This window comes from Conexibacter sp. S30A1 (assembly GCF_023330665.1).
Taxonomy (GTDB): Bacteria; Actinomycetota; Thermoleophilia; order Solirubrobacterales; family Solirubrobacteraceae; genus Palsa-465.
The window spans coordinates 1,069,463-1,181,864 of sequence record NZ_CP097127.1 but is presented as its reverse complement, the minus strand read 5'-3'; the positions used below and the strand labels follow the sequence as shown (position 1 = coordinate 1,181,864).

General features: G+C 68.4%; 112 protein-coding genes, 1 other RNA gene and 1 riboswitch (2 of these 114 cut by a window edge). Of the genes, 70 read left to right on the top strand and 43 right to left on the bottom strand.

Annotated features, from left to right (window positions below; translation table 11 throughout):
* On the top strand, nt 1–41 hold the 3' portion of the coding sequence (locus M3M54_RS05920) for an acetoacetate--CoA ligase (RefSeq protein ID WP_249021261.1). 1,927 nt of this gene lie to the left of the window's left edge; only the last 41 of its 1,968 coding nucleotides appear in the window; the start codon falls outside the window, past its left edge; it ends in the stop codon at nt 39–41.
* Between the two features lie 72 nt (nt 42–113).
* On the top strand, nt 114–1,253 hold the full coding sequence (locus tag M3M54_RS05915; RefSeq protein ID WP_249021260.1) for a S1C family serine protease: 1,140 nt from the start codon (nt 114–116) through the stop codon (nt 1,251–1,253).
* 24 nt (nt 1,254–1,277) lie between these two features.
* On the opposite strand, the gene ppk1 is transcribed toward M3M54_RS05915, so the two are convergent.
* From ppk1 to M3M54_RS05895, 4 genes are all read right to left on the bottom strand, one after another.
* Nucleotides 1,278–3,416, bottom strand: coding sequence for a polyphosphate kinase 1 (gene ppk1 / locus M3M54_RS05910; protein ID WP_249021259.1), 2,139 nt, complete (start codon nt 3,414–3,416; stop codon nt 1,278–1,280).
* Nucleotides 3,413–3,895 (bottom strand): histidine phosphatase family protein, encoded by a 483-nt coding sequence (locus tag M3M54_RS05905; RefSeq protein ID WP_249021258.1) that lies wholly within the window; start codon nt 3,893–3,895, stop codon nt 3,413–3,415. The genes ppk1 and M3M54_RS05905 overlap by 4 nt, the downstream gene beginning before the upstream one ends.
* A gap of 73 nt (nt 3,896–3,968) precedes the next feature.
* Nucleotides 3,969–5,564 (bottom strand): Ppx/GppA phosphatase family protein, encoded by a 1,596-nt coding sequence (locus tag M3M54_RS05900; protein WP_249021257.1) that lies wholly within the window; start codon nt 5,562–5,564, stop codon nt 3,969–3,971.
* Nucleotides 5,565–5,618: 54 nt separating this feature from the next.
* Nucleotides 5,619–6,128, bottom strand: coding sequence for a vitamin K epoxide reductase family protein (locus M3M54_RS05895; protein WP_249021256.1), 510 nt, complete (start codon nt 6,126–6,128; stop codon nt 5,619–5,621).
* Between the two features lie 220 nt (nt 6,129–6,348).
* Between M3M54_RS05895 and M3M54_RS05890 the strand changes: the two genes are divergently transcribed.
* From M3M54_RS05890 to phoU, 3 genes are all read left to right on the top strand, one after another.
* On the top strand, nt 6,349–7,170 hold the full coding sequence (locus M3M54_RS05890) for a response regulator transcription factor (protein ID WP_249021255.1): 822 nt from the start codon (nt 6,349–6,351) through the stop codon (nt 7,168–7,170).
* Nucleotides 7,171–7,264: 94 nt separating this feature from the next.
* Nucleotides 7,265–7,609: a response regulator transcription factor gene (locus M3M54_RS05885; RefSeq protein ID WP_249021254.1), complete on the top strand. Its 345-nt coding sequence runs from the start codon at nt 7,265–7,267 to the stop codon at nt 7,607–7,609.
* 22 nt (nt 7,610–7,631) lie between these two features.
* Nucleotides 7,632–8,336, top strand: coding sequence for a phosphate signaling complex protein PhoU (gene phoU / locus M3M54_RS05880; RefSeq protein WP_249021253.1), 705 nt, complete (start codon nt 7,632–7,634; stop codon nt 8,334–8,336).
* Nucleotides 8,337–8,466: 130 nt separating this feature from the next.
* Here the strand turns inward: phoU and M3M54_RS05875 are convergent, their stop codons facing one another.
* From M3M54_RS05875 to M3M54_RS05860, 4 genes are read right to left on the bottom strand one after another with little or no spacing between them, the layout of a single operon-like run.
* Nucleotides 8,467–9,927 (bottom strand): cell wall metabolism sensor histidine kinase WalK, encoded by a 1,461-nt coding sequence (locus M3M54_RS05875; RefSeq protein WP_249021252.1) that lies wholly within the window; start codon nt 9,925–9,927, stop codon nt 8,467–8,469.
* A 9-nt stretch (nt 9,928–9,936) separates the two neighbouring features.
* Nucleotides 9,937–10,614, bottom strand: coding sequence for a response regulator transcription factor (locus M3M54_RS05870; protein ID WP_249021251.1), 678 nt, complete (start codon nt 10,612–10,614; stop codon nt 9,937–9,939).
* A gap of 55 nt (nt 10,615–10,669) precedes the next feature.
* Nucleotides 10,670–11,167: a flavin reductase family protein gene (locus M3M54_RS05865; protein ID WP_249021250.1), complete on the bottom strand. Its 498-nt coding sequence runs from the start codon at nt 11,165–11,167 to the stop codon at nt 10,670–10,672.
* A gap of 10 nt (nt 11,168–11,177) precedes the next feature.
* Nucleotides 11,178–11,966, bottom strand: coding sequence for an exodeoxyribonuclease III (locus M3M54_RS05860; RefSeq protein ID WP_249021249.1), 789 nt, complete (start codon nt 11,964–11,966; stop codon nt 11,178–11,180).
* A gap of 86 nt (nt 11,967–12,052) precedes the next feature.
* Here M3M54_RS05860 and M3M54_RS05855 point away from each other — a divergent pair, with 86 nt between their 5' ends.
* The gene (locus M3M54_RS05855; protein ID WP_249021248.1) at nt 12,053–12,343 is read left to right on the top strand and encodes a hypothetical protein; all 291 of its coding nucleotides are present in this window, start codon (nt 12,053–12,055) and stop codon (nt 12,341–12,343) included.
* A 38-nt stretch (nt 12,344–12,381) separates the two neighbouring features.
* Here M3M54_RS05855 and ftsH read toward each other — a convergent pair whose 3' ends face one another.
* The gene (gene ftsH, locus M3M54_RS05850; protein WP_249021247.1) at nt 12,382–14,493 is read right to left on the bottom strand and encodes an ATP-dependent zinc metalloprotease FtsH; all 2,112 of its coding nucleotides are present in this window, start codon (nt 14,491–14,493) and stop codon (nt 12,382–12,384) included.
* 72 nt (nt 14,494–14,565) lie between these two features.
* Nucleotides 14,566–14,940 (bottom strand): NYN domain-containing protein, encoded by a 375-nt coding sequence (locus tag M3M54_RS05845; protein ID WP_249021246.1) that lies wholly within the window; start codon nt 14,938–14,940, stop codon nt 14,566–14,568.
* A gap of 194 nt (nt 14,941–15,134) precedes the next feature.
* On the opposite strand from M3M54_RS05845, the gene M3M54_RS05840 reads away from it, so the two are divergent.
* From M3M54_RS05840 to M3M54_RS05825, 4 genes are all read left to right on the top strand, one after another.
* A complete protein-coding gene (locus M3M54_RS05840; RefSeq protein ID WP_249021245.1) occupies nt 15,135–15,338 on the top strand; it encodes a cold shock domain-containing protein in 204 nt (67 codons plus the stop codon).
* A 153-nt stretch (nt 15,339–15,491) separates the two neighbouring features.
* Nucleotides 15,492–15,661: riboswitch (cyclic di-AMP (ydaO/yuaA leader) on the top strand.
* Between the two features lie 6 nt (nt 15,662–15,667).
* Nucleotides 15,668–16,792, top strand: a complete 1,125-nt coding sequence (locus M3M54_RS05835) for a peptidoglycan-binding domain-containing protein (RefSeq protein WP_249021244.1) — start codon at nt 15,668–15,670, stop codon at nt 16,790–16,792.
* 75 nt (nt 16,793–16,867) lie between these two features.
* Nucleotides 16,868–18,022, top strand: coding sequence for an acyl-CoA dehydrogenase family protein (locus tag M3M54_RS05830; protein ID WP_249021243.1), 1,155 nt, complete (start codon nt 16,868–16,870; stop codon nt 18,020–18,022).
* Nucleotides 18,023–18,026: 4 nt separating this feature from the next.
* On the top strand, nt 18,027–18,716 hold the full coding sequence (locus tag M3M54_RS05825; protein ID WP_249021242.1) for a metallopeptidase family protein: 690 nt from the start codon (nt 18,027–18,029) through the stop codon (nt 18,714–18,716).
* Between the two features lie 563 nt (nt 18,717–19,279).
* Here the strand turns inward: M3M54_RS05825 and M3M54_RS05820 are convergent.
* Nucleotides 19,280–20,038 (bottom strand): dihydrofolate reductase family protein, encoded by a 759-nt coding sequence (locus M3M54_RS05820; protein ID WP_249021241.1) that lies wholly within the window; start codon nt 20,036–20,038, stop codon nt 19,280–19,282.
* 25 nt (nt 20,039–20,063) lie between these two features.
* Between M3M54_RS05820 and glpX the strand changes: the two genes are divergently transcribed.
* On the top strand, nt 20,064–21,065 hold the full coding sequence (gene glpX, locus M3M54_RS05815; RefSeq protein WP_249021240.1) for a class II fructose-bisphosphatase: 1,002 nt from the start codon (nt 20,064–20,066) through the stop codon (nt 21,063–21,065).
* Between the two features lie 41 nt (nt 21,066–21,106).
* Here the strand turns inward: glpX and M3M54_RS05810 are convergent, their stop codons facing one another.
* Entirely contained in the window at nt 21,107–21,769 is a 663-nt protein-coding gene (locus M3M54_RS05810; protein WP_249021239.1) for a hypothetical protein, read from the bottom strand.
* Nucleotides 21,770–22,047: 278 nt separating this feature from the next.
* Here M3M54_RS05810 and M3M54_RS05805 point away from each other — a divergent pair, with 278 nt between their 5' ends.
* The 3 genes from M3M54_RS05805 (at nt 22,048) to M3M54_RS05795 (ending at nt 24,987) form a co-directional block, all read left to right on the top strand.
* On the top strand, nt 22,048–23,148 hold the full coding sequence (locus tag M3M54_RS05805) for an RNA polymerase sigma factor RpoD/SigA (protein ID WP_249021238.1): 1,101 nt from the start codon (nt 22,048–22,050) through the stop codon (nt 23,146–23,148).
* A gap of 69 nt (nt 23,149–23,217) precedes the next feature.
* On the top strand, nt 23,218–23,601 hold the full coding sequence (locus M3M54_RS05800; RefSeq protein ID WP_249021237.1) for a helix-turn-helix domain-containing protein: 384 nt from the start codon (nt 23,218–23,220) through the stop codon (nt 23,599–23,601).
* An 87-nt stretch (nt 23,602–23,688) separates the two neighbouring features.
* On the top strand, nt 23,689–24,987 hold the full coding sequence (locus M3M54_RS05795) for a hypothetical protein (protein ID WP_249021236.1): 1,299 nt from the start codon (nt 23,689–23,691) through the stop codon (nt 24,985–24,987).
* A 190-nt stretch (nt 24,988–25,177) separates the two neighbouring features.
* Here M3M54_RS05795 and M3M54_RS05790 read toward each other — a convergent pair whose 3' ends face one another.
* Genes M3M54_RS05790 through M3M54_RS16890 form a run of 3 tightly spaced genes read right to left on the bottom strand, consistent with a single transcriptional unit; the run spans nt 25,178 to nt 26,273 of the window.
* Nucleotides 25,178–25,447: a type II toxin-antitoxin system RelE/ParE family toxin gene (locus M3M54_RS05790; protein WP_249021235.1), complete on the bottom strand. Its 270-nt coding sequence runs from the start codon at nt 25,445–25,447 to the stop codon at nt 25,178–25,180.
* Complete coding sequence (locus M3M54_RS05785) at nt 25,444–25,680, bottom strand: hypothetical protein (RefSeq protein WP_249021234.1); 237 nt, start codon at nt 25,678–25,680, stop codon at nt 25,444–25,446. Before M3M54_RS05785 ends, M3M54_RS05790 begins: the two co-directional genes overlap by 4 nt.
* A 44-nt stretch (nt 25,681–25,724) precedes the next feature.
* A complete protein-coding gene (locus M3M54_RS16890) occupies nt 25,725–26,273 on the bottom strand; it encodes a tyrosine-type recombinase/integrase (protein WP_371878622.1) in 549 nt (182 codons plus the stop codon).
* 41 nt (nt 26,274–26,314) lie between these two features.
* Between M3M54_RS16890 and M3M54_RS05775 the strand changes: the two genes are divergently transcribed.
* Nucleotides 26,315–26,863, top strand: a complete 549-nt coding sequence (locus tag M3M54_RS05775) for a hypothetical protein (protein ID WP_249021232.1) — start codon at nt 26,315–26,317, stop codon at nt 26,861–26,863.
* Here M3M54_RS05775 and glp read toward each other — a convergent pair.
* The 3 genes from glp to M3M54_RS05760 are packed head-to-tail and all read right to left on the bottom strand — an operon-like array spanning nt 26,845 to nt 30,106.
* On the bottom strand, nt 26,845–28,062 hold the full coding sequence (gene glp / locus M3M54_RS05770) for a gephyrin-like molybdotransferase Glp (protein ID WP_249021231.1): 1,218 nt from the start codon (nt 28,060–28,062) through the stop codon (nt 26,845–26,847). The two genes, M3M54_RS05775 and glp, sit on opposite strands and share 19 nt — an antisense overlap.
* Nucleotides 28,055–29,182, bottom strand: a complete 1,128-nt coding sequence (locus M3M54_RS05765) for an ArsA-related P-loop ATPase (protein ID WP_249021230.1) — start codon at nt 29,180–29,182, stop codon at nt 28,055–28,057. Before M3M54_RS05765 ends, glp begins: the two co-directional genes overlap by 8 nt.
* A 3-nt stretch (nt 29,183–29,185) precedes the next feature.
* Nucleotides 29,186–30,106, bottom strand: coding sequence for an ArsA family ATPase (locus M3M54_RS05760; protein WP_249021229.1), 921 nt, complete (start codon nt 30,104–30,106; stop codon nt 29,186–29,188).
* Between the two features lie 140 nt (nt 30,107–30,246).
* Between M3M54_RS05760 and M3M54_RS05755 the strand changes: the two genes are divergently transcribed.
* The 3 genes from M3M54_RS05755 (at nt 30,247) to M3M54_RS05745 (ending at nt 34,822) form a co-directional block, all read left to right on the top strand.
* A complete protein-coding gene (locus M3M54_RS05755) occupies nt 30,247–31,014 on the top strand; it encodes a ParA family protein (RefSeq protein WP_249021228.1) in 768 nt (255 codons plus the stop codon).
* Complete coding sequence (gene ftsZ / locus M3M54_RS05750; protein WP_249021227.1) at nt 31,001–32,473, top strand: cell division protein FtsZ; 1,473 nt, start codon at nt 31,001–31,003, stop codon at nt 32,471–32,473. Before M3M54_RS05755 ends, ftsZ begins: the two co-directional genes overlap by 14 nt.
* A gap of 132 nt (nt 32,474–32,605) precedes the next feature.
* Nucleotides 32,606–34,822: an LCP family protein gene (locus M3M54_RS05745; RefSeq protein WP_249021226.1), complete on the top strand. Its 2,217-nt coding sequence runs from the start codon at nt 32,606–32,608 to the stop codon at nt 34,820–34,822.
* 8 nt (nt 34,823–34,830) lie between these two features.
* Here the strand turns inward: M3M54_RS05745 and M3M54_RS05740 are convergent, their stop codons facing one another.
* Together M3M54_RS05740 and M3M54_RS05735 are read right to left on the bottom strand one after the other, a co-directional pair.
* A complete protein-coding gene (locus tag M3M54_RS05740) occupies nt 34,831–35,457 on the bottom strand; it encodes an LON peptidase substrate-binding domain-containing protein (RefSeq protein WP_249021225.1) in 627 nt (208 codons plus the stop codon).
* A 5-nt stretch (nt 35,458–35,462) separates the two neighbouring features.
* Nucleotides 35,463–36,392: a class I SAM-dependent methyltransferase gene (locus M3M54_RS05735; RefSeq protein ID WP_249021224.1), complete on the bottom strand. Its 930-nt coding sequence runs from the start codon at nt 36,390–36,392 to the stop codon at nt 35,463–35,465.
* 17 nt (nt 36,393–36,409) lie between these two features.
* Between M3M54_RS05735 and M3M54_RS05730 the strand changes: the two genes are divergently transcribed.
* Both M3M54_RS05730 and M3M54_RS05725 read left to right on the top strand, forming a co-directional pair.
* Nucleotides 36,410–37,189: a bifunctional 2-polyprenyl-6-hydroxyphenol methylase/3-demethylubiquinol 3-O-methyltransferase UbiG gene (locus tag M3M54_RS05730; protein ID WP_249021223.1), complete on the top strand. Its 780-nt coding sequence runs from the start codon at nt 36,410–36,412 to the stop codon at nt 37,187–37,189.
* 73 nt (nt 37,190–37,262) lie between these two features.
* A complete protein-coding gene (locus M3M54_RS05725) occupies nt 37,263–38,189 on the top strand; it encodes a hypothetical protein (RefSeq protein WP_249021222.1) in 927 nt (308 codons plus the stop codon).
* Nucleotides 38,190–38,299: 110 nt separating this feature from the next.
* Here M3M54_RS05725 and M3M54_RS05720 read toward each other — a convergent pair whose 3' ends face one another.
* The 3 genes from M3M54_RS05720 to M3M54_RS05710 are packed head-to-tail and all read right to left on the bottom strand — an operon-like array spanning nt 38,300 to nt 40,797.
* Nucleotides 38,300–38,953: a YaaA family protein gene (locus tag M3M54_RS05720; RefSeq protein WP_249021221.1), complete on the bottom strand. Its 654-nt coding sequence runs from the start codon at nt 38,951–38,953 to the stop codon at nt 38,300–38,302.
* A gap of 58 nt (nt 38,954–39,011) precedes the next feature.
* Nucleotides 39,012–39,836, bottom strand: coding sequence for a heavy metal-binding domain-containing protein (locus M3M54_RS05715; RefSeq protein ID WP_249021220.1), 825 nt, complete (start codon nt 39,834–39,836; stop codon nt 39,012–39,014).
* Between the two features lie 13 nt (nt 39,837–39,849).
* Nucleotides 39,850–40,797, bottom strand: a complete 948-nt coding sequence (locus tag M3M54_RS05710; RefSeq protein ID WP_249021219.1) for a heavy metal-binding domain-containing protein — start codon at nt 40,795–40,797, stop codon at nt 39,850–39,852.
* 119 nt (nt 40,798–40,916) lie between these two features.
* Here M3M54_RS05710 and rnhA point away from each other — a divergent pair, with 119 nt between their 5' ends.
* Nucleotides 40,917–41,411 (top strand): ribonuclease HI, encoded by a 495-nt coding sequence (gene rnhA / locus M3M54_RS05705; RefSeq protein WP_249021218.1) that lies wholly within the window; start codon nt 40,917–40,919, stop codon nt 41,409–41,411.
* Nucleotides 41,412–41,434: 23 nt separating this feature from the next.
* Here the strand turns inward: rnhA and M3M54_RS05700 are convergent, their stop codons facing one another.
* Both M3M54_RS05700 and M3M54_RS05695 read right to left on the bottom strand, forming a co-directional pair.
* Complete coding sequence (locus M3M54_RS05700; protein ID WP_249021217.1) at nt 41,435–41,830, bottom strand: hypothetical protein; 396 nt, start codon at nt 41,828–41,830, stop codon at nt 41,435–41,437.
* Complete coding sequence (locus M3M54_RS05695) at nt 41,827–43,011, bottom strand: transposase (RefSeq protein WP_249021216.1); 1,185 nt, start codon at nt 43,009–43,011, stop codon at nt 41,827–41,829. Before M3M54_RS05695 ends, M3M54_RS05700 begins: the two co-directional genes overlap by 4 nt.
* On the opposite strand from M3M54_RS05695, the gene tnpA reads away from it, so the two are divergent.
* The gene (tnpA, locus tag M3M54_RS05690; protein WP_256465816.1) at nt 42,952–43,476 is read left to right on the top strand and encodes an IS200/IS605 family transposase; all 525 of its coding nucleotides are present in this window, start codon (nt 42,952–42,954) and stop codon (nt 43,474–43,476) included. The genes M3M54_RS05695 and tnpA overlap by 60 nt on opposite strands.
* Before the next feature lie 198 nt (nt 43,477–43,674).
* Here the strand turns inward: tnpA and M3M54_RS05685 are convergent, their stop codons facing one another.
* A complete protein-coding gene (locus M3M54_RS05685; protein WP_305883096.1) occupies nt 43,675–44,379 on the bottom strand; it encodes a DapH/DapD/GlmU-related protein in 705 nt (234 codons plus the stop codon).
* Between the two features lie 57 nt (nt 44,380–44,436).
* Between M3M54_RS05685 and meaB the strand changes: the two genes are divergently transcribed.
* Nucleotides 44,437–45,417, top strand: coding sequence for a methylmalonyl Co-A mutase-associated GTPase MeaB (meaB, locus tag M3M54_RS05680; RefSeq protein WP_249021214.1), 981 nt, complete (start codon nt 44,437–44,439; stop codon nt 45,415–45,417).
* 55 nt (nt 45,418–45,472) lie between these two features.
* Here meaB and M3M54_RS05675 read toward each other — a convergent pair whose 3' ends face one another.
* Nucleotides 45,473–46,624 carry an acyl-CoA dehydrogenase family protein gene (locus tag M3M54_RS05675; RefSeq protein ID WP_249021213.1) on the bottom strand — a complete coding sequence of 384 codons (1,152 nt, stop codon included), beginning with the start codon at nt 46,622–46,624 and terminating at the stop codon, nt 45,473–45,475.
* A gap of 68 nt (nt 46,625–46,692) precedes the next feature.
* Here M3M54_RS05675 and M3M54_RS05670 point away from each other — a divergent pair, with 68 nt between their 5' ends.
* The 6 genes from M3M54_RS05670 to M3M54_RS05645 all read left to right on the top strand — a co-directional run bounded on the left by M3M54_RS05670 (nt 46,693) and on the right by M3M54_RS05645 (nt 52,731).
* The gene (locus M3M54_RS05670; RefSeq protein WP_249021212.1) at nt 46,693–47,877 is read left to right on the top strand and encodes an acetyl-CoA C-acetyltransferase; all 1,185 of its coding nucleotides are present in this window, start codon (nt 46,693–46,695) and stop codon (nt 47,875–47,877) included.
* A complete protein-coding gene (locus M3M54_RS05665) occupies nt 47,870–48,697 on the top strand; it encodes an HAD family phosphatase (protein WP_249021211.1) in 828 nt (275 codons plus the stop codon). Before M3M54_RS05670 ends, M3M54_RS05665 begins: the two co-directional genes overlap by 8 nt.
* Nucleotides 48,694–49,101 carry a cobalamin B12-binding domain-containing protein gene (locus tag M3M54_RS05660; protein ID WP_249021210.1) on the top strand — a complete coding sequence of 136 codons (408 nt, stop codon included), beginning with the start codon at nt 48,694–48,696 and terminating at the stop codon, nt 49,099–49,101. The genes M3M54_RS05665 and M3M54_RS05660 overlap by 4 nt, the downstream gene beginning before the upstream one ends.
* 105 nt (nt 49,102–49,206) lie before the next feature.
* A complete protein-coding gene (locus M3M54_RS05655; RefSeq protein ID WP_249021209.1) occupies nt 49,207–49,998 on the top strand; it encodes an electron transfer flavoprotein subunit beta/FixA family protein in 792 nt (263 codons plus the stop codon).
* Nucleotides 49,998–50,987: an electron transfer flavoprotein subunit alpha/FixB family protein gene (locus tag M3M54_RS05650; protein ID WP_249021208.1), complete on the top strand. Its 990-nt coding sequence runs from the start codon at nt 49,998–50,000 to the stop codon at nt 50,985–50,987. The genes M3M54_RS05655 and M3M54_RS05650 overlap by 1 nt, the downstream gene beginning before the upstream one ends.
* Nucleotides 50,988–50,994: 7 nt before the next feature.
* Nucleotides 50,995–52,731 (top strand): electron-transfer flavoprotein:ubiquinone oxidoreductase, encoded by a 1,737-nt coding sequence (locus tag M3M54_RS05645; RefSeq protein WP_249021207.1) that lies wholly within the window; start codon nt 50,995–50,997, stop codon nt 52,729–52,731.
* Here the strand turns inward: M3M54_RS05645 and M3M54_RS05640 are convergent.
* Nucleotides 52,714–53,547, bottom strand: a complete 834-nt coding sequence (locus M3M54_RS05640; protein WP_249021206.1) for a hypothetical protein — start codon at nt 53,545–53,547, stop codon at nt 52,714–52,716. The two genes, M3M54_RS05645 and M3M54_RS05640, sit on opposite strands and share 18 nt — an antisense overlap.
* Before the next feature lie 47 nt (nt 53,548–53,594).
* Here M3M54_RS05640 and rpmE point away from each other — a divergent pair, with 47 nt between their 5' ends.
* From rpmE to M3M54_RS05590, 10 genes are all read left to right on the top strand, one after another.
* On the top strand, nt 53,595–53,828 hold the full coding sequence (rpmE, locus tag M3M54_RS05635; protein ID WP_249021205.1) for a 50S ribosomal protein L31: 234 nt from the start codon (nt 53,595–53,597) through the stop codon (nt 53,826–53,828).
* Nucleotides 53,829–53,861: 33 nt separating this feature from the next.
* On the top strand, nt 53,862–54,908 hold the full coding sequence (gene prfA, locus M3M54_RS05630) for a peptide chain release factor 1 (RefSeq protein WP_249021204.1): 1,047 nt from the start codon (nt 53,862–53,864) through the stop codon (nt 54,906–54,908).
* Nucleotides 54,905–55,717, top strand: coding sequence for a peptide chain release factor N(5)-glutamine methyltransferase (gene prmC, locus M3M54_RS05625; protein WP_249021203.1), 813 nt, complete (start codon nt 54,905–54,907; stop codon nt 55,715–55,717). Before prfA ends, prmC begins: the two co-directional genes overlap by 4 nt.
* Nucleotides 55,714–56,877 carry a Sua5/YciO/YrdC/YwlC family protein gene (locus tag M3M54_RS05620; protein ID WP_249021202.1) on the top strand — a complete coding sequence of 388 codons (1,164 nt, stop codon included), beginning with the start codon at nt 55,714–55,716 and terminating at the stop codon, nt 56,875–56,877. Before prmC ends, M3M54_RS05620 begins: the two co-directional genes overlap by 4 nt.
* A gap of 34 nt (nt 56,878–56,911) precedes the next feature.
* A complete protein-coding gene (gene glyA / locus M3M54_RS05615) occupies nt 56,912–58,204 on the top strand; it encodes a serine hydroxymethyltransferase (RefSeq protein ID WP_249021201.1) in 1,293 nt (430 codons plus the stop codon).
* Between the two features lie 210 nt (nt 58,205–58,414).
* Nucleotides 58,415–59,368, top strand: a complete 954-nt coding sequence (locus M3M54_RS05610) for a type IV toxin-antitoxin system AbiEi family antitoxin domain-containing protein (RefSeq protein WP_249021200.1) — start codon at nt 58,415–58,417, stop codon at nt 59,366–59,368.
* A gap of 46 nt (nt 59,369–59,414) precedes the next feature.
* Entirely contained in the window at nt 59,415–60,662 is a 1,248-nt protein-coding gene (locus tag M3M54_RS05605; RefSeq protein ID WP_249021199.1) for a glycosyltransferase family 4 protein, read from the top strand.
* Nucleotides 60,659–61,732: a hypothetical protein gene (locus M3M54_RS05600; protein ID WP_249021198.1), complete on the top strand. Its 1,074-nt coding sequence runs from the start codon at nt 60,659–60,661 to the stop codon at nt 61,730–61,732. Before M3M54_RS05605 ends, M3M54_RS05600 begins: the two co-directional genes overlap by 4 nt.
* 96 nt (nt 61,733–61,828) lie before the next feature.
* Nucleotides 61,829–63,370, top strand: a complete 1,542-nt coding sequence (locus tag M3M54_RS05595; protein WP_249021197.1) for an MFS transporter — start codon at nt 61,829–61,831, stop codon at nt 63,368–63,370.
* Entirely contained in the window at nt 63,367–63,903 is a 537-nt protein-coding gene (locus M3M54_RS05590; protein WP_249021196.1) for a MerR family transcriptional regulator, read from the top strand. The genes M3M54_RS05595 and M3M54_RS05590 overlap by 4 nt, the downstream gene beginning before the upstream one ends.
* On the opposite strand, the gene M3M54_RS05585 is transcribed toward M3M54_RS05590, so the two are convergent.
* Nucleotides 63,900–65,180 (bottom strand): hypothetical protein, encoded by a 1,281-nt coding sequence (locus M3M54_RS05585; RefSeq protein WP_249021195.1) that lies wholly within the window; start codon nt 65,178–65,180, stop codon nt 63,900–63,902. The genes M3M54_RS05590 and M3M54_RS05585 overlap by 4 nt on opposite strands.
* 201 nt (nt 65,181–65,381) lie before the next feature.
* Here M3M54_RS05585 and M3M54_RS05580 point away from each other — a divergent pair, with 201 nt between their 5' ends.
* The 15 genes from M3M54_RS05580 (at nt 65,382) to secA (ending at nt 81,348) form a co-directional block, all read left to right on the top strand.
* Nucleotides 65,382–65,750: a hypothetical protein gene (locus tag M3M54_RS05580; protein ID WP_249021194.1), complete on the top strand. Its 369-nt coding sequence runs from the start codon at nt 65,382–65,384 to the stop codon at nt 65,748–65,750.
* Nucleotides 65,747–66,724, top strand: coding sequence for a F0F1 ATP synthase subunit A (atpB, locus tag M3M54_RS05575; protein ID WP_249021193.1), 978 nt, complete (start codon nt 65,747–65,749; stop codon nt 66,722–66,724). The genes M3M54_RS05580 and atpB overlap by 4 nt, the downstream gene beginning before the upstream one ends.
* 25 nt (nt 66,725–66,749) lie before the next feature.
* A complete protein-coding gene (locus tag M3M54_RS05570; protein WP_249021192.1) occupies nt 66,750–67,034 on the top strand; it encodes an ATP synthase F0 subunit C in 285 nt (94 codons plus the stop codon).
* 27 nt (nt 67,035–67,061) lie between these two features.
* On the top strand, nt 67,062–67,613 hold the full coding sequence (gene atpF, locus M3M54_RS05565; protein ID WP_249021191.1) for a F0F1 ATP synthase subunit B: 552 nt from the start codon (nt 67,062–67,064) through the stop codon (nt 67,611–67,613).
* A 58-nt stretch (nt 67,614–67,671) separates the two neighbouring features.
* A complete protein-coding gene (atpH, locus tag M3M54_RS05560; RefSeq protein ID WP_249021190.1) occupies nt 67,672–68,202 on the top strand; it encodes an ATP synthase F1 subunit delta in 531 nt (176 codons plus the stop codon).
* A gap of 17 nt (nt 68,203–68,219) precedes the next feature.
* The gene (gene atpA / locus M3M54_RS05555) at nt 68,220–69,773 is read left to right on the top strand and encodes a F0F1 ATP synthase subunit alpha (protein WP_249021189.1); all 1,554 of its coding nucleotides are present in this window, start codon (nt 68,220–68,222) and stop codon (nt 69,771–69,773) included.
* A gap of 32 nt (nt 69,774–69,805) precedes the next feature.
* Complete coding sequence (atpG, locus tag M3M54_RS05550; RefSeq protein WP_249021188.1) at nt 69,806–70,729, top strand: ATP synthase F1 subunit gamma; 924 nt, start codon at nt 69,806–69,808, stop codon at nt 70,727–70,729.
* A gap of 65 nt (nt 70,730–70,794) precedes the next feature.
* Nucleotides 70,795–72,246 (top strand): F0F1 ATP synthase subunit beta, encoded by a 1,452-nt coding sequence (atpD, locus tag M3M54_RS05545; protein WP_249021187.1) that lies wholly within the window; start codon nt 70,795–70,797, stop codon nt 72,244–72,246.
* Between the two features lie 8 nt (nt 72,247–72,254).
* The gene (atpC, locus tag M3M54_RS05540) at nt 72,255–72,680 is read left to right on the top strand and encodes an ATP synthase F1 subunit epsilon (RefSeq protein ID WP_249021186.1); all 426 of its coding nucleotides are present in this window, start codon (nt 72,255–72,257) and stop codon (nt 72,678–72,680) included.
* Nucleotides 72,681–72,700: 20 nt separating this feature from the next.
* Nucleotides 72,701–74,326, top strand: a complete 1,626-nt coding sequence (locus tag M3M54_RS05535) for an LCP family protein (protein WP_249021185.1) — start codon at nt 72,701–72,703, stop codon at nt 74,324–74,326.
* Nucleotides 74,327–74,365: 39 nt separating this feature from the next.
* On the top strand, nt 74,366–75,655 hold the full coding sequence (locus M3M54_RS05530; RefSeq protein WP_249021184.1) for a UDP-glucose/GDP-mannose dehydrogenase family protein: 1,290 nt from the start codon (nt 74,366–74,368) through the stop codon (nt 75,653–75,655).
* A 36-nt stretch (nt 75,656–75,691) separates the two neighbouring features.
* Nucleotides 75,692–76,798 (top strand): sugar phosphate nucleotidyltransferase, encoded by a 1,107-nt coding sequence (locus M3M54_RS05525; RefSeq protein WP_249021183.1) that lies wholly within the window; start codon nt 75,692–75,694, stop codon nt 76,796–76,798.
* Nucleotides 76,795–77,853 carry a bifunctional phosphoglucose/phosphomannose isomerase gene (locus tag M3M54_RS05520; protein WP_249021182.1) on the top strand — a complete coding sequence of 353 codons (1,059 nt, stop codon included), beginning with the start codon at nt 76,795–76,797 and terminating at the stop codon, nt 77,851–77,853. Before M3M54_RS05525 ends, M3M54_RS05520 begins: the two co-directional genes overlap by 4 nt.
* A 97-nt stretch (nt 77,854–77,950) precedes the next feature.
* A complete protein-coding gene (hpf, locus tag M3M54_RS05515) occupies nt 77,951–78,325 on the top strand; it encodes a ribosome hibernation-promoting factor, HPF/YfiA family (protein WP_249021181.1) in 375 nt (124 codons plus the stop codon).
* A 125-nt stretch (nt 78,326–78,450) separates the two neighbouring features.
* Entirely contained in the window at nt 78,451–81,348 is a 2,898-nt protein-coding gene (secA, locus tag M3M54_RS05510; RefSeq protein WP_249021180.1) for a preprotein translocase subunit SecA, read from the top strand.
* 54 nt (nt 81,349–81,402) lie between these two features.
* On the opposite strand, the gene M3M54_RS05505 is transcribed toward secA, so the two are convergent.
* From M3M54_RS05505 to M3M54_RS05490, 4 genes are read right to left on the bottom strand one after another with little or no spacing between them, the layout of a single operon-like run.
* Nucleotides 81,403–82,146: an SDR family NAD(P)-dependent oxidoreductase gene (locus M3M54_RS05505; RefSeq protein ID WP_249021179.1), complete on the bottom strand. Its 744-nt coding sequence runs from the start codon at nt 82,144–82,146 to the stop codon at nt 81,403–81,405.
* Nucleotides 82,143–83,462 (bottom strand): FAD-binding oxidoreductase, encoded by a 1,320-nt coding sequence (locus M3M54_RS05500; RefSeq protein ID WP_249021178.1) that lies wholly within the window; start codon nt 83,460–83,462, stop codon nt 82,143–82,145. The genes M3M54_RS05505 and M3M54_RS05500 overlap by 4 nt, the downstream gene beginning before the upstream one ends.
* Before the next feature lie 3 nt (nt 83,463–83,465).
* Entirely contained in the window at nt 83,466–84,770 is a 1,305-nt protein-coding gene (locus M3M54_RS05495) for a UbiA family prenyltransferase (protein WP_249021177.1), read from the bottom strand.
* Entirely contained in the window at nt 84,767–84,943 is a 177-nt protein-coding gene (locus M3M54_RS05490) for a hypothetical protein (RefSeq protein WP_249021176.1), read from the bottom strand. The genes M3M54_RS05495 and M3M54_RS05490 overlap by 4 nt, the downstream gene beginning before the upstream one ends.
* A 153-nt stretch (nt 84,944–85,096) precedes the next feature.
* Here M3M54_RS05490 and M3M54_RS05485 point away from each other — a divergent pair, with 153 nt between their 5' ends.
* On the top strand, nt 85,097–86,344 hold the full coding sequence (locus tag M3M54_RS05485; protein WP_249021175.1) for a phosphodiester glycosidase family protein: 1,248 nt from the start codon (nt 85,097–85,099) through the stop codon (nt 86,342–86,344).
* A gap of 181 nt (nt 86,345–86,525) precedes the next feature.
* Here the strand turns inward: M3M54_RS05485 and M3M54_RS05480 are convergent, their stop codons facing one another.
* Nucleotides 86,526–86,921 carry a TIGR03618 family F420-dependent PPOX class oxidoreductase gene (locus tag M3M54_RS05480; RefSeq protein WP_249021174.1) on the bottom strand — a complete coding sequence of 132 codons (396 nt, stop codon included), beginning with the start codon at nt 86,919–86,921 and terminating at the stop codon, nt 86,526–86,528.
* Between the two features lie 94 nt (nt 86,922–87,015).
* Between M3M54_RS05480 and prfB the strand changes: the two genes are divergently transcribed.
* Nucleotides 87,016–88,126, top strand: a protein-coding gene (gene prfB / locus M3M54_RS05475; RefSeq protein ID WP_371878621.1) for a peptide chain release factor 2 whose coding sequence is annotated in 2 segments (ribosomal slippage) — nt 87,016–87,084 and nt 87,086–88,126 — 1,110 coding nt in all. Because the reading frame shifts where the segments join, the coding sequence is not laid out codon by codon here.
* Nucleotides 88,116–89,633: an aminotransferase class I/II-fold pyridoxal phosphate-dependent enzyme gene (locus M3M54_RS05470; protein WP_249021172.1), complete on the top strand. Its 1,518-nt coding sequence runs from the start codon at nt 88,116–88,118 to the stop codon at nt 89,631–89,633. The genes prfB and M3M54_RS05470 overlap by 11 nt, the downstream gene beginning before the upstream one ends.
* Before the next feature lie 9 nt (nt 89,634–89,642).
* Here M3M54_RS05470 and M3M54_RS05465 read toward each other — a convergent pair whose 3' ends face one another.
* Complete coding sequence (locus M3M54_RS05465) at nt 89,643–91,118, bottom strand: hypothetical protein (protein WP_249021171.1); 1,476 nt, start codon at nt 91,116–91,118, stop codon at nt 89,643–89,645.
* 171 nt (nt 91,119–91,289) lie between these two features.
* Between M3M54_RS05465 and M3M54_RS05460 the strand changes: the two genes are divergently transcribed.
* Complete coding sequence (locus M3M54_RS05460) at nt 91,290–92,846, top strand: hypothetical protein (protein WP_249021170.1); 1,557 nt, start codon at nt 91,290–91,292, stop codon at nt 92,844–92,846.
* 33 nt (nt 92,847–92,879) lie between these two features.
* On the opposite strand, the gene M3M54_RS05455 is transcribed toward M3M54_RS05460, so the two are convergent.
* Nucleotides 92,880–93,239 carry a hypothetical protein gene (locus M3M54_RS05455; protein ID WP_249021169.1) on the bottom strand — a complete coding sequence of 120 codons (360 nt, stop codon included), beginning with the start codon at nt 93,237–93,239 and terminating at the stop codon, nt 92,880–92,882.
* 97 nt (nt 93,240–93,336) lie between these two features.
* Nucleotides 93,337–94,596, bottom strand: coding sequence for a pitrilysin family protein (locus M3M54_RS05450; protein ID WP_249021168.1), 1,260 nt, complete (start codon nt 94,594–94,596; stop codon nt 93,337–93,339).
* A gap of 240 nt (nt 94,597–94,836) precedes the next feature.
* Between M3M54_RS05450 and ftsE the strand changes: the two genes are divergently transcribed.
* The 7 genes from ftsE (at nt 94,837) to ssrA (ending at nt 101,245) form a co-directional block, all read left to right on the top strand.
* Nucleotides 94,837–95,595: a cell division ATP-binding protein FtsE gene (ftsE, locus tag M3M54_RS05445; RefSeq protein ID WP_249021167.1), complete on the top strand. Its 759-nt coding sequence runs from the start codon at nt 94,837–94,839 to the stop codon at nt 95,593–95,595.
* Between the two features lie 5 nt (nt 95,596–95,600).
* Nucleotides 95,601–96,494, top strand: a complete 894-nt coding sequence (gene ftsX, locus M3M54_RS05440) for a permease-like cell division protein FtsX (RefSeq protein ID WP_249021166.1) — start codon at nt 95,601–95,603, stop codon at nt 96,492–96,494.
* A gap of 45 nt (nt 96,495–96,539) precedes the next feature.
* On the top strand, nt 96,540–97,751 hold the full coding sequence (locus M3M54_RS05435) for a S41 family peptidase (protein WP_249021165.1): 1,212 nt from the start codon (nt 96,540–96,542) through the stop codon (nt 97,749–97,751).
* Nucleotides 97,752–97,767: 16 nt separating this feature from the next.
* A complete protein-coding gene (locus M3M54_RS05430; protein WP_371878620.1) occupies nt 97,768–99,507 on the top strand; it encodes an RNB domain-containing ribonuclease in 1,740 nt (579 codons plus the stop codon).
* A gap of 4 nt (nt 99,508–99,511) precedes the next feature.
* Entirely contained in the window at nt 99,512–99,997 is a 486-nt protein-coding gene (gene smpB / locus M3M54_RS05425; protein WP_249021163.1) for an SsrA-binding protein SmpB, read from the top strand.
* A gap of 72 nt (nt 99,998–100,069) precedes the next feature.
* Nucleotides 100,070–100,831, top strand: a complete 762-nt coding sequence (locus M3M54_RS05420; protein ID WP_249021162.1) for a Clp protease N-terminal domain-containing protein — start codon at nt 100,070–100,072, stop codon at nt 100,829–100,831.
* A gap of 42 nt (nt 100,832–100,873) precedes the next feature.
* Nucleotides 100,874–101,245, top strand: a transfer-messenger RNA (tmRNA) gene (gene ssrA, locus M3M54_RS05415).
* A 32-nt stretch (nt 101,246–101,277) separates the two neighbouring features.
* Here the strand turns inward: ssrA and M3M54_RS05410 are convergent.
* Both M3M54_RS05410 and M3M54_RS05405 read right to left on the bottom strand, forming a co-directional pair.
* On the bottom strand, nt 101,278–101,484 hold the full coding sequence (locus tag M3M54_RS05410; RefSeq protein ID WP_249021161.1) for a type II toxin-antitoxin system HicB family antitoxin: 207 nt from the start codon (nt 101,482–101,484) through the stop codon (nt 101,278–101,280).
* A 179-nt stretch (nt 101,485–101,663) separates the two neighbouring features.
* Entirely contained in the window at nt 101,664–102,287 is a 624-nt protein-coding gene (locus M3M54_RS05405) for a hypothetical protein (protein WP_249021160.1), read from the bottom strand.
* A 176-nt stretch (nt 102,288–102,463) separates the two neighbouring features.
* Between M3M54_RS05405 and M3M54_RS05400 the strand changes: the two genes are divergently transcribed.
* The 3 genes from M3M54_RS05400 to M3M54_RS05390 all read left to right on the top strand — a co-directional run bounded on the left by M3M54_RS05400 (nt 102,464) and on the right by M3M54_RS05390 (nt 106,962).
* Nucleotides 102,464–103,813: a transposase gene (locus tag M3M54_RS05400; protein WP_249019411.1), complete on the top strand. Its 1,350-nt coding sequence runs from the start codon at nt 102,464–102,466 to the stop codon at nt 103,811–103,813.
* Nucleotides 103,814–103,904: 91 nt separating this feature from the next.
* Nucleotides 103,905–105,332 (top strand): IS256 family transposase, encoded by a 1,428-nt coding sequence (locus tag M3M54_RS05395; protein WP_249019252.1) that lies wholly within the window; start codon nt 103,905–103,907, stop codon nt 105,330–105,332.
* A gap of 280 nt (nt 105,333–105,612) precedes the next feature.
* Nucleotides 105,613–106,962 (top strand): transposase, encoded by a 1,350-nt coding sequence (locus M3M54_RS05390; RefSeq protein ID WP_249019411.1) that lies wholly within the window; start codon nt 105,613–105,615, stop codon nt 106,960–106,962.
* Between the two features lie 666 nt (nt 106,963–107,628).
* On the opposite strand, the gene M3M54_RS05385 is transcribed toward M3M54_RS05390, so the two are convergent.
* The 4 genes from M3M54_RS05385 to M3M54_RS05370 are packed head-to-tail and all read right to left on the bottom strand — an operon-like array spanning nt 107,629 to nt 111,530.
* The gene (locus M3M54_RS05385; RefSeq protein ID WP_249019416.1) at nt 107,629–108,900 is read right to left on the bottom strand and encodes a YfjI family protein; all 1,272 of its coding nucleotides are present in this window, start codon (nt 108,898–108,900) and stop codon (nt 107,629–107,631) included.
* Entirely contained in the window at nt 108,897–109,712 is an 816-nt protein-coding gene (locus M3M54_RS05380; RefSeq protein ID WP_249019415.1) for an ExeA family protein, read from the bottom strand. Before M3M54_RS05380 ends, M3M54_RS05385 begins: the two co-directional genes overlap by 4 nt.
* Before the next feature lie 3 nt (nt 109,713–109,715).
* Nucleotides 109,716–111,083 carry a DDE-type integrase/transposase/recombinase gene (locus tag M3M54_RS05375; protein WP_249019757.1) on the bottom strand — a complete coding sequence of 456 codons (1,368 nt, stop codon included), beginning with the start codon at nt 111,081–111,083 and terminating at the stop codon, nt 109,716–109,718.
* Between the two features lie 51 nt (nt 111,084–111,134).
* Complete coding sequence (locus M3M54_RS05370; protein ID WP_371878586.1) at nt 111,135–111,530, bottom strand: helix-turn-helix domain-containing protein; 396 nt, start codon at nt 111,528–111,530, stop codon at nt 111,135–111,137.
* Between the two features lie 678 nt (nt 111,531–112,208).
* On the opposite strand from M3M54_RS05370, the gene M3M54_RS05365 reads away from it, so the two are divergent.
* Together M3M54_RS05365 and M3M54_RS05360 are read left to right on the top strand one after the other, a co-directional pair.
* Entirely contained in the window at nt 112,209–112,400 is a 192-nt protein-coding gene (locus tag M3M54_RS05365) for a hypothetical protein (RefSeq protein ID WP_249021159.1), read from the top strand.
* Nucleotides 112,397–112,402, top strand: the beginning of a protein-coding gene (locus M3M54_RS05360; RefSeq protein WP_249021158.1) for a type II toxin-antitoxin system death-on-curing family toxin. 375 nt of this gene lie beyond the right edge of the window; only the first 6 of its 381 coding nucleotides appear in the window; its start codon is at nt 112,397–112,399; its stop codon lies off the right edge, out of view. The genes M3M54_RS05365 and M3M54_RS05360 overlap by 4 nt, the downstream gene beginning before the upstream one ends.

Below are 112,402 nucleotides of genomic sequence, written 5' to 3'. Positions count from 1 at the left end.
TCGCGCCGTTCCTGGCCCGCGTCACTCTTACAAAGCTCTAGCAGTAGCGGGCCAGCATTGAAGCACCGCCAAACCGGCGGCAGCAAAGCGTCCAGGGAGCAAGCGAGAACATCATGAACAGCCTCACGAAGATTCTGCTCGTGGTCAGCGGTGCGCTTGCTGGCGCGGTGATCGCGCTGGCGCTATCAAGCGGCGGCGCGACCAAGACCGTGGTCGAGCAGGTCTCGGCGCCAGGCGCAAGCTCGGTGCCGACCGCGACCAGCAAGACCACCACCAGCGGGCTCAGCGTCAACGCGATCTACAAGATGGACAGCCCGGGCGTCGTTGAGATTGTCGCGACCGACGTTCAGAAGGGGACCAGCAACGGCTTCTTCAGCACGCCCTCGACAACCAGCCAGGACCTGGGCGCTGGCGTGGTCTACGACAAGCAGGGCTACATCCTGACCGACGATCACGTGGTGTCCGGCGCGACCAGCGTGCGGGTCGATTTCCAGAACGGTGTCAGCGTGCCCGCGAAGATCGTCGGCGAGGACGCCTCCGCTGACGTCGCCGTGATCAAGGTCAACGTGCGTGCCTCCGAGCTTCACCCGATCCCGTTTGCTAACTCGAGCTCGGCACAGGTCGGTGACCCGGTCGTGGCGATCGGCAGCCCGTTCGGCCTGCCGGAGACCACCACCGCCGGCATCGTCAGCGCCGTCGGACGCAGCATCACGGCGCCCAACAACTTCACGATCCCCGGCGCGATCCAGACCGACGCGGCGATCAACCCCGGCAACTCCGGTGGTCCGCTGCTTGACGCCGCCGGCCAGGTGCTGGGGCTGAACGACCAGATCGAGACAAACAGCGGCAACAGCGCCGGGGTTGGGTTTGCGACACCGTCCAACACCGACGCCCAGGTCGCCAACACGCTGATCGCCGGCAAGAAGGTCAAGACCGCCTACGTCGGGGTCTGTTTGAGCCAGTCGCTGACGCCTACCTATTCCGGCGCGCAGATCGCGACCTCGGGCGGCAACGGCTGTGCTGCCCCGGTCGTGCCCGGTTCGCCGGCCGCCAAGGCCGGGCTGGTGGCCGGTGACGTGATCACCGCCGTCAACGGCCAGGCAACCCCGAACGCCGACTCGTTCATCGGCGTGATCAGCACCTACAAGCCCGGGCAGACGGTGACGATGACGGTGCACACCCCGCACCACGGGGTGCGCAAGATCAAGGTCACGCTCGGTGTGAGGCCAGCGACGGCGCCAACCGTCGGGTAGTCGGCCGGTGCTCTGCGGCGGTGTTCACGCACCGCCGCAGGCCGGCGCCCGCGACAGCGTCGACGAGCTGGAGGCCGTCTGCTGCGTGCGCTCCATGAGCTCCCGGTGCACCGAGCGCGTGTGTCCCTCGCGCCGCCGCCAGCTGCCGTCGGCGCCCAGGGTCCAGGCGTAGGTGTCGTCGGCGAAGCAGCGGTCCATGGTGTCGTCGATCTCGGCGCGCAGCGCGGCGCTCTCCACCGGCACGAGCAGCTCGACCCGGGCGTCGAGGTTGCGTGGCATCAGGTCGGCCGAGCCGATGTAGACCGCCCGCTCCTCACCGAATTCAAAGGCGTAGACGCGCGAGTGCTCGAGAAACCGCCCGACGATCGAGACGACCCTGATCGTCTCGCTGACACCCGGCACCCCCGGCCTCAGGCAGCAGATGCCGCGCACGTTGAGCTCGATCGGCACACCGGCCTGCGAGGCGCGGTAGAGCGCCTGGATGCAGCGCTCGTCAACCAGCGAGTTCATCTTCATGCGAATCCGGGCGCCAAGACCAGCTTGCCTGGCCGCCACGGTGCGCTCGATCAGCTCAAGCAGCGGCTCGCGCATCGCGTTAGGTGCCACGAGCAGCTTGCGGCCGCGTCCAGGATGCGCGTAGCCGGTGAGCGTGTTGAACAGGTTCGCCACCTCCTGCCCCAGCACCTGGTCGGTGCCGAACAGCCCGAAGTCCTCATACAGGCGCGCGTTCTTGGCGTGGAAGTTGCCGGTGCCGATCATCACGTAGTGGCGCACCCGGTTCTGCTCGCGCCGGATCACGAGGATCGCCTTGGCGTGCGTCTTGAGGCCGGGGATGCCGTGTACGACGTGCGCGCCCACCTCCTCGAGCTCGCGTGACCAGCGGATGTTCTGGCGCTCGTCGAAGCGGGCCTTGAGCTCAACCATGCAGACCGCCTGCTTGCCGTTCTCGGCGGCGGTGATCAGCGCCGGCACCAGTGCCGAGTCATCCGAGGTGCGGTAGACGGTCATCTTGATGGCGAGCACCGCGGGGTCGCTTGCCGCCTGCAGCACGAGACGCTCGACGCTGGCTGAGAACGAGTGGTAGGGGTAGTGCACGAGGAAATCGCCGGCGCGCATCTGCGCGAAGATGTCCGGCTGCTCCGTGCCCTCGTCGGCCTGTGGGCGCAGGGGCGGCGGCGTCAGCGGCACCCACGGGCGCTGGCGCAGCTCCGGGTGGCCCTCGATGCCGGCGATCTGCCACAGGTCGCCGAGGTCCAGCAGGCCGAAGTCGTCGTAGACCTGGTTTTCCTCCAGATCGAGCCACTCGGTCAGCCGCGCACGCATCGTTGGCTCGATGCCGCCGGAGACCTCGAGCCGCACGACCTCACCGAAGCGCCGCCGGCGCAGCTCATCCTCGACCGCGGCGAGCAGATCATCGGCCTCGTCGGAGATGTCAAAGTCGGCGTCGCGTGTGACCCGGAAGAGCCCGTGTGAGATGACCTCCATGCCGGGAAACAGCGCCTGCAGGTGCGTGGCGATCACGTCCTCGAGCGCCACGTAGACGCCGCGGGAAACCTCGATGAAGCGCGGCAGGACCTCCTTGGGCACCTTCACGCGCGCATACAGCTCGGTCTCGAGCGCCGGGTCGTGCAGATGCACCAGCAGGCTCAGTGAGAGGTTTGAGATGTAGGGGAACGGTCTGCCCGGGCCGATCGCCAGCGGCGTCAGCGCGGGAAAGATGCGCTCCAGGAAATGGCGCTCCAGGGCTTCGGGCGAGGCGCCAGACTGCTCGCAGGGCACGATCCTGATATCTGCCCGCGCGAGTGCCGGCAGCAGCACGTCGCGGAAGACGTCGGCTCGGCGCGTGCACTGGGCGCGCACCACCTGAGCGATCGCCTCCATCAGCTGCGACGGTGTCAGCCCGTCCGGCGAGCGGCTGTCGATGCGCGAGGCGATCTGCTCGTGGACCCCGGCCACCCGGACCATGAAGAACTCGTCCAGGTTCGTGGCGTGAATCGCCAGGAACTTGAGGCGTTCGATCAGCGGCTCCCGGGTGTCCTCAGCCAGCTCGAGCACCCGGTCGTTGAAGTCAAGCCAGGACAGCTCCCGGTTGATGTAGAGCGACTGGTCGCCAAGCTCCGGCGGGTCTGTGCCTTGCAGCGAGCCCTGGCCTGTGGCGCTCACCGGCTCTCTCCGGCCGTGGGCGCGGTGCCGCTGCCAGCGTCCTGCGGCGGCGCGCCGGCGATCGCCGCAAGCTCCCGGGGGCCGAGCAGCAGCACCAGCTCGCGGCCTGAAACCGCTGCGAGGCCACCCTTGCGCAGGTTGACGCGCGCGCCGGTCAAATCATGCACCGCTTGGGAGAGCGACGGGTTGTGACCGACCAGCAGCACGTCGCCGAGCCCGGCGGCCAGGAGCGCCGCGTCGTAGTCTGAGTCGGCCAGGACCGGCTGCAGCGACACGCTGACTGCGAGTGGTGTGCAGGCCAGCTCGGCCGTCTGCAGGGCACGGCGCTTGGGGCTTGACAGGCAGGCGTCGATGCTCACGCCAAGCCTGCTCAGGGCCGCACCGGCGGTCTGTGCCTGCGTGCGTCCGCGCGCGGTGAGCGCACGGGCCTCGTCCGGATGACCGGCCTCGGCATCGCCATGACGTAGCAACCACAGCATCGCTTGGAAGACTACGACGTGCGTGGTCGCTGTCCTGGGAGATGGCGCTAATCGGCGGCCTCGGCGACGCTGCTCAACCGATCACCAGCGGGCGGCGGAAGGTGCGCGCGAACGCCTCATCGTCACCGTAACGCTCGACACTCCAGCGCGGCAGGGTGAGGTCACCGTGTGCTCGCAGGTGCAGCGAGACGCCGTCGCCGTTGGTCTCAAGCCGCACCGCATCGACCGCCTGATCACGCCCGCGCTCCAGGTGTTCAGCCAGTCGCAAAAGCAGCGCGCAGCGCTCAAGCAGCGACTCATCACCCGGCGCCGCGTAGCGCGCCCACTCACCGAGCTTGGGCACACCCTTGCGGTGGTAGCGGGTCATCTGCGCGATCAGAGCCCGCTCGCGCGGGTCAAAGCCAGGTAGCTCCGCGCTTGCGATCAGGTAGCGGGAGTGCTTGTGGTGGTCCCCGTAGGAGATCGTCATGCCGACGTCGTGAAGCATTGCCGCGGCCCACAAAAGCTCCGCCTCGCCGGGCCTGGGGGCGATCAGACCGGCCTGCACCAGCGACTCGTGCATCTGCAGCGCCAGGCGCGCCACGTGCTCGCTGTGGGGCAGGTCCGCCTCGTACTGGACCGCGAGGTTGCGCACGGCCCCCCTGCGTACGTCGGGCAGGCGTGGAAGGTCCTCGCTGAGGATCGTGCGGGCCAGGAAGAGCCCGTCGCGCAGGCCGGCCGCCGTCGCCTCGATGCCGTCAAAGCCGCCGGCTCTGACGACCGTCTGGAGCGTGACGGCGGCCGCCAGGATGATGTCGCCGCGCGCGGGTTTGATGCCGGGAACGCTGCGACGCGCACTGGGTGGGGTTGCGGCCAGCGTCAGGACGAGCTCGTCGAGCATGTCGGGCTCGATGCGCACGCCCTGGATGCCGATGTCGGTGCCGCCGGCCGAGCCGAACTGGGCGCACTGGGCCGCCGCCGCCAGGTTTCTAACGGCGCCGCCGGTGCCGACCAGGCGAGCGCCGTAGTGCCCGAGCCAGCCGGCCTGCTCGAGCTCGGCCCTCACATGCTCGCGCAACCGTTCAAGGTCCCGCTTGCGTGTGGGTCGGTCCTGGCCGTCGCCGGCCAGAAACGACTCGGTCATCCGCACCGCACCGACCGGAAAGGAGGCCGACTCGCGCTCTTCGCGGTCAGCCACGGCCACCAGCTGCAGGCTGCCGCCACCGATGTCAAGCACCACGCCGTCGCTGAGCGTTGTGCTGTTGACGGCTGCCACGTAGCCGTAGTGGGCCTCCGCCTGGGTTGAGAGCACCTCGACCTCGTAGCCGGTGCTGTCGCTGACCTTTGCGAGGAACTCCTCGCGGTTCTGTGCGTCGCGGATCGCGCTGGTTGCGAACACGTGGACGTCGGCGGGGGAGAGGCGGTTGGCACGGCAGAAGCGCTCAAAGATCACAAGCGTCTCCAGGCCGCGTGCCATCGCCGCCTCGCTGAGCCTGCCTGTGGCGGCCAGGCCGCTGCCGATCCGCACCGCCTCGTAGAGCTCGTCGGTCTGCCGCCACCAGGTGCGCTCCGGCTCGGTGCCGTAGCTGTAGATCGCAAGCCGCCACGAGTTGGAGCCGAGGTCGATCACAGCCACCTGGCGCGGGCGCCCACCGGCTCCGGCAGCCGCCCGCGTGCTCCTCCAGCTCATACGTGCATGATCGCGGCGGCGCCGGACGTTGCAAGCCCCGCGCGCAGGCCGCGCTCAGGCGGTCGCGTCGGGCTGGCGCTCGCCGCGCAGGAACCGCACAGCGGTCAGCACCGCGAGCACGGTCATGCAGACGGCGCTGCCCACGCACCACTCACAGATCGCGTGAATCGAGAAGAGCTCGCGGTAGGTGAGGTAGGCGCTGAAGCCGAAGCCGATCAGGGCGATGCAGAAGCCCATGCCGCGGCCGAGCTCGCCGTCGAGACGGTCGCTGACCAGGTAGGAGACGAACAGCCCGATATAGCCGAGCAGCCCGAGCAGCGCCACCGGCACCCCGTCAATCTCAGACCACACCGACGACTGCACGGTCTCGCAGCTTGAATGCCCGTGGTGCGCGCCCAGGCAGAGCAGCGCGCCGAAGCCCTGGTAGTGCACGTAGGTGAGGTAGGCGGCGTCGAGCAGGCCGATCGTTGTGAAGACCAGGATCGCGATCATCAGGCCGTCACGGCTCCTGCGGGCGGTGCTGGTCGTCTCGGGCTGGTGTGTCGCGATGCTGCTGGCGCTCATCGCAGGTCGCTGGGTGTGTCAGGCGCTGACATGTCGCGGGGTACGTTACAGGCCGCGCATAAGAGCCCGCGCAGAGCGCCGGCCCTCCCGCACGCGGGCCATGTTTGCCAGCTCGAAGCTTGCCACAGCCGCTCAAATACATGCATTTTCCTTGTGAAGATCCTGTGATCAAGCTCGCTTCCGGGGTCGGATCCTCCGCCGCAGGCCTTATGCTCAAGCCATGTCGCCCGAAGCAACCGAGGCGCCGACTCGCTCCCCGGCATCCGGTACGCAACGCAGCAGCAGCCGCCTGCGGCTTCTGGTACTCGACCGGGATCCGGGCTTCACGCAGGTCCTTGCCAACCGGCTGGATGCGGTCGGCTGGGAGCTGCGCACGGTCTCAAACCCGGTGACGGTGGACGCGCTGGTGACGATGCGGCTGAACGCCCTGGTGCTCGACCTGGCCGTGATCGGACCGGGGAGCTGGGAGTACCTGGAGCGGGTCTGCGCACGCATGCCGGCGCTTGCGGTGGTCATCTGCACCGGGCCCTCGTCGGTTGCCCAGCGTGTCCGCGGGCTGCGCCTTGGGGCCGACGCCTGGATGACCAAGCCCTGCCACGCGGAGGAGCTGATCAGCGTCGTTGAGGCGGCGCTGCGCCGTCACCGCCGCGCGGAGATGCCGGAGCTCGTGCAGACCACGACGATCGGCGAGCTGACCGTCCGTCCGGACCTCTACCAGGCCTACGTGAACGGCCAGAGCCTCGAGCTGACCGCGCGCGAGTTTGAGATCCTGCAGCTGCTCTCGCAGTCAGATCGCGTGCTGCGTCGCGAGGAGATCTACGAGCGCGTGTGGGGCTATGCGATGGCCCACGGCGACCGCTCCGTTGACGTGTTCGTGCGCAAGCTGCGCCAGAAGCTGCGGGCCGGCTCACCGGGCTGGAACTACATTCACACGCACTTCGGCGTTGGCTACCGGTTCGCTCCCGAGCCGGACGTCGAGGCGGGCGCCGGCTGCGACGAGCACCCGGCGCCGCGTGCGGGCAGCGCCCTGCTCGGCGTCTGAGCGACTCACCGCACGGCGGTCTGGTCACAGGCTGTTCACGCGTTGTTCACCACAGTAAAACGCCACGGCCGCGGACGCTCGCCATCATCGGCTGATGTCGATCATCGCGCCGGATGAGGAGATCCTGACCGTGGGGCCGCTCGAGGTTGCGCCGGCCGAGCACCTGGCCCGCGGCGGCGGGCAGACCCTGAACCTCTCCGCCCGTGAGCTGCGGCTGCTGGCCGAACTCGCCCGGCGGACGGACCGGATTGTCTCCCGTGAGCAGCTCTATGAGCTGGTCTGGGGGCGGCCGCTTCGTCCCGGGGACCGCTCCGTTGACGTGTATGTCCGCAAGCTGCGCGTCAAGCTGTCGCTGGCGCTACCGGAGTGGTCCTTCATCCACACCCATTTCGGGTTCGGCTACAGGTTTGCGGCCCAGCGCCGCCGCGTGGTGCCATGATGGCGGTCGGAGTCAGACTGCCATGGCCGAGACCGACAAGCACCCAGCAGCGCGCGGCGCCCGCCAGCCAGCCTGGTTTCGCGAGGAGCTGAACCGGCTTGAGGATCAGGTCATGGGGGGGCTTGACCTGGTCACATCGCAGCTCGACAGGGCGCTTGAGGCGCTCGGCTACCAGGACGTTGAGCTGGCCGCGATGGTCGCCGCTGATGACCATCGCATCGACGGGCGTTTTGTCGAGGTCCACCAGGGGGTGCTCTCGCTGCTTGGCCGCCAGCCGCTGTTTCTCGACGACCTGAGGCTCGCAGCGGCCCTGCTGCACAGCATCCGCTGCATCGAGCGGATGGGGGACCAGTGCGCGAACATGGCCAAGCTGGTGCCGCTGTCTGGCTATGAGTCCCCGAAGGACCAGACGATCCTGGCATGGATCGAGCGGATGGGGGTGGTCGTGCGTGAGGAGGTGCTGCAGGCGCGCGAGGCCTTCCACACCCGCCATGTGGCGCTCGCGCGGGATCTGGTGCGCCAGGACAAGGAGGTCAACAAGCTCAACCGCGACATCTTCCAGCGCGCCGTCGACGTCGGCGATGACCCGGAGGTGCGCGAGTGGGCGATGTTCATGGTGCTCGTCGCCCGCTGTCTTGAGCGCATCGGCGATAACACGGTCGACATCGCCGAGCAGACCGTGTTCGTCGTGACCGGGCTCTACAGGCAGTTCGCGCAGGGGGAGTAGGCATCGGTTCGGCGCTGTCGTGGCGGCCGAGCAGGTGCGGCCACGCCCCTGCTGCAGAGCGTCGGAGTTGGACGGCGGTCAGGGGGGCGCTTGCTGGCGCGAAGTGAGCAAGGGCGCGCGGCTGATCGGCCTACGGCCTGAGCAGGGTGGTGGCCGGCTCCGCTACGCGCGTCGCCTTGCCGCTGGCCTGCGTGGTGCCGTCCTGCGCCTGCGCGGGCACACACGGCAGCGCCAGGTGGAAGATCGCGCCGCCGCCGGGGGCGTTGCGTGCGCTCGCCCGGCCGCCGTGCTGGGTCGCTGTCTGGCTGACGATTGCAAGCCCAAGCCCGCTGCCCTGGCGGGCACGCGAGTTGGCGCCGCGGTAGAAGCGGTCGAAGATGTGCGGCAGGTCTTCTGCGGCGATCCCGTCGCCGTGGTCGCGGACGGTTATGCCGCCGGTGTCGACCGTGACCTCCACCGGGCCGCCGTGGCCGGCGTGCAGGGCCGCGTTGTCAAGCAGGTTGTTGATCGCACGCAGCAGCCTGTCCGGGTCACCGTGGACGGTCACGGGCTCGAGCCGCTCGGTGTACTCGACGGAGGGTGCGTTGCGGCGCGCACGGTCAAGCGCGTCCTCGGCGAGCTGATCCAGGCGGATCTCCACGAGGTTGGCAGGCGGCGTGTCGCCGCGTGCGACCTCGATCAGGTCAGAGACGAGGTTTGAGAGCTCCTCGCTCTGCTCAACGACGTCGCGCAGCAGCCGCTCGCGGTCCTCAGCGTCGAGTTCGGCTCCGGATAGCAGCACCTCGATGTTGGTGCGCAGGCTCGTGACCGGCGTGCGCAGCTCGTGCGAGGCGTCTGCGACCAGCTGGCGCTGGGAGCTGACCGAGGCATCCAGTGCCGCCCGGGAGGCCTCAAGGCGCTCCAGCATCTCGTTGAAACGGGACGCCAGCTGCCCGACCTCGTCGGGCCGGTGCACGGTCAGCCGCCGGCTCAAATCGTCGGTCTCACCGATCAGCTGGGCGGTCTCGGTGACCTCGGCCAAGGGACGCAGCACCCTGCGGGTGGCCAGGCGGGCGAGCAGTGCCGCCAGCACCACGACCGTGAGGAACAGCAGGGTCAGGATGAGGCGCATGCTTGCGAGCACGCTCTGCACCGGCCCGAGCGGTCGCGCCAGCACCACGGCAACCGGCGTTGAGTACCCGTCTGTCGAGGTGGCGATGGCGTGAAACGCGTAGGTCCGCAGCGCAAAGCCGTTGCTGGTGGTTGCGGTCGCGGGCGCCCCGTTGCTTTCGCCCTTGGCGACGGCCACGGTCGCTGGCGTGCTCGGCCAGGAGAGCCCGCCCAGGTAGGGCTGGGTCTGGCCCGCCGGGTTCACGAGCTCCACGTACGGCGCGTTGGCGCCGCCGTTTGCGGAGTTCCCCGGCAGCCGTGTGTGCGGACCGATCGCAGCGACCCCGAGAGCTTCGTAGCGCTGCGCCTGGGCGATCAGCTCGCTGTCGATCTGGGCGATCAGCCGGCCGCGGACGATGAAGTAGCTCGCGAGCATCGCGACCGCCACCGCGGCGGCGACGGTGACCGCCGCCACGATGCCTATCCGCCTGCGCAGGAGCATGCCGGGCCCTCAGTCCCGCAGCACGTAGCCGATGCCGCGCACCGTGTGTAGGACGCGCGGCTCGCCGCCCTCCTCGGTCTTGCGGCGCAGGTAGCCGATGTAGACGCCGAGCGCGTTTGAGGTCGGGCCGAAGTCATAGCCCCAGACGTTCTCAAAGATGGTTGAGCGGGTCAGAACCTGGCGCGGGTGCTTCATGAACAGCTCAAGCAGCAAAAACTCGGTCTTTGACAGCTCGATCAGCCGCTCGCCGCGATGGACCTGGTGGGCGACCGGGTCGAGCACCAGATCACCGAAGCGCAGCGTCTCGGTGGCACCGCCATCCTCGCCGGTGCGTCGCAAAAGCGCCCGCAGCCGCGCCTGCAGCTCGCGCAACGCGAACGGCTTGACGAGGTAGTCATCAGCGCCGACGTCCAGGCCAAGCACACGGTCGTCGATCGCGTCACGCGCGGTCAGCATCAGCACCGGCGTCCGGTCGCCGCCGGCACGCATGCGTCGGCACACCTCGAGCCCGTCGACACCGGGCATCATCACGTCCAGCACGACGGCGTCCACGGGGCGCTCGGCGAGGTGGTCGAGTGCCTGCTCGCCGTTCTCGGCCAGCTCCACCTCGTGCTGCTCGAGTCGCAGCGCGCGCTCGAGCGCCCGTCGCACCGCGGGCTCGTCGTCTACAACCAGGATGTGGGCCATTTGCCTAAAGATGATCGGCTGGTCATGTGAGCGTTTGCGAAGAAGTCAGTTTCGGTCAGGCCAGTGGCCGGAAGCTGCCGCTGTGGAACACCAGCGCGCCGCCGTCGCCAACGCCGCTCAGCTCGAGCACCTCGCCCAGCACCAGCCAGTGGTCGCCGGCCTCGTAGCGCTCATAGATCCGGCAGTCGATCCAGGCGGCGACCCGCTCAAGCAGCGGCGCACCGCTGGCCGGCGCCGGGCTGAAGCTAACGCCGCGGAACTTATCGCCGCCGCTTGCGGCGAACTGCCGCGCGAGCGCCTCCTGCCCCTGCGCCAGCACGTTTGCACAGAAGTGCCCGCCGGCCTCGATCGCCGGCCAGCTCGTGGATGTCTTGGCCACACAGACCGCGACCAGCGGCGGCTCGAGTGACACCGACATGAAGGAGCCGACGACCAGGCCCGACGGCCGCTTGGCGTCACCGCCGGTGATCACCACAACACCCGTCGGCAGCCTGCCCAGCACGGAGCGGAAGTTCTCCGAGTGCGGTTTGGTCAGCTCCGAGGCGTCGGCCACTGAGGCCAGCCTATCCGACCGTGAGCCAGGTCAGCAAAGGCGCGTGGTCAGAGGGCTTGAAGCGCTTGCGAAAGTCGCGGTCGATCCCGCAGGCGATCAGCCCGTCCGCCAGCTCGCGGCCGACGAGCGTCAGGTCGATGCGCATACCGATGTCCTTGTGAAAGCTGCCGGCCCGGTAGTCCCACCACGTGAACTGGTGCTCCTCGGGGTGCAGGTGCCGGTAGGCATCAAGCAGCGCACCTGAGGCCATCAGCGCCTCCAGGGCGTCACGCTCCGGCGCACTCACGTGCGTCAGGCCAACGTGCGCACGCGGATCGTGCAGGTCCAGATCGGCCGGTGCGACGTTGAAGTCCCCGGCGATCACCAGGCCCTGGTCGGGAAGCTCTGAGCGGATCGCCGCGGCCCGCTTGGCCGCCGCGTCCATGAACGCCAACTTGCGGCCGTACTCCGGGCTCTCAAGCGAACGCCCGTTGGGGACGTAGGCGCTGACAAAACGGATTCCGGCGACCGTTGCCTCGCACCAGCGCGCTTCGCTGGGGACGGGATCGCCGGCCAGCCCGAGCACGGCGTCGTTGGCCTGTAGCGGCGTGCGCACGAGCAGCGCGACCCCGGACCACTGCCCGCCGGAGCTGTGCACGGACTCATAGCCGAGCGCCGCCAGCTCGTCTGCGGGGAAGCCCGCGGGCGTGCACTTGGTCTCCTGCAGGGCCACCACATCGGGGCAGTGCTGGTCAAGCAGCTCGCTCACGCGCGGCAGCCGGGCGCGCAGGGAGTTGACGTTCCAGGTGACGAACAGCATCGCTACGGGAGCTTATTTACCGGGCGAGCGGCTCATGCCTGGCGGCAAGAGTGCACGCGGCGCGGATCGTCTCTAGGATCACAGCCGTGGATCAGATTCAGTTGCGCAACAGGCTCCTGGTCGCCAGCGGCATGTGGCGTGAGGCCGTAGCCGAACCCCTGCCAAAGATGCCGCCAGGCGATCCCGCCGCCCAGATCCAGCAGTTCGAGCTGCGGCTGGTCGATCGTCTCTGGGAGATGGCCACGCCCGAGACGGCCAGGGAGATCGCCGATCGCACCTGGGACCTGGTCCACGACAGGCCCGACAGCGATCCGGTCAAGCAGCGCGTCGTCGAGTGCCACGAGGCGCTTGCGCGGATGACGCACCTGGGCGACTGAGCGCCGCCAAGCTGACCGGCCGGGCGCTTAGCCTGCGCCTATTCGGCCGCCACTGCCGCGGCCTCCCGCGAGGGTGAGCCCCCGGGCACGGTGATGCCGGCGGCCGCGTAGGCGTCGGCCATGTCCAGTGTCTCGTGCAGCAGCAGCTCCGTGACGAGGTCATCGAGCTGGCCGCGGTGCTCGCGCAGCAGCGCGAGCACCTCACGGTGAGCGTCCTGGACGATCCGGTGAACCTCCTCGTCCACCAGCTGCTGGGTCTTCTGGGAGGTTTCCGCGACTCCCGGCAGCAGCATGCTGGTGCCCTCCTGGGGCAGCACCGCGATCGGCCCGATGGCGGTGCTCATGCCCCAGCGCCCGACCATGAAGCGCGCGATCTGTGTCAGGTGCTGGATGTCTGACTCCGCGCCGGTGGTCAGGTCGCCGAACACGATCTCCTCGGCGCAGCGCCCACCCAGCGCCACCTTGATCTGCGCCAGCAGATGGCGCTGGTCGAGGTTGAAACGGTCGGCGTCAGGCGCTGAGAAGGTCACGCCCAGCGCCTGGCCACGGGGGATGATCGAGACCTTGCGGACGGGGTCGGCGCCCGCTGTCAGCATGCCCACCACGGCATGCCCAGCCTCGTGGTAGGCGGTGCGTCGCCGGTCCTCGTCGCTGATCACGACGCTGCGCGCCGCGCCGAGCACGATGCGCTCGAGCGCATCGGTGAAGTCCTGCTGGGTGACCCTCGGATGGTTGCGCTTGGCGGCCAGCAGCGCGCTCTCGTTGACGAGGTTGGCGAGGTCTGCGCCGACCATGCCGGGCGTGGTGGCCGCGATCTGGCCCAGGTCAATCTCGTCGCTGAGCGGAACCGAGCGGGTGTGGACTCTGAGGATGGCCTCGCGGCCCACCCGGTCAGGCGGCTGGACGACGACACGGCGGTCAAAGCGCCCCGGGCGCAGGAGCGCCTGATCGAGCACCTCGGGGCGGTTGGTGGCGCCGAGCACGATCACGCCGGTGCGCGCGTCAAAGCCATCCATCTCGGTCAGGATCTGGTTGAGCGTCTGCTCGCGCTCGTCGTGCCCGCCGCCGATGTTGGGGCCCGCGGAGGCGCGCGAGCGGCCGATCGCGTCGAGCTCGTCGACGAAGATGATCGCCGGTGCCGCCGCCTTGGCCTGGGCGAAGAGGTCTCGTACCCGCGAGGCGCCGACGCCGACGATCATCTCCACGAACTCGGAGGCGGACATCTGGAAGAACGGCACACCCGCCTCGCCGGCGACAGCTCGTGCCAGCAGCGTCTTGCCGGTGCCGGGCAGGCCGCTCAGCAGCACGCCTCGGGGGATCTTCGCGCCCAGCGCGAGGTACTTGTCCGGGGTCCGCAGGAAGTCGACGATCTCGGTCAGCTCCGCCTTGGCCTCGTCGATTCCCGCCACGTCGGCGAAGGTCACCGGCTGGTCGTTGGGCTCGACCCGGCGCGCCCGTGAACGGCCGAAGGACATCAGGCCACCGGCGCCGCCGCCCGCGGCGCGGCGCATGATGAAGATGAAGAGCGCAACCAGCAGCAGCGTCGGCCCGAAGCCGAACAGCACCTCCTCCAAGAACGAGGCGCCCTGATTGGGGTTCTGGGCGTCGATCGTGGGGGCGTCCTTGGCCAGCAGCGCCTGCAGGGCGGTGTTGTTGTCAAAGGCCGGGATCTGCGTCGAGAATGAGGTTGTCGGGGTTGCTGCGCTGTCCTTCGGCGGGTAGCGCACCGCCTTGCGGAAGGTCCCGTCAATCGCGTACTGCGTGGAGTCGATCGAGGCGACGTTGTGCTCGCGCAGCTGGGTGATGAAGGTGGGGGAGTAGGGGATGCGTACGCGCGTGGGTGTGAGCGCTGCGGAGCTGACGGCCAGATTGACGGCCAACAGCACTCCGAAGATCGCAAGCAGCATCAGCCACTGGTTGCGTGGGCCAGGCCTGGACGGCCCGCCTCCGCGCATGCTGGAACCCGTGCCGCCGGTGGCGGGCTGCTGGCCGGAGCGCCAGCCTGGTGCTCGCGCGGGGGCGCCCGGGCCGCCGGTCGAGCGGCCGGGTTGATCGCGTGTGGGGCGGCCAGGCTGCCGCTGGGCGCTCGGGCGCAGGCGTCCGCCGAGCCGGCCGCCCGGTCGTGTCTGCCGCTGCTCCTGATCCGCCATGAGCAAACATTGTCGCAAGCGCGCGCAAGCCGCCGTGTGCAGCGTCTGTGGCGCACCCGCGGTCGGGGTGGCTCAGACGGAACCGATGCGCAGACGGAACGCCCGCGCGCCCTCCACCGTCGCGCCGGCGGCGTGGGCGAGGTCAGCGAGCGTGCGGTCGGAGGTGACCACGCGAATTGTCTGCGGATGCGCATCGGCCCGGAGCAGACGGACGATCTCGTCATCGGCGGCATCCGCCTTGGGCTTGGGGGCGTGCCGGACCTCGACCACCGTCGAATGAAGCGGCGGTGAGGGCTTGCGCTCGAACACGACGGTCACCTCCTCGCCCTCGCTGGCGGCCCACGATTCGAGCGCGATCACGAGCCTGCGCATCGCGCCGTCGCGGTCTTTCCACCACGCGTCCGGCCGCGTGCCGATCACGTTCATGCCGTCGATAATCCAGCGCACCGGACGATTCTGGCGCGCAAAGGTTTTGTGAACAACCCGTTACCTGGGGGGTGTAGGCTCGTCATTGTGCCGCGCGCCTGCTAGCTTGCGCAATTGTAAGGCCGCATTAAGCAGCGGCGTGTTTGTGCAGGCACCGGTGGTCGGGAGAGACGTCCTCGCGGTAGAAGCACTAATAGCTGGAGGGAATCTCCCCAATGCCAACAGGAACAGTCAAGTGGTTTAGCGACGAGAAGGGCTTCGGCTTCATCACGCCCGACGAGGGCAGCCGTGACCTATTCGTCCACCACAGCTCGATCAGCGCGGACGGCTACCGCTCGCTCGCCGAGGGGGCCAAGGTCTCCTACGAGGAAGAGGCGGGCCCGAAGGGCCCGAAGGCCATCAACGTGATGAAGCTGTAGGACCGGTGCGTCGGGGCGGCCGCCATGCCGGCTGGCCGCTCCGCGCTAAGCGCCGACCCCCGGCGCTCTGAAGCGGCCTGGCCTTCGCGTACCGCGCGCCGCCGCTGTTAGTGGGAGTGGCAATTCGTGTTGGCGTCGTGTTATGCTGCGCCGAGCACATACCAGCCGAGTTCGTCTCGCCACCGGCGAGCCGAAGCGGGGGAACCAGTTGTTGAGCCGCACCAGCGGCTCTGGGGGCGAATCGCCACATGGATGGTGGCGTAGCGCACACTCTTTCAGCGCGAGCCCGACAGCTAACCCCGTAGGCGTGAGAAAGAGAAGGGGTCTGTTTGCTGTACGCAAAAGCTGTTTCCGGGTTACACCGTCTTGCAGCAGCAACCGTCCTGTGCCTCTTCTTTGGCGCCGCACCCGCACTGGCCGCGGGCGGCTCCGGGGGCAGCGGTCTGACCACGACGTCAACCACCGCCGCGTCGTCCACGACCACCACCACGACGAGCACCAGCACAGCCACCACGACCACCACCTTCACCGGCGCGAGCACCACCGCCGGCGCGAGCACCAAGCCACCGGCCAAGCGCCGCGCCTGGCGGGTGCTCTCGCGGGCGCTCGGCAGCCGCATGCTCTCGCTGGGCATGTCGGGCACCGACGTCATGGTGCTCCAGCACGACCTCACGGCGCTCGGCTTTGCCGTGCGCGCCAGCGGCAACTTCAACCGCCTGACCCTGCTGCGCCTGAAGCAGGGTCAGCGCCACTACCGCCTGGTCGTCGACGGGGTCGCGGGACCGCAATCGATCTCCACGCTCAAGCGCCTGCTGAACCGCAGGCTGCACATCGCCGAGAGCAAGCAGGCCACCAAGCAGCTGGCCAGTGGCGTCGCGGTCACCGCCACCGACCCCGCCGCGCCGCTGCCGGCCGGCGACTCAGGGCTGACCGGTGGGGTCGGCCTGGGGACGGCGACCAGCACCGGGACCACCGGCACCGGCTCCACCACGACGGGCGCCACGACGAGCACCACCACCACGGCCCAGGTGCCCAAGGCCACGCTCGTCGACGGCCTGGCGGTTCCCGCCCCCGGGACGCCGCAGGGGATCGTCACGATGCTCGATGCCGCCAACAGCATCGCCTTTGACCCCTACATCTACGGCGGCGGGCACGCGTCCTTCAACTCGCCCGGCTATGACTGCTCGGGCTCGGTCAGCTTCGTGCTGCACGCCGGGGGCCTTTTGGCAACGCCGCTTGACTCCGAGCAGTTCCTGCAGTACGGCCTGCCGGGTCGCGGCAAGTGGATCACGATCTACACCAACGGCCCAACCCACGCCTACATGGAGATCGACGGGCTGTGGTTTGACACCGCCGCGCAGACGGCGCTCAACGGCAACGACCGCTGGTCGCCCACCCGGATCGGGGAGCCTGGCTACGGGCACTTCGTGGCCCGTCATCCACAGGGTTTCTAGGCCGCGGGCGCGCTGGGCCCGCCAGGGCCAGAGAAATGCTGCTGGGAGAGGGCTGCGAGGGGTAGCATTGGGAGCGTGTCAGCCCTAGCGGACCTCTACACCGTCCCGCCCGAGCACGTCGAGCTGCGCGACACCATCCGCCAGATCGCGCGCGAGCGCATCGCCCCGCGCGCGGCCGAGATCGACCGCGAAGCCAGCTACCCGCACGATCTGCGGGCGCTGTTGGGCGAGCAGGACATCCTTGGCCTGCCGTTTGAGCCCGAGTACGGCGGCACCGGCACCGGCACGCTGATGCTGAACATCGCCGTTGAGGAGATCGCCAAGGCGGACGCGTCAACGGCGCTGATCCTGATGATCCAGGACCTCGGCACCCTGCCGATCCGCCTGCACGGCTCCGAGGAGCTAAGGCGCCGGTTTTTGCCGCGCTGCGCCACCGGCGAGCTCTCACCGGCCTTTGCGCTGTCTGAGGCCGAGGCGGGCTCGGACGCCGGCGGGCTGCAGACCACGGCCACCCGCGACGGCGACGAGTGGGTGATCAACGGCAGCAAGGCCTGGATCACCAACAGCGGCATCGCCGACTTCTACTGCGTGTTTGCGGTCACCGACCGCAGTGCCGGCCACGCGCACGGCATCACCGCCTTCGAGGTCGAGGCCGACCGGCCAGGCTTCAGCGTCGGCAAGCTCGAACACAAGCTCGGCATCCGCGCCTCGCCAACGGGATCGCCGGTGTTTGACAACGTGCGCGTGCCACAGGCCAACGTGATTGGAGAGGTCGGGCAGGGGTTCAAGGTGGCGATGAGCACGCTCGACCGCTCCCGCCTGGGGGTCGCCGCGCAGGCGCTCGGCATCGCCCAGGGCGCAACCGACTACGCCGTCGCCTACGCGCGCGAGCGCCGTGCCTTCGGCCAGCCGATCAACAGCTTCCAGGGCATCCAGTTCAAGCTGGCCGACATGGAGACCAAGTGCGCGGCCGGCCGCGAGCTGCTCTACCAGGCCTGCTGTCGGGCTGATCGCGAGGACCCGGAGCTCGGCAAGTACTCGGCGATGGCCAAGCTCTTCTGCTCCGACACGGCCATGGAGGTGACCGTCGAAGCGGTTCAGGTCCTCGGGGGCTACGGTTATGTCAATGACTATCCGGTTGAGCGGATGATGCGCGACGCGAAGATCACCCAGATTTACGAGGGCACCAACGAGATTCAGCGTCTGGTGGTGGCACGCAGCCTGCGCTAGAGCCATGCGACGCCTTCCGACCAGACAGACACCGGCCAGCGCTCGCACGATCCTGCTCTCGGCGCTGGCTGCGCTGGTGTCCGGGTTCGGGATCTTCGCGGTGGCGACCGGGCTGCGTGCGACCGGGCTGCTGCGCGTTGTCGAGCTGATCTCGGTGATCGTGCTCGGCGCGAGCGTGGTGACCAGTGTGATCGTGCTCTCGCTGGTGCACTTCGCCAACTGGCAGTCGCCGGCCTCAGAGGATGACTTCGAGGCGCTGGTGCAGCGTACCGAGCGCCTCGCCGCCGATGACCCGTGGGGCTATGACGAACCGTTCGAGCTGGGTGACACGGAGGAGCAGGACGCGCTGGTGGCTGACAGCGACGAGGACTTCCGGGCGCTGGTGCGTATGGCGGTCGACGAGCTGCCGCTCGAGTTCCATCGCGCGCTTGAGCACGTCGCGATCGTCGTCTCCGACGGCGGTGCGGCTGTGCGCACAGGGCCTGGGCGCCGCGGCGCCTACGGCCTCTACCAGGGCGACACGGTGGTCCAGAACTACTTCCACGACCGCATCGTGATCTTCCGCGACACGCTCATGCGCGACTTCGGTCACGACCCCGAGCTGCTGCGCGAGCAGGTCACACGCACGCTGCGCCACGAGCTCGCCCACCACCTCGGCTGGAACGAGCGCGGCGTCGGCGGGCTCGGTCTCTAGTCGCGGGTGTGCTTCGGCGGCCGGCGCGTGCTGAGCGCGTTGATCGAGCCGACCCAAGAGGACGCGGGGGTCTTGGTGTGCTCGGCCCGAAGCCGAGCTTCGGTTCTGTCAGGTCCTGCAAGCTTGAGCCGTGGGGAGGATGAACCCCACCGCGACGGGTAGGGGTCAGACGTGCCGCTGGTCCTAGGTGCAATGCCTGACCCGCGGGCTGCGATCCCCGAAGCGGCGCGGCCGCGAGCAGCGCTCGCGCGAGCGATCGGCAAAGCCGACGGCCACTGCCTGTGAGCCCCGCGGACCGCCTCTGGCCCCCAAATCGGGGCCGCAGGGCGAGCTTTGTGCATTTGGGGCGATGGGAGCGCCCGAAATGCACAAAACTCCTGGGAGCGGGGAGGTTTGGGGGCTAGCGGAGTGTCTCGCAAATAGCTGTGGCTTGTGGTAGGGCGAGCTGTGCGCTCTGCCACTGCTGCTTTGTCGCTGGCCGAGGGCCAGCGAGAGCTACTTTTGACTTCCTCCCCTTCCGTAAGGACGGGGAGGAAGTCAACACCTAAAACTGAGACACCACGCTAGCGACGCTCGGGCCAAAGGCGGTAGCGCAAAAACAGGGTGCCCGCGTGCTCAAGCACGCCCGCCAGCTGGGCACGGGTAGGCGCTTGCGGCGCTGCTCCGCTGAGCAGCGCCGCACCCGACGCTCCCCCCACCAGCCTCGGCGCCAGCGTCAGCCACAGCTCGTCAGCCAGCCCGGCGGCGAGCAGCGCGCCAAACAGGGTCGGCCCGCCCTCGCACAGCAGCAGCTTCACGTCGTCGTCTGCGCGCAGCGTGCGCAGCGCCTGGCCAAGCGGTGCCAGCGGCGCGTGGACGACGGTCGCGGCCAAGCGGGCCGCGACCGGAGGGTCAGGCGAGAAGATCAGGGCGCGCGCTTCGGGCGCCGCAAACAGCGGCACGTCGAGCGGGACCTGGCCGCTTGAGCTGATGCTGACCAGCAGCGGCTCGGCCGGGCGGCCCTGCGCCAGCCGCCGCGCGCGGCGCTCGGGCGCCGGCAGCATCCGCTTGTAGCGCTCGGCCGCGAGCGTGCGCGGGCCGGCAAGGACGGCGTCTGCGCGCTCGCGCAGGGCGTAGAAGAGCTCGCGGTCGGCGCCGCCTGAGAGCCCGCGCGAATCCGGCCCGATGGTGGTGTGACCGTCGAGGCTGGTCACGAAGTTGACCAGCGTGTAGGGGCGCTCTGACCGCTCTGGCACGGCTGCCTGCATCAGCGCCTCGACGTGCGTGCGCGCGTCCGTCGGGCCGCCGGGCGGGAGCAGCTGTCGGTAGGCTGTGGCTTCCACGGGGGAGAAAGGTAGCCTGAGCGCCATGCAGCCTGACCAATCGATCAAGCCGGACCGCAACCTTGCACTCGAGCTGGTGCGCGTGACTGAGGCGGCGGCGCTGGCCGCCGCGCGTCACATCGGGCGCGGCGACAAGGAGGCGGCCGACCAGGCCGCCGTCGACGCGATGCGTCAGGTGCTCGACACGGTCGCGATGGATGGCGTGGTCGTGATCGGCGAGGGGGAGAAGGACGAGGCGCCGATGCTCTACAACGGTGAGCATGTCGGTGACGGCACCCCACCCCTCGTCGACGTGGCCGTGGACCCGGTCGAGGGCACGCGCCTGACCGCGATGGGGATGCCGAGCGCGCTCACCGTGATCGCCCTGTCAGAGCGCGGCGCGATGTTCGACCCGGGTCCCTGCGTGTACATGGAGAAGCTTGCCGGCGGGGCAGACATCGTGGACCTCCTTGACCTCGAGCGGCCGCTGACCGAGACGCTTGCGCTGGTCGCCGAGCGCCGCGGCGCCAGCATCCGCGACCTGACCGTGGTGATGCTCGACCGCCCCCGCCACCACGAGCAGATGGCGGCGGTGCGCGCGGCCGGCGCGCGCGTGCGCCTGATCGTCGACGGCGACGTCTCCGCCTGCCTGCTGGCGGCCTCCGAGAACTCGCCCGTCGACATTCTGTGGGGGATCGGCGGCACACCGGAGGGCGTGATCTCAGCGGCCGCGATGAAATGCCTCGGCGGTCAGCTGCTCGGGCGCCTGTGGCCGCGTGACGACGATGAGCGCGAGCGTGCCGTGGCGGCAGGCTACGAGCTCGGCCGGGTGCTCACCAAGGATGACCTGGTCAAGGGCAACCACGTGTTCTTCGCGGCCACCGGGGTCACCGACGGTGACGTCCTGCAGGGTGTGCGCTACGGCCGCGGTGGCGTTGCGACCACCGAGTCGCTGGTGATGCGCACGCGGTCGGGCACCGTGCGACGGATCAGCGCGCGCCACGACCGTGCCAAGCTGCGCGAGCTGAACGCCGGCTTCGACATCTGAGGACGCGCGGGCGGGTTGCCGGGCCGGTGCCGACGGCGCCCTCAGCGCAGGTCGCGCAGCCGTCCGATGCGCGACTCTGCTAGCTGCAGGCGGGCGAGCGAGCGCAGGAAGGCGTGCGTGACCAGAACGTGCACCACGGCCTGCGTGGCGCGGTACACCGGCGTCCCCAGGCGCGAGGCGATGGACGGGTAGAAGTTAGCCACCTCGACGTCCACGTCGAGGCTGGCGGGCTCGCCCGCGGTGCTGCCGCGCTGCACGCGGATCGCCAGATACCCGCTGCCACGCCCGGCGCGGGAGACCAGCAGCCCGTCGCGGATCGCCCAGGTGATGCTGGCGTGGTCGCGCTCGAGCACGTAGCGGGGCGGGTCGAAGCGCAGCAGCGTCAGCGGCCTTGAGAACAGCACCACGTTGCGCTCGTGCCGGCCGTAGCGCACGCGGACGATGCCGAGCGTCGCCTTTGTCAGAAAGCGCCAGTAGGTCCGCCCGAGGTTCTCGAGCTGCGCCGGGTTCCAGAGCTCCTCGAGCCGTGCGCTGGGAAGCTCCAGGTGCGCTGACTGCACAGAATGCACGGAGCCGTCGGGGGCCACCAGCGTGCAGTGACGCGGCGAGACGATCGACGCACGCCCCGGCAGGCGCCGGCGACGGCGGTCGCGGGCAAGCAGCCAGGCGAGCAGGGCGCACAGCGATGCGACGACCGTCTTCACAAGGTCGATTGTGCATCACCCGAGCTTCGCGACCGGCCAGCGCCGCGTCCGTGCGCGGACGTGCAATATTTCAGGGAGATGACCAAGGCACGTCCACCTGCGCGGCTCGCGGCTACAGACCGGCGGGCTGGCGGCCGTTTAGTGGATCAGTGGCTGTCGCCGAAGTAAGATTGCCCCATGGTTGAGTGGGTGGACTGCGCGTCGCGACGCGGGCGCCGCCACCTTTCGAGCTGTCGGGGTCGGCCCGGCCGCTGGAAACACGACGGAAACGGAACCAGATGTCAGTAGCGGAACTGCAGGAACTTGAAGAGGTCAAGGCGCTCGTCAACCGCGGTCAGCAGCTTGGCGTGCTCACGTTCTCCGAGATCAGTGGCGCGGTCGCCGAGCTGGACCTCGACGACAGCGACATCGAGGAGCTCCACGGCTTCCTCGAGCGGGCGGAGATCGAGCTGGTCGAGGAGGTCGATCCGGCGATCGCAGAGGCAGAGGTCGAACGCGCGCCCGACAAGCGCGGCCGCCGCCGCGCCAAGGGAGCGCTGGATCTCAAGCCGGACATGACCACCGACTCGCTGCAGCTGTTCTTGAAGGACATCGGCAAGGTGCGCCTGCTCACCGCCCAGGAGGAGGTCGACCTGGCCAAGCGGATCGAGCGCGGTGACCTCGACGCCAAGCAGAAGATGGTCGAGTCAAACCTCCGTCTGGTGGTCTCGATCGCGAAGAACTACCGCAACCAGGGCCTGCCGTTCCTGGACCTGATCCAGGAGGGCACACTCGGGCTGGTGCGGGCCGCGGAGAAGTTCGACTACCGCAAGGGCTTCAAGTTCTCCACCTACGCCACCTGGTGGATCCGGCAGGCGATCGCGCGGGCGCTGGCTGACAAGGCACGCACGATCCGCATCCCCGTGCACGTGGTTGAGAAGCTCAACAAGATCGGTCGTGCCGAGCGCAAGCTCGTGACCGAGCTGGGGCGTGAGCCGACCGCCGAGGAGATCGCTGAGGTCACCGGGATCGAGCCCGACGAGGTCGAGTCGATCAAGCGCTCGGCGCAGGCGCCGGTGTCGCTTGAGAAGCCGGTCGGCGACGAGGAGGAGTCGGAGTTCGGGCAGTTCATCGCCGACGAGCGCGCCGAGTCACCGTATGAGCGTGCTGCCGAGATCCTCACCAAGGAGGCTCTGCGCGAGGCACTCGAGAACCTGAGCTACCGGGAACGGCGTGTGCTCGAGCTGCGCTATGGCCTCGGTGGCGAGCACCCGCGCACCCTGGATGAGGTCGGGCGGACGTTCAACGTCACCCGCGAGCGCATCCGCCAGATCGAGAACCAGTCGCTCAAGAAGCTGCAGTCGCTCGCCGAGGCCCAGAAGCTCCGCGACGTCGCCTAGGAGCGGGCCAAGCGCAAGCCCGAGCGCTCGCTTCAGACTCTGAAGCGAGCGCTAAACTCTGCCTGCAAGATGTCTTCGCCCGATACCTGTCCGGTCTGCCGAACCGCCGAGGTGGTGTGCGGCAAGTGGACGCTTTTGCTCGTCAAGGAGCTGGCAGAGGGACACTCGCGGTTCTGCGAGCTGGAACGCGAGCTCGAGGGCATCAGCCCACGCACGCTGTCGCTGCGGCTGCGGGCACTCGAGGAGGAGGGGATGGTGGTTCGCTCGACCTTCCCCGAGGTGCCGCCCCGGGTCGAGTACGCGCTCACCGAGAAGGGCGCAGCGCTCGTGCCGCTGATCGAGGACATGCGGGCCTACGGGCTGCGCTGGTTGAGCGACGAGTTTGGCCGGCCGCTGCCGGAGCCTGAGCAGGTCGCGTCCGGCTGGCAGCTTGAAGCGCTGGCGAGTTCCTGAAACGGGCGCGCCCCAAGCGGCCTTGGCGGCGCTGCAAACAGCCTCTCACAGGCAGGACGCGCGGCCTCGGTGCCGAACTGGCAGGGCGTGAGAAACCCGACTCTTCATGGCCTGCTTGAGGCCTTCACGACCGCCGCGGGCATACGCTTCGAGCGCGCCGTCGCCGCCGGTGACGAGGTTCCCTTTGATGTCATCGCAAGTGGCGACACCTACCGTGCGCGGCCGGCGCTTTACTGCTACCGGCCGCTGACCGGCCACTACATCGGCGAGCGTCTGGAGCTCCTGGTGGAGCTTGAGACCTTCCTGCCGGTTTGCCGGACGCTGGCGGGCCTGGGCGGACTGGAGCTCTACCTGCGGGCCGGCGGGCACGAGCTCGTCCCGGAGACCTCGCGCGAACAGGCCGAGCTGGTCGTGGTGCAGTTCCTGACCAGGGTGTATGACGAGCGGATCGACTTTGTGCCAGACGAGCAGCGCTTTGCCGCAGTCTACGACGAGCTCGAGCAGGCGATCTACCAGGGCCGTCACGTGACCGAGGTCGTGGTCGCGTTGCTCGGCCTGGATCTGGATCCAGGCACGGATGAGCTGGCGCTGGCCGACGGCGTCTCGCTGCAGCGTGTCCGAACCCTGGCAGGCGCGCCGGCCGAGCTGCTGGCCGGCGGCTCGCAGCCGCCGCTGCTGTTGGTGCTGCGGGTGGCGCACGAGCGCGACGCGCAGCCGTCGAGCGCGTTCGCACGCGCCAGGCTGCGGCGGGTGCTGACCGCACTGCGCCTCTTTGAACGCGGCGACTTCGCGCTGAGCGCCGTCGGCCACTGGCGCGTCGACGGGGGATCCTGGACGCCGGTCGCGATCGGCGCGACCGGGCGCTCGCGGCAGCTGACCCTGATTCCGCGCTCCGCCGAGGACGAGCTGCGCGGCTTCTGTAACCTGATCGGCCGGCGTCTGGCGCCTTCGGCCCACAGGCACGGTCCCGACAGGTCAGGCGCGGGGGAGATCTCTTGGGCGCTTGCGCGCTTTGAGATGGGTTGCGAGCGCGACACGCTCTACGAGGGGCTCAGCGACCACCTGCTGGCGCTGCGGGCGTTGCTGGAGCCCGAGGGACCGGCCAGCGGGCGCTTGGCTCAGCGGCTTGCGATGATCTGCGCCACCGCGGAGGAGCGGACGGCGCTCGCCGCGCGGACCGCGCGCGCGATCGCGCTGGAGCGCTCGGTGATCACCGGCATGATCGCCGACGACGCCACCAGCCTCGAGCTCGTCACCGAGCTCGTCGACAACCTGCGCGCGATCCTGCGCGACGTGCTCTGTGGCCACCTCGACGCCGACCTGTGCACGGTCGCCGACGAGCTCATCGGCCAGGCTGCCGACGAGCTTGAAGCCGTGCTGGTTTGAGCGCCACGCGCGTCGGGTGCGGGAGCCACCGCGAGTCGACGTCTGTGGCGTCGCGAGCCCCAGCGTGGCCGGACGGCGCCCGCTGTCAGCACCGTTGCGGTGGGCGGCTGGGCAGAATGCTGGCGGGCACGGCCGGGTGGCGGGAGTCAGGCCAAGGATTGTCCCAGCCTATGGCGACGGTGGATCGCCTTTAGTCTTGGTAGGCGCGGCCACGGGGCAGGATGCGCATCACGACCAGGACGCGGGCCTGGGTGTCGAGCGTGAGGCGAACACGGCAGTCACCGACCCGCAAGCGTGATTGCTGGCTGCCGGTCAGCTTGCGCAGCGCGGCGCTGCCCAGCCGATCTTCTGCGAGCGCCAAGAGGGCGGCGGTGACCCGCTGGCGGATCGGTGGGTCGAGACGGCGCAGGTCGCGTTGAGCGGCGCGCGTCAGTTCGACGTGCCAGGGCTCGTCGGTCACTCGAACTCGCGCATCGCTTCTTCAAGCGACACGGTGCGTCCGGCGGCCAAGTCAGCGTTCGCCTCGGCCATCGCAGCCTCTTCCTCCGGCGTGACGGGCTCGTCATCGATAGGGGCGTCACGGAACGCGACGACCAGCGGATCGGCGCGCCGGTCAAGCAGCCGCAGCGTCTCGGCGGCTTCGTCCTCGGTGAGCGTCTCGACTCGTTCGCGGAGCTGTTCTTTGGCGGTCATCACCCTCCAAACGGTAGCTCGATAAGGGTCGCGCGGCGCATCCTTTAGGACAGGAGCCCGCGCTCGTGATCGTCCGCTGTCACGACCGGTCGCCATCGCCGTCGGTGGCGCCGCTGTAGCCGGCGTCGGCATCCTGGCGTTGGCGTGGCGGCGTGTTGCTGGCGGCTGGGTGCGTGGCGGCGTGGACGGCTTTGAGGCTTTGCAGGAAGACGTGCGTGTAGATCTGGGTGGTCGATAGCTCGGCGTGGACGCGCGCCGGTGAGATACCGGTCGACCCATTCGAGAGCGCGCTCGCTGATCGTGATGATCCGGTCACGCCCACTCTTCCCCTCAGGGACCGTCAGCAGACTGCGGGCCGGGTCGATATCACCGGTCCGGAGGCGGCAGAGCTCGGAGCGGCGGATCCCGGTCGAGTAGAGCAGCTCCATGATCGTGCGGTCACGCAACCCAAGTAGATCGCTCAGGTCAGGGAGCGCGAGCACGGCCTCGACCTCGGCGTGCGCGAGGATCGTCTGCGGCAACCTGCGCTTGACCCTTGGCGGCACGAGCCAAGCGGCCGGTTGACCAGCCTCCTGTTGGTTTTCGCCAACCATCGGAACAGGCCCTTGGCCGCCGTCGGTGTACGGTCAGCGGCATGTTTCACGCCGAGCTGCGAATGGGCATGCACGTCGTGCGCCGCTTCAACCTCGCTGACATCGAGCTGTGGCACGGCTTCATCGAGCCGCTTTTGGGCGGCGCGGACTTTGAGCTCGAGGGCCACGAGTTCAGCCCGCGCGAGACGCAGATGACGATCTACGAGGGGCCGGCGCTGCGTCCCGACCAGCTGGCGCTCGGGCATGGCTGGCAGAACGCCGAGCGCAGCGGCAACGACGTCACCGCGCGCGTGCTCGCCACCGCCCGCGAGCATCTCAGCAAGCGCGCGGCCGAACCGTTGACAGACGACCAGGCGGGTCGCTCTGAACAGCTGAGGGAGCGGCTGCTGGGCCGGCTGTCGGCCGGCCCAGCAGCCGCTCCGGACATCCTCGCCCTCGCCGCGGAGCTGGCGGGCGAGCGCTCACCGGCGGCGTGCGAGCAGCTGGCGGCACAGGCGGTGTGGGAGCTGCTTGCGCTGGGGCGCTGCGAGCTTGTCCCGGCCCGCCCGCAGCCGCGGGACGCAGGCGGCGCTCAGAACAGCGGCAGATAATCGACAACGGTGCCGGCTTCAAGCTCACCTGCGCCCGCCCGAATCCGCGCGAGTCCATCGCTTGAGGCCAGCTCGGCGAGCTGGTGTGACTGCTGTCCCCGCAGCGGCTCCAGTTCGCCGCCGCGCCCGCGCCTGACGCGTATCAACTGGTCGCGCCTGGGGTCGGCGCGGACGCTGTGTGCGAGCGTGCCGGCGACGTAGTGCGGACCCGGATCGGTGGCGCTCTGCAACGCAGCCAGCGCGGGGCGCACGAAGAGCGCGAAGCAGACCAGCGCCGAGACAGGGTTGCCGGGCACACCGAACACGAGCGTGCACCGGCCGTCGGGGTGTTCGCGCACACCGAAGCTGAGTGGCTTGCCCGGCTTCATGGCCACCTTCCAGAAGAGCTCGCCCACCCCCAGCTCGGCCATCACCGAACGGACCAGGTCGTGGCCGCCCATCGACACGCCGCCGGTGCTGATCAGCACGTCGTGGTCGAGCGCCCGCGCCAGCAGCTGCCGGTGCTGGCGGCCGGTGTCGGCCGCTGTCTGATAAAGCGTCACGCTCGCCCCAGCGGTCCTCAGGGCAGCGTGCAGCATCGGCGTGTTGGAGTTGTATATCTGCCCTGGGGCGAGCAGCTCGCCAGGGTCGCGAAGCTCGCTGCCGGTGGCCAGCAGCGAGACGCCTGGCAGCCGGCTGCAGGGCACGCTGGTCAGCCCCAGTGCCGCCGCCGCGCCGATGTGAGCAGGGGTGATGCAGGTGCCTGTGGTGAGCGTCACAGCTCCCTGCTTGACATCGCTGCCGGCCTCACGGATCGCGTTCTGATAGCCCACCGGCTCGCGCACCGTGATCGCCTCGGTGCCAGCGTCAGGCACCCACTCGACCGGCACGATCGCGTCCGCGCCATCCGGGACCACGGCACCGGTGGAGATGAGCACCGCTTCGCCGTCTGTGAGCGGCCGGTCGTAGGGCGCCCCGGCGGCGGACTCGCCGACGATGCGCAGCCGGCCCGGGGTGTTGGCGTGACGTACCGCAAAGCCGTCGAGTGCCGATGCCCTGAACGGTGGCAGGTCAATCCTCGCCACGAGGTCGCTTGCGAGGTAGCGCCCGAGGCTCTCAGGCAGCGGGACCGGCTCGGCTGTGAGCGGCGTGACCTGCGCCAGGATCAGCTCGAGCGCGGCGTCAACGGCAAGCAGGTCGTGCTCGTCGCGTTCAGTCACCGAAAAGCTCCTGTTGCATGGCGAACAGGCCGCTGGCGTCGCTCAGCCGCTCGTCCAGGTCGGGCACGACCAGCAGCGGTTGCTCGCCCAGGCCCTCGCGCAGGCGCCTGATGTTGGCGCGGTCACGGGTCGCGAGGACCTCGTGATCACGGGCGCAGGCCAGCAGACGGTCCGCCAGGTCGGCGGCCAGCTTGCCGTCCAGGCCCGCCCGCGTCCCTGCGTGAATCGCCGGCGCGACGCGATTGACGATCGTGCCCACAAACGGCATTTTGCTCGCACGCAGGGTTTCGCGAAACGCGATCGCCTCCTGCACCGGACGGTCCTCGGCGGTGGTGACGAGCACAAACCCGGTCGTGTCCGCGTGCAGCAGCTCTTCGACCCTGGCTGCGCGGGCCGTGAAATCGCCCGCCATGCCGCCGAGCAGGCTCAGGAAGCGGGTGAGGTCCGTCAGCAGATCGACGCCGGTGACGAGCCGCAGGGCGCTGAGCAGAGGCGTCGCACCGATCCCGAGCAGGCGCATGCCGAGCCCGGTTGGGCGTATCAGAGCCTGCAGCGCGCCACCGCCGAGGAAGGCGTTGAGGCGGCCCGGGGCATTGAGAAACTCGGTGGCGCTGTGCGCCGGCGGCGTGTCGAGCACGAGCAGGTCGTAGTCCTCCTGTGCCAGCTCGTAGAGCTTCTCGATGGCGGTGAACTCCTGGGAGCCGGCAACGGCGCTTGAGAGTTGCCGGTAGACGCCGTTGCGCTTGATCTCCGCGGCGCGCTCAGGGCTCGGTGAGACGCGGTCAATCAGCTCGTCGAAGGTGCGCTTGGGGTCGAGCATCACCGCCCAGAGCTCGCCTTTGATGTCCGGCAGCCCCGCGTCGTTGAGCCGCTTTGAGCCGGGAGCGAACACGCGCTGGGGCTCGTTGTCCAGGGTCTCAAGCCCCAGCGCTTCAGCCAGCCGCCGGGCCGGGTCAATGGTCACCACGACGACCTTCTGGCCGCGCATCGCCATGCCGATCGCCAGCGTCGCGGCGGTGGTCGTCTTGCCCACGCCGCCGGCCCCCACGCAGACGCAGATGCGCCGCCCGGCGAGCAGCTGTTCGGCGCCCATGGCACGCGCATGCTTGTGGTCGCTCACGCGCTAGTTGCCTCCCACGAGCTGCGCATCCAGCTCGGCCGCAAGCAGCGCCACCTGGGGCAGCTTCAACTCCGGCTCAAACAGGTAGGGGAGGGTGAGCAGCCGGTCTGGGAAGGCGAGTCGCAGGCGCTCCTCCTGTCGCTCCTGGGAGCGTGCGCGGGCGTGCTCGGCGAGCGCCGCGTCGAGGATCGTGCGCAGCTCTGTCGAGGTCCGGCCACGGTTTCGCAGCGCCTCGAGCGTGTGCGTGTCGGCGTCGCTGAAGCGCCGTGGATAGAGCGCGTTGAGGATGACGGCGTGGAGCTTCAGAGGGTCCGGTCCCCGCTTGAGCGAGTCCTGCAGCTCGAGCGTCTCAGTGACCGGCATCTCCTCGGCCGTGGTGACGGCGAGCACGGCTGTGAAGTCGGGATCGGCGAAGGTCTGTGCGATCGTTCGCGCCTGGTGTGCGATCGGACCGACGCGCGCGATCTCGGCGAAGGTGCGGGGCGCGCGCAGCAGCGCCGCCCCGTGACCGGAGGCGGGTGCGTCAACCACCACCAGATCGTAGGGCTCGGCGTCGGCGGTGCGGCGCTCGTGCTGCGCCAACTCCCAGAACTTGCCCATGCACAAAAGCTCGCGCATGCCCGGTGTTGCCATCGCAAAGGCGGCGAAGAGGTGGCTCTGGCGCAGCAGATGAGCGGCTGGGGCCGGGACCTGGACGCTCAGGTACTGCTCCATGGCCGACTGCGGGTCGATCGAAACGTGCATCAGCCCCGGCGCGACCTCGACCTCGCGCGTGTCGCCGCTGCCTTGGAGGTCGGCGACCAGCGTTCTGCGACCGGATGACGCCGCGGCCTGTGCGAGCGCGAACGCGACGGTCGTCTTGCCGACGCCTCCCTTCCCGGTGAGGAAGATCAGGCGGCGGCTGAGCAGCGAGGGTTCCGGCACGCCTGCAACATAGCCGAGCGGCCGCCCGGGCTGCGGCCGCCCGCGGGCACCGGCCGCGTTAGCAGGAATCGCAGGCTGGGCTGCGAATACAGGCGGCGTATGCGTCTGTCAGCAAACCGCCCGCATTTGGAGGAACGCCCGTGACGGGAAGCCTCGAGGTGATCGCGTTCGCCAACCAGAAGGGCGGCGTAGCGAAGACCACCACCACGCTCAACCTTGCCGCGGCATTCGCCGAGCAGGGCTACCGCGTGCTCTGCTGCGACATGGATCCTCAGGGGAACCTGACCATGTCTCAAGGCATCGACCCGGACAACCTCAAGGAGTCGATGTATGACGTGCTCGTCAACAAGATGCCGATCAGGCAGGTGATCCACAAGCGTGAGGTTGACGTGGCCTGCGCCTCGATCGATCTGGCTGGGGCTGAGATCGCGATGTCGACGATGATCGGCCGTGAGCGCTCGCTCGAGCGGGCGCTGCGTGAGGTTTCAGAGGACTACGACTACTGCTTCATCGACACGCCACCGAGTCTCGGCCTGCTGACGATCAACGCGCTTACCGCCGCCAGCCGGGTTATCGTGCCGGTGCAGTGTGAGTACCTATCGATGCGCGGGCTGATTCAGCTGCAGAACACATTGGCGATGATCCGCGAGAACCTCAATCCGAACGTGGAGATCCAGGGCATCCTGCCGACCATGGTCGACACCCGCACGCTGCACGCCAAGGAGGCGATCGAGCTCCTCGAGGAAAACTTCGGTGATCGTGTGTTCGCTTCAAGGATTCGTAAGACCGTGCGCTTCGCCGAAGCGCCGGTGAAGGGCATGTCGGTGCTCAAGTACGAACCGGACGGGATCGCCGCGCACTCCTACCGTCAGCTCGCTAAGGAGGTCCTGGCCAATGCCCACCGCTAAACGCGCGAGCATGCGTGAGGGGCCGCTTTCGCAGCTCTTCCGCAAGACCGTGGAAGACACGGCAGCCCAGCTCGACCGTCAAGCAGCGCCCGCCGAGGCGCCGGAGCCCGAGGCGCCCGCCGCCCCGACACAGGCGCGTACGCTGCCGCATCCCTCGCTGGCCCCGTCCGCGCCGCTGAGCGCACCGGGTGAACACGGTGTTGGCACCGGACAGCCGCGGCTGCCGGGTGTGCCCACGCCCCAACAACGGCTGGAGCTGGCGTTCGCCGTCGACATGCCGGAGAGCCTGATGGATCCGCCGGCCGCCGGCGACGAGCCGCAACGGCCGGTCCCGATCGAGGATGTCTACGCGCGGCCGCAGACCCACTTTGAGTCGGTGTCCAGTTCACTGCGCCCGGTCGGGCGGCCGGTGATCCGGGTGGTTGGCGTCGGCGGCGCCGGCGTGAACGCGGTCAACCGCATGATCGAGGCTGACATCGAGGGCGTTGAGTTCATCGCCATCAACACCGACCTGCAATCGCTGCAGACTTCGGCGGCGAGCACCACGCTGCACATCGGCGAGGCGATCACCCGCGGTCTCGGCTCCGGCTCGAACCCTGACCTGGGCAGGCAGGCCGCGCGCGAGGAGCACGACCAGATCAAGGCGCTGCTGCGGGGTGCCGACCTGGTCTTCATCGCCGCGGGCGCCGGGGGCGGAACCGGCACCGGCGCCGCGCCGGTGGTGGCCGAAATTGCGCGTGAGCTGGGGTCGCTGACGGTCGGCATCGTCACACGCCCGTTCCAGTTCGAAGGCAGCCGTCGGCGCGAGCAGGCTGAAGCCGGCATCCAGACGCTCAAGGATGCGGTCGACACCCTGATCGTCGTGCCCAACAGCCGCCTGCTCACGGTGCTCGACCGCAACACCACGATGGTCGACGCGTTCCGCGTGGCCGATGACGTGCTGCGCCAGGGTGTGCAGGGCATCTCCGACCTGGTCACGCTTCCGGGCCTGATCAACCTTGATTTCGCCGACGTGCGCACGATCATGTCCGACGCCGGCAGCGCGCTTTTAGGCATCGGCATGGGCACCGGCGAACGTCGTGCCGTCGACGCGGCCGAGGCGGCTGTCGCCTCGCCGCTGCTCGAGACCAGCGTGGACGGTGCGCGCTCGATCCTGCTGTCGATCACCGGTGGCGCGGACATGTCGCTGTGGGAGGTCAACGAAGCCGCCAGGGCGGTGGCGGAGGCGGCCGACCCGGACGCGAACATCATCTTCGGCGCCATGGTCGACGAGAAGATCGAGGGCGGGCAGGTCTGGATCACCGTGGTCGCCACCGGGTTCGACGAGCCCAGGCCGCGCGCGCGGCTTGTGGAGCCGGCCGGCGAGCCGCGCGTTCGCCGCGGCGACGGGAGCCTTTCGCGGACCGCGCCTCGCATGGCCGAGGTGCTCGAGGTCCCGGAATTCATCCCGCGCGGATGACTTCCCTGCCGCTCACAGGTCGCCCTCGCACGTGCCGCTGAGCGCGCGTGACGCTCGTCGCCAACCTCCTTTAGGTTTCCGGTAGGTCTCCTTCACGGGATCCGTATGCGGCGGCCAATATCATCATCGCCGATGCGAGGAAATGGCCGACGCCTGCCTGCGCCATTGCGGCTGTTCGTGGCCGCGTTCGCCGTCGTGGTGGCGGCTGCGGCCACAACGGTCGTCTTCGTCAACGCGCAGGTGGCACAGCTCGCGCACGCGATCGGTTCCAACAAGAGCCTGGTGCTGAGCAACGGGACGCTCGCGCCAGCGCCCTTCGGCGGCCCGCAGACGCTTTTGCTGATCGGCAACGACCAGCGGCTGCACACGAGCACGACCCCGGTCGTGCCACACGCCAACGAGATGCTGCTCGTGCGGATCGACCCGGGCAAGCCGTGGATCTCGATGATGTCGATCCCGCGCGAGCTGCAGGTGACGTTCAACCCGAGCTGCAACGGTCTAACCACCACGCGCCTGAATGCGGCGCTGATGTGCGGGGGCATCAACCGGGTGGTGTCGATGATCAAGCAGGTCACCGGGCTGTCGGTCAACCATGTGGTGGAGATCGACTTCGGCAACTTCGTCAAGGCCGTAAACCAGATGGGCTGCGTCTACGGAATGATCGACAGGCGCTACTTCCACGTCAACCGGCCCGGCGGTGCGCAGTATTTCCAGGTGAACCTGCAACCCGGGTATCAGAAGCTCTGCGGGCGCCAAGCGCTGCAGTTCGTCACCTACCGCCACGACGACACCTCGATCGAACGTGACGCGCGCGACCAGGACTTCCTGCTGGAGGTCAAGCAGCAGTACGGACCCACGCTGATCGACCACATCTCGAAGTTCGAGAACATCTTCGGCCACCTCGTGCAGACCGACGCTTCGCTGCACACCCAGCAGGGTGTGCAGAACCTGATCGGCACACTCATTCAGGTCGCCAGCCGGCCTGTGCGCCAGGTGCACTTCCGGGCAAACCTTGGGGTGGTGACCAACTGCGCCTGCGTGACGTCAACGCCGCAGCAGATCAAGGAGAGCGTCGACTCCTTCCTGTACGGGACGGGGATCCCGCCGGCCAAGCGCACGACCGTGGGGCTCGCCAAGCGCGTGCGGTCCTCCAAGGCGCCAACCCCCGACCTGGTGCCGGTTTCAGCCGCGACCATGGCGCGGGCCAGGACGATGGCGCACGGGCTCCCGTTTCCGCTGGAGATACCACCGGTGAAGATTGACAACGGCTACGGGTACCCGACGCGCCTGCGCAGCTACACGATCCCGGCGCCGGGCGGGCACAACTACCCGATCTACGTGGCCGTCTTCTCCACGGGCCTGCTCGGCCAGTACTACGACGTGCAGGGAACCACCTGGCTGACGGCGCCCATCTTCGACAGCCCGACGCAGTCGTTCAAGTTCGTGGGCCGCACCTACTACGTCTACTACGACGGCGCGCACATCAAGACGGTCGCCTGGTTTGCCAACGGTGCCGGCTACTGGGTTTCGAACACGCTGACGCTCGGTTTGACCAACACGCAGATGCTTGATGTGGCGGAGCGGACGGCGCCGGTGATCGGGGCCGCCGCCGGCTCGGTCCGCAAGGACGTACAGCATCAGACGGCGCCGCCGGCCAGCGTCACGCTGACCAGCGCCGCCCCGTCACCGCTGCAGACGGCCGGCGAGGTGGGCGGCTTTTTGGCGGTTATCGCGCTGCTGAGCGGAAGCCTTTTGCTGTGGCGCCGCCACGCCAGGGTCGGTGATATGCGGGCGGCCGCCGGTCGGGTCAGCGACCGCCTGGTGGCACTCGAAGGGCAGCTGTCGCGCGTCGCCGGCGGGCTGCCGCTGCCGGCGGCGGCAGGGGTCGGTGGCAACGTCGCGGTCGGGGCCCGCAGCGACCGCGCCGTCTACCGTCAGGGCGGGTCGATGCGCACCTTCGCGCTGGCGGCGCTGATCGCGTTCGTGCTCGCCGGCGGTGGCGTCGTGGCCGCGGTCGCCACCGGTGCGGCCCGGCCACGCCCACGCCCCAAGCCGGCTGTCTCGCCGGTGACCGCGCCGGTTGTGGTGCTCAACGCCGGCACCACGCAGGGTGCGGCCGCCAAGCTGGCACGCTCGCTGCGCGCCAAACACCTGGATGTGCTCGGTGCGGCGAACCTGAACTCACCCGCGCCAGATGGATACGAGGTTCTCTACACGGTCGGTTCGCACGCCCAGGCGAAGCTGCTTGCGCACGTGCTGAGCGCCGATTCGCCGCTGGTGGCGCCCGCCGACCCGGCCGCCCAGGCCGCCGCCGGTCCGCGAGCCAAGCTGATCGTCGTGATCCCTTAGCGGGTCGTTCAGCCGAAGCGGACCTTGCCGTTTGACCGCGCGCGGGCCTGGGCCCGGTCCACGAAGTCAAGCCGCTTGAGGGCGGCACGAAACAGGCGTGTGACCAGCTCCAGACGAGCCTGTTCGGAGCGCAGCTCGAGCAGCGTCTGCTTTGACTCGAGCCCGAAGTCGACCGTCGCCGCCATCGCGTAGGCGGACAGCGGCGCCAGCTCGGCTTCGCTGAGCTCGCGTTCGGTGGCGGTCTGCACGAGCTTGGCGTAGACGCCGCGGGCGAGTGCGAGCAGCGCCTCCTGGGAGTGCTCACGCAGGTCCTCGGGAAAGGCGACGAAGCCGGCCGGGTAAGCCAGGTCGCGCTCTCGCTCGAGGATGCGAACCGGCCTCGTACCCCGTGCCAGCAGGTTCAGCCGCCCGTCGTCGAAGCGTTCGGTGACCCGCTCCACCCGGCAGGCGCAGCCGTACTCGCGCAGGCCCTCATCGGCCATCCAGACGATCCCAAACTCGCTATCGGAGGCCAGACAGTCCTCGATCATCGTCCTGTAGCGCTCCTCGAAGATGTGCAGCGGCACCAGTTCGGTCGGTAGCACCACGAGCTGCAGCGGAAACAGCGGAAAGCCGTGCGCGGTGGTCTCGGTCAAGGAGCTCAGCCGTCCGCCGGTCGTCTGCCGCTGAGCAGCAGGTTGTAGAACAGCGCCTTGGGCAGGTGCGGCTCGAGGGCGGCGCGATCCAGACGCTGCAGGTACAGGTAGCCGCGAAACGCGTACTGGCGCCAGCACCACGGCACGTCGCTGGACACGGCCGTCGACTCGAGCCCGCGGTTGAACCAGCCAAACCAGTTGGCGAGCAGCTCCTCGCCCTGGACCTCCACGTCGACGAGTCCGGCCCCGCGCGCAAGTCGCGCGAGCTGTCCGGGCTCGAAGGTATGGATGTCGACCTCGCCTTCGAGCTGATGCCCGGAGGGCTCCGGTCCCTGGTCTTCGTGCGGTGGGTGGGCGGCCGCGGCACCGAGCGCCCGACGCCACAGCGGCGCCGCAAGCTGAGCGGCGCGCTTCGGAACCCGCGCCAGGCGGTCGCCGACCGACGATGGCTCACCGGCAAAGAGGATCAGGCCGTCCGGCCGCAGCACACGCTGAAACTCCGCAAAGGCCCGCTCGAGGTCCGGAAGATGGTGCAGGATCGCATGCCCGAAGACCAGATCGAAGCTCTGATCCGCGAAGGGCAGCGCTTCGGCGTCGGTGCGCACCGTCTCCACGGCCTCCAACCCAAGTTCTCTGGCGTTGGTGCTGAGCGCCTCGAGCATGCCGGCGGAGATATCGGTGCAGGTGAGCTCGGTGATCACGCCGGCCTGCGCCAGGTGCAGGCCGAAGTAGCCGGTGCCGGCGCCCACCTCGAGCGCGCGCGGGAAGCCAGCGTCGATGCGCGGGCCCAGCCCTCGGCGTGCCTTCGCCAGCACCTGCGCGCGCCCTGTCGGCCCGAAGTCGATCCCCCACTTCTGGTCATAGCCGCTGGCCGCGACATCGTGGTAGCGCGTGTTCACGTCGCGAATCTGCTCGGGGGTGCGGAGCGCCTGCATCTCGGGATGACGTTACCGTGTCGCGTGTGGTTGCCGACCCCTACGTGCAGCGTGACCAGCCTGCCGGAGTGCCGCCGCTGATGCTCACCGGGGAGCGCACGCTCCCAGACGTTCCGGCCGAGAACTACTGGTTCATGCGCCACCTGGCCGTCTATGAGTGGATCGCCGCGCGCGTCAGCGGGCTGCGTGTGCTCGACCTCGCCTGCGGCGAGGGATATGGCGCCGCCGCGCTCGCGCGGACCGCCGCCAGCGTGACCGGTGTTGACGCCAACCCCGAGGCTCACGAGCACGCGCGGCTGCGCTACAGCGCGCCCGGCCTGCGCTTCGAGCGCGCGATGCTCGAGCACTACGGCCATCCGGGAATGTGCGATGTCGTCACGCTGCTGCAGACGATCGAGCACCTGCACAACCCCGAGGAAGCGCTGGCGCACCTCCGCACACTGGTGGCGCCAGGCGGCGTTGTCTACATCTCGACGCCCAACCTGCTCACGATCGCGGCACCGGGCGCGGTGAAGTCCGACAACCCCTGGCACCTGCGGGAGTATCGGGCGCACGAGTTTCGCGCGCTGTGCGAGGCGGTGTTCGCCTCGGTGGAGATCCACGGCGTCTATCACGCCGGCAGGCTGCGCGCGCACGATCGCGCGCTCGCGCTCGGCTGGGACCGGCTGCATCGCCGCCTGGGGGTCACCAAGCCGTTCTATGAGCGCTTCACGGCGAGCATCACCGCACGCGACTTTGAGCTGACCATGCAGCGGCCGCTGTACCGCGCCCTGGACTTTTTGGCCGTCTGCAGGTGAGTGCGCCTGGACCTTTGTTGTAGGCAGGCGCGCGCCGCTACGCCAAGCCGCGCCGCTGCCGACATAAAGGACAGTGCAAAAGCGCGCTTGGATCCTCTCACTGCTGTCCCTCTGCCTGGCGCTCGCAACAACGCTGGTGGCAAGCGCCGCCGCCCAAGCGTTCACGTTCAGCATCGTCACGCCGCACAGCCTCAGTGTCAGCTCACAGCATCGTGCGGTCAACCTGCGCCGCCGCGCCGCCGATCTGCGAAACCCCGCCGCCGACTGTGACCGCAGCGCGCCCGCCAGCGGTTCCTGGGGTGTTGCCAACATCGACGCCTGTCGCGCCCACGAGGGCCTCGGGCCGCTCGTGCTGCCGTCGAACTTCGCCACGCTCACCCCGGTGCAGCAGGGCTTTGTGCTGATCAACCTGGAGCGCGTCAACCGGGGCCTTGCGCCGATCGTCGGCCTCAGCGCGACGCTCAACGGGCTCGCCGCCCAGGGTGCCGCCAGCGACAGCGACCCATCGCTCCCGAGCGGCGGGTTCCTTGGTGGCGGGGGGATCTGGGCCGCTGCCAGCTCGATCGTCGCCGCCGACTACATGTGGATGTACGACGACGGGCCAAACGGCTTTGACACCAACCTCGCCTGCCCAGCAGCGGGTGCGCCCGGGTGCTGGGAGCACCGCGACATCATCCTCTGGAACCGCACGCCGGCGCCGCTGGTGGCCGGCGGCGGGTACGCCTCAACCGGTGGCAGCGGATCGTTCGCCTACCTGATCCTGTCGGGCTACTCGACCGCGGAGCTGACGTTCACCTGGCGCAGCGAGCTGCGCTACTTCGCGGTCAAGCCGAAGCTGGCGACGTTCGCTGCCAGCGCCGCCACGGCGCCGCGCCGTCACCGCCATCAGCCGCCACGGCCTCGCCACCACCATCGCGGCCAGCCGCCGGCCAGCGGCCAGCCGCCGGCCAGCGGCAAGTCGTCGGCCAGCGGTGGTGGCCTGAGCATCTCAATCGGCTGAGCCGGGGACGCGGCGCCGGGTGCGCTGGCGGCGACAGCCACGGACCGGCGCGGGGCCGGTGCGCGCCGGCCAGCCAGCGGGCTGGCCGGCAGCGGATCAGCGTCAGAGCTTCAATGGATAACGTCGAGTGTCCCGGGGCGCAGCTCGACGCGCAGACCGGCGGCGCTGGCAAGCTCGGCCACCTGCTCGGGTGCCTTCAGCGAGCCCGCCTGCAGCACCAGCCGCGCGATGCGCCCGCGGGTCTGCTTGGCCATGTGCGTGACCACGCTGCGGCTGCCGTCCGGTGCCTCACGAAACGCACGGACCGCCAGCAGGTTGGCGCGCTGCGGTCGCCAGGCGGCGGCGTAGGCGCCTGAGCGCAGGTCGAGCACGAGCCCGCGATCGGGCAGTGCCGCACGCAGCGGATCGCGCCAGTAGGCCGCAAGGCCGCCCAGCCCCGGCAGCTTGCTGGCGATGTCCAGGCGGTAGGCGGGGATGCGGTCGCCGGGGCGTACGACGCCCCACAGCGCGCTTGCGATCAGCACGCCCCGCCACGGCAGCTCGGCGAGCCCGAGCTCCCTGTAGAGGACGCCGGTGTAGAGCTCGGCGGCGGGTCTGGCCGGTGCGCTCACGAGCCCGGGGTCGACCAGCGCGATCAGTCTTTCGCGCTGCGCCTCCAGCGACGGGTAGGCGAGCCTGGCCAGCGAAAGCGGGCGCCCCGAAGCGGGCGCGGCCTGGGTCCGCGATGGGGGCAGCAGTACGAGCACGGCTGTTGCGCCGGTCAAGCTCACGCGCGCCTGTGGGCTCGTGGGAGCCCGCGGTGGCGGCGGACGCTGGCCCTGGTCAGTCGTTGATGTCCAGAACCGGGGTGATCTCCGGCAGGGTCATGCCTTCGCTTACGTGCTCGTTGGCGACCACCGCGGTCCCCAGCGCAAAGAACTCGATCACGTGGCTACCCCAGCCGTGGCTGTTCTCGTGCAGCTTGACCTCGACGATCCCGAGCACCCCGTCGCCAATCGCCTCCGCCTCCTTCTGCATGCGCTCCATTGCCAGCTCGCGCGCGTCGTAGAGCGCCTGGGTGTACTGCGAGAGCTCGACGTTCTGGCCGGTCTGCTTGAGCGACTGCATCATGCCCCGGTGGGCCACGTGGTAGACGCAGCTGCCCATCACCATGCCCACCGGGCGCTTGCCGGTCTGCATCAGTGTCCAGAACGCCTGGCCGGAGAGGTCGCTCGTGAACGGGCGGCCGTTGGGCGCGCGGTGCAGCCTGCCCTCCTTGTGCTTGATCGCGGTGCCGACGGCGATGAACTCGGCCATATCGGCGCCCCACTCGTAGCGCCCGATGTCGAGTCGCACCCCCACGACCCCGTCGGCGCCGAGCTGGTCGGCCTCCTCCTCCATGCGTGTCATCGCCAGCTCGCGGGCGTTGTACATCGCCTGGCTCAGCACGTCCAGCTCCTGGCTCTGGCGCAGGCCCGCGAACTGGTAGCCGACGTGATAGATGCTCGAGCCGACGACGAGGCCGACGGGCGAGAAGCCGGCCTTCTCCACGCAGAGGTACTCGTTGACCGAGAGGTCTGAGGTGAACAGCCCGCGGGCGTTCATCTGCAGGCGCTCGCTCGCGTGCGCTGCCAGGCCCTCGGTGCTCTTGGGATCGTAGGTCGACATCGCTGCTCCTTTGCTAGGCGCCGAGATTCACGGACAGAACCGGATTGGCCAGCGGCGCCGGGTGGGGGTCACGGGCGCCGAGCCGGATGGCCGTGCCGAGAATGTTCATGGTTACGTGGAAGTAGTGGGCACGGAAACCGCCCGGTTGCTCGTACTCGAAGTGCTCGATCGTGTGGCGCAGCGTGGAGACCACGATGTTGTTTGCCTCCACCTCGTTGGCCTGGCGGCGGACCGCGAGCATCGCGCGGTTGCGTGCGTCGTAGACACCCTGGGCGATCTCGGTGATCTCGACGTTCATGCGGGCGCCGCCACCGGCGCCCATCATGCCCCCTGAGTTCATTGCCCAGGCGGAGTTCCTGCCCAGAGCCGTCGAGATGACCGCGGTGTAGCCCACCACGCCGCGGATCTCCGCTCCGATGCGGCGCAGCTTGTCGACGTCTTGGCCCGAGAGCGTGCACATCGCCGGGCCGTGCTTCGCACCGGCCGGCTTGGTGCTGTCGCGCACCGCGGTGCCGAACACGACGAGCTCGATGTTGCCGGGCTCGCCGAGCGAGCCGGCGGCGAGCTCGATCCCGATCACAGCGTCGGCGCCGGCGTGTGTGGCCTCCTGGCGCAGGCGGTCAAAGGCAAGATCGCGCGCCATGTTCCAGGGCTGCGCCAGGGCGCGCAGCTCGCCGGTGTTGATGTACATGCCCTGGTTGCCCATGAAGCCCTTCTGAACAACCGCCGAGCCCATCACCTGTGCGAGCGGCTGCAGTCCCGATGCGTCGGCGAGCGCGTACTCCTTGGCGGTCAGGTCGCTGGTGAAAAAAGGCTTGCTGGCGGTCGCGATGCGCTTCAGACGCTGCTCGGCGCCCAGCGGGATGCCGCCCTGGCGGATTCGCTCGAGGTCGACCTCGGCCGCCTGAAGCTCCTCCGGGGTGGGGGGCTGCGCCCCCTTTTGCCGTCCGAAGAGTGGCATGTGGCTCTATGCTCGCAGATCATCGGCGCGTTTGGCGAGATTCCTGGGCTTTGCGCACCAGCTCCACCGCCGGCTCGGGGCACGGCGCCGCGTGGATCGCTCGCCTAAACTCCCGCGATATGCCCGCTGCCAGGCGAAAGCAGTCGGTTCGCCTGGCAGGCGAGCTTCCCGCGCGGGCGCCGGGTGAGGTGCTCGTCTGGACCGACGGCGCCTGCCAGGGCAACCCCGGGCCGGGCGGCTGGGCGGCGGTCATCAGCTGGGAGGACGGGGTCGTGGAGGAGCGCAGCGGCGGCCTTGCGCTGACCACCAACAACATCATGGAGATGACCGCGGCGCTCGAGGGGCTGCGCGCGGTCCCGTCGCCTTCACGGGTCTGTGTGGTCACCGATTCGCGCTACCTGCACGACGGCATGACCTCCTGGCTGGCCGGCTGGAAGCGCCGCGGATGGCGGACGGCGGCCGGCGACCCGGTCAAAAACAGGGAGCTGTGGCTTGCGCTCGAGGCGGCTGCCGCCGAGCACGAGCGCGTGCGCTGGCACTGGGTGCGGGGGCACGTCGGCCACCCGCTCAATGAGCGCGCGGACGAGCTGGCGGTGGCGGCGATCGGTCGCTGAGGCTGAGGCCTGACTGCGCCACCTCAGGCGGGACGCGCCGCGCCGGCGGCGCTCAGCTCGGGCGTGCTTGGCGGGAAGTGCGCTGCCGCGAAGCGCTCGGCCACACGCGCGGAGGGGTGCAGGCCGGCGCTTGCGAGCACGATCAGCCCGGCGACCGCAAGCCAGCCGCTGGCGCCCCAGTGCATCACCGCAAACGTGAACACCGCCGGGGCCCAGAAGCTCCCCACGGTGCGCGCCACCTCGGAGAGGCCGCCGTACTCACCGCGACGCTGCGGGTCCATCAGCTGCGTGCGAAACGCCCAGCTGCCGGAGCCGACCGCGAGCTCGGCGCCGGTCACGGCCACGTGGCCGAGCCAGACCATCAGCACCTTGACTTCCTCCCCGCCCTTCTGGATGGGGATTCCCTCGGGGCGGCTCATGCCGCTCCTGCCAGGGTTGACGCTTCGCAGGGGCCGTTACTTCCGGCTGTCCCTCCACGTCCTGTGACCGCCAGCCCGGCGGCGAGGATGTTCAGTGCGGCGTTTATGTCCGCGTGTGTTTCTTGTCCGCAGCCGGTACACCGGAACCGCGCTTGGCTCTCGCGCGAGGCCGGGTCCACATGACCGCAGGCGTTACAGGTCTGTGAGGTTCGACGGGGATCGACCGCGACCACCTGCACGCCGCAGGTCACGGCCTTGTCCTCGACGCGACGACGCAGCATTGACCAGCCTTGCTGGCTGATCGAGCGGTTCAGCCCGGCCTTCTGCCGGACTCTTGTGCCGGGCTGCTGGACGGTGCCACGGGCGCTACGGAGCATGCCCCTGACGTTCAGGGCTTCTAGCGCGATCAGGTCGTGCTCACGCACCAGCATGGTCGAGGTCTGTTCCACGAAATCCTTGCGACGGTCCGCTTGCCGGGCGTGCAGCCGGGCGATGCTTCGCTTCGTTCGCTCCCGCCGGTTCGAGCCCTTCTCCTGGCGGGCTTTGCGGCGCTCCAACCGCCGCAACCGCTGCGCCTTCCCGGCGCTCATCACGGGCGCTCTCAGGTGGCGGCCATCACTGAGCGTGATGGTGGCTGCGACCCCGAGGTCGAGGCCGACCACGGCCCCGGTGAGCGCCCGCAGCATCACGGGCTGGGGGGCGGTGAAGCTAACATGCCAGCGCCCGGCCCGGTCCATCGTGAACCGCGCCGTCCCGAACACGGCCGGGAGCGGACGTGAGAGCCGGAACCTGACCCACCCCACCTTCGGGACAAGGATCGCGGCCCAACGACGGTCGAACCGGCGGACGTTCACGTCACGGATCGTGAAGCTCTCATGCACTCCGGCCTTCCACCACGTCGGCCGCCGCGCGTGGCCCTTCCGCCAGTTCTGAAGCGCCCGGTCGAAATCCCTAAGCGCCTGCTGTTGCACGGCGGAGCTTCCTTCCCCGAGCCATGTCTCGCGGCGGGCTTCGGCTAGCTGCCGGAACCGCTGCGCGCTCGAAGGCGTGGGTCCACGACGCGGGTCGTAGAGGTTGAACTGCTCAAGCGCGAGATTCTTCACATACCGCGTCTCCGCGCAATGGCGGCGGCACCCGGCAGCCTGCCCGGCTGTGGGGTATGCGCGGTAGCGGTGTGCCATAACCCTATAATACGGTTTGTGTCGGCAGACCCGAACGATTTCAGGAACGGACGGCATGTGGTCTACCGTTTGCACGCGCATGTCGTACTCGTAACGAAATACCGGCGGGGGGTTATCACCGACCGGGTACGCGAACTGCTGATCGCCACGACCCGTGAGGTCTGCCAACGCCATGACGTGACACTCGTTGAAGCCGACGGAGAGCACGACCACCTACACCTGCTGTTGGACTACCCGCCAAAGATCAGCCTCTCCACTTTGGTCGGGGCGATCAAAACCAACAGCAGCCGGATCGTTCGGGAACAGAACTGGCCAGAGGTCCGCCAAGCCCTGTGGGGCCAGCACTTCTGGTCCCCGTCCTACTGCGTCCTCTCCACCGGCGGTGCGCCCATCCAGGCCGTTAGGGCGTACATCGCCAGCCAGCGAGAACCCAACCGCAGGCCAGGGCGACCCGGACGGGCTTGACCCCTCCCTCACGGAAGGGGCTTGCGCCCTAAAACGATTCAAGCACTTCCCGATGTTCTCAGACCTCCAGGCGCCCTACTGAATGAATGCTCTGCTGTGCGCCTGGCTCCGCGATCCGGGTGGGGCTTGTTTTCCAGCCGTATGCGGGCTGGCCGGATTCGTGGTGGTGTGTGGGGGCGGGGTCGTGTGGGGGCGAGGTCAGTCGTAGCGCAGCGTGCGCGGGGGCTTGCGGGTCCGCAACACCCGCGCGGGGGCGCCACCGACAACGGAGTTCGGCGAAACATCGTGGGTGACCACCGCGCCCGTCCCGATGACCGCGTTGTCGCCGACGGTCACACCGCGCAGGATGCTGGCGCCGTGGCCGACCCAGACGTTGTGGCCGACCCGCACGTCGCGCTTGTAGATCCCCTGCTTGCGGATCGGGCGCTCGCTCTCGGCGGTGCAGTGGTCAAAGTCGATCATCATCGTGCGGTCGGCGATGATGCAGTCGCGTCCGATCGAGATGTGCTGAAAGCAGGAGAGCGTGCACTCCTGGCCGAGCACCGACTTCGCGCCAAGCTCGATCCTGCCCTCGTGCGCGCGGATCTTGCAGCCGTCACCGATCCATGACCAGCGCCCCAAAACGACCGTCGCGTCGCGCCCGATCTCGAACTTGACGCCACCCTGGACGAAGCAGAGCCCGTCGGTCACAAGCCGGCCGCGCCAGCGCAGCTTGAGCCACAGCCAGCGCGAGCAGAGCACCAGGTAGCGCCAGTGCAGCATGTGATTTGCGCGAGCGAAACGCAGCAGCTCGAGCGGGCCGCCGTGCAGCGGCGCCGGCGCGCTCTGCGGCGCAACCGAGAGCTCCGCCGCTTCCCGAGCCTGGTCGCGGGCGCCGATCTGGTTGTTCAGGCTGGTTGCCACGCGGCAATGCTAGTTGCGATCTGAACGCGTCGGGCGCTCGCGTCATCATGGACGGCGATGGTCGAGCCTGCAGACGCAGATGCAAAGCAGCTTGCCGAGCGCCTGCTCGCCGGGGACAGGCGCGCGCTGGCGCGCGCGATCACGCTGGTTGAGAACGGTGATCCGGCCGGCTGGCTGGTCCTGCGCAGCGTCTATCCGCGCACCGGCGCCACGGCCGTGGTCGGCTTCACAGGCCCGCCCGGCGCAGGCAAGTCAACGCTGCTTGCGGCGCTGACCGGCCTGGAGCGCGCGGCGGGACGCTCGGTCGCGGTGCTGTCTGTCGATCCATCCTCGCCGGCATCCCACGGCGCCCTGCTCGGGGACCGTATCCGGCTTGCAGACCACTTTCTGGATGACGGTGTCTTCATCCGCTCGATGGCCAGCCGCGGCGCGCTCGGCGGGCTGAGCGAGGCGGCGCTGTATGCGCTGCTTTTGATGGATGCCAGCGGCCGTGATCTCGTGCTGCTCGAAACGGTCGGCGTGGGGCAGGCGGAGGTGGATGTCGCGACCCATGCTGACACCGTTGTGCTGGTGCTGATGCCCGGTGCGGGCGACTCGATTCAGGCGCTCAAGGCGGGGATCATGGAGATCCCGGACGTGATCGTTGTCAACAAGTCAGACCACGTGCAGGCCGAGGCGACCGTGCGCGAGCTGAAGGCCGCGCTCGCGCTCGGGGGGCTGCGTGACGGCTGGCAGGTGCCGGTGCTGCGTACCTGTGCGACCACCGGCGAGGGTGTCGAAGAGCTGCGCGCCACGCTGCTTGACCACCACCGTGACGCCCAGGTTTCCGGCACCCTGGCGCAGCGGCGTCGCGGGCGGCTGCGCATGGCTGTGCTCGGGCTTGCGGCGCTCGAGCTGCGCCGCCGGTTCGAGGCGGCGATCGACCAGGATCCGGAGGTTGAGCACCTGCTCGAGCAGGTGGCCGCGCGTGAGCTTGACCCCGCCAGCGCCGCCCGGGCGCTGCTCGCGACGCTGGACGCCCGCGCGCGGCCGTCGTGAGCCGTGGTGAGTGGTGTGAGCCGCGGAGTGGGTGGTGTGAGCCGCGGGCCGGCGCTCACGCTCCCAGTGCGCGCGCGATCACCAGCTCCTGGATCTCGTCGGTCCCCTCGCCGATCGTGAGCACCTTCGCGTCGCGGTAGAAGCGCGCCACCGGGTACTCCTCGATGTAGCCGTAGCCACCATGGATCTGAACCGCCTCATCGGCCGCGTGCACGGCCAGCCGCCCGCTCTTGAGCTTGGCCTGCGCCGCCACCAGCGAGAAGCTGCGACCCTGGTCCTTGAGCCAGGCGGCCTTGTGCACCATCAGCCGGCAGGCCTCAATCTCCGTCGCCAGGTTCGCGAGCTTGGCGCCGATCGCCTGGAAGCTCACGATCGAGCGACCGAACGCGCGCCGCTGCTTGGCGTAGGCCAGCGCCTCATCGAGCGCGCCCTGCGCCAGGCCGACGCCCATCGCGGCCACGCCGATCCGGCCGATGTCGAGCACCTGCAGGAACTGCGCCAGCCCGCGCCCACGCTCGCCGACCAGGTTTTCGGCGGGCACGCGGCAATCCGCGAACGAGAGCGGCCGTGTGTCGGAGGCGTGCCAGCCGAGCTTGCGGTAGGGCGGGCCGGGCTCATACCCCGGCGTGCCGTTCTCCACCAGGATGTTTGAGATCTCGCGCTGGCGCTCGCCCGCGCCGGCCCCGGTCACCGCTGTGATCACCACCAGCCCCGAGATCTCGGTGCCGGCGTTGGTGATGAACTGCTTTGTCCCGTTGATGACCCACTCGCCATCGGTCAGTTGGGCGCGCGTCTGGGTGTTGCCGGCGTCTGAGCCCGCCTCCGGCTCGGTCAGGCCAAAGGCGCCGAGAATCTCGCCGCTGCACAGCCGCGGCAGATAACGCTGCTTCTGCTCCTCGCTGCCGAAGAGATAAAGGGGCTGGGTGCCCAGCGAGGTGTGGGCGCAGAGCGTGATCGCGACCGACGAGTCGACCCGCGTGAGCTCCTCCACGACCAGCGCGTAGTCAAGCGAGCTGCCACCGGCACCTCCATATGCTTCGGGAAAGGGGATGCCCATCAGGTCAAGCGCGGCCAGCTTGCGCACGATCTCGTAGGGAAACTCGTGGTCGCGGTCGAGTCGTTCGGCCACCGGCGCGATCTCGCCCCGGGCGAATTCGCGCACCGTGTCGCGCAGCAGTTGTTGGTCGTCTGAGAGTTCGAAGTCCATGTCGGCACAATACGATGAGTGGACCGTCAACACGACACATACCTCGAGCGAGTAAGGGAGCAGGCGCAATGCCCAAGACCGTGATCCTGTCCACGGCGCGTACCCCGGTCGGCAAGCTGGGTGGCACGCTGGCGAGTGTGGACGCGACCGAGCTCGGGGCTGCCGCGATCCGCGCCGCGCTTGAGCGTGCGGAGGTCTCGGGCGAGCAGGTGCAGCACATCGTCATGGGCCAGGTGCTGCAGGCCGGTCAGGGGCAGATCCCTTCGCGGCAGGCGCAGATCAAGGCGGGTGTGCCCAAGGAGGTCTCCTCGGAGACGATCAACAAGGTCTGTGCCTCCAGTGTGCGTGCGGTCGGGCTGCTTGACTCGGCGATCCGTGCCGGTGATCTGAAGCTCGGTGTGGCCGGTGGCATGGAGTCGATGTCAAACGCCCCGTATCTGTTGAAGTCCGCGCGCTTTGGCTACCGGATGGGTGACGCGGCAGCGCTTGATGCGATGGTCCATGACGGTCTCACCAACCCGTTCTCAGGACGCCAGATGTTTGATGAGGCGACGGAGATCGGCGATCAGCTCGAGCTGACCCGGCCGGACCTCGACCGTTGGGCGTTGCGCTCGCATCAGCGCGCGGTCGCCGCCGCTGACGAGGGCCTTCTGGCGCAGGAGATCGTGCCGGTCACGATCCGGGGCCGCAAGGCCGAGAGCATCGTCGAGCAGGATGAGGCGCCGCGCCGCGAGAGTTCGCTTGAGGCGCTTTCAAAGCTCCCGGGCCTGGTCGGCAGGGAGGGTTCGCACACGGCCGGCAACTCGCCCGGTGTCAACGACGGTGGTGGTGCGCTGGTGCTGGCAAGCGACGAGTGGGCTGCCGCTAATGACCGTCGCCCGCTGGCGACGGTCATCGCCCAGGCGCAGGTCGCCGACGAGTTTGCCTATCTGGCGCGCACCCCCGCAAACGCGGCGCTTGCGGCGCTCGCGAAGGTCGGCCTGACGCCTGATGAGGTTGATCTCTGGGAGATCAACGAGGCGTTTGCGTCGGTCACGCTCAACAGCATCCGCATGCTCGGGATCGACGAGCAGCGGGTCAACGTCAACGGTGGTGCGATCGCGCTGGGGCACCCGATCGGCGCCTCCGGAGCGCGCATCATCGGCGCGCTGACGCTCGAGCTGCGCCGCCGCGGGGGCGGGATCGGTTGTGTGGCGATCTGCTCCGGCGGTGGTCAGGGCGACGCGATGCTGCTCGAGGTCAGCGGTGACTGAGTTGGCTGGCGGCCATGGGGCGCAGGCGCCGCCGGCGGGGCGTGGCGCCGCCTTCTTTGACCTCGACAAGACGCTGATGCAGGGCTCCTCGGGCTTTCAGTTCGCACGGGTGGTGCGTGCGGCGGGCCTGATCAGCCGCCGCCAGCTCGCGCGCGACGCAGTCGCGAACCTGCGCTTTCGCCTCCGGGGCGTCAGCGATGACGAGTCCCATGCGCTGCGCATCAGGATCGCCAGCTCGCTTGCCGGAGTTCGGGTCCGCGACCTCGAGCGCCTGGGGGTGCATGCCCTCAAGCGGATTCTGCCGCGTCTGTACCCGCAGATGCTGAAGCTGGCCTACGAGCATCAGGACGCCGGCCGGCCGGTGTACATCGTCACCGCCGCCTCCCAGGACATGGCACTGGTGCTGGCTCGCGTGATGAGCTTCGACGGTGCGCTTGGCTCGACCCTCTCCGAGGTGCAGGACGGCGTCTTCACCGGCCGGCCCGCGGGCGATTTTCTCTATGGCGCCGCCAAGGCGGAGGCGATCACCCGCCTTGCGCTGCGGGAGGGACTGGACCTCGAGGCAAGCTTCGCCTACTCGGACTCAGCCTCCGATGCGCCCATGCTCAGAGCCGTGGGCCATCCGGTGGCCGTCAACCCCGACGCCGAGCTCGAGCGCCTGGCGCGTGAGGCGGGCTGGCAGATCATGCGCCTTGACCGCCTCGGCCTCAAGCTGCGCCTCGCCGGAGCGCTGGCCGTGGCGGCGACCGCGAGCGCCACCACGGCCGCGGTGCTGGGGCGCGGCGGGCGGCTGCAAACGCCGACGGTGGGCGGCCGTTGAGCGCGCTTTCGCAACGCAGGATCAGGGTGGTCGTCGCCAAGCCGGGGCTCGACGGGCACGACCGTGGCGCCAAGATCATCGCCCGGGCGCTGCGGGACGCCGGCATGGAGGTGATCTACACCGGCCTTCACCAGACCCCGGAGCAGATCGTCGAGACCGTGATCCAGGAGGACGCCGACGCCGTCGGCCTCTCGATCCTCTCCGGTGCGCACATGACGCTCGTGCCGCGCATCCTCGAGCTGATGCGCGAGCAGGGCTTAGACGAGGTCGTGGTGATCGTCGGCGGCACGATTCCGGCAGCGGATGTCGCCGAGCTCAAAGCCCTCGGGGTCGCAGAGGTGTTCACGCCCGGAGCCTCGGCCGAGGCAGCGATCGGCTTCATCCGCAGCGCCGTGCGATCCTGATTGACTCGTCAGTCAATCGTGTAGTATCGACCCGGCTCTGGCCACGACTGTTTTGCACGACTTGATTCCAGGTGACGCGGGAGAGACGACAGTGAGGAGGCGACCTTGAAGATTTGTGTTCTGGTCAAGGAGGTGCCCGACGCTGCGGTCGACAAGCGGATCGATCCCGCGACGGGGCGCATGGATCGTTCCGGTGAGCGCAACCTGAACCCCTACGACACGCACGCGATCGAGACGGCGATGCAGCTGCGCGAGGGCGGCCAGCTGGAGGTCGATGAGATCGTCGCGGTGACGATGGGACCCGAGAGCGCCGTGCGCGCGTTGCACAAGGCGGTGTCGCTGGGTGCGGACCGCTCGGTGCACGTGTGTGATGATGCTTTGGCCGGCTCGGATGTGGCGGCCACCGGCTACGCGCTGGCCAAGGCGGTCGAGCGCGAGGCGCCGGACCTGGTGCTGTTGGGCCAGCAGTCCGATGACGGCGAGTGCTACACGATCGGCGCGGTCGTGGCCGACCATCTCAAGATGCCGTCGCTGACGCAGGTCGTGAAGCTCGACGTCGACGGCGACGCCCTGCGCCTGGAGCGCCAGGCGGAGTACGGCTATGACACGGTGCGTGTGCGCCTGCCCGCCGTGATCTCGGTCGGTGACGCGATCAACGAGCCGCGCTACCCGTCGCTGAAGGCGATCATGGGGGCGAAGAAGAAGCCGCTCGAGACGCTGGATGCAGCCGGCGCCGGGATCGATGTGGCGCTGGTCGGCGCCGAGGGCTCGCGCGTTGCCTGTGGCGACTTTCACGATCCGCCGGCCAAGCCGGCAGGGCAGATCATCGAGGATGAGAACACCGACGAGACCGTCGCGCAGATCGTCGCCTGGCTCGAGGAAAGGAAGCTGATCTGATGGCCGACGTGCTCGTCTACGCCCTGCACCACGATGGGGCGTTCAACAAGAACTCGCTGGGCGCGGTGTGTGAAGGCGTCGCGCGTAGCGCCGAGATCGGCGGTGCCTGCGACGTGGTGGTTGTCGGCGGTGGCGATCTGACCGACGCGCTGTGCGCCACGCTGGGCCATCACGGTGCGCGACGCGTGTTCCGCGCGCAGGGGCCGGAGGGGCTATCGCAGCCGGTGATCGACGTTATGGACAGCGTGATCGCAGAGCACGGACACCGTTACGCGATCTTCGGCGGCGGCCTGCTCGGCTTTGAGATCGGCGCGGGCCTTGCCGCCCGTCGTCAGGCGGGTGTCACGATGGAGGTGACCGCCGTGCGCGTGGACCCCGAGCACCCGGGCACGCTGGTTGCCGAGCGCCCGATCCTCGGGGACTCAAAGATCTCCGTGTCTCGCTACCGCGGCGAGCTCGGGATCATCATCAGCCGGATCAACGCCTTTGAGGTGCGTCCCGGTGACGGCGGTGAGGCGGAGGTGCTCGACGTCCACGTGGACTATTCGCCCTGGTCGGCGCAGCTGGAGATGCTCTCGCGCGGTGAGCAGCGGGGCGCCGAGGTCGACATCGAGGGTGCCGACATGCTGGTGGCCGGTGGCCGTGGCCTCGGCAAGGCCGAGAGCTTCAGGCTGGTTGAGGAGCTCGCCGCCGCGCTCGGGCCGGGCAGTGCGGTGGCAGCCACCCGCGCGGTGGTTGACGCGGGCTGGTACCCGTACTCGACGCAGATCGGCCAGACCGGCAAGACGGTTGCGCCCAAGCTCTACCTCGCGGCCGGGATCTCCGGTGCGGTCCAGCACAAGGTCGGGATGCAGTCATCGGAGAACATCGTGGCGATCAACAAGGACGCAAACGCGCCGATCTTCGAGTTCTCAGACCTCGGCATCGTCGGGGATCTGAACAAGATCCTGCCGAAGCTGACCGAGGCGATCCGCGCCCGGAAGGGCTGACGAAGGCGTGTCCGCGCCGGCCCAGTTCCCGCCCCCGGTCGACCCGCGCAGCGAGTTCATCAAGCGCGAGCTGGACGCTGAAGATGACCTGATCGACGTGGGGGTGGCGATCGTCGGCGGCGGCACCGCCGGCCTGGCGACCGCCAACCGCCTGCTGCAGCTGCTCGACGCCGATCCGGAGCTGCGCGAGTCGCTCGGGGAGGCGCCGGTGGCGGTGATCGAGAAGGCGAAGACCTGCGGCGGGCACCTGCTCTCCGGCGCGGTGATGGTCCCCGGACCGCTCAGCGAGCTGTTTCCGTCACTCTCGCGCGAGGATTGGCGGCGCGAGCGCTTTGCCTTCGGCGAGGTCTCGCGCGAGGGCGTCTACCTGATGCCCGACGCCAACCGCGCGATCAAGATCCCGACCCCGCCGAACTTCAAAAACCACGGCAACGAGGTGATCTCGGTGGCGGCTCTGGCCCGCTACCAGCAGCGCCTGGCGGAGGAGCAGGGCGCCTATGTGCTGACCGAGACCGCCGCCGCGCAACTGCTCGTGGTGGACGGCGCCGTGGTCGGGGTGCGCTCCGGTGACAAGGGGCGCGGCAAGGACGGCCAGCCGCTTTCAAACTTCGAGCCGGGCAGCGACATCCGGGCGCGGGTGACGGTGCTCGCCGAGGGGAACTGGGGCCATCTGACCGGTCCGGCGATCCGCGAGTTCGACCTCGCGCGTGACCGTGAGCCGCAGGTCTGGGAGCTCGGCGTCAAGGAGATCTGGAAGGTGCCAAAGCCGCTTGACCGGGTGATCCACACGCTCGGTCCCTGGCCGCTCGCGGTCAAGCCACGCTACGGGCAGGTCGGTGGCGGCTGGCTTTATCCGATGAAGGATGAGCGCAGCGGCGATGATCTGGTCTCGATCGGCTTCGTCGTCGGTCTCGGCTACCGCGACGCAACCACCTCCGCCCACGACCTGCTGCAGCTGTTCAAGACCCACCCGCTGGTGCGTCAGGTGCTGGCCGGCGGCGAGCGCGTCGGCTGGGGCGCCAAGGCGCTGCCGGGCGGGGGCTTCTGGTCGATGCCGAAGCTCACGATGCCAGGGGCCCTGATCGTCGGCGACGCCGGCGGCATGGTCGACACCGTCGCGCTCAAGGGCGTGCACCACTGCATCCGCTCAGGCATGCTCGCCGCCGAGGCGATCTACGCGCACCTCAAGCGCGGCGCGCCGCTCGATGACTACGGCGCGGCGATCTCGAACTCGTCGGTCGGGCGCGAGCTCTGGCGCGTGCGCAACGCCCGCCAGCCGCTGCAGAAGGGGCTTGTGCGCGGCGGCCCGGAGGTAAACCTCGCGCTTGTCTCAAAGGGGCTCCTGCCACCCGGGCGTCTGCACTGGCACCGCGACGACGCGCAGGACATGTTCCTCGGCGACACCTCAAGCCGCTACCCCAAGCCCGACGGCTCCTACATCTTCGACAAGCTCTCATCGGTCTACATCTCCGGCAACGCCACCCGCGACGACGCGCCCAACCACATCCGTGTGCAGACCCGGGTTCCGCGTGAGATCGCCGAGACCTGGCGCTGGATGTGCCCCGCGGGTGTCTATGAGATCCCTGAGGACGCAGATGCTGGACAGGCGGGCGGGACCAAATCTGGTGAGGTCGACGTGATCGTCAACTACACCAACTGCGTGCAGTGCGGCGCGATCACCGCCAAGGGCGGGCGGCTGACCCCGCCCGAGGGCGGCGACGGCCCGCTATACACGCTCACCTAGCGACCGTTGCAGCGCGCGCAGATAGGTGCGTGCGCCGCGAACCACGCGCGGGTGCGGGTGCAGCGTCCGCAACGACAGAAGCCTCAGGTTGGCGGTTGTGGCCGGCAGCACCCGGTAGGTCAGCCACCGTTCATAGAAGCTCCGCTGGTTGCGGTACGGGCCGGTCGTCAGTACCTGCTCGACCGGGTCGTAGCTCTGCGGTGTGACGTAGACGGAGGTACGGAGCTCGATCAGGTTCCGTAGCGGCACGGGCGCGGCCGGGCGCCTGACCGGGAGCAGCTCTAGCACCGTGCGGCCGTCGAGCCTGACCGTGGGTCCGGTGCGCGCGAGCCCCGCCTCGAGCTCCTGCCGGTAGATGCTCGCCTGCCCTGGAATGAAGCTGGGGGCCGGGCGGGAGACCCTCTTGCCGCTGTCGCCGAAGGTGCCGACGCCCAAGCCGTAGGGGAGCTCCTGCAGGCCGGTCGTGCGTCGCAGCGCGGTCTCGGTGGTCTCGTAGATCGTGTTGTCCGAAGGGTCGTAGAACTCGAGCCTGTCGCCCGCGACGACCGCTGTGCCCCCGGCGCTGGACGAGCTCACGAGCAGTCCCAGCACCGCGCCCTGCCGCGAGGTTTCGATGATCGACGTCGCGGGAGCCCGCTGCCAGCGCACCTTGGCACCGACGCTCGGCGCCAAACCGGTCAGCACGCGCTGGACCACGATCGTGCCGTCCTGTCCGCCGGCCACCAGCACAGCGACGAGCACCACCACCACTGCCGCAAGCGCCATCGGCGCGAGCGCCAGCTTCGCGTGGGCGCCGCGGCGGTCTGGCTGCTGCATGCCGGCATTATCTCGCTCGCGCAAGCTGGCTATCCTCAGATATAGATATGAAGAGCGACATTCACCCCAACTACGTTGAGTCCCACCTCACCTGCACGTGCGGCAACAGCTTCACGACCCGCTCGACCAAGCCCCAGATCCACGTCGAGATCTGCGCTGAGTGCCACCCGTTCTACACCGGCAAGCAGAAGCTGGTGGACACCGGCGGACGCGTTGAGCGTTTCCAGCGCCGCGTCGCCAAGGGCCGCGTGGCGGCCGCCAAGGCCGGCGCGAACGCCTAGAACTCACCGAAGCCGGCGAGCGCTCGCCTGCGGATGCTCGACGACCTCGTAAAACAGATCGAGTCGCGCTTTGCCGAGCTCGAGGCCGAGCTCGCGGACCCGGCCGTGATCAGCGACCGTGAACGTTTCACGGCCGCCTCACGCGCCTACCGCGAGCTCGAGCCCGCGGCCCGGCTGGCGGCCGAATACCGGCGCACCGCCGACGACCTCGCCGGCGCGCGTGAGCTCCTGGCCGAGGATGGGGAGGACGCCGACCTGCGAGAGCTCGCGCGCAGCTCGACCGAGCGGCTCGCCGAGCTCGAGGAGGAGATCCGCCTGGCGATGGTCGAGCGCGACCCCAACGACGACAAGAACGTGATCATCGAGATCCGCCCGGGCGTCGGCGGGGACGAGGCGGCGCTCTGGGCCGGGGACGTGTACAGGATGCTCACCCGCTACGCCGAGCGCCGCGGCTTCAAGACCGAGCCGCTCGAGCTCGGCGACGGCACCTACACGTTCGCGGTCAAGGGCGACGGTGCCTACTCGGTCTACAAGTTCGAGGGCGGCACCCACCGCGTGCAGCGTGTGCCCGAAACCGAGTCCCAGGGGCGCATCCACACCTCCACGGCGACCGTCGCGGTCCTGCCCGAGGCAGACGACGTGGACGTGCAGGTTGACCCCGGCGACCTGCAGATTGACGTCTACCGCTCCTCCGGCCCCGGCGGCCAGTCGGTCAACACGACCGACTCCGCCGTGCGCATCACGCACAGGCCGTCGGGCATCGTCGTCTCCATGCAGGACGAGAAGTCGCAGCTGCAGAACCGCGAGAAGGCCATGCGAGTGCTGCGCGCCCGCCTCTATGAGCGTGCCCTGGCCGAGCAGCAGGCCCAGCTTGCCGCCTCACGCTCGGCGCAGGTCGGTGCCGGTGACCGCTCCGAGAAGATCCGCACCTACAACTACGGCGAGCGCCGCGTCAAGGACCATCGCATCAACCTGCTGCTGCACAACCTCGACGCGATCCTGATGGGCGAGCTGGACGAGTTCACCGAGGCGCTGCAGGACGACGAGAAGCGCAGACGCCTGGAAGACGCGGCGGCGTGACCACGCTTGGCGAGGAGCTGGCGGGCGCCACCGCGGCACTCGCTGAGGTCGGCTGCGAAAGCCCCCGGCTCGACGCCGAGCTGTTGCTCGCACACGTGCTCTCAACCGATCGCGCACAGCTCGTGTTGCGCGGCGGGGAGGAGGCAAGCGGTGAGCTGCGCACCCGCTACCTGGCACTTCTGACCCGCCGCGTAAAGCGCGAGCCGGTCGCCTACATCCTCGGCCGTCGCGCCTTTCGCCAGCTCACGCTCGCCGTCGACCCGCGCGCCCTGATCCCACGACCCGAGACCGAGCTGCTGGTGGAGGTCGGCCTGGAGCTGCCTCACGGCACGCGTGTCGCCGACATCGGCACCGGCTGCGGCGCGGTCGCGCTGGCGCTGGTCCAGGAGCGCCCGGACCTTGAGCTGATCGGCGCCGACATCAGCGACGGCGCGCTGTCGCTGGCGCGCATGAACGCGCAGCGGCTGGGGCTTACGGTCAAGTGGGTGCGCTCCGACCTGCTCTCCGAGGTGAGTGCCCCGGTGCTGCTGGCAAACCTGCCCTACGTCGCCGACGGCGAGCCGCTGCCCCCGGACGTGGCGCTCTATGAGCCGCACCGGGCGCTCTTCGGCGGCCCCGACGGGCTCGATCTGATCCGCCGGCTGATCGCCCAGGCGGGTGAGCGCCAGGAGGTCGAGCTGATCGCCCTGGAGATCGGCCACACGCAGGCCGACGCGGTCTCGGCGCTGCTTGCGCAGGCGGGTTTTCGCTCCAGCGAGCGCCGGCGGGACCTGGCCGGCATCGAGCGGGTTGTGGTGGGGCGGCGGTGAGCGCGTTTGAGACCGTGATCGGCCGGGGCGGGGTCGTCCTGTTCCCGTCAGACACGGTCTATGGCCTCGCCTGCGACCCCGCAAGCCAGGTGGCGATCGAGCACCTCTACGCGCTCAAGGGCAGGCCGCCCGACAAGGCCGCCGCGATCATGTTCTTTGACCTTGAGGCGGCGCTTTACGCGCTGCCCGAGCTCGGCCCGAACACCCGGCGAGCGCTTTCGGCGCTGATGCCGGGCGCGGTCACGGCGCTTTTGCCAAACCCCGCCCGGCGCTTTGCGCTGAGCGCTCGCGCCGATCCGCAGACGCTCGGGCTCCGGGTTGTGAGCGTCCCGGCGCTCGTGGGCGTGCAGGTGCCGGTGCTGCAATCGAGCGCGAACCTCTCGGGTGGGGCCGACGCCCGCAGGTTGAGCGAGGTGGCGCCGGCCATCCGGGCCGGCGCCGACCTGGTGATCGACGGTGGTGAGCTGCCGGGCGTGGCCTCCACGGTCGTTGACCTGCGCGACTACGAGCAGGAGGGTGTGTGGTCTGTGCGCCGGCTGGGCGCCGTGGACGAGGACGAGCTCGCCCGCCGGCTGGGCGGGCGCTTTCGCTTCGAGCCGGGCACCTACGCGGCGATGGTCACCGACACCCTCCCCGGCTACGCGGAGCTGCAGGGGCAGGTGGCGCTTGCCGCCGGCCAGGGGGTGCAGAGGATCCTCGAGCTCGGGATCGGCACCGGCGAGACCGCCGCGCGGCTGCTTGAGCAAAACCCGCGGGCGCAGATCACGGGTGTTGATGAGAGCCCGGCGATGCTCGCCGCGGCCGCGGCGCGGCTCGGCGAGCGGCTGGTGGCAGCGCACGCGGGGCTGTTGCAGGAGCCGCTGCCCGAGGGGCGTTTTGACCTCGTCGTGAGCGCGCTGGCGGTGCACCATCTCGAGGCGGATGAGAAGGCGCTGTTGTTCTCACGGGTGCGCGAGCGCCTCGCGCCGGACGGGCGCTTTGTGCTCGGCGACGTCGTCGTGCCGCAGTCGCCGGATGCGGCCGTGGTGGAGCTGACGGACGGCTATGACAAGCCGAGCAGCGTCGCCGAGCAGCTCGAGTGGTTGCGCGCCGCCGGCTTCGAGGCGCGGGTGAGCTGGACGCTGCGGGACCTCGCGGTGCTCGTCGCACGGCCGCTGTGAGGGGGCCGTGGTCGCCGTTGGTAGGCTCGTCAGCATGACGAACCTACCCGCCGACTACTTCAATGCGCCGCTGGCAGAGGTCGATCCCGAGATCGCGGAGATCGTCTCCGGCGAGCTTGGCCGCCAGCAGCAGACGCTCGAGATGATCGCCTCGGAGAACTTCGTGCCGCTCTCGGTGCTCGAGGCGCAGGGCTCGGTGCTGACCAACAAGTACGCGGAGGGCTATCCGGGGCGCCGCTACTACGGTGGCTGTGAGTTCGTCGACCGCTCCGAGCAGCTCGCGATCGACCGTGCCAAGGCGCTCTTTGGCGCCGAGCACGCCAACGTGCAGCCGCACGCGGGCGCGCAGGCCAACATCGCCATCTATCACGCGCTGCTGACCCCCGGAGACAAGCTGATGGGGCTAGAGCTCGCCCACGGCGGGCACCTGACACACGGCATGAAGCTCAACGCCTCCGGGCGGCTGTACGAGATCGTGACCTACGGGGTTGACCGCGAGACGAGCCTGATCGACATGGATGAGGTCGCCCGGATCGCGCGCGAGCAGCGGCCGAAGATGATCGTCGCCGGCTGGTCGGCCTACCCGCGCCAGCTCGACTTCGCGCGCTTTCGCGAGATCGCCGACGAGGTCGGCGCCTACCTGTTCGTGGACATGGCGCACTTCGCCGGGCTGGTGGCTGCGGGCCTGCACCCCTCGCCGGTGCCCTACGCCGACGTGATCGCGACCACCATCCACAAGACGCTCGGCGGCCCGCGCTCGGGCATGATCCTCTGCCGCGAGGAGCACGCCAAGAAGATCGACTCGGCTGTGTTCCCCGGCCAGCAGGGCGGGCCGCTCGAGCACGTGATCGCCGCCAAGGCGGTGGCGCTGCGGATCGCCGCCTCAGAGCCCTTCCGCGAGCGGCAGGAGCGGACGCTTGCCGGGGCCAGGACCCTGGCCGCGACGATGCTCGGCACCGGCCACGGGATCTCCGTGCTCACCGGCGGCACCGACGTGCACCTGGTGCTCGTGGACCTGCGCGCCTCGGAGCTCGACGGCAAGCAGGCCGAGGACCGCCTGCACGCGATCGGGATCACCGTCAACCGCAACGCGATCCCGTTTGACCCGCGGCCGCCGATGGTCACCTCCGGGCTGCGGATCGGCACGCCGGCGCTCGCCACGCGCGGGCTGCAGGTGGCCGACTTCGGCGAGATCGGGGAGATCATCGTCGCGGCGCTCGCACCCGGGGACTTCGAGGAGCGCCGAGCTGACTTGGCCGAGCGCACGGGCGCGATCGCCGAGCGCTACCCGCTGTACGCGACGCTCGCACCCAGCGTCCCGGTCTGAAGCGGTCTGCAGCGGTCTGAAGCGGTCTGGCCCGGTCTGGCCCGGTCTGACCCGGTCTGACCCGGGCGGAAGTGTCACGAATGTGTGCCGATTCGCGCCCGCCGGCGGCGTGGGCCGGTGCGGGCGCGCATAGTCGCGTGCATGTCGGCCTCCGAGCAGCCTCTGGCCCCCAAAGCTCACGTCCCAGGGCCAGTTTGTGCATTTCGGGCGGTGGGAGTGCGCGAAATGCACAATTCGCCGTTTGCGGCGGAGGTTTGGGGGCTGGAGGCTGTTCGCGGGCGCGGTGACGGCGAGCTCGCACGCCTGGCCGAGCTCCAGCGCGGGGTGCTTCACCGCAGCCAGCTGATCGAGGCCGGCCTGAGTCCGGCGGCGATCAGGCACCGGCTCGCCACTCGGTCCCTGCACCGCCTCTACCCAGGCGTCTACCTGTTTGGACGTCCGCGGCTTGAAGCGCTCGCGGCAGCCACCGCGGCGGTCATCCACTTCGCCGGCCGCGCCGTGCTGAGCCATCGAACCGCCGCCCTGGTCTGGCGGCTATCGGACTTTCCGGAGCTGCCGGTCGAGGTCACGCTCGTGGGGCTCGACGCGCGTCCGCGACCAGGGCTGGTTGTCCACCGTCGGTCGAGTCTGCTGTCGGGCGATGTCTGCCGTCACAGCAGGCTGCCCGTGACGGCGCCCGCGCGCACGTTGATCGATCTCGCCTCTGTCCTCGGACGCGATGAGCTCGAGGCCGCGTACGCGGTCGCGCTGCGTCGCGGGCTGCTCGAACCCTCACAGCTGGCGCAGGCGCTCGCGGCGAGCCCGCGCGTCAAGGGCGCGGCGAGCCTGCGTGAGCTCATCCAGCAGGGCCGCGAACCGACGCTGACCCGCTCGCATTACGAGCGCAAGCTGGTCCAGCTGCTGGAGCGCGCGCAGCTACCAAAACCAAGCGTGAACGCGCAGCTGCTGGGCATGGAGGTGGACCTGCTCTGGCCCGAGCAGCGGCTGGTGGTCGAGTTCGACGGGTTCGGCTATCACTCGGCACGCCGGTCATTTGAGCGCGACCGCCTGCGCGACCAGCGCCTGGTTGCCGCCGGCTACCGGGTGATCCGGGTCACCGCGCGGCAGCTTGACCGCACGCCGGAGGCGGTGATCGCGCGGGTCGCGGCGGCGCTCGCGCACTGATGCGCCCGACCGGCGCCCGCTGCTGCTGGCATGCTTAGCCGGCCAGATGCGTTACCTGGATGCCGTCTACGCCCTGCTCGTCGCGACGGCCGTCGCCGCGTTGCTGACGCCGCTCGCGGGACGGCTCGCGCGCAAGCTCGGCGCGATCGCCTACCCGTCTGAGCGCGGGCTGGCACGCGAACCCACGCCAGAGCTGGGCGGCCTGGCGATCCTCGCGGCCGTCATCGTGGCCGCGCTGATCTGGCTGCCGGACACGATCCACCTGCGCCGGGCTCTGGGCTACAAGCTCGGCACGGCCGGCGTCATGCACACCTGGATCGTCATTGCCGGGGCGGTGCTGATCGCCCTGATCGGCGCGATCGACGACATCGTCGAGCTCAAGCCGCTCGTCAAGCTCGTCGGGCAGATCGCGGCGGCAATCGTCGCCGCACTGGGTGGCGCGCTGATCAAGGGGGTGATGGTGCCGTTCCTCGGCTACCTGGCCTTCCCTGACGGGGGCAAGGAGCTGACGGTGCTGTGGCTCGTGGCGCTGATGAACATCGTCAACTTCTCCGACGGGGTCGACGGGCTGGCCGCGGGCGTGTGTGCGATCGACGGCGCGGCCTTTGCTGTGATCGCCTTCAGCGTCGAGGGGGGCAGGAGCGCGGCCGCGGTGATGGCGGCGATCACCGCCGGCGCCGCGCTCGGCTTCCTGTTTCATAACCGCTATCCGGCGAAGATCTTCATGGGGGACACGGGCTCGAACCTGCTCGGGTACCTGCTCGGGGTGGTCGCGATCGTCGGCTCGCTCAAGACCAACGCCGCGCTGGCGCTGGCGGTGCCGCTGCTGGTGCTCGCGGTGCCGTTCATGGACACCGGGTTTGTGGTGGCCAAGCGCCTCAAGTACGGGCACATGCCTTGGCGTGCGGACATGGAGCACTTCCACCATCGCATGGCGCGGATCGGCTTCAGCCAGCGCAAGACCGTCGGCTACCTGTACGCCTGGACGCTGATGCTCGCGGGGCTCGCGCTCGCGCTGCGGTTCGTGCCATACCACTACCACGGCCACTACAACCTTGGCTGGAGCGTCGTGATGGCCCTGATCCTGCTGGTCGCGGTCGTCGCGAGCGTGTATCTCGTCTACGTGCTTGAGATTTTCAAGTTCAAGCTGCTCAAGGCCATCCAGCTGCGCAAGGTCGATCCCGACACCAGTGAGCACGACATCGTCGCCGCGGTGCAGCGCGACATGGAGACGGGCGAGTTCGACGCGATCAGGCCGCCGGGGCCGGGGTCGGGGCCGGGGCCGGGGCAGTGAGCGGCCTGAAGCGCGGGCTGCTGGCCTGCGTTCTGCTGCTGGTCCTGCTCGCCGGCTTGACCCGCTACCTGAGCAGCGTGCCGGCGCTGCTTGCCTTCGTCATGGCTGCGCTGGCGTTGGCCGGGCTCGCCTGGACCGTTTCGTTCGCCACCGAGCAGGTCGGTCTGCGCCTGGGGTCGGGGATGACCGGTGTATTGCAGTCCACGGTGGGCAACCTGCCCGAGTTCTTCGTCGTCCTGTTCGCTCTGCAGGCACACGAGCGAACCGTCGCCCAGACGGCGTTAATCGGCTCGATTCTCGTCAACGCGCTGCTCGTCCTGGGTCTGGTGCTCGTCACCGGGGCCGCGCGCGAGCGTGGGCGGGTGATGCGCTTTCATGCCGGGCTGCCCAACGACACGGCCACGCTGATGCTGATCGCCTCGCTGGTCATCGTGCTGATCGCCCTGGTTGCCGGCTCGCCGGGCGCCACCGGAAGCCACGTGGAGACGATCAGCGTTGTCGGGGCCGTCGCGCTGCTCGTCGTCTACGCCATCTGGATGCGTCAGTACCTGAGCCGAGACAGGACGCAGGCCGGGGTGGACGCGCCAGAGGCCGAAGCGGAACGGCCAAGTGTCGCTTTGCGGCCCGCGCTCGCGCTGCTGGCGGTGGCGGGCGTCGGCTCCGCGTTCGTCTCGGACTGGTTTGTGCACGCGCTCGCGCCGACGATCCACCAGCTCGCGCTTACCCAGTCGTTTGCGGGCATCGTGATCATCGCGATCGCGGGCAACGCCGTGGAGAACGCCTCTGGCATCTATCTGGCCTACCGCGGCAAGCACGACCTGGCGATCAGCGTCGTCAAGAACTCGGTCGCGCAACTGGCGGCGTTCCTGTATCCGCTGATGGTGCTCGTCTCCCTGGCGACGGCAAGCAGGCTGAGCTTTCAACTGCCGGATGTGTGGGCCGGGGCTCTGGTCGGCACCGCGGTCCTGATCTGGCAGATCACCGGCGACGGCGAAGCGACGCCGTTCGAGGGAGCGGCGCTGATTGCCGTGTACGTCGTGCTCGCGACGGTCTCCGCGTTTCAGCGCTGACCTACGCCGCCCTGACCTACGCCGCCGCCTTACGCCCGCGCGCCAGCTGCTAAGCTGACGTTCACGTAAGGAACAATTTTAGCCGGAGGGAAGCGTATGTCCGCGGTCACAGCAGCACGCCCCAAACGCAGGATCGGTGTCGATCGAGACCACGACCATTACAAGTGGTGGGCGCTCTCCTGCACCAGCGTTGGCATGTTGCTTGCGACGATCAACTCGGGCACGCTGATCATCGCCCTGCCGGATCTCGAGCGGCACCTGCACACCAGCCTGCTCACGCTGGTGTGGGTGATCCTCGTCTACATGATCGCTTCCACGGTGCTGGTGCTGAGCGCGGGGCGTCTCTCCGACCAGTTTGGGCGCAAGAACGCCTACATCGGCGGCTTTTTGATGTTCGCCGCAGCGTCGCTGGGCGCCGGCTTTTCGACCGGTGGCACCGAGCTGATCCTCTGGCGCGTGGCTCAGGGTCTGGGCGGCGCGTTCCTGTTTGCAAACTCGGCCGCGATCGTGACCGACGCATTCCCGCGTGAGCAGCTGGGCGTGGCGATGGGCACCAATACGATGGTCGCGGCCGTTGGCCTGGTGATCGGCCCGGTACTGGGTGGCGCGCTGGTCGACATCTCTTGGCACTGGGTCTTCTGGTTCAACGTCCCGTTCGCGCTGCTGGGCAGCCTCTGGGCCTTCTCGATCCTGCGTGAGATCACCGGGCGCGGCGAGGACACGAGCTTCGACGCGCTGGGCACGGGCACATTTCTGATTGGCCTGACCGGCTTGGTCTACGGCATCTCAAGGGGCGGCATCGAAGGTTGGCACGGCACGCTCGTGTTCGCGAGCCTCGTCGCCGCGGTCATCTTCCTGCCGCTGTTCGTCGTGATCGAACGTCACCACCGCGCGCCGATGCTCGATCTAACCATCTTCCGAAGCCGGCTCTTCAGCGCCGCCTCGGCTGCCGCGTTTCTGAACGGCCTGGCCCGCTTCGCCCTGATGTTCGTGTTCGTCTTCTACTTCCAGGGCGTGCAGGGCGACACGCCGATCCTTGCGGGTCTCAAACTGGCGCCGCTGGCGCTCGGCATGCTGATCGCCTCGCCGATCGCCGGCATCTACGCTGACCGTCGCGGCTCGCGTGCGCTGGCGTCGCTGGGCATGCTGGTCACCGCGCTGGGCCTCGGGCTGATGACGACCCTGGGGCAGGAGACGAGCTACTGGTGGCCCGGACTGTTCCAGTTCGTTGTCGGTATCGGCTCGGGCATGTTCAACTCGCCGAACACGGCCGCGATGATGGGTGTGGTGGCTCCCCACCGTCGCGGCATCGCCTCCGGTGCGCGGGTGCTCGTCCAGAACACCGGTGCGGTGTTGTCGATCGCGTTTGTGATGGCTGTCGTCACCAACGGGATCTCACCCACGGTGTTGTTCAGCATCTTCTCTGGCCTTGGCACCCGCATCAGCGCCGCGCACCTGGCGCCGTTTCTGGCCAACATGCACTTCGCCCTCTGGTGCATGAGCGGGCTGTCGTTGGTGGGAGCCGTGGTCGCACTGGCACGGCCCAAGCACGCCGGCAGCCAGACACCGGTCACTGCCGGCGAGGAAGCGCCCGCACAGAGGGCCGTCCCACAGAGCGGACAGGTGGCCGCGGCATGACCGCCATCGGCGAGGCACTGCAGCAGGCCGGCGGCGCCGACACGCCACACGCCGACACGCCACACGCCGACACGCCACACGCCGACACGCCACACGCCGACGCTGAGCGGGTGATGCGTATCGGCGAGGTCGCGGCACTCACCGGCACCACCCCCAGAACGATCCGCTACTACGAAGAGATCGGGCTGCTTTCCGGGGGCGACACGCGCGTGCTTGGAAAGCACCGCTGCTACTCGCAGGCCGAAGTCGACCGTGTCCACGAGATCGTGCGGCTCAAGGAGCTGCTCGGGCTGAGCCTCGAGCAGCTCTCACAGCTGCTCGAGGCGGAGACGGCTCGTGCTGAGATCCGGCGCGAGCTGCACGCGACCGATGATCCCGGGCGCCAGCGCGAGCTGCTGCTGCAATCCGAAGGGCACATCGCCAACCAGCTGACGCTGGTACGGGGCAGGCTCGCGGAGCTCGCCAAGCTCGAAGCCGACCTGAGCGAACGTGCCCGGCGGGTGCGCCTGCGGCTCGAGGAGCTCGGCGCCTAACCGCCCGCCACAGCCCGCCGGCTGCGCCGCGCCGCTGAGCCTGGCGCCCACTCTGGCGCGTAGGCGAGGAACTTCGGCGCGGCCAGGGCCGCACGGATAATCGCGGCGCTCGCGGGGAACTGCGAGAGGTAGAACGCGCTGGAGGCGTCGTTGTAGACGAGCATCCGCGCATCCGGATGTTTCGAGATCCAGGCGAAGAGCTCCTTCGCCCAGCCCGGCGCGTCCCCGTCCCAGATCGCGTACTCGCCGAACGCGAACGGTGCCACGTGGGCGTAGGCCGCGTAGAAGCGGTCGAGCCCCGACCAGTTTGGGTAGCGGCTGTAAAAGTCCGTGCCGACCCAGTCAACCCAGGCCCGCCCGGGGAAGTAGGCGGCCGGGGCCAGGGCCGGAAGGTCGGGGTTGCCGGCGACCATCGGCACCCACACCATCGCCACCGCGGGCGTCGGCAGGTAGGCAAGCGACGTCCGCAGCGGCGGCATGTGCAGCGCTTCAAGGCGCCGGTTGATCAGCGTCACCTCACCGCCGCGCATGATCAGCGCCACGCGCCGCCAGGCCTGTCTGAAAGCGGCGCTCGAGTACTGGGCGCCGCGCGAGCTGCCGTCGCAGTTGTAGGCCGCGTAGGGGTTTTCGCAGTTGTTCATCTCCGCCATCAGGCGCAGGTAGGTGATGTTGTGTGATGCGTAGATCGCCTGGGCGAGGCCGATCAACCAGGCATCACCGGCGCCGCGCGCGATTCCAAGCGGCGTGATCACGTTCCGGGATCCGTAGGCCGTGGTGACCATCATCATCAGCCGCGAACGGTTGGCCCTGGCATCCGCGGTTATTCCGGGCAGCCATTGCCCCCAGGCCACAAACTCCTGGTAGACGGCGGGATGTTTGCCGACCGCGCTCGTGTAGGCGCCGATCGGCTTGCTGGCAACCCCTTGGAGGATTTTCCCGGCTGGTGGTCGGTATGGGTGTGCGCGCGGCAGGCGGTCTGGCAGCGGTGAGGGCGCCTGCGTGGTGGTCAGCGTCAGCCCGGCCACCTGCTCGCCGGCGGCGGCGACGCCGGCAGGGTTGTCTGGGGCGGCATCAGCCCGCGCGCAGGCCAGCAGGAAGGCGGCGAGCGTCAGGACCAACAGCAGTCCCGCGATGCGTGTTCGCAGGTGCGTCCGCGTCACGGCGCTGGGCGCAGCGCACATCGCCGCGCCCGCGGCGCTCGTCGCGCACCTGGTCCTCACGCTGGTGGGAGGCGCGTCGTCCATGCGCTTCTCATCGGCAGCGACCGCCGATGCCATCACAAGACCGTCACCCGCGCTGGACGGTCGAACAATCGGGTCGTGCGGTTCAGCGCGCGACCAACGAGCTGGGCACGCAAATCAGACATGCCTTACCGGCGGTTAATCGCTAGCATGCAGCGCCCAGCCTTTGGGCAGCCACCGCCCAAACGGGATATGACCACTTTGTATCAAAACGCCCATTCGCACGAGCGGGTAACCGTGAGCGCGCTCCAATACCTCGACATCTACTTCCTTGTGCTTGGCGGCGCTGTGGCGCTGGTCCTCGGCGCGCCATCGCTCGGCGTGACGGTCGGCGGGGCCGGCTGGCTGCTGCAGCGCCTCGTCCAGATCACGGACCGGCGCTTCACACGCAGGCTGCGTGATCCGCGCACGCAGGTGGGCATCCATGTGACCGAGGCGTTTGGGAGAATCTGGCTGTTGGCAGCCGCGATCGTCGTGGCCGGCGTGGCCGGCCACCGGCAGGACGGCCTTGCCGCCGCGATCCTGATCTTCGCCGCCTACTCGGTAGGCTTCGCGGTCAGGATCGTCAGTGGTCCACCGCCGGAAAGGGAGTCAGAACACCGATGAGCGCAATCACCGCACCGGCACCAGCCGGCACGCCGAGGCCCGGCGAGGGCAGCGAGCGTAAGCCCGGCGCGAGCCGCGGCAAACGCGTCGCGCTCGCGCTCGGTGGGCTGTGGTTCGCGGGCATCGTCTTCTTCATCGGCGTGTTCGGCTTTAAGGCGCACAAGGCGCCTGCGGTCGCAAGCGGCGTGTTCACGCCGACCAACGAGTTCAAGCTCGACACCTGGTTCAGCGTCGGCCCTGTGAACTTCAACAAGGGCGTGCTCTACGTGATCCTCGCGGCTGCGATCACGCTCGGCCTGATGTTCTACGTCGCGCACCGGCTGAAGGAGCGCCCCGGACGGCTGCAGGCGGCGATCGAGATGTTCTACGGGCTGACCAGCGGCATGGCCCGCGAGAACCTCGACGAGAACCTCTCACGCAAGTATTTCCCGCTGATCGCGACGCTGTTTGTCTTCATCCTCGTCTCCAACCTGATCGGCTACATCCCGCTGCCCGTCGACTCGCTTGACAAGTTCACGCTCTTCGGCGCGCACCTGCCGTCGTTTCAGATCTACGCCGCGGACACCAACGTCGCCTTCCCGCTGATCCTGGCGCTGATGGTGTTCGTGCTGTTCAGCTGGGAGCGGCTCAAGGCCCACCACGGGCCGGTCGGCTTCCTCAAGAGCCTGATGCCCGCCGGCATCACCGGCCCGATCAAGCCACTGATCTTCGTGATCGAGGTGCTCTCCTACTTCCTGCGGCTGATCTCGCTCACGGTCCGGCTCTGGGCCAACCTGCTGGCCGGGCACATGCTGATCGCATTCATGGGTGGCGAGCTCGGCGTGCTCGTCGGCGACCCGTGGGTGCAGTGGCTGCTGTTCCCGTTCGGGATCGCCATCTACCTGTTCGAGGCGGTGCTGATCGCCGGCCTGCAGGCCTTCATCTTCTCCGTCCTTACCGCGATCTACCTCGGTGACGCGGTTACAAGCCATTAGCAATCAACAAGGAGCCAACCCGGAAATGCTGTTCCTCCACTTCCTGTCGATCTTCCACCCAGTGCTGGGTCAGATCGCCGATTACGCCCAGAACGCGGGCAAGTCGATCGGTCTCGGCGTCGGCGCCGGCGGTGGCGCGGCGGGCGCGGGTGCCGGCATCGGCAGCGTCTTCAACGCCTCCATCCAGGCCAAGACCCGTCAGCCGGAGCTGCGCCAGGACATTGAGCGCGACCAGTGGCTGGGGTTCGCGCTGACCGAGGCGTGCTTCTTCTACGGCCTCGTCGGCGGCTTCATCGCCTTCTTCCTCTAGACCGAAGCGACCGGAGCAAGATCACCAATGCCAGCAACTGCACACCTGCCGATCGCCTCCTCGGGTTCGTTCCTGATCACCCCCAACGTGGGGCTGATGGTCTGGGTGCTGGTCATCTTCCTGATCTGCCTGTGGGTTCTGCGCCGTTATGTGTTCCCGGTGATCGGGCAGACGCTCGACCGTCGCGCCCAGTCGATCGCGGGTGAGATCGACGCTGCGGAGAATCTGCGCCGGCAGGCTGACGAGGTGCTGGCCGAGTACCGCCAGCGGTTGGCCGAGGCCCGGTCCCAGGCCGACGAGATCGTCTCCCGCGCCCGCCAGGCCGGAGAGGCGCAACAGAAGGAGGCGATCGCCACCGCCCGCGCCGAGCGCGAGCGCCTGCTGGAGCAGACCCGCCGTGACGTGGAGGCCGAGACGCGCCGTGCGATCGACGCGATACGTCGCGAGGTCGCCGATCTGACGGTGCTCGCCACGGAGAAGGTCACCGGCAAGCTGCTGACCGACGCCGACCAGCGCCGACTGGTCGAGGAGGCGCTCGCTGACCTCGACTTCAGCGTGCTCACCGGAGGCGGGAACTAGCCTGGCGGCCCGCTGGCCGCCAGGCAGAGACGAGCCCAGCTCGCAAACCACGCAAGCCATGGAAGAGATCGCACAGGTATACGCCCGCGCGCTGTTCGAGGTCGGTGTCGATCAGGGCACGCTCGAACTGCTCGCGCAGCAGCTCGCGCAGTTCGCTCAGGCACTGCACGAGAACCGCGAGCTGGCCGTCTTCTTCTTCTCGCCGTACTTCACGGTGGCGGAGAAGAAGGACGGGCTGCACAGGGTCGTTGAGGGCGCCGATCCTGCCTTCATGAACTTTCTGGAGGCGCTCACCGAACGCCACCGCATGCCCGTGATCTTTCGGATCCGAACCACCTTCGAGGCCCTCTATGCTGCCCACAGTCAGCGGCTGCCGGTGCAGGTGACTAGCGCTGTGGCGCTCGATCCTGAGGTCATCGCCGACCTCGGCCGGCGGATTGGCCAGCAGACCGGTAACGAGATCGAGCTCTCGAGCACGGTCGATCCGGAGATCCTCGGCGGGATCGTTTTGCGGGTCGGAAACTTCATCATGGACGCGTCGATCCGGACGCGTCTGGAACAGCTTCGCAGAGAAGTCGCACAGGCCTAAAGGAGCCTTACGAACAAATGCAGATCAAGCCAGACGAGATCACCTCAATCCTCAAAAGCCGCATCGAGGGGCTGGACTCGAGCAGCGCGGACCTGGCCGAGGTCGGCACCGTGCTATCGGTGGCCGACGGCATCGCCCGCGTGCACGGCCTCGAGAACTGCATGTCGTTTGAGATGCTCGAGCTCCCCCACGGCGTGACCGCCCTGGCGCTGAACCTTGAATCCGACAACGTCGGCACGGTCATGTTCGGCGACTGGGAGAAGATCTCCGAGGGTGACACCGTGCGTCGCACCGGCCGCCTGCTCGAGATCCCGGTCGGTGACGGGCTGCTCGGCCGGATCGTCGACCCGCTCGGCAACCCGCTCGACGGCAAGGGCCCCATTCACAGCGATCAGACGCGCCCGATCGAGCACAAGGCGCCGGGCGTCGTTCAGCGCCAGCCGGTGAAGGAGCCGATGCAGACCGGGATCAAGGCGATCGATTCGATGATCCCGATCGGCCGCGGCCAGCGCGAGCTGATCATCGGTGACCGCCAGACCGGCAAGACCGCGATCGCCGTTGACACGATCATCAACAACCGCGACACGGGCGTGATCTCGATCTACGTCGCGATCGGCCAGCGCAAGGCGACGGTCGTGGCGCTCGCCAAGGCGCTGGAGGACGCCGGCGCGCTGGAGAACACGATTATCGTGATGGCCGCCGCCGATGAGTCGGCGCCGATCACATTCCTGGCGCCGTACGCCGGGTGTGCGATGGGGGAGTACTTCCTCTACAACGGCCGTCACGCGCTGACGATCTACGACGACCTGACCAAGCACGCCTACGCCTACCGGGAGATGTCGCTGCTCTTGCGCCGCCCGCCGGGCCGTGAGGCCTACCCGGGCGACGTCTTCTACCTGCACTCCAGGCTGCTCGAGCGCGCGGTCAAGCTCAACGACGAGCTTGGCGCCGGCTCGCTGACCTCGTTGCCGATCATCGAGACGCAGGCTGGCGACGTCTCCGCCTACATCCCGACGAACGTGATCTCGATCACCGACGGGCAGATCTTCCTCGAGCCGAAGCTCTTCAACTCGGGCGTGCGGCCGGCGATCAACGTCGGGATCAGCGTGTCACGGGTCGGTGGCAACGCCCAGATCGCACCGATGAAGAAGGTCGCCGGCCGGCTCAAGCTCGACCTCTCCCAGTACCGCGAGCTCGAGGCCTTCGCCCAGTTCGGCTCCGAGCTGGATGCCGACACGCAGCGCACACTGGCGCGTGGCGAGCGCCTGGTCAAGTCGCTCAACCAGGGTGAGCGCCAGCCGTTGGCGGTTGAGCTCCAGGTGGTGCAGATCTATGCCGCGACCAACGGCTACATCGACCGCATCCACGCCGACCGCGTCGAGCACTTCCTCGACGGTCTGGCCGGGGCCCTCAAGGCGACACACGCCGAGCTGCTCGAGAAGGTGAAGGGGGGCGACTGGTCGGATCAGACCGTTGCCGAGGTGGACGCGGCGGTCAAGCAGTACGCCGCCGACTTCGGCTACGACCTCGACGAAGAGGGCCAGCCGCTCGAGGAGAGCGCCCTCGTCTAGGCGCCCCGCCACCCCAGATCGACAACAACGCCATGCCCTCACAGCGAGACGTCCGCAACCGCATAGCCTCGGTCCAGAACATCCGCACGATCACGCGCGCGATGGAGATGGTCGCGGCGGCGCGCCTGCGTCGGGCCGAGCAGCGCATCGAGGCGCTGCGTCCATACGCGCATGCGCTGCGCCGGCTCACAAGGCAGGCGGCTGAGGCTGCCGGGGCGGTGCCGAGCCTTCCCATCCTCACCCCGCACGACTCGGTGCAGCGGGTCGCCCTGCTGCTCATCGCCGGAGACCGCGGGCTTGCCGGCGCGTTCAACTCGCAGATCGTGCGGGCTGGCGTGGCGGCCGGGCGTGAGCACGAAGCCGAGGGGATCCAGACGCTCTACTTTGCCGCCGGCCGTCGGCCGGCGTCGTCGCTGAGCTTTCGTGGGCTCGAGCCGGCCGCAGCCTTCACCGGCTTCTCCGATCGTCCCAGCTTCGTCGACGCCCGCCGCATCGCCGAGCGTCTGATGGCGGCGTATGTGGACGGCGAGGTTGATCGCGTCGATGTCTTCTACAACGGCTACATCTCGCCGATCACACAGGTCGTGCGCCGAGAGCGGATTTTGCCGGTGCATGAAGCGGCGGTGATCGCCGGTGTCGGCACCGAGCACGACACGCTGGAGGAGGCGCTCAGCGGCGAGCACAAGCCGGGCCCCAAGCCGCTGGTCGAGTACGAGCCTGACCCCGACGAGATCCTGGGGCGACTGGTGCCAGACTACGTGGAGGTGTCGATCTTCCGCGCGCTGCTGGAGTCCACCGCCTCCGAGCACGGTGCCCGGATGACGGCGATGCGCAACGCGTCAGAAAACGCCGCGGTCCTCATCGAGGACCTCACGCTGGAGATGAACCGTGCGCGGCAGGCGGCGATCACGCAGGAGATCATGGAGGTCGTCGCCGGTGCAGAGGGCCTGGGCTAGCGGCGCCATCGGGCAGGATTCACGCAACTTCTAACGCACCTGAGCAGACTGAAAACTGGAGAGAAATGGCAGTCACCACCGAACAGAACGTAGGGCGGATCGATTCGATTCAGGGGGTCGTCGTGGAGGCGACCTTCCCCGGCAAGCTGCCCGAGATCAACCACGCGATCACCGTGACACGGCCGGTCGCCGCGGCCGCCGAGGAGGACGTGGACATCTCCGCCCAGCAGGAGGAGGTGCTGGTGCTGGAGGTCCAGCAGCACCTCGGTGATGACCGCGTGCGCGCCGTCGCGATGGACACGACCGACGGTCTTTCCCGGGGCCTTGAGGTGCTCGACACCGGTGCGCCGATCAGAGTGCCGGTCGGCCGGGCGACGCTCGGGCGGATCTTCAACCTGCTCGGCGAACCGATCGACCTCGGCGCCGCGATCGACCCAGAGGTCGAGCGCTGGCCGATCCACCGCGAGGCGCCAACTGTCGTGGACCTCAGCCCGACCACCGAGATGTTCGAAACCGGCATCAAGGTCGTTGATCTGCTCGCGCCCTACGCGAAGGGCGGCAAGGTCGGCCTGTTCGGCGGCGCCGGCGTCGGCAAGACCGTGATCATCCAGGAGCTGATCCACAACCTCGCTCAGGAACACGGCGGCCTTTCGGCGTTCTGCGGCGTGGGCGAGCGCTCGCGTGAGGGCAACGACCTGTGGCTTGAGATGAAGGAGTCGGGCGTCATCGACAAGACGATGCTCGTCTTCGGGCAGATGAACGAGCCCCCGGGCGCACGCATGCGCGTGGCGCTCTCCGGCCTGACCATGGCGGAGTACTTCCGCGATGAGGAGGGCCAGGACGTGCTCCTGTTCATCGACAACATCTTCCGCTTCGTGCAGGCCGGCTCCGAGGTTTCGGCGCTGCTCGGACGCATGCCCTCGCAGGTCGGATACCAGCCGACGCTCGCCTCTGAGATGGGGGCTCTGCAGGAGCGCATCACCTCGACGCTCAAGGGCTCGGTCACCTCGGTCCAAGCGATCTACGTTCCGGCCGACGATCTCACCGACCCGGCGCCGGCATCGGCCTTCGCGCACCTCAACGCGACCACCACGCTCTCGCGCCAGATCGCTGAGAAGGGGATCTACCCGGCCGTTGACCCGCTGGACTCGACCTCCACGATCCTCAAGCCCGAGATCCTGGGCGAGGAGCACTTCAATGTCGCAAATGAGGTCAAGCAGGTGCTGCAGCGCTACAAGGAGCTGCAGGACATCATCGCGATCCTGGGTATCGACGAGCTCTCAGATGACGATCGCCTGACCGTCAACCGCGCCCGCAAGATCGAGCGGTTCCTCTCGCAGCCCTTCCACGTCGCCGAGCAGTTCACCGGGACCCCCGGTGTGTTCGTTCCCGTCGCGGAGTCGATCCGTGGTTTCAAGGAGATCCTCGAGGGCAAGCACGACGAGGTCGCGGAGCGGCACTTCTTCATGAAGGGCACGATCGACGAGGTGGTCGCGGCGGCCAAGGGCGAGAGCTAGGAGGAGCGGTGGCACACACACCCTTCCAGGTCGAGATCCTGACCCCCGAAGGGTCGGTGTTCGATGACAAGGTGGAGATGGTCTCCACCCGCACCACGGTTGGCGAGATCGGGATTCTCGCCAACCACACGCCGCTTTTGGCGATGCTCGAGCCGACCGAGCTGCGGCTCTACGTCGGCGAGGGCGAACCGCTGCGCTTCGCCCAGTCGGAGGGGTATCTGCAGGTCGGAGGCAACCACGCGATGCTGCTGGTGGCGGAGATTCACCGACCCGAAGAGCTCGACGCCGGTGCGCTGCGCGAACGGCTGAGCGAGCTGGACCGCGAGCTGGCAAGTGCCGAGCCCGACAGCGAGCGCCACCAACTGGCGTTGGGCGAGCAGCGCCGCACGCAGGCGTTCCTGCGCGTCGCCGAGCGGACGTCAGGGACGCGTTAGCCCAGGGACGCTTGATGCGCGTGAGCCCGCGCACCCGGCTGGGGGCTCTGTGGCGGGCGCTTTTGGCGCTGGTTATCGTCGTCATCTGTGCCGCGGCCGCCACCGCCACCGCCGGGCTCCTGGCGATCAACGACGCTGTCAGGATCATCAACGTCCAGAAACCGGTCAGGGTCAGGCACCTGGTGCTCCCGGCCCCAGGGGCGCCACAGACGCTGCTTTTGATCGGTGTCGATCACCGCTACGGCCAGGGCCAGAGCCCCGGCAACACCGACACGATGATGCTGGTGCGTGTGGACGACCGCTCGACCACGATCAACGCGCTGTCGATCCCGCGCGATCTGGCCGTGCAGGTGCCCGGCTACGGGGTCGAGAAGATCAACGCCGCCTACTCGGAGGGCGGGCCGTCGCTGCTGCTCGCGACGCTGCGCGCCGACGTCATCCCGAACCTTCAGGTAAATCACCTGCTGCTGGTCGACTTTGCGAGCTTCGCGAATCTGATCAACGCGATCGGCTGCGTCTACGCGCAGGTCGACCAGCGCTATTACAACCACAGCATCGGCCCGGCCGATCCCACCACCAACTACTCGAGCATCGACATCCAGCCCGGCTACCAGCGGATGTGCGGCGGTTCCGGTGCTGACCTTGGCGGCGCGAACACCGCGCTTGCGTTCGTGCGCTTCCGCCACAACGACACCGACTTTGTCCGGCAGGCCCGCCAGCAGGATTTCCTGCGCTGGGCCAAGCAGGGGTTCAATTCCAGCCGTCTGCTCAGCGACCGCACACAGCTGCTCACCGACTTTGCCAAGGACGTGCAATCAGACAGCCTGCTGCACTCCACCGACGGTCTGATCGAGCTCTTCGACCTGGCGATCAACGCCGACGGCAGCCGCCTGAAGTCGATCCCGTTTCCCTACACGGGGTATGCGACGATCAACGGTGAGGACGACGTCACCTTCAGCCAGGCGGCGGCACAGCAGGCCTACCGGGAGTTCATGACGCCGACCAGACCGCCGCGGGCCGGCTCGGGAGCGCCCTCGCCGCCCGGTCAAGCGGGCGCCCGGCCCCGTGGCCGCCGGCGCCGTGGCGCCGGTCCGGCGCCCGGCCCCTACCGCCCACCGTCCGGGATGGTCGCCGACATCGCTGCCGGGCGCCAGCAGGCCGCCGCCCTCGGTGCGGTCGGGCTGCCCGTCTACTACCCGAGGTACATACCCGCCGACTTCACCTACTGCCTGGCTGCAGCTGGCAACTGTGACATCGGCTACGAGCCGGCCTCGGCATATTCCCGCTCCTACCCGCGCCGCTACGAGATCGTGAGCCCGAGCGGCGTGCGCTACCGCTCCTACGTCATGACGCTGGTGCTCACCTCAGGCGGCGCCACCGACCTCGGCACCGGCGAATATGCCAACGTACAGGCGACCACGTGGCCCGGTGGCGGGCACGCGGCCGGGCCGCCGATCCTGCGCCAGCCGACCGCCGAGCGCACCGTGAACGGCAGGCTGCTGTACGAGTACTCGCAGGGCGGTTCGCTCGCGGTGGTCGCATGGAAGACCGCCCGCGCGGTGTACTGGATCGCCAACACCCTGCAGAACAACATCCCCAACGACCAGATGATCGCCATGGCCGCGTCGTTCGTGCGCGCGCCTTGACGCTGGCCCAGGCGCCGAGTCGCTAGTCTGTGGCGGCCTATGAGCAGCTTGCGCGAGCCGGTCGCGGTGATCGGCACAGGTTACGTCGGGCTGGTTAGCGCGGTCGGCTTCGCCGAGCTCGGCAACGACGTGTGGTGCGTCGATATCGACGCCGACAAGATCGCGATGCTCGAGCGCGGCGAGATGCCGATTTACGAGCCGGGCCTGGCCGAGGCGGTGGCCGCCAACCGCGAGCGCCTGCACTTCAGCACAGAGCTTCAGGTGGCGCTCGAGCACTGCAGGCTGCTGTTCATCGCCGTGGGCACGCCGCCGACCTACTCCGGCGATGCGGACCTCTCGTCGGTGAACGCCGTGGTCGCGGCGATGCCCAGCTCCGACCGGCATGCGATCGTGATGAAGTCGACTGTCCCGGTGGGCACCGGCCGCGCGATCCGGCGCGAGCTCGAGCGCAGCGGCAAGGCGGCGATGCAGTACGTCTCCTGCCCGGAGTTCCTCAAGGAGGGGGTTGCGCTCGATGACATCCGCCACCCCGATAGGGTCGTCGTGGGCGACGACGCAGGCGGCTGGGCCGGGGACGCTGTGGTGGCGCTCTACGCGCCGCTGCACGCGCCGCTGGTACGGACGGACATCGCCAGTGCCGAGATGATCAAACTCGCCGCCAACGCCTTCCTGGCCACCAAGATCTCGTTCATCAACGAGATCGCCAACGTCTGCGAGGAGACCGGCGCCGACGTGCTGGAGGTCGCACGCGGCATGGGCTTGGACCGCCGCATCGGCGAGCACTTCCTGCGCGCCGGGATCGGTTTCGGCGGCTCCTGCTTCCCCAAGGACGTATCGGCGCTGAAGCAGCTTGCCGGCAACTCCGGCTATCACTTCCAGCTGCTCAACGCGGTGATCGAGGTCAACGAGCTGCAGAAGCGCCGAGTGGTCGCCAAGCTGCAGAAGCACCTGGGATCGCTCGTGGGCCGACGAATAGCGTTGCTCGGCCTGGCGTTCAAGGCGCAGACCGACGATATGCGCGAGGCCGCTTCACTGGTGCTGGCCGCACGCCTGCAGGGCGAGGGTGCAGCCGTGCGGGCCTACGACCCGGTCGCCGGTGAGCAGGCGCGCGGGCTGATGGGCGGCGTCGAGCTGGCGTCCACCGCGCTTGAGGCGGTGAGCGGTGCCGACGCGATCGTGCTCGTGACCGAGTGGCCCGAGTTCGCGGCGCTGGACTGGTCCGCGGTCAAGGCGCGGGCAGCGGGAGATGTCCTGGTCGACGGGCGCAACTTTCTGGACGGTGAAAGTGTGCGGGCCGCCGGCTTCATCTACGAAGGGGTCGGCCGCTGAGCTCCGGCCGGCGGCGCGCGGAATGGAGGATTCACGGTGCAGGCGCTGATTTTGGCGGGCGGGCAGGCGACCCGGCTGCGGCCGCTCACCGCACGGGTGCCCAAGCTGGTCGTGCCCCTGGTCGGGCGGCCGTTCATCAGCTACATGCTCGAGTGGCTCTGCGCGCACGGCGTGGACGACGTGATCATGTCCTGCGGCTTTCTCGCCGACGGCGTGCGGGCCGTGCTGGGTGACGGCTCGCAGTACGGGGTGCGCCTGCGCTACGTGGAGGAGCCCGAGCCGCTTGGCACCGGCGGTGCGCTGAAGTACGCCGAGAACCTGCTCGACGAGCGCTTTCTCATGCTCAATGGCGATGGCCTGACCGACATCGACCTGAGCGCCCAGATCGCGCAGCACGAACGTACCGGCGCGCGCGCGACGCTGGGGCTGATCGCGGTCGAGGATCCCACCGCCTACGGCCTCGTGCGTTTGCGGGCCGACACGAGTGTGGCCGAGTTCCTCGAAAAGCCCGGCCTCGAGCAGGCGGTTGACACCAACCTCGTCAGCGCTGGCATCTATGTGCTGGAGCGCGAGGTGCTGGCGGGGATGCCGCCGGCCGGCAGCGTGATCTCGATCGAGCGCGAACTGTTCCCGACGCTCGTCGGCCGCGGCCTGCACGGTTACTGTGCGAGCGGCTACTGGTTGGACATCGGCACCCCGGAACGCTACCTGCGGGCGACCTTCGACATCATGGAGGGCAACGTCCAAACCGTTGTCGGCGAGCGCCTGGCGGCGGCCGGCATGCGGCTGGTCGAGGGTGCGCACGTGGCGGGTCGCATCGTCGGCCCGGTCGTACTCGGTGACGGCTGCGAGGTCGCCGCCGGGGCGATCGTCGGCGGCAGCGTTGTGCTGGGACGCGGTGTGAAGGTGGCGCGCGGGGCGCGCCTCGAGCGCTGCGTACTGTTGGACGGCGTCACTGTCGGTGAGCGCACCCGGGTCAGCGGTGCGATCATCAGCGCCGGTGTGTCGATCGGCGCCAACTGTCACATCGACGACGGTGTCATGGTCGGCGATGGCGTGAGGCTCGGCGCCGACAACACGCTGGCGGAGGGTGTGCGCATCTTCCCCGACGTGGCGTTGCCGGATGGGGCGATCAGGTTTTGACCGGCGTCCGCTCGCTTTCGCCGGACGCGGTCGCCGAGGTCGACGTCAGCGGCCAGTTCCGCGAGGTCCTGGCGCTGCCCGAACACCTGCGCGACGCGCTGTGGCGGGTGGAGTCAGCAAACCTGAAACCGCAGGACTCCCCCGGTGGGCTTGTGATCGCCGGCGTGGGGGGGATCGTGGCCGGGGGTGCGCTGGCCCGCGCGGCGCTCGGCGACGGTGCATCGCGCCCGATCGCGCTCGCACGCGACTACGCGCTGCCGTCCTGGACCACGCCCGACACGACGGTCCTGTGCGCCAGCTACTCGGGGGAGACGGAGGAGACGCTTGCGGCCTATGAGGCTGCGCAGGCGCTCGGTGCCCGTACGATCGTGATGACCACGGGCGGCAGGCTGGCCGCACAGGCCCGCGCCGCTAACGTGCCCGTGATCCCGCTCCCGGGCGGTTTTGAAGCACGTGCCACGGTCGGGTACTCGCTTGTCGTTGCGCTGGAGGTTGCGGCGCTATGCGGTGCCGGGGCGAGTATGCGGGCTGAGGTCGATGTCGCGGCCGAACACGCCGAACGCCTCGCCGCCGCGTGGGAGCCGGCGAGCAGGGAGGATTCGCTGCCAAAGACGCTGGCGCGCGGTCTGTACGGCACGATCCCGCAGATCGCTGGCGCATCGCTGACGGCGCCCGTCGCCTACCGTTGGAAGACGCAGATCAACGAGAACGCCAAGACCCCAGCGTTTTCGGCGACCCTGCCGGAGCTTGACCACAACGAGCTCGTGGGCTGGGAGGGGGCGGGCTCTCTGGGCCCCTTCAGCGCCGTGTTTTTGGACGACTCCGACCTGCACCCGCGGGTCAGGCAGCGGATCGAGCTCACGCGTGGCCTGATCGCGAGCCGCGGTGGGGCGACCTTCCGCGTCGAGTCGATCGGCGAGAATCGTCTGCAGCGCCTGGTCTCGCTGGTTTTGCTCGGGGACCTGGTCTCGCTCTACCTGGCGACGTTGCGCGGGGTCGATCCCCGTCCGGTCGCGGCGGCCGAGCTGCTGCGCAGCGCGCTCAGCAGCGGTTAGTCGCCGGCATGCCCTGCTGTCGCGCGGCGGCCAGCGGGTGGGCTATCGTATTGATCATCACAAGCACTCCCTTCTGAGGAAGAAAAGGAGGTCGGCCATGCGCATCCAGGTCAAGGGCCGGAATGTTCCCGTCTCGGAGGATCTGCGCGAGCATGTACAGCGCAGCTTCCGTGTGATCGAGCGGCAGGTGTCGGAGCTTGCCGAGCTCGAGGTCGAGGTGTTCCACGAGAACAACCCGTCAATCGCCGATTCTCAGGTCGCTGAAGCGACGCTCCATCTGAAGGGCGTGACGCTGCGTGCTCGCCACGCAAGCCGTGACCTTGCACATTCGATCAACGCCGTTGGTGATGAGCTCACGGTCCAGGTCAAGCGCCACCGCGAGAAGCGCCGCCGGCGGCGCGCGGACCGCGAGCTGGCATCGGCCGCGAATCCAGCCGGCATCGTCGCCACTGCGGCGGGCGAGAGCGCCTGAAGCTCTGGCTGTCGCTTACGCCGGGGGCGGCCTGCGTGGCCGCGCCCGGCGTTTGGCCGCCTGCGGGAGGTTACGGTTGTGCGAGACTGCCGGCCTGGCCGGCTCGGCGCTAGTACGCTAACGACATGTCATTCCTCGACCGTGCGCTTCGCATCGGCGAAGCAAAGAAGTTCAAGAGCTACGAGCAGCGCGTCGCCCAGATCGGAGCCTACGAGCCCGAGATGGAGGCTTCGACAGACGCGGAGCTGCGAGAGCTGGCCGATGAGTTGCGCACGCGTGCGCGTAACGGGGAAGAGCTCAGCGAGCTTCTGCCGGAGACCTTCGCGCTGGTTCGCGAGGTTTCACGGCGGACGCTTGGCATGCGCCACTTCGATGTGCAGCTGATCGGCGGGATGGTCCTGCACGACGGCGCCATCGCCGAGATGCGAACCGGCGAGGGCAAGACGCTGACGGCCACCAGCGCCGTGGTGCTGAACGCGCTGTCGGGCAGGGGCGTGCACGTGGTCACCGTCAACGACTACCTGGCCCGCCGTGACGCGCTGTGGATGAAGCCGATCTACGACGCGCTCGGTCTCAGCACCGGCATCCTGCAGACGATGCAGTCCTACGAGGAGAAGCAGAGCGCCTACGCCGCCGACATCACCTACGGGACCAACTCCGAGTTCGGCTTTGACTACCTGCGCGACAACATGGCTCGCACGCTTGAGGAGAAGGTGCAGCACGGCGGTCGTGAGGCCCCCGCGACGGGCTCCCGCTACCACCATTTTGCGATCGTGGACGAGGTCGACAACATCCTCATCGATGAGGCCCGCACGCCGCTGATCATCTCCGGCGCTCCCGAGCAGGCCGCCGACCTGTACGGGCTGTTTGCCAAGCTCGCCCCGCAGATGGTGCTCGGCAAGACGCCCGACGGGCTCTTGCCCATGGATCGCAAGAATTACGTCCCGGACTTCGACTACGAGGTTGACGAAAAGTACGAGACCGTGTCTGTAACCGAGCGCGGTGTGGCCAAGGCCGAGCGCTTCCTGGGCATCGACCATCTCTACCGCGCCGAGAACGGACATCTGATCAACCACCTGTATCAGGCTCTGAAGGCGCAGGCGCTGAAGAAGCGAGACGTCGACTATGCGGTGATCGACGACCAGGTTCAAATCATCGATGAGCACACCGGCCGCATCCTCGAGGGCCGACGCTGGTCCGAGGGCTTGCACCAGGCGGTTGAGGCCAAGGAGGGCGTGCGCGTGCAGGAGGAGAGCGACACGCTGGCTTCGGTCACGCTGCAGAACTACTTTCGCAAGTACGACAAGCTCGCCGGCATGACGGGCACGGCCGCGACCGAGGCGACCGAGTTCATGAAGATCTACAAGCTCGAGGTCGTTCAGATCCCGACCAACGCGCCGATGATTCGTGCTGACCGCAACGATCAGGTCTACAAGACCAAGGAGGGCAAGTGGCGGGCCGTGGTCAAGGAGATCGAGGCGCGCCACAGCAAGGGTCAGCCGGTGCTTGTCGGCACGATCTCGGTCGAGGTCTCGGAGCTGCTATCGGCACGGCTCAAGCAGCGCAACATCCCCCACACGGTGCTCAACGCCAAGCCCGAATACGCCGAGCGCGAGGGTGAGATCGTCGCCGAAGCCGGCGCTCCAGGCGCCGTGACGATCGCCACCAACATGGCTGGCCGTGGCGTGGACATCAAGCTCGGCGGCAATCCTGAGCATCTCGCCGAACTGGAGCTGCGCAAGCTCGGGCTCGAGCCCGATGCGCCCGATTACGAGGAACACCGCCAGACCGTGTTGCCGACGCTCGAGCGCCGCGTCGGGGCCGCGCGCGAAGAGGTGATGGCCGCCGGCGGGCTTTTCATCCTCGGCACCGAGCGGCACGAGTCGCGCCGGATCGACAACCAGCTGCGAGGCCGTTCAGGGCGCCAGGGAGATCCCGGCGAGACGCGCTTCTATCTGTCCGCTGAGGACGACCTCGTCCGCCTCTTCGCCGGTGACCGCATCTACCGGATCCTCGACCGTCTCGGCTCCTACGACGAGGAGGGCAATGAAGAGCCGATCGAGGCGGGCATGCTCTCCAAGCAGATCGAGAAGGCGCAGAAGAAGGTGGAAGAGCAGTACTTCCTGATGCGCAAGACCACGCTTGAGTACGACGACGTCCTCAACCAGCAGCGCGAGGTGATCTACGCCTACCGTGACGGCATCCTCGAGGGACGCGACATGGGTGAGATCGCTCGCCAGGAGATCGCCAGCCTGCTCGAGCGTCTGGTGGGCGAATACACCGCCAGCGATTACATCGAGGACTGGGATGTGCCCGGGTTGCTGAAGCGCGTGGCCGAGATCTTCCAGCCCAGCGACGAGCTGCTCTCGCTCGACCCGGACCGAGTCGACCGCGACGACCTGGTCGCGCGGCTGCAGGAGGAGGCGCTCGAGCTCTACGACCGCCGCGAACAGGAGCTCGGCATGCTTGGCGACGCGGTGCTGATGCGCGAGCTCGAACGCTATCTGCTGCTTGACATCATCGACCAGCGCTGGCGCGAGCACCTGCACGACCTTGAGTATCTGCGCGAGGGGATCGGCCTGCGTGGACTGGCCCAGCTCGATCCGCTGGTCGCCTACAAGAACGAGGCCTTCACGCTGTTTGAAGACCTGATGAAGACGATCTGGTACGACTTCGCGCGCAACCTGTACCACGTCGAGGTGACCATCCAGGACATGCCGACGCCTGAGCAGATGCCATCGCCGCTCAAGCCAAGCGCGCCCAGCTCCTCGTCAAGCACCTCAACGGCAGGTGGCAGCGTGCGCTACAACGGCGGCGGCGTGCCGATGGGTGCGCAGGCGCTGGCGGCCGCTGCCACGGGCGCCGGAGCGGTGGCGGAGTCGGCCGTGCCCGGCGTCCTGCCGGCGCCGGTGGCCGCTGCACCGGTGGTCGCCCAGCGCCATGCCGACGCAAACGAGCCGGGCCGCAACGATCCCTGCTGGTGCGGATCGGGCAAGAAGTACAAGCGCTGCCACGGCGCCTGAGCCACCGCTCGGGCAACGCGCGCATCAGCCTTCTGTGCCGGTCGCGCGACTGCTTCAGATGTCGAGCCGGTCAAAGAGCGGCCCCGGAAGCGCCCGGATGATCGCCATGATCACCCGCCAGCGCGGTGGCGCGTAGATCACCGGCTGCTTGCGGGCCACACCCGCCACGATCGTGCGCGCAACATCGTCGGGGGCGGCGAGCCGGCCGCGTGTGCCTGCCCCACGTGTCATCGGCGTGTCCGTCGGGCCGGGTTTGACCAACGAGACGCTGACGCCGGTGCCGACCGCGGCGTGAGCGAGCCCGGCCGCGAACGTGGCAAGCAGTGATTTCGCCGCGCCGTAGGCGTAGTTGGATCGCCGGCCGCGATCCCCGGCGACCGAGCCGAGCAGCACGATCCGGCCAGCGCCTTCCTCGCGCAGCGCGTTGAAGAGCAGCTGCGCGCATAGCGCCGGCCAGACGCCGTTGACCTCCAGCGCCTCGGTGAGCGCACTGGCGGTGGCGCTCACCACAGCCTGCTCAGGCAGCGAACCGAAGGCCACCAGCGCGATGTCGGGGCGACCGTGCTCCAGCGCCCCGGCGACCGTCGCAGCGACCTCCTCGCTGTCTCGAAAGGCACCGACGTGGATGCTCGCTTCGGTACCGTCACAGCCCCTGGTCACGAGGTCCTCGGAGATCGCGCGAAGCGTGTCCTCGCGGCGGCCGACGAGCACGAAGTGTGTCGGCTCCTCCGTACACCAGCGACGCATGCAAGCCTCCGCGATCGCCGAGCTCGCGCCGATCACCGTTATCTGTCTCATGTCAGCCCGAGCCTGGTCGACTGCAGCGTCGAGAACTTGCCGGTGGCGCCGTGGCGGGCCCTGATCTCCTCGAACTCCTGCCAGCGGGGGTAGCAGGCACGGAACGTCTCGGGGCTCATGCGGGCGTCCTTGCTCAGGTAGATACGTCCGCCGCAATCGAGCACCAGGCGGTCAAGCCGCTCACAGAGTTCAAGGGCGGCGGCGGTTGCGGGCATGTCGACGGCGAGCGTGTAGCCACGCAGGGGAAACGAGAGGAGGTTTGAGTTGGCTTCCCCGAACGCCTTGAGCACAGCCAGCGGTGCCGGCACCGGTGCCTGCGAGATCAGCGCAAGCGCCCGTCTCAGCGGATCGGCCCCGGCCTGCGCAGGTGTCACGAACTGGTACTGCAAAAACCCGCGCTTGCCGTAGAGCAGGTTCCAGTTGGCGATCGCGTCAAGCGGATGGAAGAAGCTTGTGTAGGACACCAGAGCGGTCCGCTCGACGGCGCGCTGTCGGCCGTGGTAGAGCGTGTTGAAGGCGCTCACCACCGGCCGGGCGAGGGTTCCGGACGGGGGTACAAACGGTATCGCCACGGGGCGCCTGACGTTGACAGCGGGATCGTGGCCGCCATCGGTGTCGTGTTCGCCGAGCAACAGCAGCGAGCGCCCGAGCGACCGGCCGCGGGCCTGGCAGTCGATCCAGGCGGCGGAGTAGGTCCAGTTTGCGTTTGTCTCGATCGCGGCCACGGTTGCGTCGATACCTGGGAGCTTGAGCGACCGCTGCAGGATGCGACCGGACCGGACCGGGATCAGCTGGAGCGCCACCGACAGGATTACGCCTGTGAGCCCCATGCCACCCGCGGTGGCATGGAACAGCTCCGGAAGGGACTCGCGACTAACGCGGACGACCTCACCGTCGCCCAGCAAAAGCTCAAACCACAGCACGTGGTCTGAGAAGGAGCCGGCCGCATGGTGGTTCTTACCGTGCACGTCCGAGGCCAGCGCGCCGCCGACTGTCACAAACCGTGTTCCGGGCGTGACGGCCGGCAGCCAGCCACGCGGCGCGAACACGCGCAGCAGATCCTCGATCGTCGCCCCGGCGTCGACCACGGCCACACCGGAGTCACGATCGAAGCTGCGCATGCGCGTGTGGTGGGCCATGTCGAGCACGCGCGTACCAAGCGAGCTGTCGCCATAGCTGCGCCCGGCTCCGCGCACGCTGACCGCACCCAGCCCGACAAGGCCGCGGATCCCGTCAAGGGTCGTTGCCTCGGTGAGCTCGGCCTCGACCTGCGGCCAGCGGCCCCAGCCGCTGAGAGCGACGCTACGCGGGCTCAACGCTCAACCGAAGAACTTGGCGGCCACGAACGCGGCCACGGTGATCAACACGACCACATAGCTGATGCGGTCGCGGGTCGCAAACAGCAGCGGGTCCTCGTCGATCTCGCCGCGATCAGCCAGCAGCCAGAGGCGTGAGGACCAGTACAACAGGACTGGCACGACCGCCCAGAGGATGCTGGGCGTGTCGTAGAGCCTGGATGTCGCCGGATCATGCACGTACAGCGCAAGCACCACGACGGCGGCGTAAGAGGCCGTCACGCCGAGTGACTTGAGGGTGGTCAGGTCGCGCACCTCGTAACCGCGGCCCCGCAGGGGCCCGCCCGTCTCGACCGCACGCGTCAGCTCGCTGACGCGCTTGACCAGCGCGAGGCTGGTGAATATCGACATCGAGAACGTCAACAGCCAGATCGAGACCGGTACGTCGATCGCGGCGGCGCCAGCGATGATCCGAACCGTGTACAGCCCCGCCAGGACGATCACGTCCAGGATCGGCTGGCGTTTGGCGCCGAAGGTGTAAAAGAGCGTTCCGGCGTAGTAGGAGAGCAGCCACAGGCAGGCACTGAGCGGCAGTGTCAGAGCCGCGAGCGCGCCACCTGCCGCCGCCAGCAGCGGCCACAGGACCCAGGCGCTGAGCGTGCTCAGTTGTCCGGAGGCAAGCGGACGCAGATGCTTTGTCGCGTGCCCGCGGTCGGCGGGCAGGTCGGCGAGGTCGTTGAGCACATAGACGCTCGAGGACACCAGGCAGAAGGCGACCAGCATCTCAAGCGCGTGCAGCACCAGCGTCGGGTGCTCGAGCTTTTGGGCGGTGAACAGCGCGACGAGCACGAGCAGGTTCTTAAGCCACTGGTGTGGGCGCAGCTCACGCACCATCGCGGCTGGGTTCAGACGCCGGCGTCGGCTCTGCGCCAGCTGCGCATCCGCGCTGCGGCGCTCCTGTGAGACGATCCCGTCGAAGCAGCCCAGGTGTGCCGCAACGGCTGCCGCCCACGGTGTCGTGCGGCGCGCCTGAAGCAGGATGAACGCGCCGCGCTCCCGCTCCGCTCGCACATGTGCGAGCGTCTGCTGGTCGTAGGGCAGGGTGCTCACGTCGATCTCCACGTGCGCGGCGACCGCCGCCGCCGTGGCGGCCGGGGAACGGCCATGCCGTGCGAGTGCCCACAGTGCGGCGCGCGGGCGCGAGAGCATCAGGGCGCTCAGCGCCTCATGCGTGAGGTTGGTCTTGAGCAGGCCGCGGTCGAGGTCAACCAACAGCGTGCGACTCACAGCCGCATCACCCGTCTGCGCCGTGCCGACGGGGCCACTCAACGCCGTCGCCTCGCGCGGGCTGCACGGTCCCGGCGCAGCTTCACGGCGCCCACAGCCAAGACCACGATCGCCAAGGCTCCCGTTACGGCCAGCCCGGGCGAGATGATCAGCACCAGAAGAGCGATTGTGACCGAGAGGGCAATCTCAATCGCATTGCGGTTCAGCTCGATCATCCTCAAAGGTCAAATTCGCACGAGTCGCCGGCAGCGCCACCGACAGTGAGCATCGACCTGAGTATGCATTGCTGGCCGGGTCCCGTCGGCTGAGAAGCTTCTAATCTGGCCTTTAATCTACACCACGCCGTCCAAAGGGAGACTGCGGGACCGATGTTCCAGTTCGATGATCGCGTGACCGTTTCGCGCGGCGGCCGGGTGATGACCCGGCGCGCCGTGAGCCGTCGTCCCCGTGCCGGACGCGTGGTGCGCCTCACGGCGACACTGTCGCTGCTGGTCGCCTTCATCAGCCTGTTCGCCTCCGTGTTCCTGCAGGGGGGCAACGTCCCGCTCTCGGTGCGGGCTGTCGAGTGGCTGCGAGCCAACGGCGCGCGCGGGCTCGTCATGCAGGTCGAGGACTGGTATTACACGCTCACGGCCCCCGCCAAGGGCGGCAAGATCAAGGCGCTGCCGCATCAGGCCGGAACCACACTCGCTGAGAAGTCCAGCGCGGCCGCGAAGGCGGCGCACGCGCTGGCGGCCGCCAACGCGATCCCGGCCCCGATCAAGCCGGTGATCAAGCCGGCGCTGCCAGGTGAGGGCCAGTGGCACCAGCCGTTTCACGAACGTGGCCTGAAGTACCCGCCGGTGCTGATCACCAGCTACCGCAGCAACCCCGCCTACCCGCAGATCGTCGCAGGCGTCGCGTGGATCAACACGCACGAGACCAAGATCCAGTACTACCCCGGCGTCCAGGAGCCGAGCGTCAACCTCCCTTCGCGCGGCCCGGAGATGGTCCCGACCTCCTTGCGGTACAAGCTTCTGGCGACGTTCAACAGCGGCTTTAAGCTGGTCGACTCCGGCGGTGGTGTGGTCGTGGGTGGTCATACCTATGCGCCGATGAAGAACGGCCTGTCGGCGTTCGTCGGCTATCGCAACGGCACGGTCAACATCATCGACTGGAAGAGCGGGGCGGTTGCCGGCCACAACGTGGTCTACGCCCGTCAGAACCTGCCGCTGATCGTCAACAACGGGCGCCCGAACCCGAACCTGAGCGACGGGCCGCAGTGGGGCGCCACGGTCGGCAACGCGATCATGGTTTGGCGCTCCGCCGCAGGCATCACCCGCAATGGTGATCTCATCTACGCGGCCGGGGACTATCAGACCGTCGCCTCGCTGGCCCAGATCATGATCCACGCGGGCGCGGTGCGGGCGATGCAGCTTGACATCAACGCCGAGTGGCCGAGCTTCATCACCTACACCGGGCCGAACGCGGCCGGGCCGGCGAACCTGCTGCCGGGGATGTGGCAGTCGCCGCAGCGCTACCTGGTGCCCGACAACCGTGACTTCTACGCCGTCTACCTGAAGCCGTCGGACCTGGCGCCGCCCAAGCGCCGGAGCAGCTCCCGGACCGCCGGCTGACGAGCGACAGGGGGTTGCGGGTTCGGGGGGGGGGGGGGGGGGGGGGGGTCCCTCGTAGCTCACGGGCGTGATGGCGGCCGATGCGGCCCGCACACGGTCTGACGTGCGCGGGCTGCTGTTCGACCTGCCGGAGCTTCCCGCCGACGAGCTTGCCGAGCGCGGCGAACCTGGCGCCGCCGGCCTACTGCTTGACGTAGCGCACGCGCTGGGGCTCGATCACGTATTTGCGCCGCCGCTCGCCGTCTGACAGATACGGATAGTCGCGGCCGATGTACTTGTGCGCGAGCGCGTGGATGTGCTCGAGCGCGCCCTCATCGGTGCCCTTGGCAAGCCCCCGGACCTCTGCGAAGTGATACGGGTCCTGCCGGTCGATCACAAGCAGCGTGATGCGTGGGTCGCGGTCCAGGTTGGTGGGCCACTGCCGGCCGACGGCGCTGTTGACGGCCAGCACACCTTCGACGAAGTCCACCCACACGACGGTCGAGAGAATCGAACCATCGGGGTTGACTGTGCTCACAACGGCGTGGTTGGGCGCCGCCAGCAACTCACGCACGCCCTCATCGTTGATATCGGTCATTGTCATGACTCTAGGACCCCGCGGTGCGTGTTGCCGGCGCGGCGCGCACGGCGACTGCTCGGCCCTGCAGGCCGGCTGCTACGGTTGCGCTCGCATGCCCAACACCGCCGCAGATTCGCTCCCCCAGCGTCTGAGTGCCGTCCGTGAGCAGCTCGAGCTGCTCACGGGCTATCTTTGACCCCGCGTCACTGAGCGAGCGCGTTGCCGCGCTCGAGGCGGAGATGAGCCAGACGGGCTTCTGGGACAACCAGGAGCATGCCGCCAAGGTCAGCGCTGAGCACGCACGGACGGCCCGTCGGCTTGACAGCTTCCGGACGCTCGAACGTGACGTGGAGGACCTCACGACGCTCGCCGAGATGGCGGACGAGGATCCCACGCTGGCCGACGAGCTGGCCGACCAGGTCGCCTCGGTCGAGGATCGGCTCGCCGCGCTCGAGGAGCAGCGCCTGTTCTCGGGACGCTACGACGCCGGGGACGCGTTCGTCACCGTCAACGCCGGTGCCGGCGGCACTGACGCGCAGGACTGGGCCGAGATGGTGTTGCGCATGGAGATGCGCTGGGCTGAGAAACGCGGGTTCCAGGTGGAGCTGCTCGAGGCCTCGCCGGGCGAGGAGGCGGGCATCAAGTCGGCCACGTTCCTGGTCAGGGGCGAGAACGCCTACGGGCTCTACGCCAGCGAAAAGGGCGTCCACAGGCTGGTGCGGATCAGCCCGTTTGACTCCGCCAGCCGTCGCCAGACCAGCTTCGCCGGGGTTGAGGTCTCACCGGTGGTGGACGACGTGGGGGAGATCGAGATCGACGAGGACGATCTGCAGGTGGACACCTACCGCGCCAGCGGCGCCGGCGGTCAGCACGTCAACAAGACCGACTCGGCGGTCCGCATCACGCACCGTCCAACGGGGATCGTCGTGCAGTGCCAAAACGAGCGCTCGCAGTCATCCAATCGCGCGGAGGCGATGGCCATGCTGCGCTCCAAGCTGGCCGAGCGCGCCGAGCGCGAGCGCCAGGAGGAGATCGCGCGGGAGAAGGGCGCGGCACAGGATGTCAACTTCGGCTCGCAGATCCGCTCCTATGTTCTGCACCCCTACACCCTGGTCAAGGATCACCGCACCAACCACGAGATGGGCGATGTCAACCGCGTGCTGGACGGTGACCTCGACGGCTTCGTCCGCGCCTACCTGCTGCGCGCCGCCAATGACAGCTGAGCGCAACGCCGCGAGCACCCCCAGTCACTCCGAGCAGCCGACGGCACCTTACCTTGAGGCCGTTGCGGCCTACGGTCTGCGAGGATCGACCCGTTTTCATGTGCCCGGCCATAAGGGCGGTGGCGGCGCCGACCCGGGCCTGCGCAGCGCGCTCGGCCACGCGGCGCTGCTGCTCGATGTTCCCCAGGACATCGACGGGATCGACATCGGGCCGTCGCCCACGCCCTATGAGCGCGCCGAGCGGCTGGCCGCAGACGCCTACGGGGCAAGCCGCTGCTGGTTTTTGACCAACGGCGCCAGCCAGGGCAACCACGCTCTGTGCCTGGCCCTGGCCGGTGATGGCCGCCACGTGCTGGTGCAGCGCAACTCGCACGCCAGCGTGATCGACGGGCTGGTGCTGGCCGGCGGCCTCCCGCGCTTCGTGGCGCCCGAGTACGACCCCGAGCTGGGGATGGCGCATGGGGTCACGCCGCAGGCGCTCGAGCAGGCGCTCGCGCAGGGCGAGCCCTGCACGGCCGCCTTCATCGTCTCGCCCACCTACTACGGCATGGCCGCTGACATCGCCGGCTGCGCGGAGGTCGCCCACCGCGCTGGCGTGCCGCTTGTCGTCGACAGCGCCTGGGGCGCGCACTTCGGCTTTCACGCGTCGCTGCCGGCCTCGCCGCTTGAGCTTGGCGCCGACGTGATGCTCGCCTCCACACACAAGATCGTCGGCAGCCTGACGCAGTCGGCGATGCTGCTTGTGGGGCACACAGAGCGGGTCGACATCGGCGCCATCTCTCGGGCGGTGCGCCTGGTCCGCTCAACCAGCCCGAGCGCCCTGCTGATGGCCTCGCTCGACGCCGCCAGGCGACAGCTGGCCGTGCATGGCGAGCTGCTGCTCGACCGCACGATCCGCGCCGCCGCCCGGGCGCGCGAGGCGATCGAGCGGATTCCGGGCTGCGCGATCGTCGGCGAGCAGCTGGTCGGGCGCCCCGGAATCGCGGGCTGGGACCCGTTGCGGATCGTGATCGACGTGCGCGGCACCGGGCTGCTCGGCTATCAGGTGGCCGCCGCGCTGCGCGCCTCCTACGACATTCACCTGGAGCTGGCCACGCACGCCACGGTCGTGCTGGTGCTCGGGATCGGTCAGCCGGTCGAGCCGCTGGACCGCGTCGCGCACGACCTGGCCGAGAGCCTCAAGCGCATCGCCCCGGCTGCCGGTCTCGCTGGACCGCCAGCCGGGCACAGCGTTCTCTCCGAGCCACCGACCTCACCCGGCTCGGAGCCGGCGATCGCGCCGCGGGCGGCGTTCCTCGGCGCCAGCGAGGCGGTGCCGGTGCAGGCCGCGGTGGGCCGGATCTCCACGGAGTCGATCGCCGGCTACCCGCCCGGCGTGCCGACGCTTTTGCCCGGCGAGCTGGTCACCGCGGAGGTGGTCGACTATCTGCGCGCGCTCGTCGCCGCGGGGGCCCGGTTGCACGGCGCCGCGGACCCGAGCTTCCGCACGCTGCGCGTGCTGGCGTAGGGCCGGGGCTCAGGGCTGACTGGCGGGCGTGGCCACCAGGGCGCTGTCGGGCGGGATCGTGAACCAGTAGCTGCCGGTGACCGGCGTGACCGTCTGCACGCGTGCGGTGCCCTGCCAGGTTCCTGAGCTCGAGATCGTCTGTCCGCCGAAGCTGGCCGACTGCGACCAGGGTGTCGGCGCGATCAGCGCCCTGACGTCGAGTGGTGTGTCTGTGGGCAGCGTAACGTCGACCCGCTCGCGCTCGGTCGTGTCGTTGATCAGCGCCAGGCTGTAACCGCTTGTGGAGTGCACGGCCCAGACTTTGACGTTGGCCGGCAGCACGCCGCTGACCTGCTCAAGCGTCGCGTCCGGGCCGAGGGTGCTTGAGAAGGCGGCGATCCCGTAGAGCAGCGGCTCGGCGACCAGGCCGCTGCCGGCCGCCGTCTCGATCGCCGAGTTCGGCTCGGCTGCGCGCAGGTGGAAGTTGATGCCGTTGACGCCCGCCGCGAGCAGCTCGTAGATCTGGTCAAGGCCCCAGAGGGTCGTGGCGAACGTGTCGGTGACGGCGGGTAGGCCCTCGCAGGTGGAGCTTCCCAGCTCGGTCAGGCGGTAGGGAACGCCGGCGCTGTGGGCCGCTTGGATCGCCGGAGCCAACGCCGCCGTGGCGCGGGCGATGTTCGTGGCCTGGAAGTACTTGCGGAGCCCGGGGTAGTCCGCCGACCCGGCCTGGACGCAGGCGTTGTAGGCGTAGTAGTGCTCGGTGGCCAGCCCGACCTGGCCGGCATCCTGGGAGAGCAGCGATGAGAGCCAGGGTGCGGTCGGGTTAGAAAGCTCTGGTCCGGCCAGCGTCAGTGACGGCAGGTGCCGGTGCAGGAGGTTCGCGTAGAGCGCGAACAGCGTGTCGTAGCGGCTGGGGCTGAAGCGCTTGACCCAGGTCGCGTTGGTCGCGGTGATGCCGTCGAGGCCGAGTGGATAAAGGTTCGGCTCGTTGCCGATCGCAACCGCGCTGAGCGTTCCCGGCGGCAGCACGCGCTCGGCCGCCTCGATGAAGTTGAGCGCCATCTGCGGGTCGTGGTCGGCGGCGTTGACGTTGATGATCACATCGCTGCCGGTTGCTGCGGCGGTGCTCGCGAGGGACCGAAGCCACGGGTAGCCGAGGTTCACCTGCTCACCGACCGGGGCCAGGTACTGGGGCAGGATCTGCGAGGTCTCGCCATTCCAGTAGGCCGAGTCCGCGAACGTGCCGCCGAGGCGCAGCATGAAGGGTCCGTCGCCGTTTGGCTCGATCAGTTTGATGAACTGCGTGAACGCCGGCTGGTAGGTGAAGTCCTCCATCTCCTCGACGTTCATTGACAGGCCCATGAACGACTGGGGCACCGGCAGGAGCACAGCACCGCTGACGCTGACGTGGGAGGTCGGCGCCGCGAGGCGCCGCTCACGGGCGCCGGCGGAGGTTGCGGTCAGGCAGGCGAGTAGCAGTGTCGCGCCGATCGTGGCAAGGCGCAACCTCGTCTGCCTTGCCGGGTTGCAGCTCTCGTGGCGGGATTTTCTGTGCGTGTGGTGAATCAAAGGTTGAGATCGCGTTGTCCTGCGCTGCCGGTCGACCGCTGGCTGTCAATCTCTCTGAGAACAAGGATGATGCGGCTGATAGAGCGAACAGACGGTGTCCGGCTGAAGTTGCGGTCGACCGCCATCCGGGTCGCTGGCGCTGCGGCACTGGCTGGCGTGTGTGCGCTTGGCGCGCCGGCACTCGCGCAGGCGAAGGTCGCAGTCACAGGCTACGCGGTCAGCTTCGCGCTCGCGCCCGGAGCCGCTGGCGTCGGCAGCTTCACCGAGCCGGCGATCGTCCCGGCGCCAAACGGCTCAGACGCCGAATGGTTGGTCGTCAGCGGCCGCAACCAGCAGGTGATCTCGATCACGCCCACCGGCCAGCAGCGATCGATCGCCTCCGGCATGGCCACGGGGGTCAATGGCCCGCTGCTGTACGCGAGCGTCGACGCGGATGGCTATGACTGGATCCTAGATAACGACCAGGGGCCGGGCAACGTGCTCTATGCGGTCGGCGCGCCCAACTCGCAGAGCCCGGGCCTGAACCCGGTGGCGCGCCTGGGCAACTACGGCCAGGATCTGACGCTGGGCCCGGACGGGGCGCTCTACGCCGCCGACAACACCGGTCTGATCCGCTGCCAGATCAGCGCCGCGCCGGCGGCGTCGTGCGCAACCAACCCGCTGCCGCCACCGTTCTACACGGGCGCCGGGGCGTTCGCGCTGGGTGCCGGCGGTGGCCAGGTGTGGTTCACCGACGGTCTAGGCGAGCTCGGCTCCTACGGCCCTGCCGGGTTCGGCGGCCCGTTCCCGGCAGCCGGGGTGTCTGACGCGAGCACTGACCCAGGCACGATCGTCACGGCAGGCAATGGCATGCTCTACGCGGCTGCCGCCAGCTCGCCGGGCTCGGGTGTGAACGATGAGATCGTCGAGCTCGACCCCCAGGCGCCCGACGGTGTGCGCGTGGCCGCCGCTGGTCTCGGCAACGTGGTCGCGATGACGGTCGGACCGGACGGCAACGTCTGGTTTCTGGACGCCGCCGACGGCGGTCTCGTCGGCGAGCTGAACGTCGCCACCGGGGACATCTTCCGCTTCGCGCTGCCGGCAGGCTTGGCGCTCCCGACGAGCGGCTGGCGCATCGCGGCCGGGCCGAGCGTGCCGGGGTCGACCGGTGACGGGGAGGTCTTCTTCACGGCCACCACGAGCTCGAGCGGTGAGCCACAGGCGGCGATCGGCGAGGTGACCGGCATCCCCTTCCCATTGAGCGCGGGCGCGTTGGCGTTCAACGGCGCGGTCACCGTTTCGCGTCGCCACCTGGCCGTGCTCACCTTTGCCTGCAGCGGGCAGAGCACGGCAGCCTGCGAAGGCCGGCTGACGCTCAGCGTCAGAACACGGCTGATACCACAAGGCAAACGTCGCCGGCGACTCGATCACAGGTTCGCTGGCCCGCGCCGTGGACGCATCAGGCGGCTCCTGCTCGGACGGTGGCGCTACGACCTGCGCGGTGGACACCTGCTCAGAGCGACCGTGCATCTTCCACGGCTCGCTTACCAGCTGCTCGAGACGCTCTCCAGCCATCGACTCGATGCGACGGTCACGAGCACCACCAGGCTCGGCACGGTCAGCGGCCACACGGTTGTGCTGGACGTCGCGCCCGCGCCTCCTGTGCGTCGCGGTGGCCACCGGTAGGCCCAGACCCCGCAGTTCGCCTGCGGCCTGGGCTCAGATGAAGACCAGCAGGTCGAGTCCGTGCCAGACCGCGTCCCTGACCGCGGGTACCGCGTCACGCTGGCGGTCGAATTCCATGCGCGTGTAGCAGTACGGCTCAACGCCCGCGCCCATCTCGCCCGCGTCCCAGAGCGAGGCGGCAACACGCACCCGCTCCAGCCAGGGCACCGCGTCGAAGCTGTCGGTCACGAGCACGAGCGTGAACCGTGGCGCCGTCTCCACTGCCAGGCCATGGTCGCCCACCGAAGTCAGTGCGCTGCCGCCCAGGAACGCGCCGTCAAGTTGCCAGCGGTTGCTGACACGGCTCAGGTACCGGCGTAGCTCCGCCCGGTTGAGTGCAAGCGTGCCCTGCACACAACGATTGTCACCGGGTATGCCCGTCTACGCAAGGGGCACGGAGGCAGACAACAGGTTCCTAACGCGGAGGCTCAAGCCGCCGCGACGCTGGCGCTCAGGCGCCCGCAAACTCCTCCACGGTGTGGGGGCCGACGCAGGCGACGCTGAAGCCCTCGGAGATCCCGGCCGCGACTGCGCGGACCTCGTCGAAGCTGACGGCGTCAAGCGCGGCAATCGAGGCCTCGGGGTCGACGTCCTGCCCGAACACGATCGCCTGGGTTGCGGCGGTGCGCGCGATCGCGCCGGTGTTCTCGAACGCGATCGCCCGGGCGCCGGCGGCGAACGCACGTGCCCGCTCCACCTCGGCCTCGGTGGGACCGTCCTCGCGCAGCTCCGCGACGATCTCAGCCATGCGCCTGAAGGCCTCAACGCACTTGGTGCTGTCGAGACCCGCGCTCAGCTGCAGCACCGGCACGTCCGCGTAGGCGTGGGGGTAGGAGCTGATCGAGTAGCAGAGGCCTCGCTGCTCACGGATCTCGTCAAACAGGCGCGAGCCCATCGATCCGCCAAGCAGCGTCGAGTAGATCGTCAGCGCCGCGCGCTGGGCCGGGTCGCTGACGTCGATCGCAGGCCGGTAGGACATGCGCAGATGGGACTGGTTGGAGTCGCGGGCGGTGACCAGGATGCGCGGCTCGTGGTCGGGCGCTGCGAGGTACGGCGGCGGCGCCGGTCGTGATGTGAAGCGCTCGAAAAGCTCCTCCACGCCAGCGTCGGGACCGAGCGAGTCGAGGTTGCCGACCAGCAGTGCGGCGCCTGACGCCGGCGACCACTGCCGCTCGCGGAACGCGACGATCCCCTCACGGGTGAAGGTCTGCGAGAGGTGCTCGGCCGGTCCCAAGACCGGACGCCCGAGTGGGTGCTCACCGAACACAGCCTCGTCGATCAGCTGCTCGGCGACCGCGGATGGCTGGTCGTTGTAACGGGCGATCTCCTGCACGACCACGCCGCGTTCCTTGTCGAGTTCCGCCGGGTCCAGTGTGGCGCGGGCGACGAAGTCGGTGAGCAGGTCGGCGGCCTCCATGCCCTTGGTCGCGCGGGCGGTGATGTGGAATGCCACCAGGTCGTGGCTGGTGTAGGCGTTCAGCACGGCGCCGTTGCGCTCCGCCGCCTCGTTGACGTCACGGTAGGTCCGGTACTTCTCACCGCCCTTGAACACCAGGTGCTCAAGGAAGTGGGCCATCCCGTTCTCCTCCGGGCGCTCGGTGCGGGCGCCGGCATCGAAGGCGACCATCAGCGTCACCGCCTGCGTGCCGGCCATTGCGATGCGGTGCAGTGCCAGCCCGTTTGGGAGTGCCTGAGATTCGATCGACGCCATCAGCAGAAGGTAGCGCCAGCGACCGTTTTGCGGGCTCCACCCCGCCGCCGTCGATCGGGGCGAGGCTGCAAATCTGATTGCATGTCGTCTGTGCCATGGTGTCGGTGGCGGCGCTGCCGCTAATCTGGCTGGCCCATGGCCGAGACAAAATCGAGTCCACGCGGTCGCTGGCAACTTCGCTCCGACGCCGCACGCAACCATGTACGACAGACTCCGAACCTCAAGCGACCCGGTCCACCTGTGTCCTCAAGCAGCGTGATCGAGTTCCGGGCCGTGACCAAGAAGTACGGCACCGGCGCCTTCGGTCTGGATGAGGCCACCTTCTCGGTCGACCGCGGTGACTTCGTGTTCATGATCGGCTCGACCGGCTCTGGCAAGTCGACCGTGATGCGCCTTCTGATCAAGGAGCTCGAGCCCACCGAGGGAACGATCCTGGTCGCAGGGCGCGACATCTCGAGCATCAAGCGCCGTCAGGTGCCGTTCTACAGACGCAACATCGGCGTCGTCTTCCAGGACTTCAAGCTCCTGCCGAACCGCACCGTTTACGACAACGTCGCCTACGCGCTGCAGGTGACAGGACACTCGCGCAAGGAGATCCGCGCCAAGGTTCCGGACATCCTGCGGCTCACCGGGCTCTCGACCAAGCTGCACAACTACCCCGACCAGCTATCAGGGGGCGAGCAGCAGCGCGTCTCGATCGCCCGCGCGTTCGTCAACCACCCGCCGCTGCTCCTGGCCGACGAGCCGACCGGAAACCTCGATCCGGAGACGAGCATCGACATCATGCGGCTGCTCTACCGGATCAACCGCACCGGCACCACCGTGTTGGTCGCCACCCATGACCATGCCATGGTCGACAAGATGCGCCGCCGTGTGCTCGAGCTCTCGCGCGGCCGCGTGGTGCGTGACGAGGCCACCGGCCTCTATACGCGGGACGAGTCCACGCGCGAGTTCGCCCAGCGTCTGCGCAGTCCCGCCGAAGCACCGCAGATCCTTTAGGCACGATGAAGCACAGCCTGGGTTTCTTCCTGCGTGAGTCGCTCCGGGCGATGCGCCGGAACGCTGCGCCGAGCTTCGCTGCCCTCGCCACGGTGACCGTCACGTTGATCGTGGTCGGTGTCTTCATCCCGATTGTGCAGGCGACGACCGGCGCCGCCAACAGCGCCGCCGGCAAGGTCATGGTCGACGTTTACATGCAGCGGCACGCCACCCACGCCGAGGACGCCCGCGTGATGGGTGAGCTGCGCAGGCTGCCCCACGTGCAGCGCGTGGTGTTCGAGTCCAAGGCGCAGGCGCTCGCGCAGCAGCGCAAGCAGGATCCGCTCGCCTATGAGCTGCTCTCGGGAAACCCGCTGCCGGACACCTTCCACGTCTATCCGACCGCGCCAAGCGCGGTGCTTGCGGTGCGCGCCGAGATCGCCGACGCCGGCGGTCAGGGCCAGATGCTCGACCCCGCGATCGCCTCTGTCTCAAATCACACCCAGGACACCAAGCGGCTTTTGACGGTGACGCGCTTTGTGACGATCACCGCCGCGCTGCTCGCCGCCCTGCTGATCGCGGCCTCCGTGCTGCTGATCGGCAACACGATCCGTCTATCGCTCTACGCCCGGCGGCGCGAGGTCGAGGTGATGAAGCTCGTCGGCGCGACCGACTGGTTCATCCGCTGGCCGTTCGTGATCGAGGGAGTCGTTGTCGGCGCCGCGGCGGCGGTGATGGCGATCGTCACGCTCGCCGTCGCCAAGGTGGTGGTGCTCGATCCGCTGGCCAGCAACTGGGGCCTGATCTCGGCGCCACGCACGATCGGGATCGTGCCGCTGATGTTCGTGCTGCTGGTCGCCGGTGTGGGCGTCTCAGCAGTCGGCTCCGGGCTGTCGCTGCGGCGCTTCCTGCGCGTCTGAGTGCGGCGGCGCAAGCCGCACTTTCGCCCGGCTACGCTGCCAGTGTTGTCGCTCCACGCCAAAGCCCTGCTGCGACGGTGGCTTGCCGCCGCCGGCGCCATCGTTCTGCTGCTGGTCGGCGTCTGGTTCGGCGGGCATCCAAGCTGGCTACCCTCACCGCTGCGCAGCGTGTTCGTCTCCCGGACCGCTGACGAGCGGCTCGTGCAGACGACGCTCAATCTGATCGGCAAGGACTACTACCGCCCCGTCAACACACAGCGGTTGCTCAACACCGGCCTCGAGCAGGCGGTCGCCAGTCTCGATGACCCGTACTCGCACTACTTCCCCCCGGCTCTCTATCGCTCCTTTGAGCAGCAGACAAACCCGCAGGTGAGCGGGATCGGGGTCGAGGTGGCGGTCACGCCCGTGGGCGGCGGGATTGAGGTCGAAGAGGTGATCCAGAGCTCGCCGGCGGCGCACGCCGGACTCCAGCACGGAGACATCATCACCGCTGTTGACGGGCACTCGCTCGCCGGCAAGACGGTCGCCGCCGGCTCCAAGCTGATCACCGGTAGGCCCGGCACCAGCGTCACGCTCACCATCCGTCAGCACGGGTCGCTGCGGCGCGTACGGATCACACGCGCCCGGCTGAACGTCCCGGTCGCGGCCTCCAGGCTGCTTGACTACCACGGTAAGCGGATCGGGTACCTGGTGCTCAGCCAGTTCACCCCCACGGCCGCCGCCGAGCTCGGCGCCCAGGTGCAGCAGATGCTCGACGAGCACGCCCAGGGCCTGATCCTCGACCTGCGCAACAACCCTGGCGGCCTGCTGGCACAGGCCGTCGCCGTCGCGAGTCTGTTCATCGAACACGGCACGATCGTCACCACCAGGGGTCGCAGCCAGCCCACCCAGGTCTACCTGGCGCAGGGCGACGCGATCGCGCCCACAATCCCCATGGTGGTGCTCGTCGACCGCGGCACAGCCTCGTCGGCAGAGATCGTCACAGCGGCGCTGAAGGATCACCACCGCGCCCTGGTGGTCGGCACCCACACCTACGGCAAGGGCGTCTTTCAGGAGCTGATGCCGCTGCCGGGAGGCGCCGCGCTCGACATTACGGTTGGTGAGTTCTACACGCCCGACGGCCAGAATCTCGGCGGTGGCGGCGTCAAGGAAGGCAAGGGCATCACCCCCAACGTCTACGTCTACGACAACCCCAATGCCCCGGGCAGGCACGCACTCACGGTCGCAGAGCGCACCGTCGCCGCCGAAATCCGCTGAGGGCGCCGGCCGGGGCATGGTGGCGCTCGTCACGCGCCGCGGCAAGTTCCTGGTCGCCGAGCCGTTCTTCGGCCCAGGGCCGCGGCTTGCGCTCAGTCGCGACTCACGCTACGACGTTGGCGACCTCGTGCTGGTCACCGCCGCCGCCTCCGGTCGTCACGGGCGCGGCCAGCGGGCGCGGGTCGCTCGGCGCATCGGGCTTCCGCAAATCGCTCGTGATGTGATCGAGGCACTGATGCTCGATCGCGGCCTGGCACGCGGTTTCGAGCCGCCGGTCACGCGCGGGGCGCTGGATGCCGCGCGGCGGCCGTTTGGCGCCGAGGCTGGGCGCCGCGACCTGCGCACGCTGCCCACCTTCACGATCGACCCCACCAGTGCCCGCGACTACGACGACGCGATCTCCTGCCGGAGCACCGGTGCGGACGCCTGGACTGTCTGGGTGCACATCGCTGACGTGAGCGCCTACGTGCAGCCGCGCTCAGCGCTTGACCGCGAGGCCTACAGGCGTTCCACGAGCGTCTACGTTCCCGGGGCGGTCGAGCCGATGCTGCCCCCCGAGCTGTCCAATGGCGCCTGCTCGCTGGTGCCCGGCGAAGATCGCGCGGCGGTCACCGTCGAGCTTCAGATCCGTGCACGCGAGGTGACGGGCGTGTCGTTCTACCGCTCGGTGATCCGCTCCGACCGGCGTCTCACCTATGAGCAGGTGGACCGCATCTTCGCCGGCGCGGGCCGTGCCGAGGGCGAGTGGGGGGAAGGCCTGGCCAGCGCCCGTGCAGCGGCACGGGCGCTGGAGGAGAGACGCTCCGGCAAGGCGGTGCTCGTGCTCGAGTCGGCCGAGCCCGAGTTCAGCTTCGACCGCGAGGGCAACCTCATCGGTGTCGCGCCCGTGCTGGCGACCGAGTCGCACCGTTTGATCGAGCATCTGATGATCGCGGCCAACGAGCAGGTCGCCCGCTTTCTCGAGGCGCGGCATCTGCCGGCGCTCTACCGCGTGCACGAACGCCCGGAGGCGACGGCGGTAGAGCGGATGCTCGACCAGCTGAGCAGCCTGGGGGTGCCGACACCGCCAATGGCAGGCGGGCCGCTGACCGGCCAGCAGGCGGCAGAGGTGGCCGGTGAGGCCTCGCGCATGGTCTCCGAGTGGCTGCTCGCGCACGACGGACGCGGCGCCCGGGCGCTGAACCGGATCGTTCTGCGCTCGCTCAAACAGGCCTACTACGACGACCACAACCGCGGGCACTCCGGGCTTGCGCTTGCGAGCTACTGCCACTTCACCTCGCCGATCCGGCGCTACCCCGACCTGATCTGCCACCGCTCGCTGCTGTCGGCGCTGACCGGCGATGTCGCGGCCCCGGAGGCTTCGTGGGTTGCGCAGGCGGGACCGTGGACCTCCGCGCGCGAACGGGCGGCGATGATGATCGAGCGGGACGCCGACGATGTGGCGCGCTGCTTCCTGCTTGAGGCGACGTTGGCGGCGGCGGCGCACGGTGGTGGCGGGATCGTGTTCGATGGTGAGGTGGTGGGCGTGATCGGTGCGGGCGCGTTTGTCGCCTTCGGTGAGGACGGCGAGTACGAGGGCCTGCTGCCGGTGCGGCTGATGCGCGATGACTGGTGGGAGCTCAACGAGCACGGTACCGCGCTGATCGGCACCCGCAGCGGCCGGGCGCTGCGTCTCGGGGACAGCGTCGCGGTCCGGGTCGGTGGCGTCGACGCGCCACGCGGTAGGGTGGATCTGTTACCGGCTGACTGGGACTGAGAAGATGGCCAAGGGCAAGAAGCGCAAGGCGGCGGCGGGCGATGTGGCTACCAACCGCCAGGCCGCGTTCAAATACAACCTGATCGAGCGGTTCGAGTGTGGGATCGTGCTGACCGGCACGGAGGTCAAGTCCCTGCGCGACGGCGGCGCGCAGCTCAAGGACTCCTACGTCACGATCAACGACGGCGAGCTGTGGCTGGTCGGGGCCTACATCGCGCCCTATCCGGCCGCCTCGCGGGAGAACCACGCGCCCGAGCGCACCCGCAAGCTGCTTGCGCACCGCAGCGAGATCGAGCGGCTGCGCGGACGCCTGAACGAGCGCGGCTTCACGTTGGTGCCGACGCGGCTCTACTTCTCTGGAGAGCGCTCGCGGGCGAAGGTGGAGGTTGCGCTGGCCCGCGGCAAGGACCTCTACGACAAGCGCGAGACGATCAAATCCCGCGACATGGCGCGGGAGGTGGCCCGCGAGCTGCGCGACGTGGCACGGTAGGGGTGCCGTTGCGAGGCGGCTTGCGCGCTGTCCGTCCGGTGTAAAGCAGCCTGAGTGGGTAGCACCTCGTCGATGCAGCAACGCACTCCGATCGAGGTGCTCATCAGGCGCGTGCTGGCGGGTGGTGATCCGGAGGCGCAGCTGCGGGCGCTGTGCGAGCTGCGCGCCGGGCTTGACGAGGTTGAGGCCACGCTTGCGGTTGAGGCGATCCGTGCGGGGTTGTCCTGGCGGCAGATCGGCGCCGCGCTGGGTATCTCCAAGCAGGCGGCGCACCGTCGTCACCGTGATGGTGTGGCACGCGCCCTGAGCGAACCCACGCCGGTCACGTCTGAGGCTGGGGGACGCGTCGGTGGCGGTGTGCGCATCTCGACGCCGGCCCGTCGCGCCATCCGGCTTGCGCGACAGGAGGCTACCGTTCTGGGCAGCACAGAGCTTGGGACCGAACACCTGTTGCTGGGCGTGCTGCAGTGCGGCGATGACGGAGCCGAGAGGCTGTTTGAACGCCTCGATGTCAAGCCCGAGGAGGCGCGTCGCACGCTGCGTCTGCGAGGCGAGCGCGACGGCGCCGTCAGCCCGGTCGCTGCCTCGGCCGAGTCGACGGTCGCTGCGTCGCCACTTGCCAGGCGACTCGTCGAGCGCGCGCTCGCCGTGGCTGCCGCGCGCAGCGGCGGCGAGCTCACCGCGCTTGACCTGCTGCGTGCGCTCGTGAGCACCGAGAACTCCGGCGCCGCCCGCGCGCTGGCCAGGTTGGGCGTCACACCGGAGCGCGTCCGTGCGGAGCTGGGAACGCTCGAGCGGCGCCAGCCCGGCTCCGCGGTGCTGCCACAGGCGTGATGGGCGGCGCCGGGGCGCTACCATTGATCGGACATTACCCCTGGGGACGACAGGCTTCGACGTGGTCGGATCGTGGGGGTGGTTGCGAGTCGAGGTTCCCGGGAGGCCTCGTAAAAAACCTGGGAAACAATAAGTGCGGACACGCACAACTTTGATCTTGGCCTCGCTGCCTAATCTCAGCTAGCTAAGCATCATCTCGGCCTCCGTTAGCCCACAGCGGTCGATCCGGGATCAATAGTGGGCTTGCTCGGCGAGGATTTGCTCCCTCCGACCCGAGGACCACCAAAGGGAGCTGGCTGCCCCCAACCCCGCCGGCGAGGCGAGGGGGGAGCGAGATCAGAGCGCCGGCTACGCTCGTAGACGCCATCTCTTACGCGACCGCGGACGGGGGTTCAATTCCCCCCGTCTCCACTTTTGAACCCTCGTCTGACGAGGGTTCAAATCGTTCAGGCGGCTACCAATACGGTGTCGACGGCGGGGGCGGGGACAGCGTCGCCCGCTTGACGAAGACCCTCGATGTGGAATGCGATGGCTTCGCGGATCTGGGCGACGGTTGCTTCCCTGGTTTCGCCGGTGGCATAGACGCCGAGGTCAGGGCTCCAAGCGCCGAAGCCTGTGTCGCTTGGTTCGATGATTACGAGGTAGTCACTCATCGGAGGCTCAATCCTGGCTTGCGGCGGATGTCGGCAAGGTGTCCTGACAATGGGCTCTGAGCAGGTATTTTCGCATTTGCTGAGCCAGGCGTCTCCATCCCGATGAAAGCAAGGTTTGTTGTTTGTGCGGACCTTTACACCGCACGAGCAATCGAACCTTGCTGGCGGTTGGTGCCGCGTCAGCGGTGTTGCACCCAGAGGTTCTCCTCGCGGTAGATGGCTGTATCGCGCTCCTTATCTACCTCGATGAGGTTTAGTGCGTCGGGTATGACGTAGCTGCCAGTGACGGGGAGCGGCATGTCTGCCCAGCCTTCCCATTCTGCGACGGTGCCCGTGACGACCATTGAGTTAGGCGCGGGTTTCACGATGCTCGCGCCCATACGTTGATGGGTGCGTATCCAGGGGTCCAGCGATAGACCGTCGTCACGCTTCCAGGTTGCATAGTCGGCCATCGCCACCTGTGGGTATCGGTGCTTCCAGGTCGGGCGGATTGGTGCGACCACATGCGTCAAGCCCGCTGCGGTGGCTCGCTCCGTCAGGGCTTCGAGCACGCGAGCGGCAAGCCCCTGCTTGTCGAACTCCTTAGCGACGGCGGCGGCCATGAAGCTGAACGCGTTCGCTTGCCTTTCGTGCTCGTGGTCCTCCACGGCCGCGACGAGCGCGGAGCGGAAGCCCTCGGGTAGCCCTGATGGTGTTCCGTCCCAGGAGAGCGGAACGCCCCAACCGCCAGCGGCGACCTTGCCGTCATCGAGCAGGAAGACGCTTAACTCTCGGGTTTCGCACTTTTGGGCCTGTAGCGGCATAGCGGCGTAGCAGGTGGTGGTGGTGGGCGGGGCCGTGGCGGGCTGGTGTGGCCTGTTGGCGCGGTGTCGGGGAAGGAGCATCGGCGGCTTGCGCGAAAGCGGTTGCTGTCAACATAACCCGTCCGTCGCGGCCAAGGGGAGGCACGCTGCGCGGCTTCTCTTGGAGGCTGCCGCCGATGCTCTGCGTCCCATCTTCGCTGAACGAGCTGCTTGTCCTGTTTGAGTCGTGTTTCACCCGTCCCACGTTTGAGACGTTCCGGGGGGTGTTGGTCGGTCAGGTCTCGCAGACCTCTCTGCGGTGCGTGACCGGGATGCTGACAGGCTCAAGGCTGTCGGGGGTGTGGCATCACGCGCGTTGCCACCGGTTCTTCGCCAATGCCCGCTGGTCCGTGGACGAGCTCGGGTTACGGCTCGCCTGCCTGATCGTTGAGCGGTTCACAGAACCGGGTGCGAGCGTGCTGGTCGCGGTCGACGACACGCTCCTGAAACGCAGGGGACGCCGGATCCACGGCACCTTCTGGCATCACGACGCGACCGCCAACAGCCGCTCAGGCTCGGTCGCGTGGGGGAACAACTGGATCGTGGCCGGGATCTGTGTCAAGCTGCCGTTCCTGCAGCGCACCGTATGTTTGCCGGTCCTGTTCCGGCTCTGGCAGCCGCGGCGCGAACAGTTCGTCAAGCAGCACAAGCCCGATCCTGAGCGGCCCGGGAAGGTCAAGCTGGCCAGGGCGATGGTCTGCCTGCTCGCCAAACGGCTGCCGGATCGCCAGATCAACGTGGTCGGTGACAGCGCCTACATCAGCCAGGCGTGGCGTGCTGCACCCAAGCGGGTGACGATCACATCGAGGCTGCGTAGCAACGCGGTGATCTACGCCCCTGCGCCGCCGCGCACCGGCAAACGCGGCCGGCCACGCAAATGGGGCAAACAGCTTGAAAGCCTTCAACAGATCGCAGCCGACCCCGCCACCGAATGGGTAAAGACGACCGTCAGGCGCTACAGCAAAACCGAGACGCTCGAGCTGGCTGAGATCAACTGCCTGTGGGAGCCGCTCGGCGCCGAAACCCCGGTCCGTGTGATCCTCGTCAAAGACGACACCAAGCCGTGCGGCTACCAGATCGCGCTGATCACCACCGACCTTCACGCCACCGCCGCGCAGATCGTCGAACGCTACGCAGACCGCTGGCCGATCGAAGTCGCCTTCCAGGACGGCAAAGAACTGTTCGGCGTCGGTGATGCCCGCAACCGGACCGAGAAAGCCGTGCAACGGACCGTCCCATTCCAGTTCTTGGCGATGGACCTCACGATCATCTGGTACGCGCTCTACGGACATCACCCCGACATCGTCACAGAGCATCGCGCCCGCGCCCCCTGGTATGTCTCCAAGACCACCCCATCATTCCAGGACATGCTCGCCAAGCTACGACGAGTGATCATCGCCACCCAATTTCAACCCGAACAGGCCCGAACCCCCACAACCCAGGAAATCAACCAAGTCCAGCAAGCATGGGCAGCCGCCGGCCTATGAACTGCGAAACCCGAGTTAACTCGCGGAAGTAGTTATCCCTCGGTTTCGGGATCGTCACAGGAACTGTGTAGGCATCAGCGAAGGAGATCGCATGCCTACCACGACGAAGACCATGAGCAGTGATGTGTTGTTGGCCCAGCCCCCGTTCGGGGTGATGTCTCCCGCGCCTGGGTTGGGCGGGGAGGAGCGAAGCGACGAGCCGCCCAACCCAGGCGCGGCGCGGCCGGTGCCGGGGCTCGAGGAGGCGGTCGAGCGCGCGATCGCGCGTCGGCGGGTCCGTTGCGCGGTTGGGGGCGTTGAGGAGTCCTTGATCTCCGACGAGGTGATCGACGAGCTGCTGGCTGGCGCCAGGACCGAGGAGGAGATCCTTGGGTCAGGCGGGGTTCTTGGCCGGCTGACTAAACGGCTGGTGGAGCGTGCGATGAACGCGGAGCTGACCTGCCATGTCGGCTATGAGCCCCACCAGGAGCCCGCTGGCGGCGCGGCCAACCAGCGCAACGGGACGAGCGTAAAGACGCTCGTGAGCGATCACGGCAAGATCGTGATCGACGCGCCCAGGGACCGGGCAGGCACGTTTGAGCCGCAGATCGTCAAGAAGCGTCAGCGGCGCCTTGCCGGGATCGATCAGAAGATCCTCGCGCTCTACAGCCGTGGCCTGTCGACCCGTGACATCGAGGGCTACATGCAAGAGCTCTACGGCACGGGTGTGAGCCGTGAGCTGATAAGCCGCGTGACCGACCAGGTCGCAGACGACGTGCGTGAGTGGGCCAAACGGCCGCTTGAGACGATCTACCCCGTCGTGTTTTTGGACTGCATGGTGCTCAAGATCCGTGATGGTGGCAGCGTCGGGCACAAAGCGCTCTACATAGCGCTCGGGATCACCCTGGACGGCGACCGGGACGTGCTCGGCATGTGGTTTCAGGAGACGGAGGGCGCGAAGTTCTGGATGCAGGCGCTCAACGACCTGAAGACCCGTGGTGTGCGCGACATCCTGATCTGCTGTGTCGACGGGCTCACAGGGTTCCCTGAGGCGATCGAGGCGATCTTCCCGAAGACCACGGTCCAGACATGCATCGTGCACATGATCCGCTCAAGTCTCAAATACGTGCCCAGACGCGACCGTGAGCAAGTCGCCCGCGACCTCAAACCGATCTACACCGCGATCAACGCCGAGCAGGCATGGGCCGCACTGGAGGCCTTCGATGAGAAGTGGGGAGCGCGCTTCCCGATCATCACCCGGCAGTGGACCGCCGCCTGGGAGCACATCACACCGTTCCTCGCCTTCCCCGCCGAGGTCCGCCGGATCATCTACACCACCAACGCGATCGAGGCGCTCAACCGGCAGCTACGCAAAGCCATCAAAACCAAGGGCAGCTTCCCCAACGAGGACTCAGCCCGCAAGCTCGTCTACCTCTGCCTCCAGAACGCCGTCCCGCAATGGACCCGCTGCCGGAACTGGACAGCCGCGCTGCTAGCGCTCAAGATCCACTTCGGTGACCGGATCCCGGACGCAAGCTGACCACCACCCATTGACACGACGAGAGTAACTGTTAACCTGAAGAAACCACGCTTACACAGTTAACGTGACGCCCTCCGGGTTTCGCACTTTTGGGCCTGTAGCGGCATAGCGGCGTAGCAGGTGGTGGTGGACGGGGCCGTGGCGGGCTGGTGTGGCCTGTTGGCGCGGTGTCGGGGAAGGAGCATCGGCGGCTTGCGCGAAAGCGGTTGCTGTCAACATAACCCGTCCGTCGCGGCCAAGGGGAGGCACGCTGCGCGGCTTCTCTTGGAGGCTGCCGCCGATGCTCTGCGTCCCATCTTCGCTGAACGAGCTGCTTGTCCTGTTTGAGTCGTGTTTCACCCGTCCCACGTTTGAGACGTTCCGGGGGGTGTTGGTCGGTCAGGTCTCGCAGACCTCTCTGCGGTGCGTGACCGGGATGCTGACAGGCTCAAGGCTGTCGGGGGTGTGGCATCACGCGCGTTGCCACCGGTTCTTCGCCAATGCCCGCTGGTCCGTGGACGAGCTCGGGTTACGGCTCGCCTGCCTGATCGTTGAGCGGTTCACAGAACCGGGTGCGAGCGTGCTGGTCGCGGTCGACGACACGCTCCTGAAACGCAGGGGACGCCGGATCCACGGCACCTTCTGGCATCACGACGCGACCGCCAACAGCCGCTCAGGCTCGGTCGCGTGGGGGAACAACTGGATCGTGGCCGGGATCTGTGTCAAGCTGCCGTTCCTGCAGCGCACCGTATGTTTGCCGGTCCTGTTCCGGCTCTGGCAGCCGCGGCGCGAACAGTTCGTCAAGCAGCACAAGCCCGATCCTGAGCGGCCCGGGAAGGTCAAGCTGGCCAGGGCGATGGTCTGCCTGCTCGCCAAACGGCTGCCGGATCGCCAGATCAACGTGGTCGGTGACAGCGCCTACATCAGCCAGGCGTGGCGTGCTGCACCCAAGCGGGTGACGATCACATCGAGGCTGCGTAGCAACGCGGTGATCTACGCCCCTGCGCCGCCGCGCACCGGCAAACGCGGCCGGCCACGCAAATGGGGCAAACAGCTTGAAAGCCTTCAACAGATCGCAGCCGACCCCGCCACCGAATGGGTAAAGACGACCGTCAGGCGCTACAGCAAAACCGAGACGCTCGAGCTGGCTGAGATCAACTGCCTGTGGGAGCCGCTCGGCGCCGAAACCCCGGTCCGTGTGATCCTCGTCAAAGACGACACCAAGCCGTGCGGCTACCAGATCGCGCTGATCACCACCGACCTTCACGCCACCGCCGCGCAGATCGTCGAACGCTACGCAGACCGCTGGCCGATCGAAGTCGCCTTCCAGGACGGCAAAGAACTGTTCGGCGTCGGTGATGCCCGCAACCGGACCGAGAAAGCCGTGCAACGGACCGTCCCATTCCAGTTCTTGGCGATGGACCTCACGATCATCTGGTACGCGCTCTACGGACATCACCCCGACATCGTCACAGAGCATCGCGCCCGCGCCCCCTGGTATGTCTCCAAGACCACCCCATCATTCCAGGACATGCTCGCCAAGCTACGACGAGTGATCATCGCCACCCAATTTCAACCCGAACAGGCCCGAACCCCCACAACCCAGGAAATCAACCAAGTCCAGCAAGCATGGGCAGCCGCCGGCCTATGAACTGCGAAACCCGAGTTATCCGCGCGAGGCATGTATTCGGTCGGGATTTCGTCGTGGAAGATGAACTCCGGCCACCGCTCCCGGAACGCGGCGGCGGCCTCGTCGGCCAGGTCCGGGCGGTCCGAGGATGTGACTACCTCGTAGCTCATCGCGCGAAGTATGATGCGTCGCACCCGGTCACGGCAGCAGCCCGGCCTCCGCTGCTTCTCCCTCGGCGCGGTTGAGCGCCCAGGTCGCTCGCTCTGGCTCCCTGCGTTCCGGTCGGCTCGCCGCTTGCCGGTAGGCCGCGTCCAACGTCTGCCGCACGACCATCAGCCTGTGCTCAAACTGCGTTGGGCTGGGGAGAGTGCGGGTTGGGGTGCAGGTGTTGAGCGCCGTTGATTTTCGGGACGGTGATGCTTTTGTTCGGCGGCATCGGGGGGTGGGGTACGAAAGAAGAAGTAAGTCCGGGGTGGGGTCCCGGGCTGACGGCTGATCGGCTCGCAATGAAGGGCGGTCAGGGTCGTGGGCTTGCGGTTGCTTGTCGCGCGTTTGTGACCGCTTCGCTTTCGCTTTTGATCGCTCGCCATGAGGTGCTCAGGTTTCTGAGTGACCGGTCTGGTGGCGCGGCCGGGTGCTCGGCGAGCGATTCGACCCACTCGCGCGTGGCGGTAGGCAGCCGGCCGGTTATGTCCCGCTGCTGCTGGCGGCCCAGAGCTGGGCGGGTCGTCCGCCGGTCGGGATCTGGGTGCTGTGGACGCGGTGGGCGGCGTGCAGGGCTTGGAGGGCGTGGTCGATCTGCCCGGCGGGCTGGTTGTGGTTGAGGGTCTGGCTGATTTGGCTGCGGGTCAGTCCGCCGGGATGGTTTGTGAGGATGGTGTGGATCTGTTCGGCGAGTGGCTGACCGGTCGCACCGGTGAGCGCCCATGCTGCGGACCGGGTGGCGTAGTCCTGGAGCGCGAGTGCGGCGCTCAGGTGCGGGCTGCCGATCTGGGTTTTGCCGTCAGCGAGGGCGTAGAGAAGCGCGAGGCGGATGACGTGCGCTTCGGCGCGGGCGGTGATCTGGCCGATAATCCCGGCCTGTGGCTGGGCGAGTGTGCGGTAGGCGTGATGCCACATCTCCCGGGCGTCGGGATCAAGCTTGATCTGGCCGGCTGTGCGTGCTTGGCGTAGCGCCGTGGCGAGCAGGCGATCAAGGCCGGTGCCGGCGAGGGGGTCAGGTTCGCCGCCTTCTGGGAGCAGGCGCTGGCGGCGGCAGCAGACGATCAGGATCCGGTTCAGATACCCGTTGGAGAGCTCTGCCTGGGTTATGTGGCGGCGCAACTCGTGTTGGGTGATGTGACCGATTAGCGTGATGTGCGCGGTGCTGGCGCGCGCCGGCGCGGTGCGGGTCAGGATCGCCAGTGGCCGTCCATCCCACGCTGAGCGCAGAGTTGGTGAGAGTGTCGAGATCTCACGGCTTGCGGCCTTCAATACTGACGCGAATTCTGGTTCGATCACCAGCAGCCGCTGATCAGGGTGACCGGGATCCTGGCCGGCTGGGTCACGGACCGCCCAGATCAACCCCTCGCCACTGGATAGGCCGGTGAGAATCCGTGAGTCGATCGACGTGTCGACACTGACCAGAAGCCGACGGACATGATCCCAAGATGACCCCTTTCTCGCCTTCGCGCTGTCACCGACCAGCAGCATGAACTCGTTGGTGTGATGGCGGGTCGCTTCGACTTGGAACCACGCGCCACGACCGATGGCGGTACCGAACCCGACCAGCAGCTGGGTGAGGATCGCGACCGGGTCAGCCTCGGTGTGCGGGGCGACGCGGCCCACGATCTCGCCGAGCAGCTCGTGGTAGACGGCGGGTGCTGGTGCTTGCGGCCAGCCTGGCGGTGCTGGCAGCAGCCCGCTGTTTGTAGGCTGATCCTCCGGTGGCGGGTCAAGCAGCGACAGGGTGGCGGTCATTCGGCTGAGACCTCTGTGACGGCGACCCGTGCCGAGCTCTCATCCACGATCGCCTTGTTTGCCGCGAACGCGGCAACCAGCGCCGCGACAGCGAGGTTGTTGATCAACCTCGGCAGACCACGGGACGTGGTGTGGATCAGGCTGATCGCATCATCGGAGAACAGGGTGTCCGAGCGGCCCGCGAGCGCCAAATGATGCTGCACATAGCTTCGGGTCTCTTTCAGGTCGAGGCCGTTGATCGTGTAACGCACCGCGATCCTCTGGTCCAGCGCGGTGAACGTGCCGTTGCGCAGCCGACGCCGAAGTGTGGGTTGGCCGAGCAAAAGCAAACAGAACGGGGCGGTCTGGTCCATCCCCATGTTTGACAAACACCGGATCCCCTCCAGGCTCTCCGCGTCAAGCAAATGGGCTTCATCAATGATGATCACGACATGCTTGCCACGCTCCGCGCTCTCGGCGGCGAGCATCTCTTGGGCTTGGGGGATCAGAGCGGCGTGATGGAACCTAGGGGTGGCGCCCAGGGTGTTGATGATCAGCCCGTAGATACCGCGCAACCCGACGCCGGGGGTTCCGAGATAAAGCACCGTGTGCCTTGAGGCATCAAGGCTCGCCACAGCGGCGCGGGCAGCAACAGTTTTGCCGGCGCCGCACTCCCCGCTGATCACACCGATCGCCTGCTCACTGATGCACCACGCCATCCGGGCGACCGCCTCAGCATGCGAGCCATGGGCATGCAACATTCCCGGTGCCAGATCCTTCCCGAACGGCATGCGTGTGAACCCGTAATGGGCGCGCAACCTGTCAATACTCACTGCTCATCCCTCCTGCTTTTGGTTGATGTCACGATCCTTCTCGCCGTCGCCGTCGCCGTTGTTTGTGAGGCTGGCGTAGTCGATCCGCTGACCACCCAGCTCAGCGTCGCGCTGCTCAGCCAGCAGCTTCAGGTAGTCGATCCCTGTGCCGGCCGGTGGTGGCGGCAGCTCCCGCTGGGCTTGTGGGTGGGTGCGGCGGCCGATCACCAAAGGTGTGGCGGTCCCCATCGGGCGATGCTGGTAGCGAACCTCGATCATCGTGAGATCGAACGGGTCGAACACCAACTCGACCTTGCAGCCGGCGAGCGCGGCGTTGACCTCGTATTGGTTGGCGTAAAGCGACACGGTCGCGGTCTTCGTGACCGTCCGTTCCTGACTCCACAGAAACGCTTCGCGCAACAGCGCCGGGGTCGGCAACTGGGGTGCGCCCGCCGCATCAAACCGGGCCAGCGGGGCTTGCTTGGTCTCTGAGTGCACCCGGCGGTGATAAACGACCTCCACCCACGCGGAGAACCGACGGTTCAGCTCCGCCAGCTCGATGCCATCATCGATCTCCACCAGGAACTGGTCGCGCACGGTCCGGAAGAAGCGTTCGATTTTCCCTTTCGTTGTCGCCGCCCTCGGGCTTGCGTGAATCAGCCTCACACCAAGCACCGCACACGCACGAAATAGCTGTGAGGACACGAACGCCGAGCCGCGGTCAACCAAAATCTGGCCGGGCACCCCACGGCTCATCAACCCGGCACGGAGCGCGGCCTCGAGGCGGAACACATCCTCACCGGTCCCCCACCGCCACCCGGTCAGCAGGCGAGAGTGATCGTCGATAAACGCGACGAGCACCGCCCGCGCGGCGGTGCCGGCGAGCCTGGGGCCATGTAACCCGTCCCCAGTCCACAGCTCATTCCGGGCAGCGGCTTCGAACCGGCCATAAACCTTCCCTGCAGTGTGACCATCACCCCTGACGTTCAACCCGGCACGAGCCAGATGCGTCTGCAATGTCCGCAACCCCGGCACGTCCTCACCGTCCTTGACGCTGGCGAGCATGATCTGCCTGACCTGCGCGGCGGTTCGCTCCGGCCGCTCACGTTTCAAAGCGAACGCCAGCTCCAATGTCTCGGCCGGTGTCCTGACCGGGACGACCCGCCGCCGGGGAAGCAAAGCCTCGAACCCGCCGCGGCGATAAGCACGAATCCACTCATCCAGAGTGCCGCGCGCGACCCTGACGAGCTGCCCATCAGGCCCGACATGCTCACGCCCAGCCAGTGACCGAACGAGCCGGCCACGCTCAGCTTTCGACAACCCCTCATCGGCGGCGTCACGAATCAGGGTGTAACGAAACAGGCCGATCTCCCGGCGACGATCCTCATTCACCTCGTTGCTCTCCCGCGCTCTCGTTCATCCGAAGCGCAGGAGCGTCTCAGCTCACGCCGCCCACGGGAAGGCGGGAGCTCGTGTTGCCAACAGCACCCCGCCAGACAACCTGGACACAACCGGCCACGGATCCACCGGACCGAACCTCAAAACCCACGCCCTGGCCGTGACTGCGATCGCTTCCAACGCGTCCGCGACCACGCTCCCAGCCGGCATGATCGGCCCGAGCTCCGGGTCCAGCACGATCGCGCACCGCGTGAAATGCTCCCGAATCACATCCGCCCGCGCAGCGAACCGGCTCAACCAGCCCCGGACCGTGTCCGCCGGCAACCCCAACCACCCAGCGATCCGGCGATACCCCTGCCCAGCAACGCTCGCCTCAACCGCCGCGCCGATCACAGCCACCTCGTCCCGACGACGCAACAACCCGATATCAGGCAACAGCACATGGGTCCCCAGACACCCCCGGCACCTGGCCCGCCTGGGCACCAGCCGCCGGTCAGCACCCCGACAGCGCAACACCCGCTCCCGGCCATGACCCCACGGCCCCAACACCGCCCGGCATAACGGACACAACAACCCGCCAGCCAACAACTCAGCCTCGACCACGGCAGGCTCTGCACATACGATCAACATCGGGGTGCCACCTCCGGCATCCAAGAGAGCCCTCCCGGCAACCGCCAAGCTGACGGGAGGGCTCTCGCGCGTTCACAAACGCGCCAAGCCTGCCACCATCGCAGCAAACATGCCGCCGATGAACGGCGCCACCCACACCGCGCGTGCCGGATTCAAACGGCGCTCAACAGCAGGCAGCCCACAGTTCGCCTAGCTGCTTGTTGTATTCGACGGCGGTGCCGGGCGTCGCGCATGCTTTCAGGAGCCAGAACCCGACGGCCTCGTATCCCGGCGCTGACAGCCGTGGCGCGGGTAGGCGTTGAGCTGGCGGCGGCGTTCTTGTTCGCGGCTCAGCATATGCCTGCTGCCTCTAGCCTGGATTGTCGGTTCGGTAATTCGGCTGAGTCTCAGCGGGCGGGGAAGCTGTAGCTGAGGGTGCGGCCGCTGCGGAAACGGGAGCGATCGCGACGGGATCAGTCGGTACCAGTGTGGTACCATGAGTGTGTGGCGATGAACCTGCGGCTCAACGACGATGAGACTGCCGCCCTGCGCCGCAAGGCCGTCGAAGAGGGCCGCTCGATGCAGGAGGTTGCACGCACAGCGATCGCGGAGTACGTGTCGGACCGGCCCGCGCGGCTCCGTTCCGCGATTGAGCGGGTCCGGACAGAGGACGCGGAGCTGCTTGACCGGCTGAGTCGGTGAGT

Coding starts and splice junctions, on each gene's coding strand:
- M3M54_RS05915 (WP_249021260.1), top strand. CDS start 114: ATGAACAGCCTCACGAAGATTCTGCTCGTGGTCAGCGGTGCGCTTGCT.
- M3M54_RS05905 (WP_249021258.1), bottom strand. CDS start 3,895: ATGCTGTGGTTGCTACGTCATGGCGATGCCGAGGCCGGTCATCCGGAC.
- M3M54_RS05900 (WP_249021257.1), bottom strand. CDS start 5,564: ATGAGCTGGAGGAGCACGCGGGCGGCTGCCGGAGCCGGTGGGCGCCCG.
- M3M54_RS05895 (WP_249021256.1), bottom strand. CDS start 6,128: ATGAGCGCCAGCAGCATCGCGACACACCAGCCCGAGACGACCAGCACC.
- M3M54_RS05890 (WP_249021255.1), top strand. CDS start 6,349: ATGTCGCCCGAAGCAACCGAGGCGCCGACTCGCTCCCCGGCATCCGGT.
- M3M54_RS05885 (WP_249021254.1), top strand. CDS start 7,265: ATGTCGATCATCGCGCCGGATGAGGAGATCCTGACCGTGGGGCCGCTC.
- phoU (WP_249021253.1), top strand. CDS start 7,632: ATGGCCGAGACCGACAAGCACCCAGCAGCGCGCGGCGCCCGCCAGCCA.
- M3M54_RS05875 (WP_249021252.1), bottom strand. CDS start 9,927: ATGCTCCTGCGCAGGCGGATAGGCATCGTGGCGGCGGTCACCGTCGCC.
- M3M54_RS05870 (WP_249021251.1), bottom strand. CDS start 10,614: ATGGCCCACATCCTGGTTGTAGACGACGAGCCCGCGGTGCGACGGGCG.
- M3M54_RS05860 (WP_249021249.1), bottom strand. CDS start 11,966: ATGCTGTTCGTCACCTGGAACGTCAACTCCCTGCGCGCCCGGCTGCCG.
- ftsH (WP_249021247.1), bottom strand. CDS start 14,493: ATGGCGGATCAGGAGCAGCGGCAGACACGACCGGGCGGCCGGCTCGGC.
- M3M54_RS05840 (WP_249021245.1), top strand. CDS start 15,135: ATGCCAACAGGAACAGTCAAGTGGTTTAGCGACGAGAAGGGCTTCGGC.
- M3M54_RS05825 (WP_249021242.1), top strand. CDS start 18,027: ATGCGACGCCTTCCGACCAGACAGACACCGGCCAGCGCTCGCACGATC.
- glpX (WP_249021240.1), top strand. CDS start 20,064: ATGCAGCCTGACCAATCGATCAAGCCGGACCGCAACCTTGCACTCGAG.
- M3M54_RS05805 (WP_249021238.1), top strand. CDS start 22,048: ATGTCAGTAGCGGAACTGCAGGAACTTGAAGAGGTCAAGGCGCTCGTC.
- M3M54_RS05800 (WP_249021237.1), top strand. CDS start 23,218: ATGTCTTCGCCCGATACCTGTCCGGTCTGCCGAACCGCCGAGGTGGTG.
- M3M54_RS05785 (WP_249021234.1), bottom strand. CDS start 25,680: ATGACCGCCAAAGAACAGCTCCGCGAACGAGTCGAGACGCTCACCGAG.
- M3M54_RS16890 (WP_371878622.1), bottom strand. CDS start 26,273: ATGGTTGGCGAAAACCAACAGGAGGCTGGTCAACCGGCCGCTTGGCTC.
- M3M54_RS05775 (WP_249021232.1), top strand. CDS start 26,315: ATGTTTCACGCCGAGCTGCGAATGGGCATGCACGTCGTGCGCCGCTTC.
- ftsZ (WP_249021227.1), top strand. CDS start 31,001: ATGCCCACCGCTAAACGCGCGAGCATGCGTGAGGGGCCGCTTTCGCAG.
- M3M54_RS05745 (WP_249021226.1), top strand. CDS start 32,606: ATGCGAGGAAATGGCCGACGCCTGCCTGCGCCATTGCGGCTGTTCGTG.
- M3M54_RS05735 (WP_249021224.1), bottom strand. CDS start 36,392: ATGCAGGCGCTCCGCACCCCCGAGCAGATTCGCGACGTGAACACGCGC.
- M3M54_RS05715 (WP_249021220.1), bottom strand. CDS start 39,836: ATGTCGACCTACGATCCCAAGAGCACCGAGGGCCTGGCAGCGCACGCG.
- M3M54_RS05710 (WP_249021219.1), bottom strand. CDS start 40,797: ATGCCACTCTTCGGACGGCAAAAGGGGGCGCAGCCCCCCACCCCGGAG.
- rnhA (WP_249021218.1), top strand. CDS start 40,917: ATGCCCGCTGCCAGGCGAAAGCAGTCGGTTCGCCTGGCAGGCGAGCTT.
- M3M54_RS05700 (WP_249021217.1), bottom strand. CDS start 41,830: ATGAGCCGCCCCGAGGGAATCCCCATCCAGAAGGGCGGGGAGGAAGTC.
- tnpA (WP_256465816.1), top strand. CDS start 42,952: ATGGCGGCGGCACCCGGCAGCCTGCCCGGCTGTGGGGTATGCGCGGTA.
- M3M54_RS05695 (WP_249021216.1), bottom strand. CDS start 43,011: ATGGCACACCGCTACCGCGCATACCCCACAGCCGGGCAGGCTGCCGGG.
- meaB (WP_249021214.1), top strand. CDS start 44,437: ATGGTCGAGCCTGCAGACGCAGATGCAAAGCAGCTTGCCGAGCGCCTG.
- M3M54_RS05675 (WP_249021213.1), bottom strand. CDS start 46,624: ATGGACTTCGAACTCTCAGACGACCAACAACTGCTGCGCGACACGGTG.
- M3M54_RS05670 (WP_249021212.1), top strand. CDS start 46,693: ATGCCCAAGACCGTGATCCTGTCCACGGCGCGTACCCCGGTCGGCAAG.
- M3M54_RS05650 (WP_249021208.1), top strand. CDS start 49,998: ATGGCCGACGTGCTCGTCTACGCCCTGCACCACGATGGGGCGTTCAAC.
- M3M54_RS05640 (WP_249021206.1), bottom strand. CDS start 53,547: ATGCAGCAGCCAGACCGCCGCGGCGCCCACGCGAAGCTGGCGCTCGCG.
- rpmE (WP_249021205.1), top strand. CDS start 53,595: ATGAAGAGCGACATTCACCCCAACTACGTTGAGTCCCACCTCACCTGC.
- prfA (WP_249021204.1), top strand. CDS start 53,862: ATGCTCGACGACCTCGTAAAACAGATCGAGTCGCGCTTTGCCGAGCTC.
- glyA (WP_249021201.1), top strand. CDS start 56,912: ATGACGAACCTACCCGCCGACTACTTCAATGCGCCGCTGGCAGAGGTC.
- M3M54_RS05605 (WP_249021199.1), top strand. CDS start 59,415: ATGCGTTACCTGGATGCCGTCTACGCCCTGCTCGTCGCGACGGCCGTC.
- M3M54_RS05595 (WP_249021197.1), top strand. CDS start 61,829: ATGTCCGCGGTCACAGCAGCACGCCCCAAACGCAGGATCGGTGTCGAT.
- M3M54_RS05590 (WP_249021196.1), top strand. CDS start 63,367: ATGACCGCCATCGGCGAGGCACTGCAGCAGGCCGGCGGCGCCGACACG.
- M3M54_RS05585 (WP_249021195.1), bottom strand. CDS start 65,180: ATGGCATCGGCGGTCGCTGCCGATGAGAAGCGCATGGACGACGCGCCT.
- atpB (WP_249021193.1), top strand. CDS start 65,747: ATGAGCGCAATCACCGCACCGGCACCAGCCGGCACGCCGAGGCCCGGC.
- M3M54_RS05570 (WP_249021192.1), top strand. CDS start 66,750: ATGCTGTTCCTCCACTTCCTGTCGATCTTCCACCCAGTGCTGGGTCAG.
- atpF (WP_249021191.1), top strand. CDS start 67,062: ATGCCAGCAACTGCACACCTGCCGATCGCCTCCTCGGGTTCGTTCCTG.
- atpH (WP_249021190.1), top strand. CDS start 67,672: ATGGAAGAGATCGCACAGGTATACGCCCGCGCGCTGTTCGAGGTCGGT.
- atpA (WP_249021189.1), top strand. CDS start 68,220: ATGCAGATCAAGCCAGACGAGATCACCTCAATCCTCAAAAGCCGCATC.
- atpG (WP_249021188.1), top strand. CDS start 69,806: ATGCCCTCACAGCGAGACGTCCGCAACCGCATAGCCTCGGTCCAGAAC.
- atpD (WP_249021187.1), top strand. CDS start 70,795: ATGGCAGTCACCACCGAACAGAACGTAGGGCGGATCGATTCGATTCAG.
- M3M54_RS05530 (WP_249021184.1), top strand. CDS start 74,366: ATGAGCAGCTTGCGCGAGCCGGTCGCGGTGATCGGCACAGGTTACGTC.
- hpf (WP_249021181.1), top strand. CDS start 77,951: ATGCGCATCCAGGTCAAGGGCCGGAATGTTCCCGTCTCGGAGGATCTG.
- secA (WP_249021180.1), top strand. CDS start 78,451: ATGTCATTCCTCGACCGTGCGCTTCGCATCGGCGAAGCAAAGAAGTTC.
- M3M54_RS05505 (WP_249021179.1), bottom strand. CDS start 82,146: ATGAGACAGATAACGGTGATCGGCGCGAGCTCGGCGATCGCGGAGGCT.
- M3M54_RS05490 (WP_249021176.1), bottom strand. CDS start 84,943: ATGATCGAGCTGAACCGCAATGCGATTGAGATTGCCCTCTCGGTCACA.
- M3M54_RS05485 (WP_249021175.1), top strand. CDS start 85,097: ATGTTCCAGTTCGATGATCGCGTGACCGTTTCGCGCGGCGGCCGGGTG.
- M3M54_RS05480 (WP_249021174.1), bottom strand. CDS start 86,921: ATGACCGATATCAACGATGAGGGCGTGCGTGAGTTGCTGGCGGCGCCC.
- M3M54_RS05470 (WP_249021172.1), top strand. CDS start 88,116: ATGACAGCTGAGCGCAACGCCGCGAGCACCCCCAGTCACTCCGAGCAG.
- M3M54_RS05450 (WP_249021168.1), bottom strand. CDS start 94,596: ATGGCGTCGATCGAATCTCAGGCACTCCCAAACGGGCTGGCACTGCAC.
- ftsX (WP_249021166.1), top strand. CDS start 95,601: ATGAAGCACAGCCTGGGTTTCTTCCTGCGTGAGTCGCTCCGGGCGATG.
- M3M54_RS05430 (WP_371878620.1), top strand. CDS start 97,768: ATGGTGGCGCTCGTCACGCGCCGCGGCAAGTTCCTGGTCGCCGAGCCG.
- smpB (WP_249021163.1), top strand. CDS start 99,512: ATGGCCAAGGGCAAGAAGCGCAAGGCGGCGGCGGGCGATGTGGCTACC.
- M3M54_RS05420 (WP_249021162.1), top strand. CDS start 100,070: ATGCAGCAACGCACTCCGATCGAGGTGCTCATCAGGCGCGTGCTGGCG.
- M3M54_RS05410 (WP_249021161.1), bottom strand. CDS start 101,484: ATGAGTGACTACCTCGTAATCATCGAACCAAGCGACACAGGCTTCGGC.
- M3M54_RS05405 (WP_249021160.1), bottom strand. CDS start 102,287: ATGCCGCTACAGGCCCAAAAGTGCGAAACCCGAGAGTTAAGCGTCTTC.
- M3M54_RS05400 (WP_249019411.1), top strand. CDS start 102,464: ATGCTCTGCGTCCCATCTTCGCTGAACGAGCTGCTTGTCCTGTTTGAG.
- M3M54_RS05395 (WP_249019252.1), top strand. CDS start 103,905: ATGCCTACCACGACGAAGACCATGAGCAGTGATGTGTTGTTGGCCCAG.
- M3M54_RS05390 (WP_249019411.1), top strand. CDS start 105,613: ATGCTCTGCGTCCCATCTTCGCTGAACGAGCTGCTTGTCCTGTTTGAG.
- M3M54_RS05385 (WP_249019416.1), bottom strand. CDS start 108,900: ATGACCGCCACCCTGTCGCTGCTTGACCCGCCACCGGAGGATCAGCCT.
- M3M54_RS05365 (WP_249021159.1), top strand. CDS start 112,209: ATGAACCTGCGGCTCAACGACGATGAGACTGCCGCCCTGCGCCGCAAG.